We start from the raw sequence: 111,379 nt of genomic DNA, 5'->3' as shown, positions 1-111,379 counted from the left end.
AGTCCAGAGCCCACGCACACTGGTCGGTGCGGTCAGCACTTGCACGAAGAACATCGTGGAGCCGTACATCAGCATCAGATCGCCAGGACGCCGTACGCCGACGCTGAAGGCTTCCGCCCACGCGTCGACCGTGCCCGCAACAACCGGAGTCCCCTCAGCCAGACCCGTCGCCGCAGCCGCCACGCCGTGCACGACCCCGACCTGCTCGGAAGGCCACACCAACCGCGGCAGCGCCAGGCCCGGGAGTACGGCGTGCGCCCAGTCCCTGCCCCAGTCCTCCGCGTGGATGTCGTAGAAGGGATCGCACTGGCTCGCGGTGTGGTGATCCAGCACCCATTCACCGGTCAACCGGGCCACGACGTACGTGTGCGCGCTGAACCACTGGTCCTGCGGACGCCACGCCTCCCCCGCCTCGCGCCGCAACCACGCCAGCTTCGGACCGATCGCCTGACTGGACAGGTCCTTGCCACAGCGTTCGAGGATCGCGTCCGCACCGAGTTGCTCGGTGAGCTCGGCGATCTCCCGGGTCGCTCGAGTGTCGACGCCGTACAGGATGGCGGGGCGCCGCGGCCGAAGGTCCTCATCGGTCTGCACCACGCACGGCCCGAGGCCGGAGACACAGACTGCGGCGACGTCAGCCTGCGCTGAGGTCAGTTCGGCCAGCACCTCGACGACATCACCCCACCAGTCGCGGTCGGCGTCCATCTCGGCCCAGCCGGGCCGGGGCAGGTGGGGCGCGTGATCGCGCCGCGCGACCGCGTGCACCGTCCCGTCCGGCGTGGTCAGGACGGCCTTGGTACTGGCGGTGCCGATGTCGACCCCGATGACGAAGCTCATCCGCCAATCTTCCAGCAGTGTGCGGGGTCACGGTTTGGACACCCGGACGGCGAGGTCTTGTCAGGGATTATTCCAATGGTTAGTTTAACCGCCACTCTAATCGAGCGGGGCTGCGCGGAAGAGGTGTGCGATGGGAACAGGGTTCTCCAGGCGAGGTTTTCTCGGCATGGGACTGGCGGCCGGCGTGATCACGCTGACGGCCTGTGGATCGGACAACGACAAGGGCTCGACGTCGGGGAACAACGCCACCGCCGCCAACCTGGTGATGACGGTGTGGGGCGGGGAGAATGACAAGACGACGTACCAGAAGCGGATCGACCTGCTGGTCAAGAAGTACCCGGAACTCAAGATCACGCTGCAGCTGATCCCGAACGACGGGTACGCCCAGAAGGTCCAGACGATGATTGCCGGTGGCAAGGGCCCCGACATCATGCAGGTCGCGGAGAGCGTCAACGTCTACTCGAGCAAGAACCAGATCCAGCCGCTGGACGACCTGGCCTCGAAGGCCGGACTGGACCTGGAGAAGCGGTTCGGCGCGATCGGCAAGCTCTACTCCTACCAGGACAAGGTCTACGCGATCCCGGACCGGTCCGGCGCCATGATCGTCTTCTACAACAAGGCGCTGTTCGATGCCAAGGGCATCAAGGCGCCGAGCGCGGACTGGACCTGGGACGACGCGCTCGGCGCGTTCAAGGAGCTGACCGTCCCCGGCAAGCAGTGGGGCTATGCCGGCGGCGGCTGGTGGGCGCAGTGGTGGAGCTTCGTGTACCAGAACGGCGGCAAGATCATCGACGACAGCGGCAAGCCCGCGGTCGCCAGTGACGAGGTGATCGACGCGCTGCAGTGGACCGGGGACCTGATCTTCAAACACGGCGTCGTACCGACCCAGAAGCAGTACGCCGACATGGGCGCGGACGTCGGCGGGGACCAGGCCTTCGCGAACGGCAAGGTCGCGGTGAACACCACCGGCTTCTGGGGGATCAGCGGCCTGACCAAGTCCAAGATCGAGTGGGACATCGCGCCGCTGTGGAAGGGCAAGCAGCAGGCCGTGACCGCGTTCGGCAGCGGCCTGGCCATCTCGCGGACGGCGAAGAACCCGGAGGCGGCGTTCAAGGCGATCGACTTCCTCACCTCGCCCGAGGCCCAGCAGCAGATCATCGCAACCGGCCAGGACGTGCCGGCCAGCCTGGAGGTGCAGAAGAGCGACGCGTTCCTGAAGCCGGCCTGGATGACCAAGCCGGTGAATATGGACGTGTTCGGCGAGTCGAGCGACTTCATCTACCGGGCGCCGTTCATCCCGGCCTGGAACGAGATGCAGAAGGCGTTCGACGACGGGCTGGCCGACTTCTGGCTGGGCAAGCAGGACGCCCGGGCCGCGCTGACCGCAGTCCAGAAGCGGCTCGAGTCGATCGTCAAGCCAGGCTGATGTCGGGGCTGCGCCGCCGTGAGGCGCTCTGGTTCTACCTGTTCGCGTCGCCGTGGATCATCGGGTTCGTCGTTTTCCTGCTCGGCCCGATGCTCGCGTCGGTCTACATCTCGCTGACCGACTGGGACTCGTTCACGGCGCCGAAGTGGGTCGGGCTGGACAACTACACCCGGCTGCTCACCGAGGACCCGGTGTTCTGGAAGGCGTTGTGGAACACGTTCTACTACGCCGCGATCTCGGTCCCGCTCGGGCTCGTGATCGGCCTGTGGCTGGCGAACCTGCTGAACAAGCAGGTTCGCGCCCGCAAGGTGTTCCGGACCCTGATCTACCTGCCGACCCTGGTCCCGCTGGTGGCGACCGCGATGATCTTCAAGATGGTGCTCGCGCCGTCCGGCCCGCTGAACGACGTACTGGGCTGGTTCGGGATCCCCGGGCCGTCATGGTTGCTGGAGTCAGGCTGGGTGAAGCCGGCGCTGATCCTGCTGTCGGTCTGGGGTGCCGGTGGCGCGACCGTACTGTTGCTGGCAGCAATGAAAGGCATCCCGCGGGAGCTGTACGAGGCGGCTGAGGTGGACGGTGCCGGACCGGTCCGGCAGTTCTGGAGCATCACCGTCCCGCAGCTGACACCGATCATCTTCTTCAACCTGGTGATGGGACTGATCGGCGCGTTCCAGGTGTTCTCGCAGGTCTACATCCTGACCAAGGGCGGGCCGAACAACGCCAGCCAGATGATGGTGCCGCTGCTGTTCGACGAGGCGTTCTCCTTCTACCACCTGGGCTACGCGTCGGCGATCTCGTGGCTGCTGTTCGCGGTGATCCTGGTGTTCACCCTGCTCGCCTTCCGCACCGCCCGGCGCTGGGTGTTCTACGAAACCGAGGTGAAGTGATGGCCACCGTCATCTCCGCTGCCGCACCACCGGAGCAGGAGTCCAAGCCCGGACCGGAGCGGACCCCGAGCAAGGACCGGATCATCGGGGTGTTCCGGGCGACGCCGTTCAGCTACGCGACGCTGATCATCGTGTCCGCGGTGCTCTCCGTACCGCTGGTCTTCGTGGTGTCGATCGCGCTGTCGAGCGATCAGACCGTCAACGCGAACACCTTCACGATCTTTCCGCGGGAGTTCGGCTGGGACAACTTCACCCGGGTCTTCAGCACCGAGTTGCCGATGCAGCGGTTCCTGCTGAACTCGGTGATCATCTCGGCCGGCGCGGTGATCGGCCAGGTGCTGTCCAGCGGACTGGTCGGGTACGGCTTCGCACGGCTGCGCGCACCGGGCAAGAACGCGCTGTTCATCATCGTGATCGCGACCATGATGATCCCGGCGCAGATCACGATGATCCCGCAGTTCATCCTGTTCAAGGAACTCGGCTGGGTGAACACCTACCTTCCGCTGATCGTGCCGAACTTCTTCTCCAACGCCTTCAACGTCTTCCTCGTCCGGCAGTTCGTTTCCCGGCTGCCGAGTGAGATCGACGAGGCCGCGATGGTGGATGGGCTCGGCTTCTTCGGGATCTACCGCCGGATCATGCTGCCGATGCTCGCACCGGTGCTGATCGCGATCGGCATCTTCACGCTGACCGCGACCTGGGGTGATTTCATGGGTCCGTTGATCTACCTGAACGACGAGGCCAAGATGCCGCTCGCCCTCGGCGTGCAGTACATCACCAGTACGTCGGCCGCCCTCCAGGCGCCGCCGTGGAACCTGGTGATGGTCGGCTCGATCTTGCTCACCTTGCCGATGATCCTGGTCTACTACCTGGGTCAGCGGTATCTGTACGAGATGGACATCAGCGGCGGGAGTGCGGGAGTCAAGTGAGCTCGGTTTCTTTGAACAGCCAGGGCGTCGTCGTCGACGACAAGCCGGCGGTCGTGCTGTGCGCGTCACTGTTCTACTTCCGGTTGCCTCGGGAGCAGTGGCGCGCTCGGCTCGAACAGGTCCGCGCATCCGGCTACACCTGCGTGGATGTGTACCTGCCGTGGAACTTCCACGAGCTCTCCCCCGGCCGCTGGTCGTTCGAGAGCCGGCGTGACGTGGCGGCGTTCCTGGATCTCGCGGCCGAGGTCGGGTTGCACGTCATCGCCCGGCCCGGGCCGTACATCTGCTCGGAGTGGGACGGCGGCGCGCTGCCGGCGTGGCTCGGGTTGGACCCGTCGTTGCGGGTCCGGCAGAACGAGCCGCGCTTCCTGGCCGCGGTGACGGCCTGGTTCGATCAAGTCCTGCCGATGCTTGCCTCGAGACAGTACGGCGCGGGCGGTTCGGTGATCATGGTCCAACTGGAGAACGAGCTGGACTTCTTCGACTGCACGGACCGCCCCGGATACCTGACCGCTTTGCGCGACCAGGCTGTTGCGCACGGCATCGACGTACCGCTGATCGCTTGCGCCGGGCAAGGAGATCTGTACGGCGCGACCGGCGACGTCGACGGCGTCGTACCGGCGTGCAACTTCTATCCGGACGACGACTCGCCTTTCATTGAAGAAGAAGTACGGCGGTATGCGGCGCTGCTCGCGGATCGTGGGTTGCCGCTGCTGATCACCGAGACGAACCGGCGGCACCGGACCCTGCGCCGGCTTCTGGCGAGCGGTGCGTCATTGCTCGCGCCGTACCTGCAGTCGTCGGGCTGGAACTTCGGCTACACGCCGTCGAGTGGGAACTGGGGTCAGCCGGGCAACTTCATGAGCCACGGCTACGACTTCGCGGGGTACGTCTCGTCGACGGGTGTGGAGCGGCCCGAGTACGCCGAGGCGCAGGTGCTCGCGCGAGTGCTCGGGGCGCTGGGATCACGGTTGGCGTTGGCGTCACCCGGGGAGGCGGTGGAGGTGGTCGCCGATTTCCCGACCAGCTCGTCTCCTTCGGTGCTGGAGCTGGACGGTGGTGGGCGGCTCGTCGCCGTACCCAACCTGGGTGCGGATGACGGGCGGGCTGTTGTCAACGGGGTGTCGGTGGCAGTCGGCGCGGACTCGTGTCCGCTGATGCTGCTGGATCTGCCGCTTCGGGACACGACACTGACGCTGGCGTCGGCGGATCTGGTGGAGCTCTCCGATGACGGTCTGGTGTTCTGTTCGGCCGTCCCGGTGACCGTTGTCATCGGCAACACCTCGGTGGAGATCGCGGTCGGATCGTCGCTGGTGGTCGAAGGCGTCGGGGTCACCGCCGCGCCCAGGCCCGGCGTCACGCAGCCGGAGACCTCCGGTGTGGAGCATGGGGCCGTTCTCCGCCGTACCTCGGCGGCTCCCTCGAAGCCGGCCGGTACGCATGAGCTTCCGCCGGCCTTGGAGTCCCTCGGCGTCTACCGCGGCCGTGGTGTGTACACGACCACCACGGAACTGACCGACGAACTGCTGCTCGTGGGTGCGACGGACATCGTGGACCTGTCGATCGGCGGCCGTGTTCAGACGCTGGCCGGATTCGGTGCGACCCATCGCATCGACACTCGTGGTCTCAGTGGCGAGATCCAGGCGACCGTCGAGATCTGGGGTCACGCGAACTTCGACGACTCCCGGCTGCCTGCGCTCCGCCTCGGCGCGCTCCGCGGTCTCGGCACGGTGTGGACGATCGTCGAGTCCCGGGACATCTCCGCGTTGTGGACGGTCGACGGCCACTGGGCCGGCGACCCGGCGCCGCTGCGCACCCTCACCGGCTGGAGCAGCACCCGCGTCGGTACGCCGATCACGTACACGCGCCGTGTCGACACAGACACCCCGACGGCTCTGCAGTTGAACGGCGTCCGCGAGCCGGTCACGGTGACCGTGGACGACGGGGAGCCGCTCACCGTGCACGCCGAGAACCCATGGGCGCTGTTGCCCGCGGGCACCAAGCAGATCTCCGTGACGGTCCCCCATCACCCGAGCGGCGGTGGTCTCCGCGCCGAGCTGCTCTCGCTGAATCCGGTGGTCGACTGGGCGTGCGCCGTACAGGACGACGAGCTGCTGACGGCCTTCGCCGGCCACGACGCTCCGGGCTCGGCGATCGAGCTGCCGTTGACGCTGGCACCGGGTGAAGAGGCCTGGCTCGACGTGGAGCTTCCAACGTTGGAGAATGGTCTCGTACTCCGGCCGGAGGGGAACCAGCTGCGCGTCACGGGCTGGGCGTCCGGAGAGTGTTTGGGGAGGGTGTGGCTCGGTGACCGACCGGCCTTTTCCGGCGGCGATCCCGACGTACTGTGGATTCCGCCGGGCTGGTCCGGGCTGACGCTGCTGGTGCGGGGCGTCGAGGGTCCGGCCACGCCTGAGCTGCGTACGCTACGGCTGGAGTCGACTTAGAAGGGGGACAGAGTGCCGCGGCAGACATCCCGTGACCTGCGCAACGAAAGCCGGTTCGAGGTCCTGCACGCACTCTTCACGCTCGGGCCGTCGACCCGGCAGGAGATCGCCAAGCACACCGGCCTGAGTACGGCGACCGTCGCCACGCTCGTGACCCAGTTCCTGGCCGAGGGCGTGCTGCGGATCGCGACCGTCGAGCAGAACACCGTCGGCCGCCCGTACGAGCGACTCACCATCGACCCCGACCGCGGCCGCATCCTCGGCATCGACGTGGCCGAGACCTACGTCGACGCGACCGTGTACGACGTCACCCTCGGCCCGCTCGGCCAGAGCGAGGTCGCGCTCGACGAGCACCAGAACGGCCAGGCGTACGTCGTGGACGGCATCGTCGCCGCGATCGACGCGGCGGTCGCGGCCAGCGGCACCGACCGCAAGCGGATCATCGGCGCCGGCGTCAGCATGCCCGGCCAGGTGCGCCCGGACGCCGGCGTCTCGGTGTTCGCGCCGAACTGGGACTGGCACGACGTCAAGATCGAGGCCCTGCTCGAGGAACGCCTCGGCATGCCGGTGTACGTCGACAACCCGCTGAAGGCGGTCGCGTTGTCGGAGATGTGGTTCGGCGTCGGCCGGGTGACGAAGAGCATGGCCGTGGTCAACCTCGGCACCGGGGTAGGCGCCGGGATCGCGATCGACGGGTCGCTGCTGCGCGGTGCGGCCAACAACGCGGGCGAGTGGGGGCACACGCTGCTCCAGCTCGACGGGCGGCCGTGCCGGTGTGGGCGGCTCGGCTGCGTCGAGGCCTACCTCGGTGTGCACGGCCTGCAGACCACGCTGGCCGAGATCGACCCGGATCACCCTGCGCTCCAGCAGGCCCAGCAGAGCGGGTTCGTCGAGGCGGTCGCGGCCGGTCTGGCCGGCGACGACCCGGCCCTGGTAGAGCTTGCCCGCCGTACGTCGCACTATCTCGCGGCGGGGCTCGGTGATCTGGTGAACCTGCTCAACATCCCGCACATCACGCTGACCGGCTGGACCACGGTCGCGCTGGGCGAGTGGCTGATCCCCGCCGTCACCGCCGAGCTCCCCGACCACGTCCTGCCAGGCTCACTCCCGGGCCTGACTGTCGAGGCCTCGCGGGTCGCGGGCAACCCCGTGGCCCTCGGCATGGCGGCGTTCACCTTGGAGCAGTTCCTCGGCGCCCTCGGCCTGGCCAGCCCGGCGAGCGCCCCCAGCACCCGCCGCCGCCTCCGCTCGCCGGCTTAGGCGGCTTTCTCGAACTGGGTTGCGTAGAGGTCGGCGTACAGGCCGCCGTTGGCGAGGAGTTCGTCGTGGGTGCCGCGTTCGCGGATGCGGCCGTCGTCGAGGACGAGGATGACGTCGGCGTTGCGGACCGTGGAGAGACGGTGCGCGATCACCAGCGACGTACGGCCGACGAGCGCGTTGGCCAGGGCGGCCTGAACCGCGGCCTCGGACTCGGAGTCCAGGTGCGCGGTCGCCTCGTCGAGGATGACGAGCGACGGGGACTTGAGCAGTAGCCGCGCGATCGCGAGCCGCTGGCGCTCACCACCGGACAACCGGTATCCGCGATCACCAACGACGGTCTCGAGACCGTCAGGCAGACTGTCGACCAGAGTGGAGATCTGCGCGGCTTTGAGTGCCTCGTGCAGCTCCGCGTCGGTCGCCTCCGGGCGGGCGAGCAGCAGGTTGGCGCGGATCGTGTCGTGGTACATGTGCGAGTCCTGCGTGACCACGCCGATCACCGCGCGCAGTGAGCGCTGAGTGACCTCGCGGACGTCGTGGCCCCCGACGAGTACAGCACCACCGGTCACGTCGTACATCCGCGAGACCAGCGACGAGAGTGTCGTCTTGCCGGCGCCGGACGGGCCGACGACGGCGACCATCTGCCCGGGCTCGACGGTGAAGCTGACGTCCTTGAGGACCTCCTCGCCGGTCTCGGCCGACAGGGTCGCGACCGACTCGAGCGAGGCGAGCGACACGTCCTTGGCGGACGGGTAGTGGAAGGACACGTGGTCGAACTCGATCGACGGCTCGGCGTTGGCCGGCAGTTCCGTCGCGTCCTTGCGGTCGGCAACCATCGGCGGGAGGTCGAGTACCTCGAGCACACGCTCGAAGCTGACCAGCGTCGTCATCACGTCGACCTGGATGTTGGACAATGCGGTGAGTGGGCCGTACAGACGGTTCAGGTACGCCGTCAGGGCGACGACCGTACCGATCCCGAGGGTTCCCGCGACCGCGAACACGCCGCCGACGCCGTACACCAGAGCGACCGCCAAGGCGGCGACGAGGGTGAGCGAGACGCGGAAGATGCTCGCGTACATCGCGGTGGTGACGCCGATGTCGCGGACCCGGGCGGCCTTGCCGGCGAAGTCCCGGGACGAGTCCTCGGTCCGGCCGAACACCTTGGCCAGGACGGCTCCGGCGACGTTGAACCGCTCGGTCATCGTCTGCGCCATCGTCGCGTTCAGCTTGTAGGTCTCTGCGGTTGCCTCGCGCAACTTCCCGGCGAGCAACCGGGCGGGGATGACGAAGAGTGGCAGCACGACCAGCGCGAGCAGGGTGATCTGCCAGGACATCACGAACATCGCGGCGAGTACGAGGGCGACGCTGAGCAGGTTGCTGACGACATTGGACAGGGTCGAGGTGAACGCCTGCTGGGCGCCGAGGACGTCGCCGTTCAGGCGCTGGATCAGCGCGCCGGTCTGAGTCCGGCTGAAGAACGCGACCGGCATCTGCTGCACATGGTCGAACACGGCGGTGCGCAGGTCGTAGACGAGCCCTTCACCGATCCGCGCCGAGAACCAGCGCTCACCCAAGGTGATCGCGCTGTTGGCGATCGCAAGCAGTCCGACGACGAGGGCCAGCCACACCACGACCTGGGCATGACCCGGGACGATCCCGCGGTCGATGATCGCGCGGAAGAGCAAGGGAGTGACGGCGCCGGTGCCGGCGTCGAATGCAACAAGAACAAGAAAGACAGCCAGATAGCCGCGGTACGGCCTGGCAAACCCGGCGATGCGGCGCAAAGTGCCCGCGGAGAGCTTGTGGTGCCGAACAGAAGAATCCTTCAGCAACGACCGCATCGCACGCCCGCCGCCACCTCCCCCACCCGGCATTCCAGAAATCTGCGACATACAGCCCCTTCCGATCAGAAACCAAACATACTGAGGTTACCTCACTATGAGCTAACCTCACAAGATGCCTGTCTTCTTCCCGCTCACGGACGTCTGTCGCCGCGGCCGCCACGTGCCGCCCCTCCGGCTGACCTGCAACTAGGCTCTGCGCATGCACGCTCCGGATGATGCCGCGGAACAGATTGCGGCTTTACTCGACGGGATTGTCCGCCGCCAGCGGCGCGCGTCCAGGGAGGGCTTGGGCGACACCGTCACCCACGGTCAGTTCCGCGTGCTCCGTACTCTCGACCGCGCCGAGCGGCCGCTGCGCCTGAGCGAACTGGCCGCCCAGTTGGGCATCGTCCCCCGCTCAGCCACCTCGGTCGTCGACGACCTCGAGTCCGCCGGCCTGCTCGCCCGCCAGCCCGACCCCAACGACCGCCGCGCCACCCTCGTCGCCCTCACCCCCGCCGGCACCCAGATCCTCACCACCCTCCGCCAAAACCGCCGCGAAGCCATGGCCACCGAACTAACCCGCCTGACCCCCACCGAACAATCAACCCTCATCCACCTCCTCCAACGCCTCGCGGACGACTGATCTGGACCGGACGCGCCGCACCCCGCGCGACGCCATCCCCCACCACTTAGAGTCAAAGCTGGGGTTGGTTTCAGTGACCTCCTGTCGATGGGGGCAGTATGGGACGTCGTCGGGGTTTCTTCGCCGAGCTGGAGCATCAGCGGAATCTGCGAGTGCAGCAGGCCGCGCGGGAGCAGCGTGAGCGCGACCGCCTCATCGCTCAGACGAAACGCGAGCGGGAGCGCCTGGCGAGGGCCGCGGCACAGGCCGACAAACAAGCTGCGAAGGAAGCCGCCGCCGAGTACTTGCAGGTGCGGCAGGCCGAGGTCGTTGCGCTGAACCACGCGCTGACCGAACGCATTGCCGAACTCGACGACCTGCTCGTCGGAAGCTTGCGAAGGTCTGCCAGGATCCCGTTCGCCGCACTGCGCAGGCAGCCTGAGATCCCCCGATTCACCCCAGGTCAGGACGGGACTCCGACTCCGCCGCCGTCTTGGCAGGAGTTCGCTCCACCACCGGCGAGCGCCGTACAGCGCATGTTCAAGAAGCAGTCGGTGGAGCGGACGATCCTGCAGCGGCAGGCAGAGTTCGCGAACGCCCAGGCTCAGCACCAGGCCGCCGAGACAAACAGGCTGCAGCGGCTCGCCGAGGCCCAGCGGGCGTACCGGGCCGGGGTCGAGGCAGAGAGACAGCGTACGGACGAAGCCAATGCCAAGGTGGATGCGTTCGAGCAGGCCTATCGGCAAGGTCGCCCCGAAGCGGTCAACGACTATGTCGAGTTGACGCTCGAATCCCGGCCGCTGCCGGTCGGATTCCCCACTGATGTCGAAGTCGCGTACCAACCGGAGATCCGCCGACTGCTTGTTGTCATGGAGCTCCCGACCGTCGAGGTCATACCACCGGAGACTGAATTCAGGTACGTGCGGGCCAAGGACGAAATCACACCGAAGGCGCGTCCCGCGTGAGATCAACCAGCGCTACAGCAACCTCGTCGCGCAACTGGTACTGCGCACGATGCGGGACGTGTTCGAGATCGCCGGCGAGAAACTGGTGACCGAGGTGGCCGTCAACGCCCATGTCTCGACCCGCAACAGAGCCACCGGCAAACCCGAGCAGCCATGCCTGGTCAGTCTCATCACCACCCGCGAACAGTTCGGCGATCTCGTCCTGACCGACCTCGACCCCAGCGAGTGCCTGCGCCACCTCAACGCCCTGGTGTCGAAGCATCCGTGGGACCTCGAGGCGGTCCGCCCGGTCTTCGACCCGGACCTCTCCCGGTACAAGATCGTGGACGCGCAGGATGCGGTGGCGGGGTTGGACAGCCGGTCTTGGTCGACCTCGACCCGATCGAGTTCGAGCGACTGGTCCGGCAACTGTTCGAGGCCATGGGACTCAAAGCGTGGTCAACTCAAGCCTCGCGTGACGACGGCGTGGACGGTGTCGCTGTCAACGAGGACCCCATCATGGGCGGTGTGTGCGTCATCCAGGCCAAGCGCTATCGAAACGTCGTCTCGACCGAGGCCGTCCGCGCACTCGCGGGCGTCATGGGACAGATGAAGGCGAGCCGAGGCGTCCTCGTCACCACCTCATGGTTCGGCAAGGCCTCGCACGACTTCGCTGCCGAGCACGGGCGGATCCAGCTGATCGAGGGCACCAACCTCAAGCACATGCTACTCGAGTTTCTCGGTCTCGACGTGGTGATCGGCGAACTGAAACGGGCCCCACGACGCTTGTGAACACTACTGTTCTGGGATGACGAGCTATCCGGCCCAGGCACCACGGCCCGCACATAAGAACTCACGACCCGTTCTGACGATCATCGGAGCTGGGATTGTCGTGGTGGGGCTGGTGGTTAGTGGGTTCTTCATGGTGCAACTTCTGGGGAACATTCCGGGGTCGCCGGCGCGGGTGGATGGGCGGCCGGTGGGGTTGGAGCGGGTGGGGCTGACGATCTTTTCGACGGATCGGGATGCGGTGCAGAGTTGTACGGCGAAGGATGCGAGCGGCAACGAGATTGCGTTGGAGGTGCCGTCGCGGCACGAGCAGTGGGACGACGCGGGCGACCTGTACTACGTGGTGGCTCACTCGGTGGAGCGGGTGCCGGCACAGACGGTGCAGGTGGTGTGTACCGATCAGAACACGAGCTACTTCGTTGGGCAGCGGCAGTCCGCGGACATGTTTGTGGGGCCACTCGTGCGGACTCTCGGGTCCTTCTTCGGGCCGGCCGCGATCGGCGTCGTACTGATCGTGATCGACCAGGTCAGGCGCCGGCGCCGCGCTGTCCGGTGAGCGCGGCGCCGGCCGGAAAGTGCTGCGGGTCAGGCTTTGCGGAGGTGGGCGATGATGCCGTCGATGTCTTCGATCATTCGGTTGGGGCGGATCATGTGGCCGCCTTCGTCTTCGTAGGCGGTGAAGGGGATGTTGGCGGCGTCCAGGGCGGCGCGGAACTCGCGGTGGCCGGCGAGGACCTGGGTTTCATTGGCGTAGTCGAAGGGGTCGGGGCTGGGGCTGGTGCCGGCGACGAGGAAGATCCGCTTGCCGCGGTAGCGCTCGAGGTTCTCCATCGGGTTGTCGGCGGTCACGCGCGCCTCGTCCCACGGAACGCCGTAGATCATGCCGCCGGCCAGGTCGACCGCCGCGGACGACACGTTCGCCCAGTTCACGACCAGCCCGGCATCCCGCCGTACGCTCGCCGGCCCCGAGTGCGAGCTGACCGAGGCGAAGTGGCCGAAGTACTTGGCCGTGTACTTGAGCGCGCCGAAGCCGCCCATCGAGAAGCCGGAAACGGCGCGGCCGGCGAGCTCGGCGTACGTACGGAAGTTGGCGTCGATCCACGGCACGAGCTGGTTGAGGTGGAAGTTCTCCCAGTTCCGCGGGCCGGAGTTCGAGCTGACCGGGTTGGAGTACCAGCCGGCCTTGCCGCCGTCGGGCATCACCACGATGAGCGGCTTGCCCGCGGTCCAGTCCCGGACGCGCATGCTGTCGAACGTGATGAAGTCCTGGTTGCCGCCGTGCAGCAGGTAGAGGACCGGGTAGGTGCGGCCGCTGGTGTGGTAGTCGCCGGGCAGCAGCACGTTGACGGCCGGTGCCCAGCCGATCTGGTCGGTCTGGAACCGGTAGTACCACATCCGCGGATCGTTCTCGTTGTGCTCGGTGATGTGCAGGCCGAAGCCGTCGTCGGCCGCGGGGCCTGTTCCCCCGCGGTGCCGCCGGAGTACGACTCCAGCGCGAGGCGATCGAGGCGCTCGGCCGACGCGGGTACAGCGCGGCCAGCGCGGCCAGCGCGGCCAGCGCGGCCAGCGCGGTGATCATGTCCGGTACGGTCGCCTCCCTCGCGATCAACCTGACCGCCGCCGAGGAACGCCATCGCCCGTACTTCGAGGGTCCGCACCGCCGCGAACTGGAGAAGGTCTACGCACTCCTCGCAACCGACGACCTGCTCGCCGCCGCCCACGCCGAACTGCCGCAGATCAGCAGCGCCGCCTACTTCCGGATGGTGATGACCGGCTGCATCCGCGGACTCGTCGCCGCGGCCCCGCCCGGCCGCCCGGTCACCGACATCCTCACCGACCTCGGTCTGGAGTAGCCGACGCACCCAAACAAGCCAGTACGGCGAGCACCCGGCGGTGACCGTCCTCGGTCTCGGGCAACGACAGCTTGGTGAACAGGTGCCGCACGTGGGCCTCGACGGTCCGCTCACTAAGGAAGAGCCGCTTGGCGATCCCGCTGTTCGTCAGGCCTTCCGCCATCAGCTCGAGCACGTCCCGCTCGCGATCCGTCAACGCTGCCAACGGATCACCGGCTCCGCGCCGTGCGACCAGACCGGCCACGACCTGCGGATCCAGTGCCGACCCACCGTGCGCGACCCGCTCGGCCGCGGCGAGGAACTCGGCCACGTCGAGCACCCGATCCTTCAGCAGATAGCCGAAGCCACCAAGGGAAACGAGCTCGACCACGTGCTGAGCCTCGATGTGCTGCGACAACAGCAGTACGCCGATCTCCGGGTGAGCAGCCTTCACCTCACGTGCCGCCCGGGCACCCTCGTCGACGAACCTCGGCGGCATCCGAACCGCTTCAACCGCGCCCGGTACGACGCTCTGCACCGGATGGCCGGTTTCCTCGAGGACGTCCGCGCGGGCCGCCGGCCGCCCGCTACGCCCCGCTGGGGGCCGGCATCTGGTCCCTCGTGATGATCGGCCTGAGCATGACCAGCGCTCTGCCGATCGGCGTCGCCATCTACGGCGTCACCTTGTTCGTTCTGTTCGCCGCCGTCTACCCGCAGGACAAGGCGACCTCGACAGAAGCCCGTCTCCGCGCCCGCGTCGACCACTGACGGATCAGCTGGCGGCCGCTCGGGCGGCCGCCAGTTCATACAGGAACGTGTTCACCGGGGTGGGGACGCCGGCTTCGGCACCGAGGCGGACCACCGCACCGGTCCAGGAGTCCAGCTCGGAGGGGCGGCCGGCGATCAGGTCCCGTTGGAGCGACGTGGTGCCGTCGGCCGGGAGCTGGTCGATCCAGGCAAGGGTCCGCGGTACGACGTCCTCGGCAAGAGCGATCCCTCGCGCGAGGGCCACGTCGCGGATCTCGGTGGTGGCCTCGGTGAGGAGCCGGCGCGTACCGGGCCTCGACCGGAGTACGCCGTACCCGACGCCGCTCGCTGCACCGAGGCCGCCACTCGGGACGACCGACAGGAACTTGGTCCACAGTGCCGCCCAGATGTCATCCGGGACGGCCGCTTGCAGTCCGGCATCGACGAAAGCCTCACGCAGTTGGTCGGTGCGGGACGACTGCTGGTTGTCCCACTCGCCGAAGCTCAGCTTGCCGTTGCCGAGATGGCGGATGATCCCCGGCCCGTCGACGTACGCGATCACCTCCGCCGCTCCGGGCAGAACCGCCGCCCGGCCGTAGACCTCCGCCACCTGGCCCGGCGCCTCGACGCCGTTCTGCACGGTGACGATCGCCGTACTCGCGCCGACCAGCGGAGCCATCGTGGTGATCACCTCGGGCAGCTGCCACGTCTTCACACTGACGAGCACGTAGTCGACGGCACCGAGCTCGGCCGGGTCCGCGGTCGCCCGCACCGGGAGCTTCAGGTCGCCGCCCGGGCTCCGCACCACCAGTCCCTGGGACTGCAGCGCCTCCAGGTGCTTGCCGCGCGCAACAAATCTGACGTCCTGCCCGGCCGCGGCCAAACGGGCACCGAAGTATCCGCCCACGCCACCCGCCCCGATGATCGCGATCTCCACAGCCCCACTCCTCGGTTACCGGTTTGTCTGGTAACAGCGATGATAGACTACCGATCATGACGACGCGCTTCACCTGGGTCGGCGGTCGTTCGTCGGTCGACTTCACCGCGACGCTCGGCAAGCGGCTGCAGACCCCGATCGAGCGGATCCCGGCCGCGGCCGACCTGAGCCGCTGGTTCCGCGACGCCGGCCTGACCGACCAGTCCGTGCCGGTCTCAGGACGCACGTTCACCCAGGCCCTGGTTCTCCGGGAGGCGCTCTACCGCCTCCTCGCGGGTACGCCGCTCGCCGAAGACGTCGACGTGGTCAACCGGTGGAGCGCCCGGCCGCTCCCCGGTCCCCGCCTGACCCGCGACCTTCGCGCCGAGCCCATCACAACCGACGCCGCCAACCTCCTCAGTGTGCTGGCGCGCGATGCGATCGACCTCCTCACCGGGCCGCTCGCGGACCGGATCCGGACCTGCGCCGCCGACGACTGTTCCCTGCTCTTCGTCGATGAGAGCCGGGCCGGCCGACGTCGCTGGTGCTCGATGAACCTGTGCGGCGCACGCGCCAAGATGGCGCAGTACCGCGCGAGCCGGGTGGATTGAAGACTTTCTTCAATCCACGGCGGCTGTACCGCGGGAGCTGGTTGATTCGGGACATGCGTACACCGATGACTTCTCCAGTCGAGGCGGCTCGGTTGATCCGGACCGACCAGGACCTGCTGTTGAGCTGTGTCGACGGACGGACCGAGGCTGAGCTGCGAGCGCCGTACCGGGTGACGGCCGGACCACTCGGCGACTTCTGCGATTCCTTGCATGACCTGATCGCGCACATCCTGATGTGGGACGAGATCACTCTTGCCGTACTCCGCGACGCCAAGGCAGGTCGTCTGCACTGGAGTCTCGACCCGCGCTGGGAGACCGCCGAGATCGGCCGCGCTCTCAACGTCGGCGGGGTCGAGGCCGGTCGCCACCTCCCGTCGCCCCTGCTCCGGCACCGGTTCGACAGCGTCGGCGCGGCCCTGCTCGCCGAGATCGAGCAGTACGACGAGAAGTCGTGGGCGGACCCGTCGACGGGCGGCGGGTTCGACGGCGGCATCGGCGCACTGGCCGAGTACGCCTCGACTCCACCGGACGGCGTCGTCTTCGGTCACGCGGCCCGCCACCTGCAGCCCGCGCCGGTGTCCGCATGACGCCCGAGATTGTCGACAGCCCGGAGTTCGGGGCCGAGACCGACGCGCTCCTGAAGTACTTCGCGAACCAACCCGAGGGGCCGGACCTCGATCCCTACCAGGCCCTCTTGCTGGACCGCGAGGAGCTCCCCGATCCCGAGCTGGCCGGCGAGCGTGACCCCCGCACGAGCTCCGACGATCTCACCATCGACCTGCCGGGCCGCACCCTGCACGCTCGGGTCTACCGGATCAACCACGAGCCTCGACCGATCGTCCTGTGGTTGCACGGCGGCGGCTTCATCGGTGGCGACCTCCGCGACATCGAGTACGCGACTTCCGGGATCGCTGCCGCGGGCAACGTCATCGTTGTCTCACTCAACTACCGCGTCGCGCCCGAAAACCCTTATCCAGCAGGGCTTCACGACGTGCGGGACACCCTGGACTGGCTTCGCGAGCACACTCTCGAGCTCGGCGGCGGCGGCCGGATCGCGGTCGGCGGGCAGAGTGCGGGTGCCGCACTCGCCGCCGGTGCCTGCCTGCTCGCGCGGGACGCGGGTACGGCGCTCCCCGATCGCCAGATCCTCTGCTACCCGAGCCTCGACCTCGACCAGGACACCGAGTCGTACCGGCTGTTCGACGGCACCTTCCTCAGCATCGCCCCCGGTCGGTGGTCCGACGCGCAGTACTTCCCCCAGGGCGAGCTGCCCGCTGCCGCCGTGCCACTCAGGGCCGAAACCTTCGATGGTCTCCCGCCCGCGCTGGTCCTCGCGGCCGGACGTGATCCACTGCGCGACGACGCTCGTACCTATGCCGGCCGGCTCGCGCGGGACGGCGTACCGGCGCGATTGGTCGAGTACGCCGACACAATGCACGCGTTCCTCAACTTCCCCGCCGTACTGTCCGCCGGCCGGCACGCGGTCGAGCTGATCGGCGCGGACCTGCGCACAGTGTTCAGTTGGTGTGGGGGATAAAGAACTTGCCCGGATCGCCGGCGGCCCGCGCGCCGGACTCGAGCCATGCCGCGAACGCCGCGGGCCGGCGCCGCTCGAGTTCGTCCAGGTACGCGCGGCGGACGTCCGCCATCACAATCCGACGCTCGCCTCCGGCCGCCACCTGCAGTTGCCGGAAGCTGCGCCGCCAGGCCAGACAGAGCTCCGCGTCGGTCAGTTCAGCGAGAGTCTGCCGTACGGCGAACAGATATGGACGAACCGGGAAGTCGATGAGCGGTGGCTGCGGCGGGTCGGGACGCGTCCGGGTGGTCCGTGCCGTGACCGATCGCCTGCCACCGGCAGGTTTCGTTGATTCGGCCGGCCGGGCGGACCGCACGCGAGCGACGACCGGCGGGGAGGAGGCGATGATCAGCCCGAGCAGGATGAGCGTGTTCAGTCCCGCGGCTGCGGCGTACCCGCTGATCGCCAGCGCCGTCAGGCCACCGAGGCCGGCCCAGCGAGGCACGATGTGGATCAGCTCGGCCGTCGGCCGCTCGTCCGACAATCCCACGCTGAGGCAGATCGCTCCGGCCACGAACGCCGAAGACAGGAAGGCGATCAGATTCGTCGTCAGGCTGAGGAACAGCGGCGCGGCGGCCACCCCGAGGACAGCCAGCAGCCCTACGACAATTTTCCAGATTTGGTTGTACCGCAGCTCCAGGCGCTCCCGCATGCGCTACTAGTGCCCATCGGGCCCCCGCTCAACACAGCGCCTCGATGAGGGCCGCCGTGGCCGGCGGGTCCGGAGGTTCGCCGTACGTGGCGAGGTAGATCCGGCGGACGATGGGCAACTCGGTGGTCTGCACGCCCTCGAGGTGATGGGATCGCAGGGCCAGGCCGGGCATGGTCGTGACTCCGAGACCGGCCGCGACCAGAGCCTGCTTCACGATGATGTCGTCGCTGGTGTACGCGATATTCGGCGTGAATCCGGCGTTTTCGCAGTGCTGGAGCAGCTCCTGCCGACAGTTCACGCACCCCGCGATCCACGCCGAGTCGCGATGCTCGGTGAGGGTCTCCCCGGTACGGCGGCTCAACAGGTGCACCGGGTCGTCGAGCAGGTGCGTGTACCGAAGGCCGTCGGCCGGGAGGTCGTCGTCGTACCGGAACAGGATCGCCAGGTCGATCTCGCCCGCGCGCAGGGCCCGCGTCGCGACGTTCGGGTGGACATCGGACAGCTCGAGCTCGAGGTTCGGATGTTCCCGGCGCAGCTCGGCGGCGGCCGGTGGCACCAGGACGCTCAACGCCGAGCTGAACGCCCCGACCCGGACCCGGCCGGACCGCAGACCGACTAGCTCCGCGAGCTCGGCGTCGGCCGCGTCGACCCGGCCGATGATCTCGACCGCCCGGCGCGCGAGCACCTCACCTTCGGGCGTGAGCCGGATGCCACGCCCGACGCGCTGGACCAGCTTCGCGCCGGTCGCCGCCTCCAGGCGGGCGAGGTGATGACTGACGGTGGGCTGGGTGTACTGCAGCGCGTCGGCCGCCGCGGTCACCGAACCGTGCGCGGCAACCGCAGCCAGCACCCGCAGCCGAACAAGATCAAGCATGCATCGATGCTATCTATACTTCCTCCCTCAGATTGGCATTAGACGCATACGTCTGATCCGGGCAACGTGTGAGTCATGACCGGCACAGTGATCTGGCACATGACCATGTCCCTCGACGGCTTCATCGGCGACCGGGACGACCAACTGGACTGGAGTTTCGGTTCGACCGAGCCATCCGAACTAGTGTCCCGGGCAACTCTCGGAGTTTGGTGCGTGAAAGTCTAGTGAGTTACTCGACTTTAACTCCGGTGTCTCGCGTGCTGGACTCACACGTCGGCGGGCTGATCCGTTCCCTCTGTATGGACAGATACGCGCAGCGAGTGGCCAAAGCCGACTGGGACGCCGTGACCGCCGAGGTGAACGACCTCGGGTGCGCGCTGCTGCCCCGCCTGCTCACGCCGGCGGAGGCTGCGCGGATCATGGCCCTGTACGACGAGGTCGAGCACTTCCGCGCCACGATCGACATGGCCCGGCATCGGTTCGGCGAAGGTCAGTACCGGTACTTCGACCGGCCGTTCCCCGAGGCCGTCGAGGCGTTACGGCAGGCGCTCTATCCGCGATTGTTGCCGATAGCCCGTGATTGGTACTTGAAGCTCGGCCGTGAGGCGGAGTGGCCGGACACGCTCGACGAGTGGCTCGAGATCTGCCACCGCGCCGGACAGCCCCGCCCGACCCCGATCCTCCTGCGCTACGGCGCGGGCGACTGGAACGCCCTGCACCGAGACCTGTACGGCGACAAGGTCTTCCCCCTGCAGGTCGTCATCAACCTCAACGACCCCGGCGTCGACCACACCGGCGGCGAGTTCCTCCTCGTCGAGCAACGCCCCCGAGCCCAGTCCCGCGGCACCGCAACCCTCATCCCCCAAGGCCACGGCCTCGTCTTCACCACCCGAGACCGCCCCGTCCCCTCCACCCGAGGCTGGTCAGCCTCTCCCGTCCGCCACGGCGTCTCCCCCATCCACACCGGCCAACGCCACACCCTGGGCCTCGTCTTCCACGACGCCAAGTAGAAGAACACGCCCTCAGGCCGCGACTCCACGGCACCACCCTGCGCTGATCGGCGTACCTAAGAACAGGACGTAGTCGTCTACGTATATGCCCGGCTGAGCGTGACTCGGCCAAGCCAAGCGCCCAGAACCGGACCACCTCCCGTTCTTAGGTACACGGCGGTGGCCTTAGCCTTTTACGCCGGTGAGGGTTACGCCTTCTACGAAGTAGCGCTGGAGGACGAAGAAGATGAGGATGATGGGGAGGATGACTACCAGGGAGGCGGCCATCAGGAAGCCCCATTGGGCTGTGTAGCTGGATTGGAATCCGGCCAGGCCCAGCGCCAGCGTGAACTTGCTGTCGTCGGTCAGGTAGAGGAGCGGGCCCAGGAAGTCGTTCCAGACGCCGATGAAGGTAAAGATCACCACGACGACGATCACCGGTTTCGACAGCGGCATGATCACGCCCCAGAAGACCTTCCACGGGGTTGCGCCGTCGATGTACGCCGCCTCGTCCAACTCGTACGGGATGGTCAGGAAGAACTGCCGGAACAGGAAGATGTTGAACACCCCGCCACCCGCGCCGGCGAACCAAGCGGGAACGGTCAACGGGACGAAGGTGTCCAGCGCCCCGACCGAACCCCACATCACGAACGTGGGGATGAGCGTCACGGCGTACGGCAGCATCACGCCGGTCAGCAGCAGGCCGAAGATCAGGTTGCGGCCGCGCCACCGGAGCCGCGAGAAGGCGAACGCCGCTAACGCACACGTCAGCACGGTCCCGGTGACCACCAGCACCTCGATGATCATCGTGTTCAGGAAGTACCGCGCGAACGGCTGCGACCCGAGCGCACCGCTGAAGTTCGCCCATGCGAACGGACGCGGGATCCATTCCGGTGGCGAGACGAAGATCTGGTTGTCGTCCATCAGCGCGCTGCGGACCAGCCAGGCGAACGGCATGAGCATCACGAGGCCGCCGGCCGCGAGCAGTGCCCAGACCGCGGTACGGCGGATGACCTCCAGACGCGTCATCGGGCGGCTCGCATCTCGTAGTACACCCATCGGCGCGCGTTCCGGAACAGCAGCACGGTGATGACCAGGACCACGACGAACAACACCCAGGCGAGTGCGCTCGCGTACCCGATCTCGCTGTCGGTGAACGCCTTCGTGTAGAGGTAGTAGATGTAGAACTCGGTCGCGTTGTTCGGCCCGCCCTGCGTCATGATGTAGGCCTGGTTGAACACCTGGAACGTCCCGATCACCCCGGTCACCAGGTTGTAGAAGATCACCGGCGTCATGAACGGCAACGTCACATGCCGGAACCGCGCCCACGTCCCGCCGCCGTCGATCGCGACCGCCTCGTACAGCTGCCGCGGCACCCCCTGCAACCCGGCCAGGAAGATCACCATCGTGTTGCCGAATCCCCAGGTGCTCATCAGGATCAGCGACGGTACGGCGCTTCGTTCGCCATAGATCCAGGTCGACGTCGGCAGCCCACCTTGCCGGAGGAGGCTGTTCAGCAATCCGAAGTCGGGGTTGAAGATCCAGATCCACAGCACCGAGCTCGCCACCGCCGGTACGAGCGTCGGCAGGTAGTAGATCGTCCGCCATGCTGACCGCCCGCGTACGCCCTGGTTGACCAGGATCGCGACGGCGAACCCGACCAGCAGCGTCAGTGGTACGACGCCGAGGGTGTAATAGGTGGTGACGTTCAACGACTTCCAGAACAGGTGATCGTGCGCCAGCCGGTCATAGTTGCCGAGACCAACGAACCGGGCCGGCGCCCCGATCCGCCAATCCGTGAGGCTGAAGAACAGCGAGGCGACCATCGGCCCGATCGTGAAGATCAGAAACCCCAGAATCGCCGGCATCGCGAGCAACCATCCCCAGCGTGCTTCCGACCGGCCAAGTTGTCTCGGCCGGACTGGCCAGGTCGGAATTGTCCGCTGGGACGGCACCGCCTCCGTCTGCGTTGCTGTGCTCATCAGCTGCCGTTGACCGGGTAGGTGCCTTGCAGCAGGCCGCCGTTCAGTTTGGCGGCCAGTGGCTTGAGCACCTCCGCGGCCGGGGTCTTGCCCTGCTGGATGACCTGGATCGCCGGCGTCAGCACCTTGTCGATCGCCTCGATGTTGCGCAGCTTCTGGTAGAAGTACGGCGCCGAGTTGTTGACCGTGTAGTCGATCGCGGCGGTCTTGTACTCCGCCGGGTGCGCGTCGTTCTTGGTCCAGACGTCGATGTCCTTCTGATCCGTGTAGTACCGCTTCTCCAGCGGCATCCACAGACCGGAGCTGAACAGGTCGACCTTGGTCGGGTTGTCGTGGAACAGGTAGAGCTCGACGGCCTCCTGCTCGTGCTTGGTCGAGGCGAAGATCGCGGTCGCACCGCCGAGCGTGATCGTCATCGGCTTGCCGTACGACGGCAGCACGCCCATCCCGAAGTCGAGTTTGCCCTGACTCAGATCCAGCAGGGTCCACTGGCCGTCGATCACCATCGCGACCCGGCGGGTCTTCAGCTGCACCGTCGTACTGGGTGCGTTGTTGCCGAGCTGGGCCGGGGTCGGCGCGACCCGGTGCTTGTACATCAGATCGGCCAGGTCCTGGAACACGCCGATCGCCTCAGGCGTGTCCAGCAAGGACTTGCGCCCGGCCTCGTCGGTGAAGTCGATCCCCCGGCTGAGCAGGAGAGGCTGGTATACCGTCGGTCCGAGGCCCGCGGAGACGCCGTACTGCCGGATCCGCTTCGGGTCGAAGCCCGGCTCATCCGGATGCTTGCCGTTCTGGTCGAGCGTGAGCTTGTAGGCGTTCTGTACGAACGTGTCCCACGACCAAGCCTTGTCCGCTGTGGCCGGCGGGGTCTCGACGCCCGCGTCGGACAGCGCCGATTTGGAATACCAGAGCGCCATGATCTCGTTCGCGCTCTGGGTGCCGTAGGTCTTGCCCTTGTCCCACCAGAAGTAGGTGCCCGGCAGACGGTTCGCGAGGTCCGGGTACTTGTCGAAGTACGGGTAGAGGTTGACGAGTTTGCCCTGCTCCGCAAGGCGGTATCCCATCGGGCTCTGCATGTAGCAGAGGTCGGGCTGGCGGTTGCTGGCGACTAGGGCGTTCAGCTTGGTGTCGTAGTCGGCCGGGGTGAAGACGGGCTTGACCGTGACACCGGACTTCTCCTGCTCGAAGGCCTTGAGCATGCTCGCGATCGCCTTCTGCTCGGCGGTCGACCCCCAGAACATGAACTGCAACTGCTTGGCCCCACCACCAGACCCGGAACCGCTGTCCCCCAGAGACTTTCCGCTGCATCCGGCCAAACCGGCGAGCGCGGTGAGGCCACCGAGCTGCAGCACCTGGCGGCGGCCGATCGTTGCTGACATGAACCCTCCTCGGGCGGTCGAACGTCACCGAAACAGGACGGCAACATGTTTCCCGACTGTAGGAGAGCGGCGCGGGGCGGTCAAGAGTCGAACGGCGTCCGGTGAAGGGAAACGCCCGATCGGGCGGGTATGGTTGTTTCCGGAAACACGGACGGAGGGGATCGGGTGAGCCAGGAACGGCGGGCGACGGTGCGCGATGTGGCGGCCCGGGCCGGGGTGTCCCCCGGCACGGTGTCGAAGGCACTGAATGGCACCGGCCAGATCAGCGAGGCGACCCGGGAACGGATCCGCCAGGCGGCGGAGGAGATCGACTTCCGGCCGAACGCCTTGGCCCGCAGCGTGTTCGAACGGCGCAGCTACACAGTCGGGATGATCACCACCGACAGCTTCGAGCGGTTCAGCGTGCCGGTCATGCTCGGAGCCGAGGACGCGCTCGGGGCCGGTCGGATCTCGGTGTTCCTGTGCGACAGCCGCGGCGACCCGATCCGCGAGCGGCACTACGTCGATGTTCTCCTCGGCCGCCGGGTCGACGGGTTCATCGTGACCGGGCGCAACTTCAACCGCCGGCCACCGCTGGCCGGCGCGGGCGACGTCCCCGTGGTCTACGCGTTGACGCCGTCGGCCGACGACTCAGACTGCTCGGTTGTCGTCGACGACACCGCATCCGGCCGCCTGGCCGCCGAACACCTGCTCCGGATCGGCCGGACCCGGATCGCCCACGTCACCGGACCGGAGCGCTTCGAGCCGGCCCGTCGCCGTCACGACGGTCTCACCTCAGCGCTCACCGCGGCCGGTCTCGAGCTGACCGGCATGGCGATGTACGGCGGCTGGACCGAGGCCTGGGGCCGGCAGGCAACCCATATCCTGTTCCGCGGCAACCCGGAGATCGACGCGATCCACTACGCCAGCGACCTGCTCGCCCGCGGTGGCGCCGACGCGCTCCGCGAGCTGGGCCGGCGTATCCCGGAGGACGTGGCGATCACCGGTACGGACAACTGGGAGCTGATCGCGGAAGGCGCCCGCCCGCCACTGACATCGGTGGATCTCCGGCTCGCGGATGTCGGCCGCGTGGCCGCCCAACGATTGCTCGACGCAATCGAAGGACGGCCGCACTCAGGACTCGAGCAGGTGCCGTGTCAGCTCGTCGTCCGCGCGTCGACCGACGAGACCGCGGGCTAACTGTGCTGAGTCATTAGGGGCAGCCAAACCTTCATCGGACCGACGTCACGGTTGGCCCATTGGTAGTACGGCAACGCCGTGATCGGTACGACGTCAGCCGGCCGCGCGGGCTCATCGGCGTACAGCACCTCCTGCGGTTTCCACGTGGCGCCGCGGGCGGTGATCAGCGGTACGCCGTCCCCCAGGACCTCGTCGAGTCGCGGACTGGTGACAATCAGATCGTCGACAATCACACCATCCGGTTGGTCGACCTGCTCGACGGCGTACAACAACGGCCCTCGGCAGATCACGACCGAGCCACGGATCCCCTCGACGCGCGGGTGCCCGTGCACGAGGCGCGGCGTCATCGGCAGGTTGAGCACGAGGCGGTCTCCCGCCTGCCAGGCGCGGTTGACCTTGACGTAGGTGCCGGGAACGCCCGGGATTACCTCGTCCTGGACGGTGACTTCGGCGCCGTAGGCCCAGCCCGGAATGCGCAGCGCGAGGGAGGCGGAGGTCGCTTCCCGGACCGTGATGACGACGCGACCGGTGACGGGGTAGTCCGTCGCGATATCGAGCTTCAGCTCGTCGGTTTCGATCGTGCCGGCGGCGTACTGGTGGATCTGCAGGCCGTCGCCGGTGGTGGTGGCGACGTAGTGCTGCAGCGACGCGAAGGTCCGCATCAGGTTGGTCGGGCAGCAACTCGTGCCGAACCACGGTTGCCGGCCGTTGCCGGGAGCCCGTTTGTCGGAGTCGTCGGAGTCCGCGCGGACCTGGAGAGCATTGACGTAGAAGTACTTCGACCGATCGAGTGAGACGCCCGGCAGTACGGCGTTGTACAGCTGCCACTCGATCAGGTCGGCGTACCGGGCCTTGCCTGTTGCCAGCAGCAAGCGCCAACTCCATTGCACACCGGCGACCGCGGCACAGGTCTCGCCGTACGCGACGTCGCTGGGCAGCTCGTACGGGTTGCCGAACGACTCGCCGTCCCAGCGGCTGCCGAGGCCACCGTTCACGTACATCTTGGTCTGGACCATGTTCTGCCACTGCGTCTCGAGCTTGCCGAGCAACTCGGTGTCGCCGGTCTCGATCGCGACATCGGTGGCGCCGGCAGCAAGGTAGATCGCGCGTACGGCGTGGCCCTCCGGTGCCGTGGTCTCGCGGACCGGGATCCGGTCGGACAGGTACGCGGCCCGACCTGGGTTGCCGGGGGCAAGGATCGAGCGGCCGTGGGCGTCGACGAAGTACTTGGCCTGATCGAGGTACCGCTGCTCGCCGGTCGTCCGGTAGAGCTCGACCAGACCGAGCTCCGCGACCGGATGACCACAGAAGCCCTCACGCTGATCCTGCCCGGTGCCGAACGTCCGATGCAGGTGATCCGCGGCGCGCCGAGCGACGTCGAGCAGTTCGGTCCGCCCGGTCGCCCGGAACTGCGCGACCGCGGACTGGATCATCGCGCCCATGTTGAAGATCTCGTGATCGAAGTCGAGCTGTCGGTACCGCTTGTCCCGCTGACCCGATTGCACGAAGGTGCCGAGGTACCCGTCCTCGTCCTGTGCCGCCGCGATCAGCTCGGTCCGGGACTCCAGCCAGTCGAGCAACCGCGGATCCTCGCTCCGCGCCGCCTCCCACGCAACCGCCTCGAGCCACTTGTACGCTTCGCCGTCCTCATAGTTCGGCCCGTGGTACTCCGCATCCGCGGCCCCCTTCGCCACATTCCGAAAGTTGTCCCACTGCTCCTCGAGATGTTCTGCCCCCTTCGGGATCGACACCGTCCCGTTGGTCGCCTGCAGTTCGCCGAGAAAGCTGCCCTCGAGTCGCACGTCCCGCAGCCGGAGCGGCCGCAGGACGGTCGCCGCCACCGGCGCGGCCGGTCCCTGATCGTTGGTGGTCACCGGCCCATCCTGACAAGCGCGGCACGGTTAGGCAACATGTTGCCGCGATTTCCGGACGACAGCGGGGTGGTCTATCCGGCGGACGCCAACTCGGAGCAGATGTCCCACGCTGCCTGACGAAGGAGAGCCGAGGTGTCGGCGTCGAGGCCCTTCACCGGTACGTCGATGCCGACCGGGTCCTCGTTCAGGAGCGCGATCAGGAACACGCACGCCGCGAGGTAGCTGCCGGCGAGTGCGGGGTGGCTGTTGTCCGCGTCGTGCAACACCGGCTGATCGTGATCGGCCAGGAATCGCTCCCAGACCATTCCGACGGGTACGAGCGTCGCGCCGAGCTCCACCGCGCTCCCGGCGTACGCGTCGGTGAGCGCTCTCTGGGTTTCCGGAGCGTTCCGTCGCGCCCACGTCTCGTAGAGGGCGGTCCGGGCGCCGGCCGGTTTGATCGCGGCGTCGAAGTCGCGAGCGCTCTCCCGGAAGCGGGCCGGACTTTTGATCGGGAGCGTGCTCTGCTCCTGCAGTACGACGGTGTCGAAGCCGCCGGACGCGATCGCTTCGAGTGCTGCCCCGGCGTTGAGGTGCTGCCGGAGCGACGCGCCGCCCGCGGAGATCAGCTTGTGCTCGAGGTCGATCCCCCGGGCTCCCGCCAGACCCTTCAGCAAACCAGGCAGGTTGTTCCGCGCCGTGAAACTGTTACCGACAAAGAGAATGCGCACACCCCGGACGCTACTATGCCGAGGTGATGCCTGGGCTTCGGATCGTGCCGGTGCAGGACGACAACACCATGCAGGACGACAACACCATGCAGGACGACTCCACCCTGCTGGACTGGCAGCGCGTCCACAACGAGATCATCCCGACCGCACCGTTGTCGGTGGACGAGATCCGGGAGCGAGCCGGCCGCAACGTCCTCGAGGTCGCATACGACGGCGATCTCCTGGTGGGCAACTCGACCGTGCGGCCGCCGTCGGAGGACACCACCGCGGCGACGGTGATCGCTCGGGTGCTGCCGGAGTACCGGCGCCGTGGATTCGGGGAGGCGATCTACCAGCGCTGCCTTGCCCGTGCGCGGGAGTTGAGCACTGCGGGGGTGGAGACGCACATCCTCGCCTCCAACGAGGACGGACTGCGGTTCGCCAAGGCGCACGGGTTCGTCGAGGTCGAGACGTACCTGCTGCCCGGCGACACTATTCCGTTCGTCGAACTGCGTCTCGATGAGTGAGGATGCGGGCATGCGCTTCTCGATCAACGTGCCGAACTTCGGAGACTTCGCCGACGCTCACACAGTCGCGCGGGTAGCCGCCGCGGCCGAGGAGGCGGGGTGGGACGGGCTGTTCGTCTGGGACCACGTCGTCCACAGCAAGGAGCGGCGGCGCGGGCAGGCATTCGGTGATCCGTGGATGCTGATGACCGCGGCCGCGCTGGCGACGTCGCGGATCAAGCTGGGCCCGTTGGTGACGCCGGTGGCGCGGCGGCGACCCGAGCAGTTGGCGCGGCAGGTCGCGACGCTCGACGCGATGAGCGGCGGGCGGGTGATCTTCGGTGCCGGGCTCGGCGGGCCGATCGAGGACGAGTTCGGCAGCTTCGGCGACGAGACGGATCCGAAGGTGCTGGCCGAGAAACTGGACGAGGGCCTCGACCTGCTGGCGGCGTACTGGTCCGGTTCGACGGTCGATCATGACGGCAAGCACTACCGGGTGGATGACGTTACGTTGCTACCGGCAACCGCTCAGCAACCGCGGCCGCCGGTGTGGATCGCCGGCTACTGGCCGCGGAAGGCCCCGATGCGACGGGCCGCGCGCTGGGACGGCGCCGTACCGTTGTTCAAGAACGCCAACCACGGCGAGGCCCCACCAGTCGACGAACTGCGCGACCTCATGGCCTTCCTCCGTGACCAGCGCGGCGAGCGGACCACGCCGTACGACGTGATCGTCGGCGGCATCAGCCCCGCGGACCCGGCCCGCTCGCGCGCGCTGATCGAGCCGCTCGCCGAAGCCGGCGCCACCTGGTGGGACGAACGCCAACTGATCACCGGCACCGACTTCTACCGCCTGGACCCAGTCCTCCGCCGGATAGAGCAAGGCCCCCCGACCCTCGGCTGACCGATCTCCCCTCAGGCCGGATGATGTGCGGACTGACTGAGTTGAGATCCTGGGGGCATGACCGACGAGCATCCGTCCTGCTGCGCACCGGCGAGACCGGCGGCCTCCGCGGCCACGTCGGACGCCCAGCCGGCGCGGGACGCGGGAGCGGCGGCGGATGCCGGGGCGGTGCAGAACGCGCGCCCCGCCGCCGCGCATCGGGTTGAGCAGGTGGTGGTTGGGGACGGCGAGTTTGCGATGGGCGACGGCACCGGGGACGGCAACCCTGGTGACGGTGAGACGCCGACGCATCGGGTTCGGGTCGCTGCATTCAGTATTGACGCGACGAGCGTGACGAATGCGGACTTCGCGCGGTTCGTCGACGGGACCGGGTATCGGACGGAGGCCGAGACCTTCGGGTTCTCCGCGGTGTTCCACCTCGCGTTGCAGGCGGAGCCGGATGAGGTGATGGGCCCGGCGTCCGGTACGCCATGGTGGGCCGGCGTACGCGGGGCCGACTGGCGGCATCCGGGTGGATCACGGTCGGATCTGGACGGGCTCGACGACCACCCCGTCGTACACGTGAGCTGGAACGACGCCGTCGCGTACTGCCGATGGGCCGGGCGCCGCCTGCCGACGGAGGCCGAATGGGAGTTCGCGTCCCGCGGCGGTCTCGAGAGTGCGCGCTATCCGTGGGGTGACGATCTGCTCGGCGACGACGGTGAGTGGCGCTGCAACATCTGGCAAGGCGTGTTCCCCCGGACGAACACCGAAGAGGACGGGTACCTCACCACCGCGCCGGTCCACAGTTTCGCGCCGAACGGGTACGGACTGTGGCAGACGGTCGGCAACGTGTGGGAGTGGTGCGCAGATTGGTTCGGCCCGCGGTACTACAAGTTCACCCCCGACACCGACCCCCAGGGCCCGTCCCTCGGCGCGGCCCGGGTGATGCGTGGCGGCTCGTACCTCTGCCACGACTCCTACTGCAACCGTTACCGCAACTCCGCCCGCTCCTCCAACACCCCCGAGTCCTCCATGGGCAACACCGGCTTCCGCACCGTCGCTCTGTGAGCCTAAGGAGGTAGTGGGCCAGCGGCGGCCCCGGTCGGGCAGCTCGGACGGAAGACCGCCTGGCAAGCCGGACTACCTCCTGTCGTTAGGTACCTCGGAGGCCCGTAGGCCGGGGGTGGTGGCGGCGACTGTTGCTACGGCGGCTACGCAGAGCAGGGCGCCTGAGGCGAGGGCGGTGACGGGCGAGGTGAGTTGGGCGACCAGGCCGCCGCGGAGGTTGCCGAGGTCTGGGCCGGCCTGGCCGACGATCTGCTCGGCAGCGCTGACCCGGCCGAGCAGTTCGCTCGGCGTGTGCAGCTGGACGATTGTGCTCCGGGAGACGACCGCCACGGTGTCCGCGGCGCCGGCCACGGCCAGAAACACCAACGCCAGCCACGGCGCGGGCGAGAACGCGAACAGCGCCAGCGCGATCCCCCACCCCGCCGACCCCGCCAGCATCACCACTCCATGTCGCGGCAGCCGAGTGAACGTGCCAGATAGCAACGACGCGGTGACCCCACCCACCGCGATCGCGGTCAGAAACAGGCCGAGCGTCCGCGGATCGTTGCCGAACCGCTCCGCGTTGATCACCGGGAACAGGCTGACCGGCATCGACAGCACGGTCGCCGCCAGATCGGTGATCAGCGCACCACGGATCACCGGTGTCGACCCGACGAACGCCAGCCCTTCCCACACTCCCCGCAATCCGGCCTTCACAACAGCCTCGACCCGGAGGTGCGGCAGCCCGAGTACGCCGTACAGCGCGGCGAGGAAACTGAGACAGTCGATCAGGTAACAGGCGCCCGTACCCCAAGCGCCCACCACCAGACCACCGATCGCCGGCCCCAGCAGCATCGCCCCCTGGAACGCGATCCGGTTGAGCGCGATCCCGGCGGCGAGGAGCTCCCGCGGCAGCAGTTGCGGCAGAACGGTCCGCGCGACCGGCCCGGCCGCGGCCGCGAACGACGCCTGCATGGCGACGAGCCCGAGCAGTACGCCGACCGGCACCGAACCGATCACCAACTGACTCGCCATCACCGCCGAGGTGACCAACTGCCCGAACGTGGTGATCAGGTAGAACCGACGCCGTTCGAACCGATCGACGGCCGCCCCCGCGAACAGCCCGAGCAGGATCAACGGCAACGCCTGCGACAACCCGACCGCACCGGTCCACGCGGTGCTCTGCGTCTCGTCCCACACCTGGAACATCACTGCGACAAACGCCAACTGCCCACCGAACGTCGACAGCACCTGACCGAACCACAGCCGCCGGAATACCGGCGAAGCCCTCAACGGCTCGAGGTCGATCAACGCCCGCCGTACGCCGAGCGCCCCCTTCACTTCGGTTCGCCGAGCTCTTGCAATTTCTCGGCGATCCGGTCGTGGAAGCTCTTCCGCGCCAGCGCTTCTTCGACATCCCGGACGACCTGCGTCATCGGGTATGGGAGCTCTGCCTCCAGTTCGGTGATCGCCGCCTCGGTGGCCCGCCACTCGGCTGCCAGCAGCTCGACGATCTTCTTCGCCTTCGCGGTCAGCGCGACCTTCTTGCTCCGGGCATCGGTCCCCGGCACGGTCCGCACCAGCCCTGCGGTCCGCATCGCCGACACCTTCTGGCTGAGCGCCGAATGCGTCCGGCCGACCGACTCGGCCAGCTCGGTGATCGTCATCGGGCCCTTCGCGTGCAGCCGGAGCAGCTCCATCACGTAGCTCGGCTTCAGTCCCTTGATCTGCCGATCGGTGTAGATGCGCCCGATCTCGGCGTCCATCCGCGCCTGCAACTGGTGCAGGCCCCGCCACTGACTCTGCTCGGTCGGATCGTCCATGGCGGAATCATAACAACACTTATATAAGTCCTGTTGCTTCAAGCTCGGCTGCGGTCGTCCGAGGGGAGGCTGACCGCCTGATCCAGAGCGCGGCCAGTACGGCGGCCAGCACGCTGATCGTGACGAGGGTCGCGAAGCCGTACCGGGTGTCCGTCCGCCCGGTGACCACCGAGGTCACCAGCATGACGACGACCGTGGCGGCGAGCCCGTACCCATTGGCGACGCCGAACGCGTGCCCGACCCGCGACTCGTCGACCGAGGTCATCAACAACGACCGCGTCGCGATCCGAGCCTGCCCGAAGACGAACGCCCCGACTAGCACCAGCCCCATTAATGCACCCACCCCGAAGAGCGGCTGCAGCACGAGCAATACGTTGCACACCAGGAACCCCGCGAGCGCGACCCGAAGATCACCGAAGCGTACGGCGCTCCGCCGATACGCGATCGCAGCCAGCAAGAATCCGGCGCCTCCCACCGCATCCACGATCCCGAGAATCGCGGGACCACGATGCCACTCACCGATGAGCAGCACCGGCAACAACGCGTTGAACACCGTCACCACCACAAGCCCCTGCCCGAAGAGCAGCGCAAGCGGCGCCAACGGCAGTGCAGCCCCGGTGAACCACCCAGTCGATCCAGCCGACTCGGTCGCGGCCGGGACGGCCGGCTCGGCGGGACGGCGGCGTGGGCCGGCCGCGGCAACGAAGAGCGCCGAGGCAACGAACGTCGTCGCGTTGAACACGAACAGTGGCGTGGAACCGAAGTACTGCAAGGCGAATCCGCCGACCGATGCCGATAGCAACATCCCGCACTGCAGCGCGATCTCGTAGTGCCCGTTGAAGCGCCGGAGCTCCGAGCCCGGCACCCGCTCGCGGACCAGAGCCGCACTGGTCGGCACGAAGAGCGCGGCGATGACCGCGAGCGCGAAGTTGCTCGCGTACACGAGCGCCTGCTGCGGCCCGCCCAGCGCCAGCCCGATCGGGAGGCACAAAGCCGCGACCGCGCTCAGCACATCACACCCGATCCACAGCCGGCGCCGATCGAAGCGGTCCGCGAGGCGACCGAAATACGGCGAGAGCACTGCCTGCGGTACGGCGACCGCGATGAACAGCCAGCCGACGTCCAGCATCGACCCGTGCGCGCGGACGAGCAGCAGCGCGGCGCCGATCAGCTGGATGTTGTTTCCGAGGGACGTGATGAAGGCTGCCGGCAACAGCAGCTTGTGTCGTTGGGTCACCCGCCTAACGGTCGCAGTAAAACCTGACAGTTCATGGCAGCGATTTTTTCCGCTACCGCAGTTGCGTAAATAGTTGTACAGTTCTTTTCGACACCGCAGTAGCGAAAAGGAGCGACGATGGTGGGACGTGGGCGGCCGCGGGATGCCGGGGTGGAGGGACGAGTGCTGCAGGCCGCCATGGCCGAGATGCGGGCCGGCGGGTACGACGGAATGTCGATCGACCGGGTCGCGGAACGGGCCGGGGTCGCGAAGACCACGATCTATCGGCGCTGGCCGACCAAGGCCGAGCTGGTGATCGCGATGATCGCCGGCCTGCGCTCCGCCGTACCGTTCGCGCCGAGCGGCGACCCGCGACGCGATCTCACCGAACTGGTGACCGGGATCGCCGAGACGCTGAACGGTATACCAACCACCCTGATCGCGGACCTCGCTGCGGCTGCGGCCCGGGAGCCGCGGGTCGGTGAGAGCGTGCGCGGCCTCTGGGGTGAGCGGCACGCCGCTGTCACCGCAGTCGTCGCGCAAGCCCAAGCCGATGGTCTCGTGCCAGGCCATGCCGCCCCCGCAATTTTGGTCGACCAAATGGTTGGACCGTTGTACTACCGGCTCCTCGTCACCGGCGAGCCGATCACTTCTGCCTATGTGAGGGAGCTGGTGCACAGCACCCTCGGACCTGATCCGGAGCAGTCATGAAGCTGGAGTCACCCAAGAAGTCCCGCAAGATCAAGAAGTCCCGCAAGGTACTGACCGTGGTCGCCGCTGTCGTGGTGCTGCTGGTCGGCTACACGACCTACACGATCGCGCGGCCGTTCGTCCTGCACACCGAGATCGACATCGACGCGAGTCCCGAGCAGGTCTGGAAGGTACTCACGGATCGGCAGGCGTACCCGGAGTGGAACCCGTTCATCATTTCCTCGACCGGTGAACTGACCAAGGGCGCCAAGATCACCAACGTGCTCCGCGACACCAAGGGCGCCGAGACCAAGTTCACGCCCACCCTGCTCGCGGTCGAGCCGAACAAGGAGCTCCGCTGGATCGGCAAGGTCCCACCCGGCGGGATCTTCGACGGTGAGCACTCGTACCGGCTCGAGGCTCTGCCGAACGGGCGTACCCGGCTGATCCAGGAGGAGAAGTTCCGCGGGGTGGCGATCCCATTCACCCGGTCGATGCTGAACAGCACCATCAAGCCGCAGTTCGTCGCCATGAACCACGCCCTCGCCGCCCGAGCTACCGGGTACTGAGCGGTAAACCCCAGCGACAGCCCATGCAGTGCATGCATCAAAAGCGCCACAAAGATGCATTGGACGGATGAGAGGCGGGCTGATTGGCTTGACGGCATGGATATGCGCAGGTTGGGACGAGTAGGGATCGAGGTCAGCCCGGTGGGGTTCGGGTGCTGGGCGATCGGCGGTCCGTTCAGCAATCCGGCCGGAGAGCCGCTGGGGTGGGGCGAGGTCGACGACGACGAGTCGGTCCGGGCGATCCGGCGGGCGATCGAGCTCGGCGTGACGTTCTTCGACACCGCGGACGTGTACGGCGCCGGCCACAGCGAGCGCGTTCTCGGCAAGGCACTCGAGGGCCGGCGCGACCAGGTGGTGATCGCGACCAAGTGGGGCAACACCTTCGACGAGTCGACCCGGGTCATGCATCACCAGGACAAGACACCCGAGTATGTACACAAGGCCGTCCGGGCCTCCCTCGAACGGCTCGGCACGGACTACCTCGACCTCTACCAATTGCACTTCGACACGACCGACGACATCGCGCTTCCACTCCGCGAAGCGTGCGAGGACCTAGTCCGGGAAGGGCTGATCCGCAGCTACGCCTGGAGCACGGACACACTGCACAGCGCCGAGCTCTTCGCCGAAGGCGAGCATTGCGCGGCGATCCAGCACGAGGCGAGTGTTCTGCACGACGCTGCGGACTTCTTCGCGCTGTGCGAGCGGGCCGACCTCGCGAGCATCAACCGGACGCCGCTGGGGATGGGCATCCTCGGCCGGCGGAACGCGGATCGGCCGGCGACCGGTGCGGACATTCGCACCCTGCCGCCGTCCTGGCTCCGGTTCTTCGACGAGGGCGGTGTACCCGCGCCGGAGTGGTGGGACAAGGTGTCGGCGATCCGCGACGTACTCGAAAGCGACGGGCGGACGCTGGCGCAGGGCGCGCTGGCGTGGCTGTGGGCTCGCAGCCCGCGGACGGTGCCGATTCCCGGGTTCCGGACGGTCTCTCAGGCTGAGGAGAACGCGGGCGCAATGGCCCTCGGTCCGCTCAGCGACGACCAGCTGAAGGAGATCGCCAAGCTGCTCGCCGACTAGGGGGGAACCCCTCGGCCCGGCAACCGTCCAGGGAACGGTTCCGGGCCGAGGTCTTGCCAGCCGGGAGGTTTATCGATATACCTCTGCGCAACAAACTCACTGCTGCGTGACGAGGTAGGCCGTGGTCTCAGTCGACAGGTTTGGTGGTGCCGCGCAGGATCAGCCGCGCCGCCGCGACCAGCTCCTGCGGTTCGCCGGTCGGTCCGCCGTTGATCTGGGCGATCAGCTGCGCGACGATCGCGTCGGCCATCTCCTCGTGTCCCGGATTGATGCTGGACAGCGCCGGGACCAGGTACGGCGCCTCGTCGATGTCGTCGAAGCCGATCACCTGGACGTCGTCCGGCACCCGCAGCCCGGCATCCGCCAGCGCTCGAAGCGCGCCGAGGGCAACTACGTCGGTGAGCGCGAACACCGCGTCGAAGCCGATCCCACGCTCGTGCAACGACCGGATCGCGTCGTACCCCTCTTGCAGCGTGAACTTGCACCGAACCGTCAGCTCGGGGTCCATCGGTACGCCGGCCTCGGTGTGTGCGAGCGCGTAGCCCTCGGCGCGCAGAGCCGGCATGTTCGCGGTCCACTCCGGGTTGCCGCCCAGCATGGCGACACGGCGGGCGCCGGTCGCGAGCAGGTGCGCGGTCGCCTGCCGGGCGCCGTCGACGTTGTCCATCATCACGTGGTCGAAACGCGACGGCAGTGCACGCTCGCCGATCATCACCACCGGTGCGTCAGGGTGCATCTGGGTCAGCTCGGCCGGGTCGATGTCGACCACGCTGAGGATCAGGCCGTCGTACATCCGCAGCCGGGAGAAGGCGACCGCGTCGAGCTCGCCCTCGCGGCTGGCGCCGGTGCGTTCCATCACGATCCGCAGCCCGTGCGCCTCGAACCGGTCGGCGAGCCGGCCGGCCAGCTGGGCGAAGTACGGGCGCTCGAGTTCCGGGACCGCGAGGCCGACCACGCCGGTGCGGCCCGCGCGCAGGTGCCGGGCGGCCAGGTTGACCTGGTAACCGAGGTCGCTGATCGCGGCCAGCACCCGCTCCCGCGTCGCAGCACCGACCCGCGGCCGCCCGTTGATCACGTTCGACACGGTCATCGTGGAAACCCCCGCGGTCTGCGCCACGTCGGCCATCGTCACCACGGTGGATGGCCTCTTCTTGCCTACCCCACCCAGCCGCCCCGGTTTGTTCATGGCCCCAACCTTACGTAAGGAGTCCTCGATGAAACTGCGCCGTACAGTAGCCGCCCTGGCTGCCGTCGCGCTCGCCGTCCCCCTCGCCGCCTGTGGCGGTTCGTCGGACAGCGGCGGTGGCAGCGGCAAACTCACCTTCTTCTCCTGGGACGGAGAAGACACGATGAAGCCGCTGATCGCCAAGTTCGAGCAGGACAATCCCGGCCTGAAGGTCGAGTTCTCCAACGCTCCGCCGGTCGCGGAGTACATCTCCACACTGCAGTCGCGGATCCTGTCCGGTACGGCGGCCGACGTCTTCGCGATCGCCGCCGAGAACAAGACCAACCTGATCAACGGCAAGCATGTCGTCGATCTGAGGGACAAGCCGTTCCTGAAGAACGTGCCGAAGTTCAACCAGACCACGTACTCCGGCTCCGACGGCGCGGTGTACGGCCTGTCGGTGGCGTCGTGGGGCGCGGGGATTCTCTACAACAAGGACCTTTTGGCCAAGGCGGGCGCGACCACGATCCCGCAGACCTGGGACGAGTTCCTTGCCCTGTGCCACAAACTGAAGAACGCCGGGGTCACGCCGTACCTGGAGTCGGTGCAGGCGATGTCCACGCCGCTGTCGGCGTTCCTGGGCGCGGAGAGCGCGGCCGACGGCAACTCGATGGACACGAAGATCTTCGACGGGTCCGCGAAGTTCAAGGACTACTGGGTCGAGCCGCTCACACAGTGGTCGCGGCTGTGGACCGAGGGCCTGGTCACGCCGGCGGTCGTCGGCCTGACTGGTGACCAGGTCCGGACCGAGTTCGCGACCGGCAAGGTCGCGATGATGGTCGCCGGCCCGTGGGACATTCCCGGGGTCCGCAAGGCGGCGCCGAAATTGAAGATCGAGATGGCGCCGATCCCCGGGATCGACGACCGCAAGCCGTACCTGGCCGGGGCCGCCAGCCCGGGCTACGCGATCAACGCGAAGGCGAAGAACCCGGAGGCCGCGGAGAAGTTCCTCGCGTTCCTGGACACGCCCGAGGCGATGGCCCTGTACCAGAAGGCGACCGGCGCGATCACCGTCACCACCGACTTCGAGCCGACGCTCGACCCGGCGCTGAGCCCGATCGTCAAGGACGTCCGGGCCGGGAACGTCTACCTCCCGCAGATCGCGTGGAAGCGGGCCGAGGACATCCTGAACGTCGAGGCGACCGCGCAGCTTCAGTTGCTGGTCCAGGGCAAGGCGACCCCCGAGCAGGTCGCGACCGCCCTCGACGCCAAGCTCGCGAGTACGTCGTGACCACAAGCCAACTCGCTCCGGCCCGGACCACCTCCCAGGTCCGGGCCGGAGCGGAACGACCACGTCCCGGGTTCAGCTGGGAGAAGGCGCGGGCGACGTCTGCGAACCAGCTGTTCCTGGTGCCGGTGGCCCTGGTCTTCGTGGTGCTCCTGGTGGTGCCGCTGACGCAGACGTTCTACTGGAGTTTCACCGACTTCACCGGCTACTCGGCCGACGTGAAGTTCGTCGGGCTGTCGAACTACCACAAGGTCCTCACGGATCCGTCGATGCTGGCCGGACTCGGGTTCACGCTCGCCTACACGATCGGTACGGCGGTGCTGATCACGGCGTGCGCGATCCCGCTGGCCGTCGTACTGAACAAGAAGTTCTTCGGCCGGAACTTCGTCCGGTCGGTGTTCTTCTTCCCGGCCATCCCGAGTATCGCGATCCTGGGCCTGGTCTGGGGCTACATCCTGTCGCCGCTCGGCTCCGGCGTACTGAACTCCGTCCTTGAGAGTGTGTTCCACGCCGGGCCGTACCCCTGGTTGTCGGATGCGACGTTGGCGCGATTGTCGGTCATCGTGGTCGCTGTCTGGGGTGGCGCCGGATGGCACGCGATGCTGTATCTGGCTTACCTGCAGTCGATTCCGACCGATTACTACGAGGTGGCAACCATCGACGGCGCCTCCGCGCGGCAACAGTTCTTCCACCTCACCCTGCCGTTGCTCACGCCGGCGATTGTCATCAGCAACTTCCTGCTGATGACCGGCGGGCTCAAGGTGTTCGACCTGCCGTTCACCCTGACCAAGGGCGGTCCGGGGTACTCGACGTACACGATCACGCAGTCGATCATCACCAGCGGCGTCGCGCAGGGCCGCTACGGCCTGGCGTCCGCCCTGGCTGTCCTGTTCACCTTCGCTGTCGCCCTGGTCGCGGTCGCCCAACTCTGGGCCTCCCGCCGAATCGAACGGAGAGTGCTGTGAAACAACGACGGTCTCCGCTTACCAGCGCGGTGATGATCGCGCTGGCGGGTCTGGTCGGCGTACCGCTGTACTACATCGTCGTCAACACGGTGAAGACGCAGGAGGAGATGACCCGGTCGCCGCTGGCGTTGCCGACGCGGCTGTTCCTGGACAACTACCAGCGGATCTTCGAGACAGTGCCGCTCGGCCGGAGCTTCCTGAACACCCTGCTGGTCACGATCGCGGCGCTGTTGGTCCAGCTGTTCGTCGGCTCGACGGCGGCGTACGCGATGGCGATGCGGGCCAGCCGGTTCAACCGGATCTTCGGGGCTCTGCTGCTGCTCGGGTTCATCGTGCCGGGGCAGTCGACGCTGATCCCGCTGTACCGGATGCTCGTCGGGGCGGAACTGGTCGACACGTTGCGCGGGCTGGTGATCATCTACTCCGGCGGCGCGATCTTCTGCTACTTCCTGATCCAGGCGTACATCAGCCGGCTGCCGTTCGAGATCATCGAGGCGGCGCGGATCGACGGCGCCGGGGCATTCCAGATCTACTGGCGGATCGTGCTGCCGCTGATCCGGCCGATCCTGGTCACGGTCGGGATCTTCCAGACGATGGGGATCTGGAACGACTTCATCACCCCGAACGTGTTCCTGAGTTCGCCGGAGAAGGCCACCCTGGTGCTGCAGGTCTACCGCTCGGTCGGCGAGTTCTCGACCGACTGGCCGGCGTTCATGACGATGAGCGTTCTGGTCCTGATCCCGATGGTGGTCTTCTTCATCCTCACGCAGCGCCACATCGTCAGCGGTCTCCTGGCAGGAAGCGTGAAGTCTTGATGCTCTACACGGATCCCGTCCACCTGGCGCCGACGGATCCGGCCCTGATCGCCGGGCCGGACGGCTCCTGGTGGATGTTCTACACCCAGCGCCGCGCGCACGAGCCGGACGACGGCCACCGCTGGGTACACGGCACGGACATCGGCGTCGCGCGCTCGTTCGACGGCGGCCTGACCTGGCAGTACGACGGTGTTGCCGCGGGCATCGATCCGCATCCGGGCCGCAACACACTCTGGGCACCCGAGGTGATCCTGGCCGGCGATCGGTACCACATGTTCACCAGCTACATCACCGGCGTACCGGATCAGTGGGCAGGTCACCCGCGCACGATCTTGCACCACACCTCGACGGACCTGACCGATTGGCGGTACGACGGTGTGCTGCCGCTGTCGTCGGATCGGGTCATCGACGCGTGCGCCTACGAACTGCCGACCGGTGGGTGGCGGCTCTGGTACAAGGACGAGGCACATGGCTCGACCACCTGGTCGGTCGACTCGCCGGACCTCACCGCGTGGTCGGGGCCTGTCCAGGTGATCGGTGGGGCTCCTCACGAAGGGCCGAACGTGTTCCGGCTCGGTGAGTTCTACTGGATGATCACCGACGACTGGCGCGGACAGGCTGTCCACCGGTCGCGGGACCTGACCGCGTGGGAGCCGGCCGGCCGGATCCTCGACGAGCCCGACCGCGGATTCGGTCACCACGCCGATGTCGTCGTGGGCCGGGACGCCGATGGTCGGCACGTCGGGTGGATCTTCTACTTCACCCATCGCACTTCCGGTGTGGGGGTAGCCGATCCGCGCCGGCTGACCGACGTCCATGTCGCCGTACTGTGGGCGGACGGAGACCGGCTCGTCTGCGACCGGAACGCGCCTGTCGCACTGGATTTACGCCGCAGCATCTAGAACAAGGAGAGTTCGTTGTCTTCAGCATCTTCTGCCCGGGTCGTGATCGATCTCGACGTACCGGGTCCGACCATCAGCCGGCATCTGTACGGGCACTTCGCCGAGCATCTCGGGCGGTGCATCTACGGCGGCTTCTACGTCGGCGAGGACTCCGGCCTGCCGAACGAGGGCGGGATCCGGCTCGACGTGGTCGAGGCGCTGCGGGCGCTGAACATCCCGAACCTGCGCTGGCCGGGTGGCTGCTTCGCGGACGAGTACCACTGGAAGGACGGCATCGGGCCGAAGGCGGACCGGCCGTCGATGATCAACACGCACTGGGGCAACGTCGAGGAGAACAACCACTTCGGCACCCATGAGTTCCTGGCGTTGTGCGAGTTGCTCGGCGCGGATCCGTACGTCAACGGCAACGTCGGCAGCGGGACCGTGCAGGAGATGAGCGAATGGGTCGAGTACCTGACCCGCGACGGTGACAGCCCGATGGTCCGGCAGCGCAAGGCCAACGGCCGCGACGAGCCGTGGAAGGTGCCGTTCTGGGGTATCGGCAACGAGACCTGGGGCTGCGGCGGGAACATGCGCGCCGAGGCGTACGCCGATCTGGCCCGCCGGTACGCGACGTTCTGCCGGGATCACGGCGACAACAAGCTGTACAAGATCGCCGCGGGTGCGTCCGACGACGACCTGAACTGGACCGAGGCGCTGATGAAGGCGATCAGCTGCCTGGGCTGCGGGCGCGACCCGAAGAACATCTTCCAGGCGATCTCGTTCCACTACTACACGGTCGCCGGGACCTGGGAGAACAAGGGCCGCGCGACCGACTTCGACCTCGACGACTACTATCGGACCATCATCAAGGCGCAGGACATCGAGCGGGTGATCCGCGGCCACTCCGCGGTGATGGACGCGTACGACCCCGAGCGCAAGGTCGGCCTGGTGCTCGACGAGTGGGGCACCTGGTGGGACGTCGAGCCGGGCACGAACCCCGGGTTCCTGTACCAGCAGAACGCGATGCGGGACGCGTTGGTGGCGAGCCTGCACTTCGACGTGTTCCACCGGCACGCGGACCGGTTGGTGATGGCGAACATCGCCCAGACGGTCAACGTGTTGCAGGCGATGCTGCTCACCGACGAAGACGGTGGGCTCGTGCGGACCCCGACGTACCACGTCTTCGAGATGAACAAGGGGCACCACGACGCGGTCGCCGTACCGGTGCATGTCGTCGAGCAACCGACGCCGTACGAGCTGGACGGCAAGGCGATGGAGCTGGTGTCGGCCTCGGCGTCGGTGAAGCACGGGCGGGCGCTGGTGTCGGTCAGCAACCTGGATCCCGGTGCGTCGCTGGACGTCGTACTGGACCTACGCGGCGCCGACGTCCGTGAACCTGTGGGACGGTTGCTGACGGCATCTAAGCCGCAGTCGTACAACACGACGAGCGACCCGGCCGCGGTGGCTCCGGTTCCGTTGACCGGGCTGGAACCAGAGCCCCGCGGACTGCGGGTCACCCTGCCGCCGCACTCCTTCGCGACGGTCAGTGTGGCCGTGTGACCGGGATCTGGAACTCGTGCACCCAGTTCGCCGGGTTCTCCATGTCGAACTGGAGTGTGACCTCCCGGGCATAGCCCTGGCTGCGGTAGCCGTTGTCCTCGATCCACTTGGCCAGCGTCTGCATGCTGCGGTCGGCTTCCATCATGTCGCCCTTGTGCACGATGGTCGCGGCCTGCGCGAGCTCGGGGAGTTCGGTGATCTCGACGTCCGCCGCCGTACCCGCATCGACGGGTACGGCGGCGTGGACGCGGATCGTCTCGTTCTCGGCGTCCTCGTAGTACGCGACCGGCGAACCGCACGGATTGATGCCGGCGGCACCGAGGCGCTCGAACAGCTGGCCGAACAACGGCTGGAGGACCGGACCGATGTCCTCACCGTCGTAGCTCGCCGAGATCGCCGACAACTCGGCGATCCGGGTCGGGGCGATGTGCTTCAGGACGACGTCGTCAGTAGGCATGTGACCTTCTCTCTCGATCAGCCGGAGCCTCGCCTCGACACTCGTCAGCCGGGCCGAACTGCGGGCCAGCTCGTCCTCGAGCTGGGCCTGTCGCAGCCGCAACATGCCGCGCAGTTCCTCGGCGGACAGCTTGGCGTCGACGATCTCGTGCACCTGCTGCAGCGTGAAGCCGAGATCCTTCAGCGCGATGATCCGGTTCAGCCTGCTGAACTGCTCAGCCGAGTAGTACCGGTAGCCGGTCGCGCCGTCGACGACCGCCGGCCGGAGCAGCCCGATCGCGTCGTAGTGCCGAAGCATCCGGGCAGACACCTGCCCGAACGCCGCGAAGTCTCCGATGGTGAACATGCCTCCACCCTCCCGGTTGACACAGTGTCAAGGTCAACAGCGGACCTCCGGCACTCATCAAGTGTCCACCGGGTCCCGCTCAGGAGCCGGCCGACGGTCGCCGCCGGCGAGGCCGGTGAGGTTGGTGAGTGCGGCAGGTCCGGGTCAGGAGGTGACGCGGGTGCGGCGGTCGCGGATGGCGGCGACGGCGAAGCCGGTCAGGACGACGGCGACTCCGCCGGCGCCGAAGCCGGTGACGAAATCGCCGCGGCTGCTCAGGCGGGCGTCGCACTGCATCGGCGTGATGCCCTTCTCGGGCTGGAAGACCGAACCGCAGGCCTCACCGTTGACGTGGACCGGACGAACCGCGAAGACCACCCCGGCGATCAGCAGGACCACACCCACCGCGCCGAGAACCTTGCTCAGCACTGCCCGTCTCGCGGGGAGGCACACCGGGCAGCCGCCAGGACCGACCACACCTGCCTGGTCAGATCCCGCATATGGCCCTCACGCTCCCTGGCTAGCACCTAAGATTTGATCAAATCTAACGCAGCTAGCAGCTTCCGCTGAAGCCCGGACCCAGCCCCTGATCGAATCTTCACTCAGTTCTAACGATCTCCGGGCCCGAACTGTTCACCCTGGGCGGAGGTTGGTTCAGGCGTCGAGTACGGCGACGAGGGAGCCTGCCGCCCGGCCGTGGGCCACGTCGGCCAGCGCCCGGTCCACCGCGTCGAAGCCCACCGCTGTGACGTGCGGCCTGACCGGAAGCCGGGCGACCAGCCGGAACAGTTCCTCCCCGTCGCGACGGGTGTTGGACGTGACGCTACGAAGGTCGCGTTCATGGAAGAGGTGACGCTCGTAGTTCAGCACCGGCACGTCGCTCAGGTGGATCCCCGCGACCGCCACCGTCCCACCGGGCTTGAGCGCCTCCAGCGCGTACGGCACCACCTCACCAGCCGGGGCGAACACGATCGCCGAGTCCAGCGGCACGGGCGGTCGGTCGGCGGTCTCCCCGACGTACGAGGCACCCAAGGCGCGCGCCAACTCCCGATTCTGTTCGCCGCGGGTCAGCACGAAGAGCTCGGCGCCCTGCGCGGTCGCGAGCTGAGCGGTGAGGTGCGCGCTCGATCCGAACCCGTAGATGCCGAGGCGGCCGCCCGGTGGCAGGTTCGCTCGCAGCAAGGAGCGGTAGCCGATGATCCCCGCACACAGAAAGGGCGCGAGCTCCTCGGCCGGACGGTCGGTCGGCAGTGCGTACGCGTAGTCCTGCGGCACGACCGCGTACTCGGCGAATCCACCGTCCGCATCCCAGCCCGTGTACGTCGACCGCGGGCACAGGTTCTCGGCTCCGGCCCGGCAGAACTCGCACACCCCACAGGTCCCGCGCAGCCAGGCGATCCCCACCCGGTCGCCGTTCGCGAACCGGTCCTCGCCCGATCCACGATCGACCACCGCGCCGACAACCTGATGCCCCGGTACGACGCCCGGCCGCCGCGGCTCCAGGTCGCCTTCACACAGATGTAGATCGGTCCGGCAGATTCCGCAGACCTCGACCTTCACCAGCACCTCGCCGGATCCGGGTTCCGGCACAGTACGACGTACTCGCCGCAAGGGCCCGTCGTCGATCGGGCCGGGGCGCTCGACTGCCCACACATCCATCAGATCGGCCATGAACCAACGATCTCAGGCGACGCGCTGCAAGGCCCGCTCCCGGCGTTCGGCGATCTTCGAGCCGGACTCCCGGCGAGCCATCCGGCGTAGTACGACGGGTGCCAGGAGCAACCCGCCCACGGCCCAGATCCCGAGCACGCCGACCGTCTCGACGTGACGCCACGAGTCGCCGAGCTCGACGACGACCGCGCTGTTCGGGAGCAGCGCCGACCGCATGCCCAGCCCCATCCAATAGATAGGAGTGAGCTGTCCGATCCACTCCAGCCAACCGGGCAGCGCGGTGATCGGATAGAAGATGCCGGAGATCGCGATCAGCGCGAGCACCGGCAACTGGATCAGGCCCTGTGCCCGGGCGGTGGTGAAGACCGAGCCGAGGATCGCCCCGATCGGCAACGTCGCGATCAGACCGAGTAGCAGCACCCACCCGAGGGTCGGCCAGTGCGCTGATCCGAGCGCGAGACCGTCGACAATCAACAATCCTGGAATCAGCAGGATGGCGAGATCCGCGAGCAGCCCGCCGGCCACCGAGACGACCTTGCCGACGAGGTAGCCGAGCATGCCGTTCGGGATCGCCTTGGCCCGCAACAAGGTGCCGTCCTCGCGATCGGCGGTGAGCTGCTGGCTCATGCTGACCATGCCCATCGCGGCGTTCATCCCGAGGATGCTCGGCAGGGCCAGGGCGCCGAGCAGGAACCCGGTCGAGCCGAAGTCGCGGTGCCGCAGGAAGAACAGGGCGGCGAGCATCAGCACCGGCCAAAGGAAGTGACTGAACAACTCACCCCCGTTGGTGAACGACTGCCGCAACTCGATCACCCCACGCCGCCACCCCGCCCGCACCGCCGCCGCCCGCGGCGACATCCCCCGCACGTCCGCCCCCGACGCCGTCCGCTCCACGCTCCCCGGCGACCCGGCTCCCGGCGCTCCGCCTCCAGGCGTCCCGGCCCCCGGTGTCCCGGCTCCTGCTTGTTTCATGACGCAAGCTCCTGTCCTCGGACGAGTGCGAGGTACGTCTCTTCCAGTGAGGCCCGGCGGACCTCGAGCTCGCGAACGGCGGCGCCGTACGTCGCGAAGAGGCCGCGGACGAACTCGGTCGAGTCCGGTGTCGACTTTCGGAAGTGCTGATTGTCAACAATCCACCGGACCTCGTCCTGCCCTGCGATCAGCGTGGTCAGCTCGGCCGTCGTCCCGGCCGCGACGATCCGGCCGCCGGTCAGGATGAGGATGCTATGCGCCAGCTTGCTCGCCTCGTCGAGGTCATGCGTCGTGAGCAGGATCGTGGTGCCCTGCTCGACCGCGAGCCGCCGCACCAGCTCGTGGAACTCGTACCGCGCCTCCGGATCGAACCCCGCGGTCGGCTCATCCAGGAACAGCAGTTCCGGCCGCCCGACGATCCCGATCGCGACATCGAGCCGGCGCCGCTGCCCGCCGGACAACGTCTTGATCTTCTGCGCCGCGTACGCGCCGAGCCCCACCGCATCCAACAACTCACCGGTCTCCCAAGGCCGTACGGCGGTCGCACTCGAGTACGGCGCGTAGTACGAGCCGAGGTGATGCAACAGCTCACGCACCCGCCAGTTGCCGTGGTCGCGCCAGGACTGCAGCACGATGCCGAGCCGGGACCGCCACCGCTCGTCGCCCTCGGCAGGATCCACTCCGAGCACCGCGACGTTCCCGGCAGACCGCAGCCGGAACCCCTCCAGGATCTCGATCGTCGTGCTCTTCCCCGCGCCGTTCGGCCCGAGCAGGGCGACCACCTCACCCGGCCGGGCCTGGAACGAGACATCGTGCAGAACCTCGGTGCCGCCGTACCGCATCCGCAGACCGTCGACCGCCAGAACCATCGTCCACCTCCTTCACAAGTGCCTGAAAGCTACGTTGCATTCACCACATCGGCAATCACGATGAAGCCCGAAAGGAGTGCAAAACCTCAGGAAACCTGGCAATCTGTGCAATGAGTCTGACGCAGAACGCAACCCAGGTTGACATTCGTTGCAATGAGCTGACGGTGAACGCAGAGAGGATCCCCGATGCCCGGAGGCAGGCTGAGCCACCAGGACCGGCTCGACATCGCGACCGGCCTGACCGAAGGACGCGGGTACGCCGAGATCGCCCGGGACCTCGATCGCCCCACGTCGACGATCAGCCGCGAGGTCGCCCGCAACGGCGGTGCCCACGGATACCGCGCCGACCATGCCCACTACGCGACGGTGTCCCGAGCCCGCCGCCGCAAGCCGGCCGCCGACGATGCCAGAGCCGATGCTGCCGGCGCCGATGACCAGCAGCCGTCAGGCGCCGATCGCCGGCGACGCGAGTACGTCGAGCGGTTCGCGGCGATGATGGTCGACGGCGGTCTGCCCCGAATGGTGTCGCGCGTCCTCGCACTGCTCTATACCGCCGACTCCGCCAGCCTGACCGCGGCCGACCTGGTCCGCGAGCTCCGCGTCAGCCCCGCGTCGATCTCCAAGGCGATCGGCTATCTCGAACACGTCGGCATGGTCCACCGCGAACCGGACCCACACCGCCGCCTGCAGCACTACGTCATCGCCGAAGAGGTGTGGCTGAAGGCCTGGCAGGTGAGCGCCCGGACGAACCTCAACTGGGCCGAGACCGCAACCGAAGGCGCGGACCTGCTCGGCCGCGACACCCCGGCCGGCGAACGCCTCACGCAGATGGCCGACTTCTTCCACCGCCTCGGCGAGGACATGTCCGGCGGCCCCGCCTTCGAAGTGATCGACGACGCGTTCACGCTCCTCGCGGCCCTCCTGCACGCGGCTCGCCCACTCACCGCGGACCAACTGGCCACCGCGCTTGGCTGGCCCTCCGCCCGGATCACCGATGCCCTCGCCAACGCGACGAAGTACGCCGAGTACTGCGACCCCGTCGTACTCGACCAGTTGGACGACACCTATCGCGCGATCCCCAACCCCGCCAGGCTCACTCCGGCCCAGCTCCGCGCCCTCCGCTGACCAGTCCCCGCAGCAGTCGCGGCGTGATCAGGCCATCGGCCAAGCCGATTTCGACCAGGTCGTCGAAGATGCCCTGGTCGCCGGCGGCCGCGCGGATGCCGGCATCGAGCACGCGACCGGAGCGGGTGAGCTGTGCCGTCAGCGCGGTATGCCGTAGATGCCGCGCCAGGAGGTGAGTCGTCCGGCGACGGTACGGCGTACCCGCATCGGAACTGCCCGCCCGCAGCGCATCGGCGACCGCACGCCCGGCGAGCAGGCCGGTCGCCACGGCGTAGTAGATGCCCTCGCCGGTCATCGGATTGATCAGCCCGGCAGCGTCGCCCGCGAGCATCACGGGACCCGCCTCGGGACGCCAGGACCACCCGGACAGCGGTAGATGGTGTCCCCACCACGACTCCCCGCCATCCGTTGCGCCCGGCAACAATGCGTCCAGGTGTGCGAGCAGCTCGGCCCGGGTCGGGCGAGGGCGGTCGCTCGCCAGCTGTTCGCCGTACCCGACGTTCGACCAGCCGTCACCACGGTCGAACGACCACGCGTACGACGGCTGCCGCCCCGGACCGTACGCGATCACCTGACTAGCGGCCCGCGCCGCCGGCGTCGGCGCATACCCGCGGATCGCCAGCGCCGCCGGCCCCGGCTTCACCCCAAGATCCCGCCGTACGACGGAATGCGCACCGTCGGCGCCCACCACGAACCGGGCGTGGAGCTCGCCGTCCACCAGCACCGACCGCTGATCGATCTCGAGACCACGGACCCGCCGACGGACGAGCCGTGCACCGGCCGACTGCGCCGCCTCGACGAGCCGCTGATCGAAGACGGTCCGCGGCACCACCCAGTTCGCGCGCGCCATCTCGCGGTCCACTCCGACGTCGCCGCGGGTCAGCGCGAACCGCCGTACCGGCGTCCAGTCGTCGAGGAGTCCGGTGACGCCGACCCCGGCGAGCAGATCGAGCACGTGCGGTGCGATGCCGTCGCCGCATGCCTTGTCCCGGGGGAAGTCGTGCCGATCGAGCAGCAGCACCGCGAGACTCGGGTCGGCGACCAGCGCCCCGAGCGCGGCCGAAGCCCCCGCCGGTCCGGCTCCGACGACCACCAGATCCCACACAGCGACCTCCCCTGCGACCCATCCCAGTGTGGCAGCAGCGTGATCCGCGAGATGCCAGAGGCTCCGCGGCTCTCTACCTACTAAGTCCCCGGGCGTTTCCCCGGTTTGTTGTTACGCCGAGATCCGGTGCGACGCGGGCGCGGCATCGCCCTCTCGGACAGTCCGCTGAACTGGCTCGACGAGGTGACCGGACGGGCCTCGTCCAGGTCGACGACCTTCGGTGGCGGCGGGACGAAGACCGGGATGGTCTCCTCGTCATCCGGCGATGGCGGTCGGGCCTCGACGACCAGAGCCGGCTTGGCCCGCGCCGCGGACTCCTTACTCACCCGAGGCCGAGGTGCCGCGATCCTCGCCACCGGCGCGGCCGCGACCGGCTTCCGGACCCGGCGGCGCGGCAGCTTCGTCCGCAGCTCGATGCCGAGCGCATCGATCAGCTTGCGACAGGCAACGATCGACAGAGCCACCGCAAACACCGTGCAACCGGCGAACAGCACCGCCTGGCCACCGGCCGCCCAGTTCGACGGGTCGGTCCGGTTCATCGCGGCGATCATCGCCACCACGATCGCGTTGGTGATGCCGAGGGCAACGGCCAGACCGCCGGTGCGAACCAGCACCCCCTGCGCGAGGTCGACGTCGTCGGCCGCCGCCATCAGGCCCGCGAGCAGGCCCGCCAGCACCGGCACCGTATAGACCAGCGCCAGCGTGAGGCCGGGGCTCGCGACGAGATAGAAGACGTCGAACACCAGAGCGGTACCGGTCAGCGCTGCCGCGAAGCACACCACCATCGGCGGATACGCGCGTACCACAGCAAGCGCGTCCGCGGGCACCGTCCTGATCATCCGCAACGCCAACAGCAACGACCTATCCCCTCATCCTCCACCATTGTGCAGGTCCGTCGCACCGTGTGTGACATTCACGCACAGGCGAGTCGTCACCAGGCTGCCGGAACCTCGAGGTTCTGGGAAGGACAAAGCACACCGACCGTCTCAGCCTCGGTCAACTTCGCCGCAGGCAAACAAGTTGCCGAGGCTGCGACGGTCGGTGCGTGGAGTGAGCTAGGCGGCAGCCGGCAGCGGGGCCAGCTTGTCGCGCAGATCGTCCAGGATCTTCCGCAGGACGCGGGAGACCTGCATCTGGCTGACGCCGATGTCGTTGCCGATCTCGGACTGGGTCCAGCCCTCGACGAAGCGCAGCTGCAGGATCCGCCGCTCGCGCTCACCCAGATCGGCCAGTACCGGCTGCAGCATCTCGACCGTCTCCAGCTGGTCGATGCTGCCGTCGTCCAGATCGGCGACGACGTCGGCCAGCGTCAGCTCGGCGTCGACCTCGGCCGGACGGTCCAGCGAGAGGACGTTGAAGCAGCCCTTCGCGGCGAGCGCCTGCTCGACCTCGATGACCTCGACCTCGAGGTGCTCGGCGATCTCAGCCGGCGTCGGCTCCCGGTTCAGCTCCTGCTCGAGCTCGGGCACCTTGGCGGCGATCGTGCCTTGCATCTCCTGGAGCCGGCGCGGGATCCGGACCGTCCACGCGCAGTCGCGGAAGTACCGTTTCACCTCGCCCCGGATGGTCGGGATCGCGAACCCGATGAACGGAGTGTCCGCCTCGAGCCGGTAGTAGTGCGCGGCCTTGACCAGGCCGAGGTACGCGACCTGTTCCAGGTCGTCGGCCTCGGCGCCGCGGCCGCGAAAGCGGCGCGCGATCCCCCGGGCCATTTCGATGTTGAGTTCGACGACCTCTTCGAGCAGTTGTTGCCGCTCGTTGTCGTCGGTGCTGGCAGCCCTGCGTTCCATCAGTTCCCGGGTGGCTGCTTCTCTGGCGGCCCGATCGGCCGGAGTAGAACAGCGGACAGAAATCCGCTCGGTGATGCTCGTAACCATGGGTATGACCTCGCGACTGTCGTCACGGCGTGGCACTTAGCTGAACCACGGTCATGCCTGCGTACCTCAAGTCGTACCCACCCTGCGCGAAGTCATGCATACGAAAAAGGCGCGCATCCCGTCGGGGATGCGCGCCTTGTCGTCGCAGAGGGTGAGATCAGCCCTTCTTGGCGATACCCGCCATCAGGATCCGCTGCCACGGCTCCAGATCCGCCGCGGCCGGAACGTCGCCCTCGGGGTCCTCCGGGAACCAGCGGGCCAGGAAGTCCACGCCAGGGGGCACCAGCGGCAGTCCGAGGAAGTGCTGCTCGATCCGCTCAGGGGTCCGGATCCAGCCGTTGCCGAGGCTCTCCAGGCCGGCCCGCTCCATCCCCTTCTGCAGCGGCTCACCGGTGTCGACGAAGTCGGTGATGAACAGGTAGCTACCGGGGACGAGGGCGTCCATCAGCGTGCGGACCCACTCGTCCGGCTTCTCGTCGTCGTGGAAGTGCATGTGGATGCCGACGATCATCAACGCGATCGGACGGCCGAAGTCCAGGTGCTTCCGGATCTCCTCGTTGTCGAGGATGGCCTGCGGCTGACGCAGGTCGGAGGTGACGACGATGGTGCTGTTGTTGGTGGCCAGCAGCGCCCGGCCGTGCGCGAGCACGATCGGGTCGTTGTCGACGTAGGCCACCTTGACGTCCGGGTTGATCTCCTGCGCCGCCTCGTGGGTGTTCTTCTGTGTCGGCAGACCGCTGCCGATGTCGAGGAACTGGTCGATCCCCGCCTCGCGCACGAGATAGTGCACGCCCTTGACCAGGGCCTCGCGGTTCTCGATCGCGCACCGGCCGGCGTCCGGCACGTACTTCAAATACAGTGCCGCGCCCTCGCGGTCGGCGGCGAAGTTGTCTTTACCACCGAGCAGGGCGTCGTAGACGCGGGCGATGGTCGGTTGGGAAGTGTCGAAGTCCGGAGTCGCATCCGGACCGTCTGAAGTCGCCATCGGCGCAGCCTTCTTGTCGGGAATTCTTGGTGTCATCGTAGGGCAGTTGCAGACCTGCCAGCACAGTGGTTCGGCTCGGCGTGAGTGTCGAATCCAAGCTTCTCCGGAGTGCCTGATTCGTCAAGCAGATAAGGCTTTTCGGATTCACTTCAGGTCCTGACATACAGCCCTCGGATGAAAGTCACCCGACACCCTTCCCCACCCGTGCGCCGTCAATCGCTAACGACGCGCCCCCAACCTTCGCGAAACACCGCCAGCGGCGCGCACGACGAGGCCGCCGCCCGGCCGCGTGCCGCTGCGGCCTATCCGCCCTCCAGATCGGCGCGTCGCTACGGATCGCAACCGAAATCGAGGGGCCAACGGTCGTTTGACCGCAACACGATCACTACACGTAAGGGAGCGGACACGGGCCTCTCGAGCGTGTACGATGCAAATGCAAGGCCAAATGCACGTGCATATGCCAAGGACGTACGGAAGGTGCAGCTGATGACTGCTGTCTACAACGGCATGCCCGGCGACTCGATCAGCGAGCTGATCTGGCGCAAGAGCCAGCGGAGTGGCCCCAACGGCAACTGCGTCGAGGTAGCGAAGCTGCCGGACGGCGGCGTGGCGATGCGGAACTCGCGTCACACCGACGGCCCGGCACTGGTGTTCACCAAGGCCGAGATCGAAGCATTCCTCGGCGGCGTTCACGACGGCGAGTTCGACTACCTCGCCTGAGCGACCCCGGAAGCAAGAGGCCCCTTCGCCAGGCGAGTGACGAAGGGGCCTCTTCCTTTGTGTTCGATCCAGAGCCCGGGTATGGCGGTCGGCGGCAAACCTCACGTGCGGCCGGCCGGCCCGGCCCGGGCGATTGCCCGCGGGCGATCGATCGCACACCGGGCGAGCGCCGTACCGAGACGACGAAGGCCGACCCTCGAACGAGGGTCGGCCTTGGTGTTGCTGGAGCGCGAGCGGACTACTGGACGGTGAGCGGCCAGAGCTGTTCGCTGGGCAGTTCGGAAGCCTTGCCGGTGGCCGCATTGTCCACAGTGATACGCAATCCGGTGAACTTCGGCGTCATCACCCGCTGGTACCGCGAGGCGCGGTCAGGCTCGGCAACATACTCGGCGATCAGGTGGTCTCCCAGCCAGATCCGCACCATTTTTCGGCCTCCTACTGCTCTGTCGGTGGTCATGGGGCCAGGCTCACGATCGGGTCGCCGTCGAGGTGGCGAACTCCGCGCAACCAGCCCTCGAAGGCCCAGCGCTGTTGCTCAGGGCAACGCGCGACCAGTTCCTGGATCTCCCGCTCGGTCAGCTCGTCGGGCGCACGTCCGCTCACGTCGGCGGTGTGCTGGGCTGCCTCACTGTCGTCGTCATTCATCGACTCGGGTTCCCCAACCAGTCATGCCAACGGGAGGGCCGTTGACGGGTCTGTAGGACCGGCCTACTGGATCGCGCGCTGTCACTTTTCGCGAGATCCAGCTCACCTTCTGTGCATGAATCAATCATGGCGTCGGCACGCTGCGAATGCAAGCGCCCGATGCACGTGCATCCGCACGTTTTCCAGTTCGTGACCCGAAATCGCCCGTACCCGCCTGCAGGGAGCCCCGATCGGGCCCGTCGAACACTGTTCGCCCGGTCGCGGCGGTATGCTTTTGTCCTGACAAACTCACCGGTACGTCATGGTCCGAAATGACACTGTGTGATCAGCGGCACGATTTCGGAGAGCTTGTGTAAGAAGTTCGGCAGATTGCCTGCCAGGCGTGCGATGATGTGCATTCGCGGTCGAAGTCGCCGCTGATTGAGCTGTGGGGCCTGCCTGGGAGGACAACGTGACGGAGTCGGGCGCGCAAAGCGGACCGACTGCGCTTCGAATCATCCTCGGAGCGCACCTGCGGCGAATGCGGGAAGCCGCCGGGATCACTCGGTCCGACGCCGGCTGGGAGATCCGCTCGTCGGAGTCCAAGGTCAGCCGGATGGAGCTCGGCCGGGTCGGGTTCAAGGAGCGCGATGTCCGCGACCTGCTCACCCTCTACGGCCTGGACGACGGCGAGGAGCGCGAGCGGCTGCTGTCGCTGGCGCGGGACGCCAACAACCCCGGGTGGTGGCACCGGTTCGGCGATGTGCTGCCGAGCTGGTTCCACTCCTACCTGGACCTCGAGGCCGCCGCGACGCTGATCCGTACCTATGAGCTGCAGTTCGTCCCCGGTCTGCTCCAGACCACCGACTACGTGCGTGCGGTGGTGCAGCTCGGCCGCGGCCTGATCCCGGCCGAGGAGGTCGAGCGCCGCGTCGCGCTGCGGGTCAACCGCCAGAACATCCTCACCCGTCCGGACCCGGTGCGCCTGTGGGCCGTGGTCGACGAGTCGGTGCTGCGCCGGCCGATCGGTGGCACGAAGCCGATGTGCCTGCAGCTGGAGCACCTGATCGAGATGACCCACCTGCCGAACCTCACGCTCCAGGTCATGCAGTTCAAGTCGGGCGGCCACGCCGCCACCGGCGGTGCGTACAGCATTCTCCGTTTCCCGGAGCAGGACCTGCCGGACATCGTCTACATCGAGCACCTGACCAGTGCGCTCTACCTGGACAAGCTCGAGGACCTCGACAGCTACACGGCCACCATGGAGTCCCTCTGCGTGGCGGCCCCGCCGCCGAACAAGACCCGCGACATCCTCGCCGGGATTCTCAAGGAGTACGAGCGCTGACGCATCAGCGTTTCAGCTGTTGTCGGTCAGCCAGGTGATGAGGGGCTTGGTGGCCCGCCAGTCCGCGCGGACCTGGTCGGCCAGCTCCGGCTTGTGGATGATCGGCTCGAAGCCGTAGGACTTGCTGACGGTCAGGGACTTGTGCCGGAGCAGCTCGATCCTCGGGTGCTCGGCGTCGTACCCGCGCGGGCTCGTCTTCAGCCGATCGCCGCCGACCGTCCAGCCGGCCGCGGTCAGCTTCGCCAGCAGCTTCTCCAGCTGCTTCCCGCGCCGGTCGTCGTCGATCGCGGTCCGGACCCGGGCCAGTCGCTCGGAGTTCGCCTCGTAGAAGCCGGCCGCCACCCGCACGCCCGGCGCCGACACCTGGACGTACCACCCGGTCGACGGCGCCACGTCGATGAACGCCCCCTGATGGGTCTTGTACGGCGTCTTGTCGCGCGCGAACCGGACATCGCGGTACGGCCGGAAGAGCTTCGCCGTCCCGAACTCCGCCTCGAGTTCCCCGAGCAACGCCGCCATCGGCGCCCGGACCGATTCCTCGTAGACCTGCTTGTGCTCCGTCCAGAAGGTCTTGGTGTTGTCCATCTCGAGATCGTCGTAGAAGTCCAGCGCGGCGGCCGGGAACCCGGTGAAACTCATGCCGCCACGATAGTTCGGCACGCATACTTCGGGGGTAGTTGGGTACGGGCTCGGTCAGGAGGGCTCCGGGCAGGTGCGTCGGCCAAGACCAGGCGCGGGCCGGCGCACCGCCGCTGGCTTATGCTCGACGACCATGCGCGCGATTCAGGTCACCGAGCTCGGTGGCCCCGAGGTCCTGGTTCCTGCAGAGCTCGATCCCCCGGTCGCGGGCCCGGATCAACTCCTCGTCGAGGTCAGCGCGGCCGGCGTGAACTTCGCTGACACGCATCGCACCGACGGCTCGTATCGCGGCGGCGTCAAGCTCCCGTTCGTCCCGGGTGTCGAGATCGTCGGCCGGACCGAGAGCGGTCACCGGGTGCTCTCCCCCATCTTCGAGACCGGTGGCGGGTACGCCGAGTACGCCGTCGCGCCGGTGGACCGGGTGGTCGACGTACCCGACGACGTCAGTGACGGGCAGGCGCTCGCGTTGCTGATCCAGGGCCTGACGGCGTGGCATGTACTGCGGAACAGCGCGCGACTCGCAGCCGGTGAGTCGGTGCTGGTCAACGCGGCAGCCGGTGGCGTCGGCTCGTTGGCAGTTCAGCTCGCCAAGCACTTCGGCGCCGGACAGGTCATCGCGACGGCCTCCACACCGGCCAAGCGCGAGCTGGCGCTGGAGCTCGGCGCCGATGTTGCGGTGGACAACGATCCGGACGGGTACGCCGATCGGATCCGGGCCGCGAGCAACGATCGCGGAGTCGACGTGGTCCTCGATTCGACCGGTGGACCGACGATGCTCGCCGGGCTCGAGTGCCTGGCCGGGTTCGGCCGGCTGGTCAACTACGGGAACGCCGGGCGCGAAGGCCGGCCGTCGGTCGATCCCAGTGCTCTTGCCCAGCGCAACCTTTCGGTCGCGGGATTCTGGCTGGTGCCGGCGATGGACCTGCCGGGCGGGTACGCCGAACCGTTGACCGAGCTCCTTGCGTTGACGGCGTCGCACAAGCTCAGGCCACTCGTCGGCGCGGAGTATCCGCTCGAGGACGCCCGCCGGTCGCACGAGGACCTGCTCGCCCGCCGGAGCACCGGAAAGCTCGTGCTCAGGATTCGATAGTCGCGAAGAAGGCGCGGATGTCGGCAACCAGGACGTCGGGTTGTTCGAGGGCGGCGAAGTGGCCGCCGTGCGGGTGGCTGGTCCAGCGGACGATGTTGTCGGTGTGGGCGACCTTGTGGCGCAGCGGGATGAAGTTGTCGTGGGCAAGGTCGAGCAGCGCGGTGGGGGTGGTGGACGGCTCGGTCGGCCGGCCCCAGTACGACGCGTGCGCACGCTCGTAGTAGATCGCACCGGAGGATCCAGCGGTGCGCGTGAGCCAATAGAGCATCACGTTCGTGAGCAGGTGGTCGCGGTCGATCTCGGACGCGGGATCGGACCAGGCCGCGAACTTCTCCGCGATCCAGGCCAGCTGCCCGACCGGTGAGTCGGTGAGCGCGTACGCCAGGGTCTGTGGCCGGGTCGACTGCAGGTCGGCGTACCCCTGCTGTTCCTTGCGCCACTGCTGGAAGCGCCGCCACGAGGCCCAGGTGCGATCCCGCTCGGCCTGGTCGAGCGGCGCGAGCTCCTCCGGGGTCGGCTCGGAGGTGGCGCCGGAGTTGGGGAGGAGATTGAGATGTACGCCGATCACCTGCTCGGGGTGGATCCGCCCGAGCTCACGGGAGATGCCGCCACCCCAGTCGCCGCCCTGGACGCCGTACCGGTCGTAGCCGAGCCGGGTCATCAGGACGGACCACGCGCGGGCCACTCGCAGGAACTCCCAGCCGGGCTCCCGGGTTGGTCCGGACAGGCCGAAGCCCGGGATACTCGGCATGACCAGGTGGAACGCGCCGGCCGGGTCGGCGCCGTACGCGCGGGGGTTCGTCAGCGGGCCGACGATCTCGGTGAACTCGGCGAACGAGCCGGGCCAGCCGTGGGTGACGATCAGCGGGGTCGCGTCCGGTTCGGGCGAGCGGACGTGGGCGAAATGCACGTTCGCGCCGTCGATCGTGGTGGTGAACTGCGGCCATTCGTTCAGCCGTGCCTCGGCCTTGCGCCAGTCGTACTCGTGCCGCCAGTACTCGACGAGGTCCTGGAGGTAGCCCAGCGGTACGCCGTACGCCCAGCCGACACCGGGTAGTTCGTCCGGCCAGCGGGTCAGGTCCAGGCGGGCTCGAAGGTCGGCCAGGTCGGTCTCGGGCACGTCCAGGTGAAACTCGTCGACAGTCACCCCGGCAGGGTCTCGCGGCAGCCGCGCGACCGCATCCGAATTCAGGCGTTGACCTTGTCCGCCTTGTCGCGGACGACCTTGACCGTGACAGCGGCGATCAGGCAGAGCGCACCCGCGCTGATCACGATCGTGACCAGCGTGCTCGAGCCGTTCAGCGCGTTGTCGCACGTCATCGGCGTGATCCCCGCGGCGGGCCGGAAGGACGAGCCACAGTCGACCCCGGCCGATGAGACCGACCGGAAGCCGAGCAGCACCCCGGCGAAGACCAGGACCACTCCGGCGATACCGAGAATCTTGTTCAGCATCGTCACGGTGAGACCGGCTCCGCTGATGGTGGGCATGCCGATGGCATACCCCGTGAGCCCCGTTGCACTTCGTTCACTCCTGACGTCGACGGACCACCCACCATCGAACTTACGGTCCGTTGCCGGACGATCCCCACCCGAGCGGCCCGTCAGGACTGATTCTTCACATACTCCTTACTCAGGACATGACGCTGTGTGACGGCGGTCTCAAACTGCGACCGGGCCGATGGGGGTGACTTTCAACCGAGGCGTTCTTCCAGGTGGACCGTGATCTCGTCGCCGGGCTGCTTGCCGATCAGGTCGCGGAGGTCGCCCTTGACGGGGAGTTTGTGGGTGCCGTCGCCGAGGGCCATGAAGGAGCTCTCGAAGGGGTGGCCGTCCATGGTGCCGCGGACCTTGACCAGGCCGCGGGTGCCGAAGAACTCGGCCGAGCCGGGCATCTGCACGTAGGTCCAGCCGCCCTTGGCGTCGCTCTTCAGCAGCGGCGCGGTGAACGTCTTGTCCAGCTTTGCGGTCTTGTTGCTCACGATGAGCTCCTCTCTACACCCCTAGGTAGAGACTGGCGGACGGGTTTCGACATCCCTGGCCAAACTATTCTGGGGAAGTGCAGATGAACATCCGCCGCGCGGGGCGGGACGACGTACCGGTGGTGCTGGGACTGCTCGACGGGGCGACCGAGTGGCTGGTCGCGCGAGGGCGGACCGATCAGTGGGGCACCGAGCCGCACTCGACGAGTCCGCGGCGGATCGCGCAGATCACCTCGTTCGCGGACGACGACGGGTTGTGGGTGGCCGAGGCGGACGGTCGGGTCGTCGGGGCGCTCGCCGTCGGGGACGCGATGCCGTACGTGCGGCCGGCCGAGGAGCCCGAGCTGTACGTGCGGCTGCTGGTCACCGATCGAGAGTCCGCCGGGCAGAACATCGGCGGCGTACTGCTCGATCACGCGCGCGAACTGGCGCGTGAGGCGGGAGTCGGGCTGCTCCGGGTGGATTGCTTCGCCGGTGGGGACGGTGCGCTGGTCCGGTACTACGAGAAGCAGGGGTTCACGCGGACCGAGACGTTCGCCGTACCGGTCAATGGTTCGGAGTGGCCGGGTCAGGTGCTCGCCCAGCGGTTGTGATTGAGCGATGAACGGTGCCGTGGGCATCAGAACAGTGCGCGGAGAGGTCGTCGCCGGTGGCGTGGTCGACCTGGAGGGTCGAGTGCGTCAGGTGATACCGGTCCGCGAGGAGTGCCTCGATCTCGATCCGGATCTGGTGGCAGTCGAGTCCCTCGGCGACCAGGATGTGCGCGGACGCGGCCGGTTCACCGGAGGTGATCTCCCAGACGTGCAGGTCGTGCACCTCCACCACGCCGTCGATCGCGCACAGCTCGGCGCCGAGCGCCTGCGGGTCGATGGCGGCGGGCGCGGCCTCGAGGAAGATCCGGCCGGAGTCACGGACCAATGAGACACCGGCCTTCAGCATCAGCGCGGCGACCACCAGCGCGGCGATCGCGTCCGCCCGGGCCAAGCCGGTGAGGAGTACGACGAGACCCGCGATCGCGGTCGCGATGAACGCGAACAGGTCGTTCAGGATGTGCTGGAACGCGCCCTCGACGTTCAGGCTCGAGCGGTTGGCCTTGCTGATCAGCCAGGTGGCGAACAGGTTCACGACGATGCCGACCACACCGGTGATCAGCACCAGCGCGCCCTTCACCTCGGGCGGGTCGATCATCCGGTTGATCGCCTCGTAGACGAAGTACGCCGCGAGCAGCAGGAGGGTGATGCCGTTCGCCTGCGCGGACAGGATCTCGACCCGCTTGAACCCGTAGGTGAAGCCGCCGGCCGGCGGGCGGGCCGCGAGCCGGATCGCGATCAGCGCGAGCACGATGGCGATCGCGTCGGTGAGCATGTGCGCGGCGTCGGTGATCAGGGCCAGCGAACCGGCCGCGAGGCCGACGATGACCTCGGCCACCATGAAGCCGACGATCAGCGCGAGCGCACCACTGAGCAACTTCCGGTCGGCACTCGAGCTAACACCGTGTCCATGTCCATGTCCATGTCCATGGCCGTGGTCGGTCATGGGGCCTCCCGGTCTGGCCTGAGGAGCGCAGGGAGCGCAGCGACTGGAGCGACGAGGGAAGACCGGGAGCCAAGGCCCCATGACCACGCCGGCGCCGAAGGCCCGGCCAAAAGCACTGTCATGACTCCGACCGTTCCGGGTGGATGGCGTCGGTGTGCTCGGTGTGGGCGACGGCCAGGTCGAGCAGCATCCGGACGTGCGCGTCGTCCAGCCGGTAGAAGGCGTTCCGGCCGTCACGCCGTACGGCGACCACCCGGTGGGCACGGAGCAGCCGGAGGGCGTGCGACGTGGCGGACTCGCTCAGCCCGGTGATCGCGGCGAGATCGCAGACGCACAGCTCACCGTCGAGTAGCGCGACCAGCAACTTCAGGCGGCGGGCATCGCCGAGCAGGCCGAACACGTCGGCCGTATCGACGATGTCGTCCTCCGCGGGCATCCTGGCGTTGACGCTCGCCACCCGCTCGGGGTCGACCAACCGGATGTTGCAGGAGTCGAGCTGCACATCTGCAGAACTCTTCATACGTCGACAGTAAAGGACCCACTCGCGCCCCGCAACGTGCCGCTGGTTACAGCGTGTCAGCGAGCCACCGTAGTTGCCGCATCCGCTGCACCTGTGCGCCGCCGTCGTGCCCGTTGTACGGCCAGACGTCGATCTCCGCCGTACCGCCGTAGTGGTTGAACGCCGCGAAAACGGTCGACGGTGGACAGACGGCGTCCATCAGCGCGACCGAGTACCGCGCCGGCGCGGTCGCCCGGGCGGCGAGATTCACCCCGTCGAAGTAGTCGAGGACGGAGAACACGTCCTCGGGCGGCACGCGCCGACGGGCGAGATAGTCGGCGATCTCGCCGTACCCGCTCTCCCCCGCCATCTCGGCGGCCCGCCGGAAGTGCGTCAGGAACGGTACGTCGATCAACGCCGCCGCCAGGTCGGAACGCAACCCGGCCACCGCCTGCGCGATCGCTCCCCCTTGGCTGCCGCCGGCTACCACGATCCGGGCCGGGTCCGCGACCGGATGGCTCTGCGCCGCGTCCACCGCCCGGACCGCGTCGGTGAAGACCCTGCGGTAGTAATAGGAGTCGCGGTCGACCAGTCCGCGGGTGAGGAACCCGGGCACCTGCGGGTTCGCACCCGGATCGGGATCCCCCGTCTCGGTCCCCTGACCGCGAGTGTCCATCACCAGTACGGCGTATCCGGCGGCCGGGAACACGAGCCAGTCGATCGGCCAGTTCCGCCCACCCTGGTACCCGAGGAACTGGACGACCGTCGGCAGTGGACCCTGCGTCCCCCGAGGTGCCAGGAACCACCCCGCGATCCGATGCCCGCCGAAGCCGGTGAACCGCACGTCCCACACGTCGACCAGCGACAGGCCGGCGTCGTACGGGACGAATGACGCGTCGAGCGGATCGGTCTCGGCCTTGGCCAGCGTCTCCTGCCAGAACCGCTCGAAGTCGGCCGGCTCGGTGCGCTCCGGGCGGTACTCGCGAAGCTCCGGCAACGGCTTGTCGAACAACGGCATGGTGATTCCTCTCGAGGTCGGCTGATCAGCCTTTGATGCCGCCGGCCAGACCGGCCCCGCGGATGAAGTAGCGCTGGAAGAGCAGGAAGATGACGATCGGCAGCACGACCGAGATCAGCAGACCCGCCATGAACAGATTGAGCTGCACGTTGTCGCGGATGGACGGCAGCATCACCGACAGCGGCTGCTTGGTCCGGTCCGGCAGAACCAGCTTCGGCCAGAGGTACTCGCGCCAGGCCGCGATGATCGACAGCAGCGAGACCACGCCGATGATCGGGCCGGACAACGGCAGCACCAGCGAGGTGAACATCCGGAAGTTGCCGACGCCATCGATCTTCGCCGCCTCGAACAGCTCGGGCGGAAGCTGTGCGAAGAACCGGCCGGTGATGATCACGTTGAAGGCACTCGCCCCGGCGGGCAGCCAGATCGCCCAGTAGGTGTTGATCAACGACCCACCGAGGATCGGTACGTCGAGCACCGTCAGGTACAGCGGTACCAGCGAGATGACGCCGGGGATGAACAGGGTCGCCAGCAGCGCGCCGTTGATGATCTTAGCGTACTTCGGTCGCAGGATCGCCAGCGCGTAGCCGCCAGTCGTTGCCACCAACACCGAGACGGCCCAGTTGCCGAGGGCAACCCAGACGGTGTTGATCAACGCCGGCCCGACGCGCAGGCTGGACCAGGCGGTCTCGATGTTGTGCCATTGCGGCTGCCCGGACCACAGGCCGAGCGGATTCGCAGCGATGTCCTGCGGTTGGGAGATCGCGGCCTTGGCCAGCCAGAGGATCGGGCCTAGCCCAGCCAGTGCGAGGAGGACCAGGATCAGGACCTGACCGCTGCCCAGGCTCCAGCGGACGAGCGGGCGGCGGCGGTCGGCCGTGGAGATCAGGCCGCGGTCCTCGACCCGGGCGCTCATGCGGTGCTCCAGCCGCGGGTCAACCGGAAGTACAGCAACGAGAGCAGGCCGAGGAAGATCGCCAGCAGCACCGACAATGCGGTCGCCTCGCCGTAGTCGCCGTTGATGAAGGCGTAGTTGTAGAGCAGCATCAGGATCGTCGTGGTCGCGTTCGCCGGTCCTCCGCCGGTGAACAGGAACGGCTCGGTGAACACCTGGAACGTGCCGATGATCTGCAACAGCAAGGTGATCAGCAGGATCGTCCGCAGCTGCGGCAACGTCACGTGCACCACCCGCCGCCAGATCGAGGCTCCGTCGATCTCGGCCGCCTCGTAGAGATCCGTGCGTACGCCGGACAGCGCGGCCAGGTAGATGATCATCGTCGCCCCGGCGTTGGCCCAGGTCGCCTCGAGCACGATGCTCGGCATCGCCCAGTGCGCGTCCTGCAACCACTGGAACGGGCCGAGACCGATGCCCCGGGCAAGCGTATTGAACAGGCCGGCGTCACTCGCGTCGTAGAACACCCGCCAGAGCAGGATCGCCACCACCGGCGGCAGCACCACCGGCAGGTAGGCGAGCACCGAGAACAGCGCGCGCCCGCGTCGCAGCTCGCGCAGGAAGACCGCCAGTGCGAGCGGCGCCGGATAGCCGAACACCAACGCCAGCAGGGCGAACCACGCGGTGTTGCGGACCGCAGTCAGCAGCAATGGGTCGGCCAGCACCCTGCGGAAGTTGCCGAACCCGACCCAGTGCGCCGGCTCGATGAGGTTCGTCTGCTGGAACGCCAGTACCAGTCCCCGAGCGATCGGCCACCACGAGAACAGTCCGAACACCAGCAACGTCGGGATCAGGAACACCAGTGTGCTGATCCCGCCGTTGCGGATCCATCGGTGCGTACGGATCACGGGTTCGTCAGGAGGCCGTCGACGGTCTTCGACGCGTCGCCGAGCAGTTTGCCGATGTCGGTGTCCTTCTTGGTCAATACGGTCTGCACGACGGAGTCGAGATTCGCGTACACCTTCTGCCCGGCCACCGGTGGCTCGATCATCAGCTTCAGCGACGCGGCCTTCGTCGTGTACGGCGTGAAGTTCGCCTGGACCGTGTTCACGTACGGCTTGATCCACGCGTCGTACTGCTGGTGCGCAGCGTCGTCGAACAACCACAGCATCGGCAGGCCGACGGAGTACTGCTTGTCCGCGTTCGCGGTCATCGCATCCGTGACCGCGTGATCCTGGTTCGTGAACTTCTCCAGCCAGAAGAACTCGGCCCACTTCACCGCGGCCTCGACCTGCTCCTTCGACGCCTTCGGGTTGAACATCTGTACGGCGCCGCCGGTCAGCGTGCCGCCGTCCGGCGAGTCGAGCGGCAGCGGCGCGACACCGATGTCCTCGCCCTTGCCGCCCATCGTGGTGACCTCGTCGCGGTAGTCACCCGGCGTACCGATGTACATCCCGACCTTGCCGCCGGCGAACTCCTGCTGCAGCTGCTTCTGGTTGAACAAGAAGTTGCTGCCCATCGCGTTGTCGGTCCAGCGCATGTCGTGCAGGGCGGTCAGCGCGTTCTTCATCGGCGCGTCGTTGAACGACGCCGAGGCCTTGCCGCCGTCCACCTTCTCGATGCTTCCGCCGTACGTGTAGGTCATCGTGGTGAGGATCCAGCCACCGGTGTTGTTGGTGGTCATCATCGAGTAGCCGGCCTTGCCGGTCTTGTCCGCGATCGCCTTCGCGTCGGTCCGCACCTCGGCCCAGGTCGTCGGCGGCTTGTCCGGGTCGAGCCCGGCCTGCTTGAACAGCGCGCGGTTGTAGTTGAGGCTCATCGTGTACGCCTGCACCGGCAGCCCGTAGATCTTCCCGCTGGAGTCCTGGACGGTCTTCAGCACCTCGGGGTTGATCTTGCTGCCGACCGGCGACGCCTTGACCACGTCGGTGATGTCGGCAAGCTGCTTGCGCTCGATCAGTCCCTGAACGTCGGTGTACGGGATCGCAACCACCGTCGGCAGCGTCCCGGCGGCCAGGTCGGCCTGGAACGTCTGGACGTCGTACCCGTACTCCGAGCCCTGGATCTTGATCTTCGGGTTGGCCTTCTCGAACTCCGCGACCCGATCGGTCCAGGTCTTCAGCGCGGCCGCCTGGTCCGGCGTCGGCTTCTGCCCGACCGTGATCGTGACCGTGCCGTCGGCCTGGGTGGCTTCTCCCCCGGATCCTGATGAGCAGGCGGTCGCGGCCAGGATCACCAGCGCGGTGACTACCCCTGTCCTCCGTCGTGTGGTCAGCACTCGTTTCTCCTAACTGATGAACGTTCCGGGCAGGAACAAGGTCGTGGTCTTGCCGGTCACAATCCCGCTCGCCCACTGCAAGGCACCGGCCCGCCCGGCGCCGTCGTTCTCGTTCAGGGCAAGGGAAATCGCCACCGGTCCGGTCGGCTGGGCCTGGAACCCGAGCGCCGCCCAGGGCACCTTGACCTGGTACGACGTGACGCCGTCGGCGCGCGTGATCACTGCCGTGGCGCCGGGCGTCGTCCCGGTCGGGCTGCCGTCGGAGGTGCCGAACGTGTAGACGGCCGGCCCGGTCGGCAACAGCGCCGCGCCGAGCTCGGTGGCGGTCGCGTTCTCGCCGGGCAGCCCGTTGCTGATCGCGAACTGCAGGCTGTCGCCCCGCCACAGGTTGGGCGCGGTCTCGGTTTGCGCGAACACGTCATCGGTGACGGCCGCGTTGATGGTCAGTCCGCTTGCGTCGTACTGGAAGTTGGCCGTGCCGGACAGGTCGGCCGCGCCACCCCACGGACGGGTGAAGGTGAGCCAACTGGCGTCGGTGGCCAGGTTGATCGAGCTCCTCGGGGTTGTTGCCGAGGGCACGATCGGGTCGAAGGCGGTGGTGCCCTTGGCGGAGACCTTGTTGCCGTCGGAGGTGGTGAGGTCCACCGTGTAGGCGTAGGCCTTCCAAGGCGTGAGGCCGGTGACCGGGATGCTGATGGTTGCCTTCTGCCCGGGCGCGATCGACTGGCCGGCGCCTGCCGTGCCGTGCTGGCCGGCGATGGTCCAGGTGAGGTCCTGGATCGTGGCGGACGAACTGGCTCTGGTGTTGGTGAGTTCCACGCCGAGCGCGGTCTGCAGGTCTTGGGTGAGCTGCGGGACCACGCGGAGCTTGGTCGCCGGTTCGACGCTGGTCCAGGCGACCAGGCGGGCGATCGGGTTGCCGAGCCGGGCGACGGTCGCGACGACGTGCCGCGGTCCGAGGGTGTCGCTGGGCGGGACCGGGATGGTGACGTTGGTGTCCTTGCCCGGCAGCACCAGGACCCGCTTGGTCTGATCCGCCACGGTGACGGCGGCCGGGCCGAGGTAGTGCGGTGTGCCCTTGATGGTCACGGTGACCGCGGTCGGCTCCTGCGAGTTCGACGGGTCCGCGGCGGCGACCTTCAGTTGCGGGGCTGTCGTGACGGCGACCGCGGCGGCGGGTCCCTTCACGAAGACCGGGTCCTGGTCGACGGTCATGGTGACCACCCCACCGGTCGGGGTCAGGGTGGTCTCGTGGCCGTACATGTCGGTGACCTGGAGTGGGCTGGTCGTACTGAGATGTACCGACGAGGTCCCGGTGCCGGTCGACCACAGGACGCGGGTGGTCGACGTTCCGGAGCCGAAGCGGTACGAGTAGAGCGGGGATGGCAGGGTGTCGCGGCCGCTGGGGGCGAGGCCGGTGAGGGCGCGGATCGTGGTCGCCTTCGCGACCAGGCCCGGCTTCGGCGCCATGCCGGCGATCGGTCCGGCGGGTGCCTGCAGGAGGCCGAAGGTGCTCTCCTTGTCGTCCAGGTTGGTGCCGTCGTTCAGAGCGTCGTACCAGTAGAACTGGCTGACGCCGTTCGCGATCATGATCGTGTCGTTGCGAATCGATTTGCGGGCCTGGTCGAGCATGGAGCCGCCGAAGCTCGCCGCGGTCGGGTAGCCCTCTTCGCTGATCCAGATCGGCTTGCCGGCGCCGCCGTTCGCATCGGCCTTGGTTCGCAGGTTCTGGATCTGGGTGTCCAGGTCACCCTCGGGTCCGGCGAACGTGTAGATGTGCGCGTTGATCGAGTCCAGGTAGGCCAGACCGCCCTGAGACAGCACCTGGTCGCGGAACGAGGTGTCACCCTTGTTGGGACCAACGTCGGCGATCACATTGGCGTTCGGGTTGTCCGCGTGGGTCTGCTCGTACGCCGCCTTCATCAGCTGCACGAAGCACGCACCGGTGACGCCACACGCGCTGTCGTTGAAGCCGGGCTGGTAGTACTCGTTGTAGGTCTCGATGTCGTTCGTCGTGCCGGCGAAGTGCTTCAGCCAGAAGCTCTGGTACCGGCCGAACGCGGCCAGGCCGGCCGGGGTGCTCGGGGTGTGGCCACCGTCGTACAGCGAGTTGCGGTAGCCGGTCACCAGCAGCGGGATGATGCCGTTCGCCTTCGCGTCGGCGACCATCGCGTCGTACTGCGGCTCGACCGTGTAGTTGCCGGGTGAGCCGGACTCCACGTGTCCCCACTCGAGGCTGTCGCGGATGTGCGAGAACCCGGTCAGGGCGAGGGTGCGGATCAGCGCGCCGCTCAGGTCGTAGTAGTGGTTCATGTGGGTGTTCACGCCCCACTTGCCCTGTGGGGACTGGATTCCCGCCGGTAGCGGTGGGATGACGGCGAGCGTCGTACCGACGACTGTCTGGCCGGCGGTGAGGCGGAGGCTGTAGAACCCTGCGCCGAGGGTCGCCACCTTGATGGAGCCGTTCGTTGTGTTGCCTGAGGCAACTGGTAGGTACTGGTCGTCGGTGATGCTCCAGGCGACCGACGGCGCGGTCGACGTCAGGGTGACGGTGCCCGAGCCCTGGGTGAAGACGAGGCTCTGGTTCGTCACCGTGATGCCGGTGGTGTCCGCGAACGAGATGCTGACCGACGAGATGCAGACCGAGCTGATGACACCACCAGGTGCATTGGCCATCAGCCGGATGTCGGCGCCGTTCGCGCGGTTCTGGAAGTTGACGTTGGACATCCGGAACTGGGTGGACGCCCAGGCGCCGCTGCCGGGGAACGAGAACCACGGCAACGGGGTGAAGGCCGCGCTGACGCTGTCGTACTGCGCGGTGAGTTGCTGGCCCGGGGTGTCGAAGTAGTTCACCGTAAGCACCGCGTCGGTTGCGCCGGCCGGGATCCGGGCCACGTCGATGTTCAGGTAGATGTACTGGTCCTTCAGGTCGTTGCTGGTCTGCCAGCACGGCACCCCGAGCCGGCTCGACGCCGCGTGCTCCGGGGTCTTGTCCGGGTCCCCCGGCCAGGCGGTGATCCCGTCGGCGGCGACGGGGGCGGTGAAGACGATCCCGGGATCAGTCGCCGCCTGCGCGGGTGATCCGAGCTGAACGGCGGCCAGCACTCCGGCGACGACCACCGCGAGCACCTTCCGAGCCGAACCGAGCATGGGCGGTCCTTCCATCGAGTTCACATACATGAACAATGTCTGTGATACTGAACGACGATGAAGGTAAGCGGTGTCCCGGACAGGTGTCAACGGTTGGAGTGCGCAGGGATCAGCAAGGCAGGTACCTGCGGGTGGGAGCGGCGGGGTTCAGGCGCTGGGGAGTCGGCGCAGGGTGCCGCCGATTTCCTCGGCGTGTTCGAGCAGCGCCTGGACGACGTCGCGCTGGTGGGCGTCGGTGAAGCGCGTCAGCGGGATCGAGCAGCTGAGTGCGTACGACGCCGGGTGGCCGAACGGGATCGCCACCGCGATGCTGCCGAGGCCGAGGGTGTCCTGCTCGCGCTCCGCGGCCCAGCGCCGTACGCGAACGTCCTGGAGCTCGAGGGCCAGCGCCTTGCGGTCGCCGATCGTGTGCTGGGTCTCGGCTTCGAGCTCGGCGGGAATCAGGTCGTCGACCTGCTCGGGCGAGAGTTGTGCCAGCAATACCTGGCCGATCGCGGTCGCGTGCGCCGGCATCCGGCGACCGACCCGGGACCCGCTCCGCAGGATGTGCATCGACTCGCGACTGGCCAGGTAGACCACGTCGGCACCGTCGCGCCGGGCCAGATGAACGGTCTCGTTGAGATGCGCGCGCAACGCGGCCAGGTGCGGGGTCGCGACCTGGTTGACCACGTCCCGGTCGAGGAACGCCGTCCCGACGAGGAGCGCGCGGACGCCGATGCCGTACGCCGTGCCGCGGTCGTCGGACTCGACCCAGCCGGCTCCGACCAGCGTCCGTAGCAGCATGTGGATGCTCGACTTCGGATAGCCGAGCTGACTGGCGAGCTCGGTCAACGTCAGCCGGCGCTGGGCCTGCGCCAACGCCTCCAGCAGCTCCACGGTCCGGGCTGCTGACTTCACCGCCGGCCTGTCAGCGTCACTCATGCGTTCGGTATATCAGACAAGGTTCGCATCCATGAACTAGGCGGACGGGCCATTTCTCCTCGATGCGAGCGTACTTCCAGATCGCCCACGCGGTGAGCTCCTCGACGTGCCATCCGCCGAGCCGTGGCGATCGGCCCCCTTCGACCAGGACCCGGACTGGGAGATCCACTCGGCGGCCGAGAACTCGGTGGCCGAGCTGCGTGCGCTCTACCTGAGTGCCTGTGATGCCAGTCGGCGGATCACGAGGCGCTTCGACTCGCTCGACGTACGGGCGGTTCGAGGGTCGTTCGGCGGGCAGTTGGTCAGCCTGCGCTGGATTTACCTGCACATGATCGAGGAGACGGCGCAGCACCGCGGGCACCTCGATTTGCTGGTGGATGCGATCAGTCAGGCGAGGCCGAGGCGGTAGGCGTAGGCGACGGCTTGGGCTCGGTCGCGGAGGTTGGCTTTGGCGAAGAGGTGGTTGATGTGGGTTTTGACCGTCGCCTCGCTGACGACCAGGTGGCGGGCGATCTCGGTGTTGGAGAGGCCGTCGGCGATCAGGCGGAGGACCTCGATCTCGCGTGGGGTGAGGCCGGTGTCCGTCGGGTCGGCGGGCTTGGGAGTGGCGGCACCTTCGATCAGGCGGCGCTGGACGTCGGCGTCGACGATGGACTGACCGGCGGCCGCCGCCTGCAGCGCACGGCCGATGGACTCGGCGTCGGCGTCCTTGGTCAGGTAGCCGCGCGCACCGGCCCGGAGCGCTGACAGGACCGAGTCGTCATCGCTATACGTCGTGAGTACGACGACCTCCGTGCCCGGGTGGTCCGCGCGCACCCGGCCGGTCGCCTCCACGCCGTCGCAGTTCGGCATTCGCAGATCCACCAGCAAGACGTCGGGGTTGTGCTCGGCAACCAACCGAACGGCCTCCTCGCCGTCGGATCCAGCCGCAACGACGTCGATGCCCGGCAGCAGCTTGAGCAACGTGACCAGCCCGTCCCGGACGACCCTCTGGTCATCGGCGACCACCACCCGTACCGCACTCATCGTGGCACCTTCAGTTCCACCCGCCAGCCGTCGGACGCCGGGCCGGCCTCCAGCGAACCGCCGACGAGGTCGGCCCGTTCCCGCATGCCGAGCAGACCATAACCCCCGGGCGCGGCCCGCCCCGGACTCCTCCCGGGCCGATCCAAGATCGTCAGCCGGACCTCCTCGCCGTACGACAGCTTCACGACGACCGGAGCGCCCGGCGCGTGCTTGCGGGTGTTCACCAGCGCCTCCTGGACCGTGCGATACAGCGTGCTCATCACGTCCGCGGGCAGTTCCCGCTCCACACCGCTCACCTCGAAGTCCGCCGTCGCCCCACTCTCCAGCCGGTACGCCGTGACGAGGTCGCCCAGCGCCCGTACGTCGGGAACCGCATCCTCACGCAATGCCGACACCGCCCGCCGCGCCTCGGCCAGTCCTTCGGCCGCCAGACCCTGCGCCCGCGTCACCTGCTCGATCGCCTCCGACGAAGCACCGTCCCGAACCAGCATCAGCCGCGCTCCCTGCAGACTCAACGACAGTCCGGCCAGGGAGTGTGCGAGTACGTCGTGCACGTCGCGAGCGATCCGGGCTCGTTCGGCCAGGGCGCCGGCGCGACTGTGCTCCTCGATCGCAGCCTGCTTCCGGGCCAGCGAGACCTCGAGCTCCTCGAGTTGCGTCTCCCGGTTCCGGCGGTTGACAGCGGACAGCACCAGCGCCGTGAGCCCGAACACGACCCCGAGGGCGCCGGGACCCGACCGCGTGGTGACGTACAGCGGGATGCTCGCGCCGAAGACCCCCACCGCGACGATCACCCACTCGAGCGGTCCGGCCCGGTAGTAACGGACCGCGGCCCGGGTGACCCAGAACGGCAGCAGGAGCAAGGGACTCGCCGGCAGCGCGTACCACAGCAGCGATCCGGCCACCGCGAACACGACCAGGCCGTAACTCGCCGATCCGGGGGGTTCGCCATGCCGGAGCCGGAAGAGCGAAACGTTGCTGATGACAACGATCACACCGAGGACGACGACCATCGGGAACGGCAGCCGATGCTCGTGCTGCCGCCGTACGGCGAAGACCACGGTGATGATCGTGAGCACCCCGGGGACCGCACGCAGCAGGAGGCCAGGTACGGAGGAGTACCGCACCTGGCCCGCAAGCGTGAGGCTCATACAGTCATCATGCCCGCTCGACCGCGAACGGGATGTGCAGGTTGAGCGCCCGACGGTAGATCATCACGTTCTGCGCGGCGATGGTGAGGCCGATGGTCAGCGCCAGCGTCGCGTGGCTGAGCTTGCCGTCCGGCCAGATCGCGGCCGACCCGAACGCGGCGCCGACGCGCAGCGCGATGGTCAGCAGCCAGAGTCCTAGCGTGGCGCCAGTCCCCTTCTGGTACAGGCCTTCCGTACGCCGCTCCAGCCGGATGCTGGCACCGCGAGCGAGCCCGAGGCCGACGAGGATGACGCAGTCCAGCCCGAGGAAGGCAAGCTCCCCGGTGGACGCGCCGCCGAGCGCCGAGGACAGCGAGAGTACGCCGATGCCGAGCAGGATCACCGGCATCAGCAGCAACTGCCGCTGGGTGACCAGCGACCCGGTGATCTGCCGGCCGACGACTCGCACCAGCACCCACAGTCCCACCAAGATCCCGATGATCAGTCCGGACGACATTTCTGGGTTCCTTCCCCGAGGAGGTTTCGTTGTCGGTGACAACACTCCCCGGATCGGGCGCCGGAGACCTCAGCCCGGAGTTGAGACCCGGGTGGAACCGGGTCTCAACCCCAGGGTTGACGATCAGGCCAGCGACACCAGATCCAGGTAGTCGTCGGTCCAGAGGTCCTCGGTGGCGTCCGGGAGGATCAGCACCCGGTCGGGGCGGAGGGCCTCGATGGCGCCCTCGTCGTGGGTGACCATGACGATCGCGCCGGGGTAGCTGCCGACCGCCCCGAGGACCTCGTCGCGGGAGGCGGGGTCCAGGTTGTTGGTCGGCTCGTCCAGCAGCAGCACGTTGGCGCCGGAATGCACGAGGCCGGCCAGCGCCAGGCGGGTCTTCTCCCCACCGGACAGCACATGCGCCGGCTTGTCCGCGTCGTCTCCGCTGAACAGGAACGAACCGAGCACGTTGCGGACCTCGCCGTCGGTCAGGCCGGGCGCGACCGACGCCAGGTTCTGCCGGACGGTACCGGCCAGGTCCAGGGTGTCGTGCTCCTGGGCGAAGTACCCGAGCCGTAGCCCGTAGCCGGGCACGACCTGGCCGGCGTCCGGCTCCTCGCGACCCGCGAGCAGTCGGAGCAGGGTGGTCTTACCCGCACCGTTCAGCCCGAGGATGACGACCCGGCTCCCCCGGTCCACGGCGAGGTCGACGCCGTCCAGGACTTGCAGTGCGCCGTACGCCTTCTTCAGGCCGACGGCGGTCAGCGGGGTCTTTCCGGACGGCGCCGGCTCGGGCAGCCGGATCCGGGCCACTCGGGCGGACCGGCGTACCGGCTCCAGGTCGGCGAGCATCTTGTCCGCGCGCCGGGCCATGTTCTTGGCGGCGACGGCGGTGTTGGCGCCGGCCTGCATCTTCGCCGCCTGGGCGTGCAGGACCGCCGCCTTGCGCTCGGCCGTGTGGCGTTCCCGGGTCCGGCGGCGCTCGTCGGTCTCCAGCTGTTCGAGGTACTTCGTCCAGCCGGTGTTGTGGAGGTCGATCGTGAGGCGCTGCGGATCCAGGTGGAACACCCGGTTGACCGTTGCCTTGAGCAACTCGCGGTCGTGGCTGATCACGATCAGGCCGCCCGGGTAGCCGAGCAGGAAGGACCGCAGCCACAGCACCGAGTCGGCGTCGAGGTGGTTGGTCGGCTCGTCGAGCAGCAGCGTGTCGTGCTGTGCGAACAGGATCCGGGCCAGCTCGACCCGGCGGCGCTGGCCGCCGGACAGTTCGCCGATGGGCTGCTCGAGGGCGCGGTTGGGCAGGCCGACGCCGGCCGCCAGCCGGGCCGCTTCCGCCTCGGCCGCGTACCCGCCGCCGGCCTGGAACTGCGCCTCGGCCTTGGCGTACGCCGCCATCGCGCGCTCCTGGGCTTCGCCGTCGGCGGTGCTCATCGCCGACTCGGCCTCGCGAAGCTTGCGGACGGCGACGTCGAGGCCGCGCGCGGACAGGATGCGTGCCGTGACCGTGACGGCGGGGTCGGCGGCGCGCGGGTCCTGCGGCAGGTAGCCGATCGAACCCGACACGGTGATCGAACCCGCGGCCGGGCGCTCTTCGCCGGCCAGCGTCTTCATCAGGGTGGTCTTGCCGGCGCCGTTGCGGCCGACGAGCCCGACGCGGTCGCCCGGGCTGACGTGGAACGAGAGGTCGGACAGCAGCAGGTGGGCGCCGACGCGAATATCTACACCGCGGACGGTGATCATGGTTACTCTCCGTGATAGCTAAAGGACACACTTCTGGCGCGGAAGCGGGTCCACAGCTAGACACAGAGGCAAGTAGCCATGCGTTCACGGTAGCTGGGCGGACAAGAACCGTCAGCTGATTTTCGCGGGGAGTTCGACGGTGAAGCGGGCGCCGCCGCCGGGGCGGTCTTCGACGCGGATGGTGCCGGCGTGCCATTGGACGTGGCGGGCGACGATGGCCAGGCCTAGGCCTACGCCGCGGCCTCGGCCGGAGGTTTCGCCGCGGCCGAAGCGTTCGAAGATGCGGGTGCGGTCCTCGGCGGCGATGCCGGGGCCGGCGTCGTCGACGGTGATGATCACGCCGAGACCGCCGGCCTCGACACCGACGCCCTTGCAGCCGCCGGCGTGATCCTCGGCGTTCTCGACCAGGTTCGCGATCACTCGCTCGAGCCGTCGCTTGTCGGCCTGCAGGATCAACCCCTCGGCCTCGGGCTCGACCGTGGTCACCTCCCGCCCGGCGGTGGCGTCGGCCGCGGCCCGGACCAGGTCGGCGATCCGAACGATCTCCCGGCTGCCCTGGTCACCACCGTCGTCGCGGGAGATCTCCAGCAGGTCGATCACCAGCCGCCGGAACCGGTCCAGGTCGTACCCGAGCAGTTCGACCGGCTCCCGCACCGCCGCGGGCAGTTCGGCGCGGTGGTTCTGGATCAGCTGCATCGAGTTCAGCATCGTCATCAGCGGCGTCCGCAGCTCATGGCTGACGTCGCCCGCGAACCGCGCGTCCGCCGCCACCCGGCGCTCCAGATCGGCCGCGGTCTGGTTGAACGACCGCGCCAACCCACCCAGATCCCGGTCGTTCTCGGCCTGCAGCCGGGCATCGAGCTTCCCGCGCGCGACCGCGTCCGCCACCCGGGTCAGCTCGGCCAGCGGCCGCAGCGCCAGCGTGCTCGCGAGCCGGCCGACCGCCAGGCCGATCATCGCGGTCACGAGTGCGGCGACGATCAGCGTGATCTTCAACGTCCGCAGCGTGTTGTCCAGGTTGTCGAGCGGGTGCCACTCGAAGAACGCCTCCCCCGGCCGCGTCATCGGTACGCCGACCGCGAGCACCTGCTGCCCACTCACGTCGATCCGGCGATGGGCGGTAGCGCCGGCCCGCACAGTCGCGATCAGGTCGGGCGGGAGGTCCGCCGGCTTGCCGGTCAGGGACCACCACTGATCGTCGAAGTACAGCAGTGAGGCCGCGGAGTCGGTGGACGGCAGCGTGTTCAGCAGATCCATCACGCTGACGTCCTGGTTCGGCGTCGGGCTGCCGCACTCCGCGCGTTCGCGGGCCGGGTGGCAGGGCTGGGGCGCGCCGAACAGCCCGTAGTGCAGCGCCGCGGCGTTGTCCGCCGTCTCGACCACCGCGGACGACTCGCGCTGCTCGGTCAGGTAGTTCGAGACCACGCCCCAGGTGACCAGCGCCAGAGCCGTCGACAGCCCGAGCGCCAGCAGGCCGTACGCCAGCATGACCCGACCGCGCAGGCTGAACCGTCCCAGCAAGGTCAGCTCACCAGTCGGTAGCCCAGACCGCGGGCGGTGACGAGGTGTTTCGGGCTGGCCGGGTCGTGCTCGATCTTCAGCCGGAGGCGCCGGATGTGGACGTCGACGATCCGGCTGTCGCCGAAGTAGCCGTAGCCCCACACCTTCGAGAGCAGCTGCTCCCGGGAGAGCACCTTGCCCTCGGCACCGGCCAGCTCGGCGAGCAGCTTGAACTCGGTCCGGGTCAACGGCAGTACGGCGCCGTCGCGGGTCACCTCCGCCCCCGGAACGTCGATCCGCAGGTCGCCGACCTCGAGCAGGTCGGACTGCCGCGCGTTGCCCGGCTCGACCCGCCGCAGCAGCGCCCGGATCCGGGCCGACAGCTCCTTGGCCACCAGCGGCTTCGTCACATAGTCGTCCGCTCCCGCCTCCAGCCCGGCGACCACGTCGTGGCTATCGGTCCGCGCGGTCACCATGATGACCGGCACGTCACTGGTACGGCGGATCTCGCGGCAGACCGTGAATCCGTCCCGGTCCGGCAGCATCAGGTCCAGCAGCACCACGTCGGGCTGGACCCGGCGGAGCGCAGCCAGAGCGTCGTACCCGTTGGCCGCCTCGGCGACCTGGTACCCCTCGTCCTCCAGGGCGAGCCGCAGCACCCGCCGGATGCGCGGCTCGTCGTCGACCAACAGCAGGCTGTGTGCCACGCACCCAGTGTCGCTCACCGCCAGGGTTACGAGCGTCATGAAACCGTCATGTCCCCGCGCGCCCGAGGTGACAACTCGTTGACGGTTGCGTGATCGCGGATCCGGCCGCGCCCGGGAGTCCTAACTTCGGCGCTATCGAGTCCCGGAGGAGGACCAATGGCCAGAAGACGGCTGGCGGCAGTATCCCTTGCCGCCGTGGCGAGTCTCGTGCTCGCCGCCTGCAGCAACGACGGCGGATCGGCATCCGGATCCGGAGGCACCGCTGCCACGCCGGTCACCGGCGGCACCCTGAACATGCTCGGGGCCGGCGATGTCGACTACATGGATCCCAACCTCAGCTACTACTCCGTCGGGTACCTGAACCTGCGAATGTGGAGCCGGCAGCTGTTCACCTACCCGGCCGATCCGGGCACCGACAACACCAAGCCGGTGGCGGACCTGGCCACCGACATCCCGACCGCGGCCAACGGCGGGATCAGTGCCGACGGCAAGACCTACACGATCAAGATCCGCCCGGGCGCGCAGTGGAACACCACGCCGGCCCGCCAGGTGACCGCCGCGGACATGGTCCGGGGAGTCAAGCGGACCGCGAACCCGGTGCAGCCGTTCGGCGGCATCCCCGACTTCGCCAACCTGATCGTCGGGTACAAGGCCTTCGCGGACGGTTTCGCCAAGGTGGCCAAGACGCCGGCCGCGATCCAGGCCTACATCGACAAGACGCCGCTGCCCGGTGTGGTCGCCAAGGACGACACCACGGTCGAGTTCCACCTCACCCAGCCGGCCACGTACTTCGTCGACATGCTGACCCTGACCGCGTTCTCGCCGGCTCCGGTCGAGTCGCTCAAGTACCTGCCGGCCAGTACCGAGCTCGGCAACCACTACCCGTCCGACGGCCCGTACAAGGTCGACTCCTGGGTCCCGACCAAGTCGATCACGTACTCGCGCAACCCGGCCTGGAACGCGTCCACCGACCCGGTCCGCAAGGCGTACGTCGACAAGATCGTGGTGAACGAGACGGTCAGTCAGGACTCGATCCAGCAGCAGTTGCAGACCGGGACCCCGACCGCCGACCTCGAGTGGGACGTCCAGCCGCCGCCGTCGCAGCTGCCCGGGCTGCTCGCGAAGAAGGACAAGAACCTGAACCTCGGCATGACCGCGTCCACCAACCCGTACGTCATCTACAACACCGCGTCGCCGAACAACAACAAGGCACTGGCGAACGTGAAGGTGCGGCAGGCGATCAGCTACGCGATCAACCGCGACCACATCCTGCAGGTGCTCGGCGGTCCGACGATCAACCCGCCGCTGACGCATGTCCTGCCGGACAACATCGTCGGCTCGAAGCAGATCGATCCCTACCCGTACAACCCGGACAAGGCCAAGCAACTGCTGGCCGAGGCGGGCTTCCCGCACCTGACGCTGAAGTTCCTGTACCGGAACGCGTCCGAGGGCAGCAGCAAGTCCTTCCAGACGGTTCAGCAGGACCTGTCCAAGGCCGGTATCACGGTGGTCGGCGTACCGTCGCCGAACGCAGACTTCTACGTGAAGTACCTGCAGGTGCCGACGGTCGCGCAGCGTGGGGTCTGGGACCTGTCGCTGGCCGGCTGGGGTGCTGACTGGTACGGCAACGCGGCGCTGTCGTTCTTCAACCCGCTGTTCTCCGGTGAGCCGTCGTACCCGCCGATCGGCAGCAACTTCGGGCTGTACAGCAGCTCGGCGACGAACGCGCTGATCGACCAGGCCGAGAAGGCGCCCAGCGAGGACCAGGCGGCGGACCTGTGGGCCAAGGCCGACGCGCAGGTGATGGCCGACGCGCCGTTCTTCCCGCTGACCAACCCGAAGAACGCGAACTACCACGCGCCGCAGGTCAACAACGCCGTCTACGTGCCGGCGCTGCAGATGTTCGACCCGACCAACGTGTGGCTGTCCACAGGCAAGCAGGGCGGCTAGAACTGTGCTTTTGGCCGGGCCTTCGGCGCCGGCAGGGTCATGGGGCCTTGCCTCCCGTCCTTCCCTCGTCGCTCCAGTCGCTGCGCTCCCTACGCTCCTCAGTCAAGGACGGGAGGGCCCCATGACCGCGCTATTGGCCGGGAGATCTCATGACACTGCTTGAAGTAAGGGACCTCCGGGTCTCCTTCGACACCCCGGACGGCACCGTCCGCGCCGTCCGGGGCCTGTCGTTCGACGTGGAGGCCGGGCAGACGCTGGCGATCGTCGGCGAGTCCGGTTCCGGCAAGAGCGTCTCCACCCAGACCATCGTCGGGCTGACCCGCGGCGCCAAGGTCTCCGGTACGGCGTTCTTCGACGGAACCGACCTGATCACCGCCGATCAGTCGACCCTGCGCCGGTTGCGCGGGGCCCAGATCGGGATGATCTTCCAGGACCCGCTGTCCAGCCTGCACCCGCACTATCGGATCGGCTGGCAGATCGTCGAGATGATCCGCGCGCACGACCGGGTGATCAGCAAGCAGGCGGCCCGGACACGGGCCGCCGAGTTGCTCACCCTGGTCGGCATCCCGCGCGCGGCCGAGCGGATCGACGACTACCCGCACCAGTTCTCCGGCGGGATGCGGCAGCGGGTGATGATCGCGATGGCGATGGCGCTCGACCCGGCGCTGCTGATCGCGGACGAGCCGACCACCGCGCTCGACGTGACCGTGCAGGCCCAGGTGCTGAACGTGATGCGCCGGCTGCAGGAGCAGTTCGGTACGGCGATCATCCTGATCACCCACGATCTCGGGGTGGTGGCCGAGATGGCCGACGAGGTGGTGGTGATGTATGCCGGCGCGGTGATGGAACGGGCGCCACGCCGCGACATCTTCTACCGCAACCAGCACCCGTACACCCAAGGGTTGCTGGCCTCGCTGCCGGCCCGCAGCGGCGATCGGCTGACCCCGATCCCGGGCACGCCGCCCAGCCTGATCAACCTGCCGGCCGGGTGCCCGTTCGCGTCCCGCTGCCCGCACGTGTTCGACAAGTGCCGCACCGAGGCACCGCCGCTGACCGACGTCGCCCGCGATCCGAGGCACCAGTCGGCCTGCTGGCTGCCCCACGAACAGAACGAGGCGATCGCGTCATGAACGACGACGTACTACTCAAGGTGGAGGACGTCCGCAAGGAGTTCCCCACGCAGGCGCGGGAGGTGGTCCGGGCGGTCGACGGGGTGTCTCTCGAGGTGAAGAAGGGCGAGACGCTCGGCCTGGTCGGCGAGACGGGGTGCGGCAAGTCGACCCTGGCCCGCTGCATGGCCCATCTGTACGACGTGACGTCCGGCTCGGTGTGGTTCGACGGCGCCGAGATCAGCACGTTGTCACGCCGGGCGATGCGGCCGATCCGGCGCGAGGTCCAGGTGATCTTCCAGGACCCGTACGGCTCGCTGAATCCTCGTCGCCGGGTCGGCTCGATCATCGGGGACCCGTTCGCCATCCACAACATCGCGTCGGGTGCGGAACGGAAGCGGAAGGTCCAGGAGCTGATGGCGCTGGTCGGGTTGAACCCTGAGCACTACAACAGGTTCCCAGCCGAGTTCTCCGGTGGCCAGCGGCAACGAATCGGGGTGGCCCGGGCGCTGGCCCTGCGGCCGAAGCTGGTGATCTGCGACGAGCCGGTGTCGGCGCTGGACGTGTCGATCCAGGCTCAGATCATCAACCTGCTCGCCGATCTGCAGAAGGAGTTCGACCTGACCTACGTGTTCATCTCGCACGACCTGTCCGTGGTCCGGCACGTGAGTGACCGGATCGCGGTGATGTACCTGGGCAAGATCGTCGAACTCGCGCCGACGAACGAGTTGTTCGGCCAGACCCGGCATCCGTACACCCGCGCGCTGCTGTCCGCGCTGCCGGTGGCCGATCCGGACACGGCCGACAGCCGTGAGCAGATCATTCTCGGGGGCGACATCCCGGCCGCGACGAACCCGCCGGAGGGGTGCAGGTTCCACACGCGGTGCCCGAAAGCCCGAGCCGACTGTGCATCCGGCGAACCACCACTCCAGCCGGTCCTGGATGACTCCGGCAACCACCGGACCGCGTGCTTCTATCCGTTGACCCTGGGCGAGGACTTGTCCACCGCCGTACCGGACTTGAAGGCATCATGACTGTGCTTTTGGCCGGGCCTTCGGCGCCGGCAGGGTCATGGGGCTTGAACTCCCGGCCTTCCCTCGTCGCTCCAGTCGCTGCGCTCCCTCCACTCCTCAGTCCAGGCCGGGAGGCCCCATGACCACGGCGATCGAGATGGTTGATGTCACGGGTGAGGCGCCGGCGATCGAGGGGCGTAGTCCGTTCGTCTTGGCGCTGCGGAGGTTGCGGCGGGACAAGGTGGCGATGATCTCGCTGGTGGTGATCCTGCTGATCGTGCTGATGGCGATCTTCGCGCCGGTGTTCGCCGCGATCACCGGGCACCCGCCGAACGAGCAGTACCGCGACATCGGGCTGACTCCGGACGGCCTGCCGCGCGGACCGAACGGAACGTTCTGGCTGGGGACCGACGACCTCGGCCGGGACATCTTGGTACGGATCGCGTACGGCGCTCGCGTGTCACTGCTCGTGGGCGTCATCGCGACCGCGATCACGGTGGCGATCGGAGTCGTGCTGGGGCTCGCGGCGGGGTTCCTCGGGGGGATCACCGACACAGTCCTCGCACGACTGATCGACGTCGTCCTGTCGGTACCGTTCCTGCTCGTCGCGATCGCGCTGGTGTCGGTCACCGGACCGAGCCTGACGGTAACGGTCCTGGTGATCGGCTGCTTCAGTTGGGCGTCCGTCGCCAGGATCGTGCGCGGTCAGGTGCTGTCGCTGCGCGAACGCGAGTTCGTCGAGGCGGCGCGCTCACTGGGCGCGGGTGACAAGCGGATCATGTTCGTCGACATCCTGCCGAACGTGCTGGCGCCGGTGATCGTCTACACCACGCTGCTGATCCCGGTGGTGATCGTCACCCAGGCGACGTTGTCGTTCCTCGGGCTCGGGCTGCCTCCGCCAACGGCTGACTGGGGCGGGATGATCAGCGCGTCGCAGAACTACTACACGACCGCCTGGTGGTTCATCCTGTTCCCCGGTCTGGCACTGCTGATCACGACGCTCGCGTTCAACCTGTTCGGCGACGGTGTCCGGGACGCCTTCGACCCACGCGCGGATCGGACCTAGTCATGGCTGTCTTTCTGTTACGCCGGATCGGGCACGGCATCCTGGTCCTGTGGCTGATCACGATCGCGGTGTTCGGCCTGTTCTTCGTTGCTCCGAGCAACGTGGCGCAGACGCTGGCCGGCCGGCAGGCGACGCCGGAGACCATTGCCCTGATCAAGCACCGGCTCGGGCTGGACCTGCCGGTCTGGAAGCAGTACCTGCACTTCGTCGAGAACGCGGTGAAGGGCAACCTCGGGTACGACTACTACCACCAGGTGCCGGTGACCACGATCATCGGGCAGGCGCTGCCGATCACGGTGTCGCTGGCGCTCGGCGCCGCCGTACTGTGGTTGTCCCTCGGCGTCTTCAACGGGGTGATCTCGGCGGTGCATCCGCGGTCGCTGGCGGACCGCGGGCTGACGTTGTTCTCGTTGTTCTTCTACTCGTTCCCGTCGTTCCTGCTCGGGCTGCTGTTGCTGTACTTCCTCTACTTCCGGCTCACGCTGGCCGGATACCACTGGTTCCCGGCCGGCGGCTACTCGCCGTTGTCCGCCGGAGCCGGGGCGTGGTTCCAGCATCTGTTCCTGCCATGGATAGCGCTGGCTTTGTTGCTGGCGGCAACCTATACCCGGCTGACCCGCGGGTCGATGCTGGACGTGCTCGGCGAGGACTACATCCGGACCGCGCGCTCGAAGGGCATCCGGGAGAGCCGGGTGATCGTCCGGCACGGCCTGCGCAGCGCGATGACGCCGGTGGTGACGCAGTTCGGCATCGACCTCGGCCAGCTGATCGGCGGTGTGGTGGTGACGGAGACCGTGTTCAGCCTGCCGGGGCTCGGCCAGACCGCCGTGGTCGCGATCAACCAGCAGGACCTGCCGGTGATCATCGGCATCGTGCTGTTCGCCTCGGCTGCGGTCGTGGTCGCGAACATCCTGGTCGACATCGCGTACGCCGTCCTGGATCCGCGGGTCCGGTTGCACTAGAGATAGGTAGTTCTTGCCGATGAGCCGGGAATGGGCATCGCCGTACAAACGAAGGCATGAATGGATTACGTGAACTGATCAAAGGCTCGGTCGTGCTGCCGGGCGACCCGGGCTGGGACGCCGCACGACGCGCGTGGCACCTGCTCGTAGACCAGCAACCTATCGCCGTCGTGGAGGCGGCCGGCACTGACGACATCGTCGCCACGGTCCGGTACGCCGACGAGCACGGCCTCGCGGTGATGGCCCAGCCGACCGGGCACGGCGCGTCGCCGGCGGTCAACGGAACGATCCTGCTCCGCACCGGCGCCCTCACCGAGATCGAGCTCGACCTGGACGCCGGAATCGTCCGGGTCGGCGCCGGAGTGCGGTGGCGGGACCTGAACGACGCACTGACCGGGACCGGGCTGACCAGCCTGCCCGGCAGCAACGGTGACACGACGGTCGTTGGTTACACGCTCGGCGGCGGAGTCGGCTGGTTCGGGCGCAAGTACGGGCAAGCGGCCCAGCGGGTGCGTTCGGTCCGGCTCGTGACCTCCGACGGCGTGATCGCCGACGTCAACCAGGAGTCGGCCCCGGAGCTGTTCTGGGCGCTGCGCGGTGGCGGCGGCGACTTCGGGATCGTGGTGTCGATGGAGCTCGAACTGATGCCGGCCATGGAGCTCCAGGGCGGCCGGATGATGTGGCCGTTCGAGCAGGCCCGCGACGTCCTGCGGGCCTTCGCCGAGATCACGACGTACGCGCCGGACGAGCTGTCGCTGTGGGCCTGGGTGCTGCACTTCCCCGATGTGCCGTTCGTGCCGGATCCGGTGCGGGGCAAGTCGTTCGTCGCTGTCGACGGCACGTTCCTCGGTACGCCGGAGGACGCGGACAAGCTGCTCGCACCGCTGCGAGCGATCGCCGATCCGGTCTCGGACCAGGTGGCCCCGATCCCGCTCAACCTGGTGGGCAAGATCGCCGAGGAGCCGGAGGACCCGACGCCTGGGTTACTCAAGACCGTACTGCTGTCCTCCTTCGACGACGCCGCGATCGACACTCTGCTGGCGGCGGCAGCGCCCGAGTCGCCGCTGTTCGTGTTCGAGGTCCGGCACCTGGACGGCGCGTTCGCCCGGCCGGACGAGTCGCTCGGTGCGGCCGGGGTGATCGAGGAGCCGTACCTGCTTCTGTTCGGCGGAATCGTCGCCGACCCGGCGCTGGCACCGGTGATCGGCGGCGCGATCGAGGCGGTGCAGGCCAAGATGGCGCCGTGGATCACCGGCCGAGTGCTGCCGAACTTCTCCACCGATGAGCCGAACACCGAGCTCTACCCGGCGGCGGTCCATCAGCGCCTGGTCGCGATCAAGCAGGCAGTCGACCCGGCCGGCACGATTCGCAGCAATCACCCGGTCAGCTGAAGGTCGAGCTCCCGGGCGATGGCGGCAGCCTGCCGCCGCGTCCGGGCGTTCAGCCGGGACAGGATCGCCGAGACGTGGTGGTCGACGGTCCGGACCGAGACCACCAGCTTCTCGGCGATCTCCCCGTTGGTCATGCCGTCCATCAGCAGCATCAGCACGTCCAGCTGCCGATCGGTCAGGCCGGCCGGATTCTTCCGGCCCCGGGTCTGCGCACCTCGCGGGATCCGCCGTACCCCCAGCTCCTTCAGCCGGCGGCGCAGCAGGCCTGCCGCCGGCGCAGCCCCCAGCTCGAGCAGGATCTGCAGGCCTTCAAGGGTTGCCTCGCGGCTCGCGGACATCGCCAGGACCAGCGCCCGCTCGTACGGCGTGTCCTCCCAGGACTCAAGCCCGCGGTCCTCGATACAGCCGCCGGTCCGGCTCGCGTCGGCGAGCGTCAGGTACCGGGCCAGCTCACGGAAGGCCGGTTCGTCCAGCGTGTGCCCGTCAAGGTCGTCGCGGATCTCGTCGGCGATCTCCGGACGGTCGTTCAGCCAGGCCCATTCGGCGTACGACGTCGCGGCGTACGCGAGACCGAGGACGGATCGCTGTGCCCGTGCGCGCTGCCAGGCGTCCGTCAGCAGACCGCGTGCCTCCTCGTTGCCGCGCCGGGCGAGCACCCGGCCGAGGCTCGACGCACTGAGGACGGAGAGCATGCCCGGCTCGTCGACGGTGTCGATCAGCCAGCGTAGGTGGTGCTCGGCGCCGGCCAGGTCGCCGCGGCGCATCATCAGCAGCGCCCGATGCGTCTCCAGGTTGTAGGTGTGCGAACCGAAACCACGCTCCTGGGTGAACTCCAGTCCTTCGGTGATGGTCGCATCCAGCTCGTCCCAGCGGCGGGCGCGGTAGAGCATCTCGACCAGGTTCGTGTAGCCGCGCGCGACCGCCTCGTAGTCACTGGTCGCCAGGGCCGCGTCGATGCTGATCCGCAGGGCCTCCAGCCCGCCCGGGCGACCGAGATCGCACCACGCGAGGCCGGTGTAGTTCAGGCACAACGCGGCCAGATCCGTCCGCCCGGTCGAGAGCGCGAGGGTTCGCACCTGCGCCAGCTCCGGTGCGGCCGCCGCCGGCGATCCGGTCAGCACCATCATCATGCCCCGGTACGCGACCGCCGCCGGCCAGACCTCATCGTTGCCCTGGGCAACCTCGAACGCGCGGTCGACCGCGGCCAGCGCCGCGTCGGTGGCGCCGGCCAGGTAGCAGTGCCGCGACTGCTGCAGCAGCGTCTCCGTCAACGGCACGACGTCACCCAGCTGCTCGTACAGGTCCACGGCCTCCGCACAGCGGGCGACCGCCTCCGGGAAGCGGTGCGCGATGTGCAGCTCCCAAGCGAACCCGGCCAGCACCTCGGCCTGCTCGGCGATCGGCAGCCGACCGACGTACGGGATGACGGCTTCGTAGTGGGCGAGCGCCTGGCGGTGTGAACCGGCCGCGGTCGCGTCGCGGGCCGCCCGGGGCGCGTACGCGACGATCGTGTCGGCGTCGCCTGCTCGGACCGCGTGGTGCACCAGTGGATAGAGCAGCCGCTCGTGGTTGGTCCCCAGGATCAGTTCGACGATCCGCGCGTTCAGCGCGCGGCGCCGGATCACTGGCAGTGCCTGCTCGATCGCCCGCCGGGCCAGCTCGTGCCGGAACGCGACCGCGCCTGTGCGTGCCTCGAGGATGCCGCGGCGCTCGGCCCGGGTGAGGGCGTCGATCCGGCCCTCTACGACAACTTCGGCGTACTTGAGGCCGAGCGGCCGCGGGATCACCGAGAGCAGCTCGACCACGCCGACACTCTCCTGGTCCAACGTACGCAGCCGGGCCAGCGTCGCGTCCACGACCGTCGCGGGTACGGCGTCCGCCGGGCCCGCGAGCGCTTCGGTCAAGTAGAACGGGTTCCCGTTGGTGAGGCGGTACAGATCGTCGGCCTCACGGCCGGCGTCGACAGCCATCGACCGTACGGCGTCCTCCGAGAGCGGCCGCAGTACGACGCGATGCACGGTGACGTCGGTCAACGCGCCGAGCAGCACGCGCAGTGGGTGCCGGGCGTCGATCTCGTCGTCGCGGTAGGTCAGAATCACCACCAGCCGGAGCTGATCCACGCGTCGGGCCAGGTACCTGAGCAGGTCGAGCGTGGCGTCGTCGGCCCAATGCACGTCCTCGATCACCAGCACGGTCGGCGTCGACCCGCCGAACTCCTGGATCACCGGCTCATACAGGTCCAGGCCGCCCGCCAGCGCCCGGGCCAACGGCCCATCCGTCCCACGTACGGCGTCGCGCAATGGTTGGAGCGGTGGCGGCGCGAGCATGTCGTCGCACGCACCCCGCAATACCCGCGTGGCCGGACCGAGCCGGCCGGCCACTTCACGGACCACACTCGTCTTCCCGATCCCCGCTTCTCCGGTCAGCAGCACGACGGACCCATGGTCCGCGTCCACCGCGGTCAGGGCAGCACGAACCGCCCATTCCCGCTCCAGCAACTCCATCAGAAAACCCCCGAGATAGATCTCAAATCCCCCAGCACACTCTGGTGGGCGGCGCTGTGGGAAGTGCTAGGGGTTCAGCTGAGCAGTGCTGTGGTCTGCGGACTCGGGGTGGTCCGGAGCTCGGCGGCGAGCAGGTCGGCCAGGACGTTGTACTGGCGGACGGCGGCGGCACGGTCGCCCTGGATCAGGTGCAGCGAGATGAGGGCGCGGTGTGCCGATTCGAGCAGGGGGTCATGGCTGACCGCCCGCTGATAGAGGTCGATGCTCTCCTCCACGCGTCCCTCCGTCGCGCGGGCGTCGGCGAGCGTGAGGAGGGATCGCTCGAACGTTTGCCTGAGCGCCTCCCGGCGGTCGTCGATCCACGCGGCGCCGGCGACGTCGACCAGATAGTCGCCCTGGTAGAGCGCGATCACGCGGGCCAGGTCCCCGGCGGCAGCGGCTCCCTCCAGGTCCGCGACGTCGTACGTGTGCTCGAGGGTCCGGTTGAACTCGTAGCGGCCGCCGCGGAAGGTGATCCAGTCCGAGCGGCCGAGCGTACGGCGTACCTGGTGCAGGCAGGTGTGGAAACTGTTCCGGAGGGTCTGGGCGGAGGCGTCCGGCCAGAGCTCCGCGCCGATCTGGGCCTTGGTCACCGGACCGGAACCCAGCAGATAGAAGAACAGCTCGCGCGGCTTCGCATAGCCCCAGGCCGCGGCGTCCAGCGCGCTGTCGTTGCGCCGTACTTCGGATGCACCCAGGGCCTGCACGTGGAGTGACTCGACTCGGGTGTCCGCGATCGTGAGGGGTACCACCGACCGGCGACCGCTTGGCTCGATCCCCGTGAGCTTGTCGACCGTGAACACCTCCCCCTCGGTCCACGCCGTACGAAAATCGTCCGGTGACAGGGCGTCGCGGGCCACCGCCAGCGTGGTCGAGACGTCCGCGGCCTCGACTGCCGGTACTGGAGTCCCCAGCTTCTCCCGCAGTGCGGCCGCATGACTCAGCAACCGGACGGCTTGCCTGATGTCCTTCTCAGCCAGGGCGGTGGTGGCCAGGGACTCGAGCAAGCTGGCTACTCGCCAGCGGTTGCCGGAGTCGTGGTGCAGACGAAGGCTCTGGGTGAGGAGGTCTCTCGACTCGGTGAGCTGACCGGACTTGCGTGCCTCCAAGCCCAAGAGGTGGAGAGCCCAGGCCAGGGTGACGGTCTGGCGCGTGCGCTCGCCCATCTGGCGAGCCTCGGTGAGGAGGATTGCGGCGGCCGCGGAGTCACCGCGGTAGTGCTGCACCGCGCCGAGCAGAGCAGTCGTCCACCCGAGTCCTTCGCCCGCACCGTCCTGCTCGTAGCGGGCGCGGGCGTCACGGAGCAGCTCTTCCGCATAGTCGAGCTCCCCGGCGAGCAGCTCACGCATGCCCAGGTAGTCGATCGCGCGGGAGAGGTTCGACTCGATGCCCAACTTCCGCCAGAGCTCGATACACCGCTGTCCGAGTCGCCGGGACTCGTCGTACTCGCCACGTCGCATCGCGGCTCCACCGAGCCAGTGCAGCTCGCGTGCCTCGGCCGTCGGATCCCCGGCAGCCTTCTGTGCGATGAATCCGGCCTGCAGTTGGGCCGTGGCCAGCTCGGCGTCGCCCTGCAAGTGGGCCATCGTGCCGAGGGCGATCTGGGCATCCGCCCGCAGCTCCGGCGGAACCGGGCCGGGCATCGCCAGCACCCGCTCCAGCCAGTCGCGGGCGTCCCGGTACCACCCGAGCAGGTACGACGCCCACCACATCCCGACCACGATCCGGGTCGCGGCCTCGGCCTCCTCGCGCTGCACATGCCAGGTCAGCACGGCCCGGATGTTCTGGCGCTCGGCCAGCAGCACATCCAGCCACTCCTGCTGTTCCTCGCCCTCCAACCGATCGGCCGCCCGCTCGATCAGGTCCAGCGCGTAGGCCGCCAGCCGCTGCGCCGGACCGAGGTCCGAACCGAGCCGGTACGCCGCGTACTGCCGGACGATCTGCAGTAACCGGTACCGCACCTCGTCGCCCTGCTGGACCATCACCAGCGAACGATTCACCAACCGGGACAGCGATTGCAGCACGTCAGGTCCGCGCAGTACGGCGACTGCCTCGACCGCGTCGACGCTGAAGCTCCCGGGGAACACCGAGAGCTGCGCGAGCAACTCCTGCTCCGGCGGATCCAGCAGACCCCAACTCCAGTCCAGCGCATCCCGCAACGTGCGATGCCGCGGCATCGCCTCCCGGTCGCCGCGCGTCAGCACGGCCAGGCTGTCGTCGAGGCGGCTCGCGATCTGGGCCGGAGACAAGGTCGGGATCCACGCGGCGGCCAACTCGATCGCCAGCGGTACGCCGTCCAGCCGGGCGCAGATCTCGGCGATGTCCGACGCGTTCCCCTCGGTCCGCTCGAAAGTGTACGACGCCGCCTGTGCACGGTCCACGAACAAGCGGGTCGCAGCCTCGGCCAGCGGCGGTACGGCGAACACCGCCTCACCCGCGATCCCCAACGCCTCCTGGCTCGTCGCCAGCACGGTGAGCTTCGGACAGGTCCGTAGCAGCTCACCGATCAGCGGGGCGACGGGATCGAGCAGGTGCTCGCAGTTGTCCACGACCAGCAGCAAGGGACCGCTGCACAGCCGCCTGGTCGCTGCGGCGACCGTTGCCTCCGGCAACTCGAGGACGTCGGCGAGCGCTGCCAGCACACCCGCGGTGCCGTCACCCGGGGTGGTCGTGGCCAGGCCGAGCCAGCGCACTCCGGCGTACCGGGGGCGCACCCGGTCTGCCAGCGTCACCGCCAGCCTGGTCTTGCCCCCGCCCCCGGGTCCGGTCAGCGTCACCAGCCGATGCTTCCCGACCAGCTCCGCCAGCTCGGCCAGTTCACTCTCCCGACCGACGAAACTCGACAACCGCACGGGGAGATTCCCCTCCGCCACCGCTTCAGACTAGCGTTCACGGGGCAGCGGCGTACCGAAGAACGGGTAGTGGTGGGTGGCAGGCGGGTGCACCGGCAGGCGCTGAGCGTGCGGCCGGAGCGGGAGCCCGACTACTACCCGTCCTTCCGTACAGTGAGCTCGTGCGGATCGTGGTGTACGGCGCGGGTGGGATCGGGTGCTATGTCGGCGGGCGGCTGGCCGCGACCGGGGCCCCGGTGACGTTCGTCGGGCGGCAGCGGATGGCCGACGTACTGGCCGAGCACGGGCTGCGGCTGACCGACTACCTCGGCGCGGATCTGCGGGTCGACACCGTCCGGTACGAGACCTCGCCGGCGGCGGCCGCGGAGGCGGATCTCGTGCTCGTGACGGTGAAGTCCGCTGCGACCGAGGGCGCGGCGGCCGAGTTGGCCGACGTGCTGAAGCCTGGAGCGATCGTGGTCAGCTTCCAGAACGGCGTACGCAACGGTGAGCTGCTGCGGGAGCGGCTGACCGATCAGGTCGTGCTGACCGGGATGGTTCCGTTCAACGTGCTCAACCGGGGTGGCGGGGTGTTCCACCAGGGCACCGAGGGTGCTCTCGACATTCAGCGTCATCCGGGGCTGGCGCCGTACCTGGACGCCTTCGAGCGCGCCGGACTGCCACTCGAGCAGCACGACGACATCCTCCCGGTGCAGTGGGCGAAGCTCCTGCTGAACCTGAACAACCCGATCAACGCGCTGTCGAACCTGCCGCTGCGCGACGAGCTCTCGCAGCGTGCCTACCGTCGCTGCCTGGCCGCGGCGCAGGCCGAGACGCTCGGGTTGCTGGACGCCGCGGGCATCCAGCCGGCCCAGCTGCTGGCGGTCCCGATGCGCCGCTTCCCCGCCATCCTCCGCCTGCCGGACTTCCTCTTCCGCCGCCTCGCCGCGAAGATGCTCGCGATCGACCCGCTCGCCCGGACGTCGATGTGGGAGGACCTCGAGGCCGGCCGGCCCACCGAGATCGACTACCTGAACGGCGAAGTCGTCCGGCTGGCAGACTCCCTCCGGCAGCCGGCGCCTGTGAACCGCAAGCTGGTGGCGTTGATCCGCGAGGCCGAGGTCAACCGGCGCGCGTGGTCAGGCCCCGATCTCCTGCGTGAGCTCCAGCGGTAGGGCCGCGCGGACGTTGATACTCACGGCTCGATCGGTGAAGCCGAGGTGCTCGTTGAGCCGGCGCATCTTGTCATTGCCCTGCTGGGTCCAGGTGTAGACCTCGCTGATCCCGTGCTCGGCTGCCCAGGCCATGCTCGTGCGCTTGAGCGTCGACGCAACCGCCTTGCCTCGCCACTCCCGCCGTACACCGGTGTAGGCCACCTCGGCCCGCTCCGGCCTGTCGGTGTCGAGCATCAGACCCGCGACGCCGATCACCTTCTCGCCGGCGACCGCGACGAACATGGCCGCCGGGTCGTTGATCCACTCGGTCGCCCACTGCTCGGCCGAGACGTCCAGCGGGGTGGGCACATCCATGTCCGGGAAGGTGGGCAAGGCCACCTGCTCGTACGCCGCCGCCCACAACTCCGGCCGCTCGGCGACGGTCACGATCTCGTAGGTCGTGGGCGGCTCCGGCCAAGGCTCGGGTCCGATCGGACGCACCTGCTCGACCTGCCGACCGGTCTCCACGAAGCCGAACCGCTGCGCGAACGCCAGCGACCCTTCGTCCTCCGCGTTGCACCCGGCGACGATGTAGCCCTGAGCCTCGGCATGCTCAACCAGCGCCACCAACATCCGCGTACCCACGCCCCGCCGCCGCTCCTCCGGCCGCACCCGCGGCGCAACGACCCCACGACCGGCCTCGTTGGATCGATCCGACAGGCCGTTCGCGACGACCTTGCCATCCAGCGCCGCGAGCAGGAGCAACCGTTGCGGTGTCGCTAGCTCACGCATCTCGGCGACGCTCGGACACCGCTCGTGCGGCAGGACCGCGATCCGCACCTGGCGCCAGGCCTCGTAGTCCGCGTCCGTCTCGACCGGCAGAATTTCGATCACGCCCATCTGCTCAGATTGCCATGATGGGCGAATGGTTTTGTATGACGCGGCGGTCACCGGTGGGAGTGTGGCGGGGCTGCAGGCTGCGCTGACGTTGGGTCGGGCACGGCGGCGGGTGGTGCTGTTCGACGACGGTCGGGCGCGCAACCGGGCGGCTGCGCACGTGCACAACTACCTGGGTGTGGAGGATCCGTCACCGGGTGAACTGCTCGCGATCGGACGCCGGCAGTTGGAGGAGTACGGCGTGGATGTCCGGGATAGCCGGGTCGAGGACCCGGCACCGGACGAGGACGGGCTCGGTTTCGTGGTCGGCGCCGATGGTGACGGTTCCGGTCGCGTGCGGGCACGGACGGTTGTGCTCGCGACCGGGCTGCGGGACGAGCTGCCCGAAGTGCCCGGTGTCTACGCGGTCGGCACGACGACCGTACCGGCGCTGTTCGCGATCGGGGCAGCGGGTCACGCGAGTACCGCAGCCGTCGCACTGCACGCGGATCTGCTCGAGCAGAGCTATAGCCGGGCGGCCGGAGGCAGCAGCGCCGGGTCCGCGAGCGGCCAGTCCGCGGGCGTCGGACCTAGCCGGTCGAGCTCGTCGAGTTGCAGGAGGCACCACGGGGACAGACCCGGGACGTCACGCACGGCAGCCCAGTCGACCCAGCGGTACGACGCCACCTCCGCGGGATTGAGCGTGGGCTCGCCGGTCCAGCGGACCCGGTAGACCGGACACAGCTCGTTCTCCACCACGCCGGTCGGCATCTCGGCGCGGTACCGGAACTCCGGCAGCACCAGCTCGGCACTGTCCGTGACGATCCCGAGCTCGTCGGCGAGCCGCCGCAGGACCGCGTCGTGGACCGGCTCGTCCGGAAGTGGATGCCCACAGCAACTGTTGGTCCAGACGCCCGGCCAGGTCGGCTTGTCCGCGGCGCGCTGGGTCAGCAGCACCCGCCCGGCCGCATCGACCACGTACCCGGAGAACGCCAGATGCAACGGCGTCGCCGCGTGATGAACCGTCGCCTTGGCCTCGGTCCCGATCGCCCGGCCACCGTCATCCAGCAGCACAACTCGTTCCTTCGTCACACTCCGGAGCCTAGTCGGAATAGGCAATTCCTACCGATGTAGGCCGCGCCCGTCGTCCGTAGAACGGTGGTATGGATTTCAGCAGCCTCGAGCCGGTGCCGTACGACGTGAGCTCGCCCACAACCGCCGGTCTGTACCGCGGTCACGGGCGGTTCGTGAAGGTGCTGCGCTCGTACCGCGACTGGGAGGTGCTCCCCCTGCTCCCCGACGAGTTCCGCAGCCTGGCCCTCGACACCGATCTCTGGCGTTACGAGGCCGACGTCTACCTCGACGGCCTGGCCTCCTCGCTCCCGGCCGGCCTCCGTCTCCCCACCCTGTACGACGTCCAGGAGCCGGACCCGGATCACGTCATCCTGGTCCTCGAAGACGTCGAGACGACCGACTCCCCGTGGGATCACGACCGGTACGGCGACGCCGCCGAACTCCTCGGCCGGCTCAACGCCCGGCTGACCAAGAACGACGCGCTCCCCGCACCGGTCGACCGTACGCCGGAACGCCTGACGCGAGCGATGGTCGACGGACTCGTCCGCCCGCTCATCTTGCCGCCACTGCTCGACGAGGCGACCTGGACGCATCCCTTGCTCGCCGGGGCGGACGACGTACGCCGTGGTCTCATCGACCTGGCCGCGTACATCCCCACGCTCCTCGACGAACTCGCAGACCGGCCGCAGGTCCTCAGTCACGGCGACGCGTGCCCGCAAAACCTGCTCCTGCAGGGCAAGAGCATCGTCGCCGTCGACTGGTCCCCCAGCGGAATGGTTGCCGCCGGCGACGACCTCGGCCAGCTGCTGATCGGCCGGGCCCACCAGGGAACGCTCGGCGTCGAGGAGTTCGCCGTACTGCGGGAGCTCGTCATCGACCGGTATCACGCCGGGCTCGTCGCCGAGGGATTCGGATCCGTTGCGGCGGACGACGTACGGGCCGGACTGGACGGGTCGCTGCTGCTGCGGAGTGCGTTGCTGTCGCTGCCGGTCGGGCGATTGGCCGAACCGGTGACACCGGAACTGGCGGACTTGTTCCAGCAGCGGCTGGAGTTAACCCAATACCTCGTCCGGCTCGGCGCTGCTACTGTGACCTGGTGATCAAGCGACGCGTGGCGTATCGACCGGCTCTGGGAGGAGCCGGCATTCGGTAGTCCCCGCACCTCGCTCCGCCCAGAGCCTCCGACACAGGAACCCCCGGTTCCTGTGTCTTTTTGTTGCCCGGAGGCGCTGTCGATCGCGAGGGTGCCTCGTCTCGAGAGGAAACCCTGTGAACACGGTCATCGACCGATTACGACGTACCACCGACTCCATCATCGGCGCGGACGATCTGCGCGATCGGCTGGCATCCGGACGGCCGCTGCGGATCAAGTACGGCGTCGATTGCACCGCACCCGACCTCCATCTCGGGCACGCGGTCAACCTATGGATGATGCGGCAACTGCAGGACCTCGGTCATCAGGTCGTGTTCCTGCTCGGCGACCTGACCACGCGAGTCGGCGACCCGACCGGCCGCTCCGAGACCCGGCCGGTGCTGACGCCGGAGGAGATCGACGCGAACGCGGCGTCGTTCCTCGAGCAGGTGTCACTCGTGCTGCGGACGGATCCCGCGGTATTCGAGGTACGGCGGAACTCGGAGTGGTACGACGGGATGCGCGCGGCGGAGCTGTTGGGTCTGTTCGCCCAGGTCACGCAGGCCCAGTTGATGAGCCGGGACATGTTCCGGGACCGGGTCGCGGCCGGGCGCGAGATCGCCGTCCACGAGCTGGTGTACCCAGTGCTGCAGGGCTACGACAGCTTCGCGATGTGCAGCGATCTCACCATCGTGGGGTCGGACCAGCTGTTCAACGAGCAACTCGGGCGGCACTTCCAGCAGCGGCTCGGCGCACCGCCGCAGGTGGTGATCACGACGACGATCACCCCAGGTATCGACGGCCGCGCGAAGCAGTCGAAGTCGCTGAACAACTACATCGGCCTGACCGACAGCCCACGGGACAAGTTCGGCAAGCTCATGAGCATCCCCGACTCGCTGGTCGAGCCCTACGCCCGCGTCTACACCGAGTTGCCCCTGGACACGGTCGCCGCGTTCGAGTCCGCCGCCGCGCACGGCGGTCCGCAGGCACGGGACGCGAAGCTCCGGCTGGCCGCGGCGGTGGTGACGCGCTACCACGGCGCGGGTACGGCGAAGGCCGAGCTGGACGCGTTCAAGCGAACGTTCTCCGAGCGGTCCCAACCCGAGGACATCCCGGAGGTCGTCGTGCCCGCCGCGACCGCGACAACCCTGGACCTGCTGCGCGCCGCCCGACCGAGCGACAGCAACTCAGAGCTCCGCCGGCTGATCCGCCAGGGCGCCGTCACCATCAACGGCGTCCGTACGGACGACCCCGCGGGAACCGTGGACCTGAGCACCGACGTAGTGATCAAGTCGGGTGCCCGCACCTGGCACCGGATCAGAACTGCGAGCAGCCCTACGCGAGTTTGCGGGAGGTGACCAGCCAGGCCGCTGACGGGAATGTGACGCCGTCGTCCCAGGTGTAGTGCGCGACGAGAGTCCTGCGCAGATTGGTCAGCGCCCGGGTCCGGGCGTCGGCGTCGAGGTCGTCGAGCAGCCAGCCCAGCACGCCCAGGGTGAAGTGGAGGGCGGTTGGTACATCCGGACCCCAGTACATGGGCTCCTTGAGAGCCTCGCATTCCGGGGTGGCGAAGCCTGCTGTGGTGAGGATGTCGGCGACCCGTGCCGGGTCGGCGAGGGCGAACGGGCTCGGGGCTTCCGGGGGCGGTGTGGGCAGCGTTCGGCCGGCTGCGAGCGCGGTGGTGAGCTCGGTGAACCACGGGTTCTGGCTCGGCGGCTGCCAGACCAGGAGGGCGAGGCGTCCGCCGGGCTTCGTCGCTCGCGCGAGGTTGGTGAAGGCGGCGACCGGGTCGCCGAAGAACGTGCAGCCGGTGCGGCTGAGCAGTACGTCGAAGGACTCCGACTGGAACGGGTGCACCTGGGCGTCGGCCTGGAGGTACGTCGCGTTCCCGGCTCCGGTGTCCCGGGCCCGATCGGCCGCGACCGCGAGCATCGGTGAGGACAGGTCGACGCCGAGCGCCGTACCCGATCCGGTCAGCCAGGCCGCGGCGCGCGTCGTACTGCCGGTACCGCAGCCGACATCGAGGACCCGGTCACCCTCACGGATCGCGGCCGCTCGCAGCAGCCAGTCGTCGTACCGCTCCAGGCTGTGCTCGAACAGTTCCGCCTGCTCCGCCCAGAACACGCCTTCCGTGGTGTCCCACGCCTTCAACTGGTCCGCGTTCGCTGGAGCGACCCACGCGGTGTCGGTGCCGGTCATCATGGTCCCCTCTCCTTGCCCTCCTCTACGGATCAGCACTCGATCCGGTTCATGACTCTCGGCGTGTGGCAGGCTGTGCGCTCAGATCCGAGGAGGGGGCGCAGATGATCCTGGTCACGGGCGCGACGGGCAACGCGGGTGGCGCGGTGGTGCAATCACTGGCGGCGCAGGGTCTTGCGGGCCGCGCTGTGATCCGGTCGGAAACTGCCCTGCCGGATGGCATCGAGCCTGTGTACGGCGACCTGAACCAGCCGGACTCGTTCGTCGATGCGTTGGCCGGGGTGACCGGGATCTTTCTGCTCAGCGGGTACGACCGGGTCGAGGAACTCCTGGGGAATGCGGTGCGGGCCGGCGTACGGAAGGTCGTGCTGTTGTCCAGCAGCTCACTCGACAGCGCCGACATCTCGAACGCGGTCGCCGCCTATCACCACGCGGCCGAGGAAGCGGTGCAGGCGTCCGGGCTGGAGTGGACGTTCCTGCGGCCGAACTCCTTCATGTCCAACACGCTGCGGTGGCTCGACCAGGTACGCGCGGGGGACGTCATCCGGGTGCAGTTCCCCGAGGTGCCGGTGTCCACGATTCATCCGCGCGATATCGCGGACGTCGCGGTGCGTGCGTTCCAGGATGGGCACGATGGCGAGGTTCTCCGGCTCACCGGTCCGGTCGCCCTCACACCGCTCGAACAGGTCGCGATTCTCGGCGCGGGCATCGGCCGGGCGTTGACGGCGTACCCGATGAGCCGTTCGGAGACTCACGACGCGCTGCATGCCTCGATGCCGCCGCAGTACGCGAGCGCGATCGAGGGCTTCTTCGGTGACGGCACCATCGACGAGACGTCGGTCAACGGCACCGTCGCCCAGGTCACCGGGCGCGCGCCCCGGACGCTGGAGGACTGGGTGCGCGAGAACGCGGGCCTGTTCGCCTAGCTCTTGGTCAAGGTGTGGAGGTGGGCGATCATCGTGTCGACCGCCGTCCGCAGTGGCGCGGGATCGCGTCGTACCTGGCTCAGCAGCAGGCCGCCCTGGACCGCGGCCAGCATCGCGACCGCGAGCTCGCCGGGGTCGGCCGATTCGCTCAGCTCGCCGCGCTTCTGCATGCTGACGAGGCCGTCGCGGATCAGTTCCTCCCAACTGCCGAACGCATTGGCGAGCTGAACCCGGGCGACCGGGTCGCTCTCGGCGAGGTCGCTGGCCAGTGATCCGAGCGGACACCCGCCGACGCACTGCACCTCGGTCAGGACGCCGACCATGGCGGGATAGCGCTGTACGGCTCGAGCAAGGCGGCACTGCAGTTGCTGACGAAGTCGTGGGCGGCCGAGTTCGGCCCGGCCGGGGTGCGGGTGAACGCGGTCAGCCCCGGCCCGACCCGGACCGAGGGCACCGCCGTACTCGGCGACAACCTGGACGGCCTGGCCGGTACGACGCCACTGCGGCGGGTCGGTACTCCGGCCGAGGTCGCCGCCGGCATCGTCTTCCTCGCCTCCGACGAGGCTGCCCTCATCCACGGCACCACGCTGCCCATCGACGGCGGCCGCCTCGCCGTCTGAGCGCACTGTCTCGATTCAGGCGGACGCGCTGAGGGCCGCGATGTACTCCGTCCCGGTGCAGAGGGTGCCGAAGCGCGGGAAGACGTACGACACCGCGAAGTCGTGGGCGTCCTGGTCGAGGCCGGTCATCGCGTCCGTGACGTAGACGGTCTCGTAGCCGAGGTCGTCCGCGCCGCGGCCGGTGGACTCGACGCCGAAGTTGGTCGCGATGCCGGCCAGCACCAGGGTCCCGATCCCCCGAGCCTGCAGCTCCGGATCGAGGGGCGATCGGCCGAACGCGCCGACCGATCGCTTGACGATCTCCAGGTCGCCCGGCCGCGGGGCGATCTCCGGCGCGAATCCGCTCCCCTCGGGCTGGACCTCGACCCCCGGCCGCTCGACCCGGACGTTCACGACCAGCCCGCCGACCGACCGGGTCGCGTTCGCGAGCGCGACGCTGCGCGCCAGCACCTCCGGCCCGGCCAGCGGCGCCGTGTCCAGCGCGATGATCCGCGGCATCAGATCGATCAGGACGAGCGCCGTACGACGAGGATGCAGGGTCAGCGTGGTCACGGCACCGACATTAGTTCAGACCGGCGGCCAGGTTCTCCGCGAAGGCCACGTCCCGCTCGGTGCCCGAGAATCCGAGCCGCCAACTGCCGCCGTCGTACGAACCGGGTGGGAGCGGGCTTGAGGCGCAGTGCGCTGAGCTCACCCGGGCCGGCCGTGTCGGCCAGCGTCAGCTGCTTGCCGGGGGCAAGGTTCAGCGAGGTCGCGGTGGTCTTGCTGTTCGGCTGCGCAGGCTTGGGATCCTTCGTGCCGGCGGCCTTGAGGAGGGCGATGACATCCTCGGCCTTGTCACTCGGGTCGAACGTGCTCACGCCGTTCGCGTCCGGGAACTGGCGGCAGTCGACGTGGTAGAAGTACGGATTGCTCTGCGTGGTGATGCGCATCGAGGAGCGGTACGGCATCGGGACGCGGATGTAGACACCGCCGCTGGTCTGCACCCCGTTGGCGACCAGCGGGTAGCTGAACGGCGCGGTCTTGGTGACGTTGCCTTCGTCGCGGGTGAACCAGACCGACGCGACCTCGCCCGGGCCGGAGTCATCCGCGATCACACACCCGGCGTCCGTCGTACGCAGGCAGGGGTACTTGCCGTCGAACCCGTCGTTATTGGTGCCGTCGCGGCCGAAGCTGGAGAACTGTTTGGTCCGTACGCCGGTCTGCAGCTCGGGCAGCCGGTCGAGGTTGCGATACACCTCCCACCCGACCGGTCCGTTGTCGTTTCCCGCGGCTGTGCTGCCTGACGCCGAGACCGGACGGTGAGCACGAGCGACGAACAGACAAGTAGGGCAACGGCACGACGGAGCACGGGGCGGCCTTTCCGACGTCACGGGAAATCGATTTCTGAGATGTCTGCCATCGATTCACCGTGGTTGAGAAGAGGTCGGCGGCGACGACTTTGCTGTCCACGAGGTGGCACCCGCTGGACCTGGCGCTGGTCGATGGACGCAGACTGGGTGCGCACACAACTTGAGACTGCGGGAGATTCGATGAGTTCTGCCAAAGCCCAGATCGGCGTCACCGGCCTCGCGGTGATGGGTCGCAACCTGGCCCGGAACCTCGCGCGCAACGGGTTCCGTGTCGCCCTGCACAACCGCTCCCAGGCGCGCACCGACTCGCTGGTCGAGGAGTTCGGCTCCGAGGGCGACTTCGTCCCGTCCACCGACCTGGCCGGCTTCGTCGAGTCGCTCGAGCTGCCGCGCAGGATCATCATCATGGTCAAGGCCGGCGCGCCGACCGACGCGGTCATCGACGAACTGGTGCCGCTGCTCGACGAGGGCGACATCGTCGTCGACGCCGGCAACGCGCACTTCCTGGACACCCGGCGCCGCGAGGCCGCGCTCCGCGAGCAGGGTCTGCACTTCGTCGGCAGCGGCGTGTCCGGCGGCGAGGAGGGCGCGCTGAACGGCCCGAGCATCATGCCGGGCGGATCGCCGGAGTCGTACGCGGCGCTCGAGCCGATGCTGACCAAGATCTCCGCGCACGTGAACGGCGAGCCGTGCTGTGTGCACGTCGGGCCGGACGGCGCGGGGCACTTCGTCAAGATGCTGCACAACGGCATCGAGTACGCCGACATGCAGCTGATCGCCGAGGCCTACGACCTGCTCCGGCACGTGCTCGGGCTGTCCCCGGCCGAACTGGCGGACGTGTTCCTGGAGTGGAACACCGGCGACCTCGAGTCGTTCCTGATCGAGATCACCGCCCAGGTGCTCAGCCAGACCGACCCGACCACCGGTGGCGCGTTCGTGGACGTCGTACTGGACCAGGCCGAACAGAAGGGCACCGGCCGGTGGACCGTCCAGTCCGCGCTCGACCTCGGCATCCCGGTGAGCGGTATGGCCGAGGCCGTCTTCGCACGGTCGCTGTCGGGTGACGTCGTACGGCGCTCCGCGGCAGCCGGCGTACTCCCGGGGCCGGCCGAGACCAAGGCGGACGTCGACCGGGACGCGTTCATCGACGACGTACGGCACGCGCTGTACTCGTCGAAGCTGGTCGCGTACGCGCAGGGCTTCGACGCCATCCGGGCGGCCAGCGAGGAGTACGACTGGGACATCGACCTGGGCGCGATGGCGACCATCTGGCGCGGCGGCTGCATCATCCGGGCGCGGTTCCTGGACCGCATCAAGGAGGCGTACGACCGGAACCCGTCGCTACCCTCGCTGCTGGTGGACGACTACTTCAAGGAAGCGGTCGCCAACGGGCAGGAGGCCTGGCGACGGGTGGTCGCGACGGCGGCGCAGGTGGGCGTACCTGCTCCTGGCTTCTCAGCGGCCCTGTCGTACTACGACGGACTACGGGCCGAGCGCTTGCCGGCCGCGCTGATCCAGGGCCTGCGGGACCTGTTCGGTGCGCACACCTACAAGCGGGTCGACCGTGAGGGCACCTTCCACCTGGAGTGGTCCGGCGACCGCTCCGAAACGACCCAGTAGACCGCGACTGCCGCGAGGCACAGGAAGCCGGCCGCTCCGAGGCTTGCCACGGTGAATCCGTGTACGGCGTCGGAGTGGGCGGCTATGGTCCCGGCGACTGTGCTGAGCAGCGCCGTACCGAGTGACGCGCCAACCTGCTGAGACGTCATCACCATGGCGCCGGCCACCGCACTGTCGGGGCCGGCGCCGAGGGTGGCGGTGCTGTTCGCCGTAACCAGCACCCAGCCCGTACCCAGTCCGACCAGCAGGAACACCGGCATGACATGCAGCCAATAGCTGCTGTCTGCCTTGAGGAACCCCAGCAGCGTCAGTCCTGCTGCGATGGTGATCAGCCCTGGGCAAATAAGTGAGCGCACTGCTGCTTTGGCCAACAATGGGCTCACTGCGCGGACTCCAACCATCAGCCCCACGGTGAGCGGCAAGAAGGCCAGGCCGGCTCGCACCGGTGAGTAATGCCGGATGTTCTGTAGGTAGAACGTCAGGAAGAACAATGCGGCGAACATGCCGATCGCCAGGCTGAACACGGCCAGGTACGACCCACCGCGCCTGCGGTTGAGGACGACCCGCAGTGGCAGCAGAGGCGCCTTGGCTCGCGACTGGACTGCGACAAACGCTATGAGCAACAGGACTCCGGCCCCCAGAGGCAGCCAGGTTGCGGGCGCACTCCAGCCATCCGGCTCCGCTCTGGCGAAGCCGAACACCAGTCCCATCAGACCGGTGGTCGCGAGCAATGCGCCTGCGATGTCGACGCGCACCCCACCCGCTCTCTGCACCGGCCGGACGGCGTACAGGACCCCGCCTGCCGCCAACGCAGCGACGGGGAGATTGACGTACATGCACCAGCGCCAGTCGAGGTAGTCGGTCAGCACGCCGCCGATCAGGACACCTAGACCGGACGCACTTCCCATTGCGGTGCCATAGATGCCGAACGCCTTCCCACGCTCGGCAGGCAGCGGGAAGGACGCGGCAAGGGTCGCCAGTACGGCGGGCGTGAGGAGCGCACCGAAGACTCCTTGCAGAGCACGGCCGGTGAGCAGCATGGCCGGACCGGTTGCGGCACCGCCGAGGGCCGAGGCCGCCGCGAAGCCGGTCAGGCCGATGAGGAGAGCGCGCCGACGCCCGATCAGGTCGCTCATCCGGCCGCCGAGCAGCAGGAGGCCGCCGTACCCGAGGGCGAAGAGGGTGATCACCCACTGGCGGGTGGAGTCCGCGAGCCCGAGTGATCGCTGCACGGACGGCAGGGCGATGTTCATGATGGTCAGGTCGATGCCGATCATCAGCTGCGCCGTCGCGACGGCTGCTAACGCCCACCATCGCCGCACGTCCGGCACCTGCTGCGTCTCTTCAGCCGCCTCTGACCTGGTGATGTCGGCCATGGCTAGAACATCCCGTTCGAGTTGGCGGACTCGTCGGGGATCGCTTGCATGACGTCCCAGTGCTCGACGATCTTCCCGTCGGTGTCGAGGCGGAAGATATCGACGATCGCCGTACCCGGTTGGCCTGGGACGCGGACGCCGTACACGTGGGCGACCACGTACTCGCCGTCGGCGAAGATCTGCTTGACCTCGGCGCGGAGCTCGGGAAAGTCCTGGCGCAGCGTCCCGAGGAACGCCTCGAAGCCGTCGATCCCGTCCGCGATCCGCGGGTTGTGCTGCCGGTAGCGGTCGCCGAGGAGAGCTGCGGCGGCCGGGAAGTTCTTCTGGTTGAGACCGACCTCGTAGAAGTCGAGCACGGTCTGCTTGTTGCGTTCGAGGGCGGTGGTCATGGGTCCGTTTCCCTAAGTGAACAGCTGTAGTGCTACGACTGTAGGGCAACGCTCGTCGCAATACAATCGACTTCATGGACGCGACCACGCCGACCGCTTCGCCGACCCGCAACCGGAATCGCCGGGGCCAGGGGGAGCTGCTACGGCGCGACATCGTGGACGCCGCGCTGCGGATGCTGAACGAGCTCGGCGACGACGAGGCTCTCTCGCTGCGCGCCGTCGCCCGCGAGGTCGGGATCGCGGCGACCTCGGTCTACATCCACTTCGCCGACCGCGACGAGCTCGTGTTCGCCGCGCTCGAGCAGTGCACCGCGGACCTCATCCGCGACCTCGACCAGGCCGAAGCGAGCGGTGGCGACGATCCGGTCGAGCAGCTACGGGCGCGGCTGCTGTTCCTCGGGACGTGGGTCCGGGAGTACTCAGGGCTCTACAAGGTGCTGCACGAGAGCACGCTGAATCGGCGCATGCACCTGGCCTTCAAGGAGGAGCTGGCCACGCGTGCGGTCGCCGCCGTACAGCGCTGCATGGACGCCGGCCTCGCGCCGGCCGACGACGCCGCCGCGGTCGCGTTCGATCTGCGCGCGGCGGTGCATGGCGCGGTGTCGATCCGGATCAACGAGCCGGAGGCCGATCTTCCGCCGCTGCAGGATCAGATCGACCGATTCCTGGTGAAGCTACTCGGCGTGAAGGGCCGCTGAGCTGGGCGGTTCGGCTGGCGTTCGCGGGCCGGTTTGGCTGGGAGTCGAACGTGTGTTCTAATAAACTCTCAGCGCCAGCCCGCTCACGGCGGGCGATGTTCCGAAGGAGATCGCCGCAACGATGACTGTAGACACTCTGGCAGCAGAAGCGCCGTCGACCGACGCCGACACTCCCGACGCCTTGGTCCCATCTGTCGACAGCGCAACCCCCGAGAGCACGCCGGCTCCGGACGCTCCGGTCGAGGACAAGCCCAAGAAGGCTCCCGCCAAGAAGGCGGCCGCCAAGAAGACCAAGACCCTGGAGCTGACCCTCACCGTCACCGGCACCGCCGACGGCGAATGGCACGCCGAGCTCAAGCAGGGCAGTACTTACCTGGCCCGCGGCCTGGCCGTCGCAGCCGCCGCCGTCTCCCGCGCCGCGAAGGAACTGCACGAGGACCTCTCCACCCCCATCGACGAGGTCATCGAGGCCGCCCGCGAGCAGCAAGCCGCCAAGGTCGCCGCTCTCGAAGCCGAGCTGGAGGCAGCCCGCAAAGCCCTCGCCGACCTCGAGGACTAACCCCCTGCGGGGCCCCAAACCACACGCACCCCGGCCGAGCGTCTCGCCACGCCCCGGGGTGCGTGGCCGACCCCAACCCCGCACCCCAGACATAACCCGCCGGCTATTACCACGGGTGACATACCGGTGGAAATGTGATGAACCCGCCGCGCCGGATCGCTGGGCGTGGCGATGACCTAAGCCTTACCGTGTTTTTCTGGGCCGATCCCACCGGGCCCTGACCGCTCCGAACCGAAGGGGTCAGATGAGTACTTTCCAGGACATGGGATCGCTGCTGCTGGTACGCGGCGCGGACGAGCTCGAGCACGCGGGCGGGAGTCTGTACGTCCACCTCCACCGCGTCGCCAAGCGCCTCACCTCCCTCGGCGCCTCCGACACGCTCGCCCTGGCCGGCCTCGCGCACGCGGCGTACGGAACCGATGGTTTCCCGACCCACCTGTTCGACTGGCAGACCGAGCGCCCGGTGCTGGAGTCCGTCATCGGCACCGAGGCGGAGCTGATCGTCTACCGCTACGGCGCCTGCGAACGCGAGACCACCTGGCGCGACCTCGCCGAACACCACACGGTCACCGACCGCTTCACCGGTACGTCGGAGGAGCTCAGCACCGCGGACCTCCGCGACTTCGTCGACCTCACGATCGTCAACGAACTCGACGTTCTGGACCACGCCCCCGCCCTGGCCCCCAAGCTCCGCCCGTTCCTCCAAGAACAGATCCCCCGCTGGCAGTCCCTCGCCTCCCCAGCCGTCCTCACCGAATCCCAACGCACCCTCCAGCTGTAACCGTCGCCGCACCACCGACCTCGGCGTACTCGCGGACGCCGCGCGCGCCGACACCGCCGTACCTCACAGGCCGGGCTTCGGGCGGCGGTCAGACTTGGGGCGTGAAACGGTTCCTGCGCCGGGCGTTGCTGGCCATCCTCGGTCTCTGGCTGATCGTCACAGCAGCATCACTCGGCTACAACGCCTTCACAAACGGAACCGCCACACCCCCACCCGGGCTCAAGTTCGTACAGACCGGTGACATCAAAACCCGCTACGACACCTGGGGTACGACAGGCACACCGGTGGTGCTCGTCCACGGTGCAGTGGAATCAGTCGACACCTGGTCCCGGCTCGTACCCCTACTGGCGACCAATCACCGGGTCTACGCCTACGACATCACCGGATACGGCTACAGCGAACGCAAAGCGCCGTACACCGTGGAACGCCTCGCCGGCCAGCTCCTGGAGTTTCTCGACGCGATGCACCTCGGCGGCCCCGGGCAGCCGCGCCCGATCCTCGTCGGCCACTCCCTGGGCGCCGGCATCGCTGCCGAGGCCACGCTCGAAGCTCCGGAGCGCATCGGCGGAATCATGTTCCTCGACGGCGACGGTCTGCCGCTGCCCGGTGGTGATTCCGGAGTGCGAAGGGTGGTCGTTCCGCCGTACCGCACGACGATCCTTCGCCTCGTCCTCGGCTCAGACCGGCTGATCCGCAAGATCTACAACGACACATGCGCTCCCGACTGTCCCGCGCCGGACGTCGACCAGTGGACCCGCCCCTTCCGCCAGCCCGGCGCGGAGAAGGCGATCTGGCAAATGACCGCCTATGGCATCCCCGCCGTCTCCCCCGATCGCCTCGCCCACCTCCGCGATCTCCCGATTCCCAAGTCAGTCGTGTTCGGCGCCCTCGACACCAACGGCGGCAACCCCACCGAAACCGCCACCCGCATCGGCGCCCCCGCGCCCACGCTCATTCCCCACGCCAACCACCTGACCCCCATCTCCAACCCCACCGAGGTAGCCGCCGCCATCAACACCCTCACGCCCGCCTAGTCGTCGGGCGGTCCAGACGCTCGGGGTCCTGATCCGCATCACGACATCCGCACGAGCCGGGGCGAGCCGGGCCGCACGAGCGCCATCGGGAAGTTGCCCTCGCGGAGGGTGGCCACGCCGGACTCCACACCCCAGTGCGGCCGGGACCTCGGGTTTCTGGAAAACGAAGGCGGGGCGACGGATGATCGGGGTATGGGCCGATATGAAGTGGTTGCTCGCGCGAAGACTGATCGACGCCTGTCTGAATCCGACTATCTCGAGCTCGCCTTGAGGTCGTGTGCCCTGGACAAGGGCATGCGGTTCCAGCGGGTTGAGGCTCTGCCCGATGGAACTGTCGCGATTGTGCTGCAGCACAAGATGGCGGCGCGCAAGCACGACGAGGCGTGTGGCATGGCGAACCGGAGCCTTGCTCAGCTCGGCTTCCCGGCCTCGCAGGTGCAGCAGATCGACCTCCACCGCTTGTCCCGCAAGGGACGCACACTCATCCGCTCCTGGCACACCCGGCAGGACCCACCCGGCACCGCAGGCGACCGCGAACCGCGCCGCCCCAACCCCACACCCCCACACCTGAACGCTACCCTCGACCTCCCCCCCGACTGACACCCCAATTCGGCCGGGGGGAGACAACACTCTCCTCCGCCACGACACCCCCACCCGGCTGCGGGGCGGAGGGAAACATCCCCCGACACGCGCACTCGTCCGCGGGGCGGAGGCAACGTACGCCTCCCACGACACGCGCACTCGTCCGCGGGGTGGGAGCAACATTCACCTTCCCGCGACCGGGAGCCCACTCGCCTGTGGGGTGGGGGTTAGGGGGTGAAGACTTCGAAGCGGGTGGCGTATTTGGTGCCTAGTCGGGTGCCGGCGGGGCGGGAGACGCCTTCGAGGAATTCTTCGGGGTCGAAGTGCGGCCAGTTGAGGCCGTCGATGTAGGCCTTGTGGGCTTTCAGGGACTCGATGCCGGTGGCGAAGGTCTCGGTGGTGTCGGCGGCGTGGCGGGACCCGGGTGAACCGGAGGCCCAGACCTGGCGCACGCCTCCCCAGCGCTCGCCGGCCTCGGGGAAGATCCAGCGGTTGGCGGCGTCGCGGACGGCGTCCAGGGTGGCGCGGCCGGTGTTGACGTGGTCGGCCTGGTTGAGGAGTACGTCGCCGTCCCAGGTGTCGCGGAAGTTGTTGGTGATGACGATCTCCGGCTGGTGCCTGCGGATCACCTCGGTGATGATGCGGCGGAGCGCAACGCCGTACTCGATGGTGCCGTCCGGCTGGCCGAGGAACTCGACCGACGAGACACCGACGATCCGCGCGGATTCGATCTGCTCGGCTTCCCGCAACGGGCCGCACTCATCCGGTGCGATGCCGTCGATGCCCGCCTCGCCGGAGGTGAGCAGGCAGTACACGATGTCCTTACCCTGCCCGGTCCATCGCGCGATCGCCGCCGCCGACCCGAACTCCAGGTCATCCGGGTGGGCGACCACCGCCAGCGCCTTCTGCCAGTCTTCGATTACCGGTTCGAGCCCCTCCACAGGATTCATGTCCGCAGGCTAGCCCGCACCACGGCAGCCCGGAAACATCTTTGCCAAAGGGGGCAGCCGAAGATCGGCCGAGCATGGAGGTTCTCGAAGAGGTCAACTGCCGGGTGTGCGGGTTCTCGAACGCGTTAGCCGAAGACCTGTCGGGTGTAGGGGTTCTCGAAGGTGCGTTGCGGGTCCAGGCGGTCTCGGACGGCCAGGTAGTCGTCGAAGCGGGGGTAGCGGGTGCGGAGGTCCGCAGCGGTGAGCGTGTGGAGTTTGCCCCAGTGCGGTCGGCCGTTGTAGTCGGCGACGATGCGTTCGAAGGCGCGGAAGTACGGGTCGTGGGGCAGGCGATGGTACTGGTGGATGGCGATGTACGCGGTGTCGCGGCCGTAGGCGGTCGAGAGCCAGATGTCGTCCGGCGCGGCGACACGGACCTCGATCGGGAACGGGATGCGGGAGCCCGAGGTGTCGATCCAGTCCCGGAGGCGGCGGATGACGTCGACCACGTGCTCCCGCGGTACGGCGTACTCCGACTCGCGGAAGACCACGTTGCGCTCGGAGCAGAACACCTTGTACGACGCGTCGACGTACTCGCGGGCTGACAGGGCACGGGACGCGAGCTGGTTGATCCGCGGGACCAGGCCGGGACGCCGGACCGCGAGCCGGTTGGTCAGCTCGAAGACCTTGTTGGACAGGAGTTCGTCGTCGACCCAGCCGCGGATCCGGCTCACCGGAGATGCGCCGACGCCGGCCGCTACGCGGTTGTTGCGTTTGGTCAGCGCGATGTCGGTGTGCGGGAACCAGTAGAACTCGAAGTGGTCGTTGCCATCGGCAAGCTCATCGAATCCGTTCAGGACGTCGCCCAGCGGGAGCGGCATCTCTTGGGCACGCAGGAGGTATGCCGGAACGCACTGCAGAGTGAGCGCGCTGATCACGCCGAGCGCGCCGACGGAGACGCGGGCCGCGGCGAAGATGTCCGGATTCTCCTCTGCCGAACAGTGCAGGATCGAGCCGTCCGCAGTGACCAGATCGAGCGCGACGACCTGCGTGGCGAGACCACCGAGGCGCGCACCGGTGCCGTGGGTGCCGGTGGAGATCGCGCCGGAGATGGTCTGTTTGTCGATGTCACCGAGGTTCGCCATTGCGAGGTCGAAGGCGGCGAGGCCGGCGTTGAGCTTGCGCAGACCGGTGCCCGCGCCGACGGTCACACGGCCGGATTCCTTGTCCGCATGGATGATCGAGGACAATCCGTCCATCCGGATCATCACCTGCTCGGGCACCGAGCAGCCGGTGAACGAGTGCCCGGCGCCGACCGCTTTGAGCCTCTTACCTTGCTCGGCCGCGGCCTTCACCATCGCCGCGAGCTCGTCGGACGAGGTCGGGCGAAGGAGCTCCACACCGGTCGCCGACTCGGTGCCGGCCCAGTTCCGCCAGGTGCTCATCTCATCCTCCCGTCACCTGGGTCGGAGACGAGGTCATCCGGCCAGGTGCTCATCCCACGACGCCCGGCGATGTCGAGATCACACAGCCAGGTGCTCATCCGAAGTTCTTTCCCTCGCCGCGGTACGTCGTGAGCTCGATCAGCTCGTCGCCGTCGATCGCGTGCACGACATCGAATCGCTCCAGCATTTCGCCCGCCTTTGCATAGCGCATCCAAACCCTGTCCCCAAGATGCAGCGCATCGGCGGAACTTCCAAGGACCGGAGTCTGCACTTCTCCGGCACCTTCTGTGCCCAACAGCTTCAAGCCCGACGGCCAAGCAGGCAAGGGCAACCGCGATTTCTTGGCCGGGCCGGAGGCGACGTAGCCGCCGCCGAACAGCGTGGCGATCCGCGGGGCAGGACGCCGTACGACGTCCAGCGCGTAGGCGACCGCGTGCTCCGGCTGGAAGACGTCGTACTTGTCGAACAGGGTGGGTCCATAGAAACCGGAGCCGGCGGTGACTTCGGTGACGACGGGGTCGGCGCTGCTGATCTCGAGGCTGCCGGTGCCGCCGCTGTTGACGAGCCGGACCGGCGCGAACTGCTTGACCGCATCGACGACTGCGCCGCGACGGTCGGCGAGCTCGGCTGCGGAGCGGCGCTTCACCCAGCGGACGGCCGGTGAGGTGTCGGGCAGGCCCGCGATCTGGGCCTCGTAGAACATCACGCCGGTCAGCTCGAAGGCGTCGTCCGCGGTGACCGTACGGGCGAGTGCGGCGACGTCGGCGGGGGTCCGCAGAGGAGAGCGGCGTACGCCCAGGTGCTGACCGAGGACTCGCAGCGACGCGTCCACGTCGAGGCAGACCTGAATGCGGGCGCTGCCGGTGGTGACGGACTTGATGAAGGCCAGGTGCTCGGGTGAGTCGATCATCAGGGTGATCTTCGCGGCCGCCTCGGGGTCGTTGGAGAGGGCGCGGAGCGCGGTGCGGTGGGTGGTCGGGTAGCCGAGGAGGATGTCGTCGATGCCGTTGTGGGCGAGCCAGAGGGCTTCGGGGAGGGCGTAGCTCATCACGCCGTGGAACCCGGGGCGCTCGAGGGCGGCGGCGATGAGAGAGCGGCAGCGGACCGATTTGGAGGCGATCCGGATCGGTGTGCCGGCGGCGCGGCGGACCAGATCGTCGGCGTTGCGGCGGAACGCGGCGAGGTCGACGACGGCGTACGGCGCGTCGAGGTCCGCGGTCAGGCGGGCATACCGGTCGAAGTCACGCATAACCGGAGTGTAGGACAAACAATACTGAAAGGTAATACAACTTCTCGAGGTGTTGGAAGAGCACGGCGCCTGCGGCGCCGGAGGTGAGGGGAAGAGTTGGAAGAGCACGGCGCCTGCGGCGCCGGAGGCGAAGGTTCTCGAGGAGTTGGAAGAGCACGGCGCCTGCGGCGCCGGAGGCGAAGGTTCTCGAGGAGTTGGAAGAGCACGGCGCCTGCGGCGCCGGAGGTGAGGGGGACGAGGTCAGCCGAGGCCGGGGGCTACGGCGAATCGATGGTGGTTTGGAGGGTTTGGGCGGTGGTGTGGGACCAGGGGGTCTGGGATTCGGGGTCGGTCGAGGTGGTGGCCAGGAGGGCGATGGTGGTGTTCTGGAGGACTGAGATGTCTACGTAGGACTCGGCTCCGGCGTAGGTGCGGATGGCCGTCGCTGCGGACTCGTCGGACCAGAGCTGTTTGACGGAGAGGTCGCCGCCGGTGCCGCAGGACTTCATGCGGTTTTGGTAGCCGGAGAAGTAGGCGGTTGCCTTGGCGCTGTCCGCGAAGCGCAGCAACAGCGCACTGGCCGGGAGGGCGTCGGGGGTGCGGTAACTGCCGGCCAGGGCGTACTGCGGGACCGGGAGCGAGCCGGTGACCGGCTGGCCGGAGCAGCCGGAGGGGAGGGCTTCGAAGGCGGCCTGGTGTGGTTCGCGGCGGCGGGTCCAGGTGTTGTTGCCCAGGAATCCCGCCTCCGCGCCGCCCGGATCGGCGTACGTCTTCCAGCCGGCGCCGAGCTTGTCGGGCGCCGGCAGGTTGCGTGCACTCAGCGGACCGGCTGTGGCGGGGGGTGGTGCGGTCGCTTCCTCCGGTAGCTCAGGTGGGACGGCGGCATCGGTGGGCTTCGCGGTGCTCAACGTGTTGGTCGGCACCGGCACCGTGCCACCGATCGTGCTGGGAATCGGAGTCGCCGTGGGGGCTGCAGCCTGAGGCCCCGAAGCCGCCTCAGAGCTGCAGCCGGCCAGCAGCACTGACAGCCCCACAGCGGCTACCAGGGTTTTCACTTCGGCTCGAAGTGCTGATAGTCGGGCTTGGCCCAGCGCGCGCCCCAGAAGTAGCCCTGGGCAATCAGATACTTGGTGGCGGTGCTGCTCGCGAAGAGCATGCCCGGACGCGACACCGACCGGTTGCGGTAGGCAAGCCCGTTCGACGGGTACCAGACACCGTTCGCGGCCAGGTACGGGTTCTCCACGGTGTTGATGTCGATCGCCCAGCCGTAGGAGTGCGGCGAGAGCGAGTACGGATCACCGGTGACCCGGCGGCAGTTGAAGGCCGAGGTGTTGTCGGCCGCCATCGACCTGACGTCGCTGCCGCCGAACCTGTCCACCCGCACCATCTGCCGGATCGGGAACTTCGAGGTGAACGTCGCCGTCCAGACCGTGATCATCTTCGCCACGGCAGCGTCCCGCAGGACCAGCTCACCGCGGTGCACCTTGCCGTCGAAGCCCCAGTAGTTCAGCTGCAGCAGTCGCAGCGACGACGGCTTGACCGGGCAGCCGGCCCGGTACGTGTTCGGCACCATGGCGGCCGAGACGGCGTACACCTTGGGGTTCAGTGCGGCCTTGACCACGATCGTGGCCAGGCCGGAGTACTCCATCGCGGGCTGGTTGACGTAGCGGGTCAGTACGCGCACGGTCCGGGTGGACGGTACGTCGTCCGGGACGCGGAGCCGGAAGTTGCCGGCCGCATCCATCTTCGCGATGCTCAGCGTTCGCCACTTGCCGCTGCCGAGGTACTCCTGCAGCCCGAGCTCCTTGCCGGGCTCAGCCGGCGTCATCCGGCCGGTCACCGACGCTCCGGTTAGCGTCGCGTACCACGCGGCCGGGGTGTTGATCACGATCTTGCGGTCCTGGATCGGCACGGTCCGGTACGCCGAGATGGCCAGAGCGGTGGTGTCCTTGACCCCGATCATGGTCCGGAACGCAAACGTACCGGTGTACGGCCAGGTAAAGCTGAACTTGTACACCCCACCGGCCGTGGTCCGCGTGGATGCGCGCAACACCCAGGCACCCGGGACGCGCTGCCACAGCGTGATGTACGAACCGGTGATCGGCTGGCTGATCTTCCCGGTGAAGATCGTCGGCTTGTCCTCCCAGGACGCGGCCGGCTGGTCCAGCGTGATCGACCACGCCGCCGCCGGCGTGGGAGTCGGCGTGGGCTCCTCGACCGCTGGAGGAGTTGGCGTCTCGGCTGCCGGAGGAGGAGTCGACTCAACCACGTCAGGCGTCCCGGACGGCGCGACACCAACTGTCGGCGGTGTCACCGGCGGGTCGTCGACCGCCTGGGCAGCACCAGCCGGCAGCACCCCCAACAGCAGGACGCCCACCACTCCGACAGAACGCCACGTCTTCCGCATGCCTCCCCCTCCTTGGGTTCACCTACCTACCCACATAAGAGGCAGTCACACAAGAAGACGTCACACCCAACGCAGAAGTTCTGTTATTTCTGCAGTCTTTTCACCGCGGCATCGATGCGCTCGTCCGTCCCGGTCAGCGCCACCCGCACGTGCCGCTCCCCCGCCGCGCCGTAAAAGGCGCCTGGTGCAACGAGAATGCCCAGATCCGCAAGTGCCCCGACCGAGCCATAGGCGTCGTACGACGGATGTGAGGCCCACAGGTAGAGCCCGCCATTGGAGAGGGTGATCTCCCAGCCGGCGTCGGTGAGCGCGTCGCGGAGGACCGCCCGCCGACGCAGATACCGCGCACGCTGCTCCTCCACATGCGCGTCGTCCGCGAAAGCGACCGCCATGGCGGCCTGGATCGGGGACGGCACCATCAGTCCAGCGTGCTTGCGTACGGCGAGCAGCTCAGCCACGACCGACGTGTCACCGGCCACGAAGCCACCGCGGTAGCCGGCCAGGTTGGAGCGCTTGGACAGCGAGTGCACCGCGAGCAGGTTGTCGAAGCTGCCACCGCACACCTCCGGATGCAGCACCGACACCGGCTGCGCGTCCCAGCCGAACTCGGCGTAGCACTCGTCACTGACCAGCAGTACGTCGTTCGCCCGCGCCCACTCGACCGCACGCCGCAGGTCGTCGGCAGAGGTGATCTCACCGGACGGATTGCGCGGGGAGTTCAAGTACGCGACCCGGACCGGACCGTCGTACGTCGCCACGTCCGCAACAGGCACGCTGGTCGCACGGGCCAGCGCCGCACCGGCCTCGTACGTCGGGTAGGCCAGATCCGGGATGAGGACGGTGTCACCCGCTCCGATACCCAGCAGCGTCGGCAGGAGCATGATCAGCTCTTTGGTGCCGATCACAGGCAGTACGCCGGTCTGCGGGTCCACTCCGGTGACATCGAGACGCCGGGCCATCCAGTCCACGGCTGCCTGCCGGGCGGACGCCGTACCGATGGTGGTCGGGTACGCCGGGGCGTCGGCCGCGTCGGCCAGGGCCTTCTGCACCAGGTCCGGCACCGGGTCCACCGGACTGCCGATGGACAGGTCGACGATGCCGTCGGGATGCTCGGCCGCCTTCTGCTTGTACGAGGCGAGCTTGTCCCACGGGAAATCAGGCAACCGGCTGGAGGTCTCGAAGATCACTGCGCCATTGTGTCAGCACGGCTTCCCGGGATCGACCTTGTCTAGGATCTGGTCCGCGATCACCTTGAGCTGGGCGAGCTGGTCCGGGGTGAGCGTGTCGATCACGTACTCGCGGACCGTCGCGACGTGCCCTGGTGCCGCGGCAACCAGGATCTCGTAGCCGGCGTCGGTCATGGTGGCGACCGTGATCCGGCCGTCGTCCTCGGCCGGCCGGCGCTCGACGAAGCCGCGCTTCTCGAGCCGCTTGACCACGTGCGAGAGCCGCGACAGCGACCCGTTCGCGAAGCCGGCCAGGTCACTCATCCGGCGGGACCGGTCGGGTGACTCCGACAGCCCGGCGAGCACCAGGTACTCGAAGTGGGTCAGGCCGGAGTCCCGCTGCAGCTGGTAGTCCAGGACTCCGGGCAGCTTGAACATCAACGCGGCCAGCGACATCCAGGTCGCCAGCTCGTCCTGCTCCAACCACCGCGGTTCACCCTCCACGAGACAAGCATACCGACTTAGTTGACGCTTCAAGTC

The 111,379-nt window shown here is 68.2% G+C and carries 114 protein-coding genes and 1 pseudogene (1 of these 115 only partly in view); 52 read left to right on the top strand and 63 right to left on the bottom strand.

Annotated elements, in window-relative coordinates; translation table 11 throughout:
* On the bottom strand, positions 1-837 hold the 5' portion of the coding sequence (locus tag AB0E63_RS00850; protein WP_360359238.1) for an FGGY-family carbohydrate kinase. 648 nt of this gene lie to the left of the window's left edge; only the first 837 of its 1,485 coding nucleotides appear in the window; its start codon is at positions 835-837; its stop codon lies beyond the left edge, outside the window.
* A gap of 166 nt (positions 838-1,003) precedes the next feature.
* Here AB0E63_RS00850 and AB0E63_RS00845 point away from each other — a divergent pair, with 166 nt between their 5' ends.
* From AB0E63_RS00845 to AB0E63_RS00825, 5 genes are read left to right on the top strand one after another with little or no spacing between them, the layout of a single operon-like run.
* Entirely contained in the window at positions 1,004-2,263 is a 1,260-nt protein-coding gene (locus AB0E63_RS00845) for a sugar ABC transporter substrate-binding protein (RefSeq protein WP_360359235.1), read from the top strand.
* Positions 2,263-3,150 carry a sugar ABC transporter permease gene (locus AB0E63_RS00840; RefSeq protein ID WP_360359232.1) on the top strand — a complete coding sequence of 296 codons (888 nt, stop codon included), beginning with the start codon at positions 2,263-2,265 and terminating at the stop codon, positions 3,148-3,150. The genes AB0E63_RS00845 and AB0E63_RS00840 overlap by 1 nt, the downstream gene beginning before the upstream one ends.
* On the top strand, positions 3,150-4,079 hold the full coding sequence (locus AB0E63_RS00835; RefSeq protein ID WP_360359229.1) for a carbohydrate ABC transporter permease: 930 nt from the start codon (positions 3,150-3,152) through the stop codon (positions 4,077-4,079). Before AB0E63_RS00840 ends, AB0E63_RS00835 begins: the two co-directional genes overlap by 1 nt.
* Entirely contained in the window at positions 4,076-6,526 is a 2,451-nt protein-coding gene (locus tag AB0E63_RS00830; protein WP_360359226.1) for a beta-galactosidase, read from the top strand. The genes AB0E63_RS00835 and AB0E63_RS00830 overlap by 4 nt, the downstream gene beginning before the upstream one ends.
* A gap of 12 nt (positions 6,527-6,538) precedes the next feature.
* A complete protein-coding gene (locus AB0E63_RS00825; protein WP_360359224.1) occupies positions 6,539-7,786 on the top strand; it encodes an ROK family transcriptional regulator in 1,248 nt (415 codons plus the stop codon).
* Here the strand turns inward: AB0E63_RS00825 and AB0E63_RS00820 are convergent.
* A complete protein-coding gene (locus AB0E63_RS00820) occupies positions 7,783-9,624 on the bottom strand; it encodes an ABC transporter ATP-binding protein (RefSeq protein WP_360359221.1) in 1,842 nt (613 codons plus the stop codon). The two genes, AB0E63_RS00825 and AB0E63_RS00820, sit on opposite strands and share 4 nt — an antisense overlap.
* A 202-nt stretch (positions 9,625-9,826) precedes the next feature.
* On the opposite strand from AB0E63_RS00820, the gene AB0E63_RS00815 reads away from it, so the two are divergent.
* Complete coding sequence (locus AB0E63_RS00815; RefSeq protein ID WP_360359218.1) at positions 9,827-10,252, top strand: MarR family transcriptional regulator; 426 nt, start codon at positions 9,827-9,829, stop codon at positions 10,250-10,252.
* A gap of 98 nt (positions 10,253-10,350) precedes the next feature.
* Complete coding sequence (locus tag AB0E63_RS00810; protein WP_360359215.1) at positions 10,351-11,196, top strand: hypothetical protein; 846 nt, start codon at positions 10,351-10,353, stop codon at positions 11,194-11,196.
* Here the strand turns inward: AB0E63_RS00810 and AB0E63_RS00805 are convergent.
* Positions 11,171-11,458 carry a hypothetical protein gene (locus AB0E63_RS00805; protein WP_360359213.1) on the bottom strand — a complete coding sequence of 96 codons (288 nt, stop codon included), beginning with the start codon at positions 11,456-11,458 and terminating at the stop codon, positions 11,171-11,173. The genes AB0E63_RS00810 and AB0E63_RS00805 overlap by 26 nt on opposite strands.
* 101 nt (positions 11,459-11,559) lie before the next feature.
* Between AB0E63_RS00805 and AB0E63_RS00800 the strand changes: the two genes are divergently transcribed.
* Both AB0E63_RS00800 and AB0E63_RS00795 read left to right on the top strand, forming a co-directional pair.
* Positions 11,560-11,967, top strand: coding sequence for a restriction endonuclease (locus AB0E63_RS00800; RefSeq protein WP_360359210.1), 408 nt, complete (start codon positions 11,560-11,562; stop codon positions 11,965-11,967).
* Positions 11,968-12,097: 130 nt separating this feature from the next.
* On the top strand, positions 12,098-12,520 hold the full coding sequence (locus AB0E63_RS00795; RefSeq protein ID WP_360359207.1) for a hypothetical protein: 423 nt from the start codon (positions 12,098-12,100) through the stop codon (positions 12,518-12,520).
* 29 nt (positions 12,521-12,549) lie between these two features.
* Here AB0E63_RS00795 and AB0E63_RS00790 read toward each other — a convergent pair whose 3' ends face one another.
* Positions 12,550-13,359 (bottom strand): alpha/beta hydrolase-fold protein, encoded by an 810-nt coding sequence (locus AB0E63_RS00790; RefSeq protein ID WP_360359204.1) that lies wholly within the window; start codon positions 13,357-13,359, stop codon positions 12,550-12,552.
* A gap of 182 nt (positions 13,360-13,541) precedes the next feature.
* Here AB0E63_RS00790 and AB0E63_RS00785 point away from each other — a divergent pair, with 182 nt between their 5' ends.
* On the top strand, positions 13,542-13,817 hold the full coding sequence (locus tag AB0E63_RS00785) for a hypothetical protein (protein WP_360359201.1): 276 nt from the start codon (positions 13,542-13,544) through the stop codon (positions 13,815-13,817).
* On the opposite strand, the gene AB0E63_RS00780 is transcribed toward AB0E63_RS00785, so the two are convergent.
* Positions 13,795-14,295 (bottom strand): response regulator transcription factor, encoded by a 501-nt coding sequence (locus tag AB0E63_RS00780; protein ID WP_360359199.1) that lies wholly within the window; start codon positions 14,293-14,295, stop codon positions 13,795-13,797. The genes AB0E63_RS00785 and AB0E63_RS00780 overlap by 23 nt on opposite strands.
* A 140-nt stretch (positions 14,296-14,435) precedes the next feature.
* Between AB0E63_RS00780 and AB0E63_RS00775 the strand changes: the two genes are divergently transcribed.
* A complete protein-coding gene (locus AB0E63_RS00775; protein ID WP_360359196.1) occupies positions 14,436-14,564 on the top strand; it encodes a hypothetical protein in 129 nt (42 codons plus the stop codon).
* Between the two features lie 4 nt (positions 14,565-14,568).
* Here the strand turns inward: AB0E63_RS00775 and AB0E63_RS00770 are convergent, their stop codons facing one another.
* Positions 14,569-15,480, bottom strand: a complete 912-nt coding sequence (locus AB0E63_RS00770) for a 2-dehydropantoate 2-reductase (RefSeq protein WP_360359193.1) — start codon at positions 15,478-15,480, stop codon at positions 14,569-14,571.
* A 56-nt stretch (positions 15,481-15,536) separates the two neighbouring features.
* On the opposite strand from AB0E63_RS00770, the gene AB0E63_RS00765 reads away from it, so the two are divergent.
* The 3 genes from AB0E63_RS00765 (at position 15,537) to AB0E63_RS00755 (ending at position 17,607) form a co-directional block, all read left to right on the top strand.
* Complete coding sequence (locus AB0E63_RS00765; protein ID WP_360359190.1) at positions 15,537-16,070, top strand: ABATE domain-containing protein; 534 nt, start codon at positions 15,537-15,539, stop codon at positions 16,068-16,070.
* Positions 16,071-16,135: 65 nt separating this feature from the next.
* On the top strand, positions 16,136-16,657 hold the full coding sequence (locus AB0E63_RS00760; protein ID WP_360359187.1) for a maleylpyruvate isomerase N-terminal domain-containing protein: 522 nt from the start codon (positions 16,136-16,138) through the stop codon (positions 16,655-16,657).
* Positions 16,654-17,607: an alpha/beta hydrolase gene (locus AB0E63_RS00755; protein WP_360359184.1), complete on the top strand. Its 954-nt coding sequence runs from the start codon at positions 16,654-16,656 to the stop codon at positions 17,605-17,607. The genes AB0E63_RS00760 and AB0E63_RS00755 overlap by 4 nt, the downstream gene beginning before the upstream one ends.
* Here AB0E63_RS00755 and AB0E63_RS00750 read toward each other — a convergent pair.
* Both AB0E63_RS00750 and AB0E63_RS00745 read right to left on the bottom strand, forming a co-directional pair.
* Positions 17,588-18,298: a hypothetical protein gene (locus AB0E63_RS00750; RefSeq protein ID WP_360359181.1), complete on the bottom strand. Its 711-nt coding sequence runs from the start codon at positions 18,296-18,298 to the stop codon at positions 17,588-17,590. The two genes, AB0E63_RS00755 and AB0E63_RS00750, sit on opposite strands and share 20 nt — an antisense overlap.
* A gap of 28 nt (positions 18,299-18,326) precedes the next feature.
* Positions 18,327-19,172, bottom strand: a complete 846-nt coding sequence (locus tag AB0E63_RS00745) for a LysR family transcriptional regulator (protein WP_360359178.1) — start codon at positions 19,170-19,172, stop codon at positions 18,327-18,329.
* A 75-nt stretch (positions 19,173-19,247) separates the two neighbouring features.
* On the opposite strand from AB0E63_RS00745, the gene AB0E63_RS00740 reads away from it, so the two are divergent.
* Both AB0E63_RS00740 and AB0E63_RS00735 read left to right on the top strand, forming a co-directional pair.
* The gene (locus tag AB0E63_RS00740) at positions 19,248-19,397 is read left to right on the top strand and encodes a hypothetical protein (protein WP_360359175.1); all 150 of its coding nucleotides are present in this window, start codon (positions 19,248-19,250) and stop codon (positions 19,395-19,397) included.
* A 74-nt stretch (positions 19,398-19,471) separates the two neighbouring features.
* Entirely contained in the window at positions 19,472-20,182 is a 711-nt protein-coding gene (locus AB0E63_RS00735) for a 2OG-Fe(II) oxygenase (protein WP_360359172.1), read from the top strand.
* Positions 20,183-20,347: 165 nt separating this feature from the next.
* On the opposite strand, the gene AB0E63_RS00730 is transcribed toward AB0E63_RS00735, so the two are convergent.
* The 3 genes from AB0E63_RS00730 to AB0E63_RS00720 all read right to left on the bottom strand — a co-directional run bounded on the left by AB0E63_RS00730 (position 20,348) and on the right by AB0E63_RS00720 (position 23,522).
* Complete coding sequence (locus AB0E63_RS00730; protein WP_360359169.1) at positions 20,348-21,190, bottom strand: carbohydrate ABC transporter permease; 843 nt, start codon at positions 21,188-21,190, stop codon at positions 20,348-20,350.
* Positions 21,187-22,029: a sugar ABC transporter permease gene (locus AB0E63_RS00725; protein ID WP_360359167.1), complete on the bottom strand. Its 843-nt coding sequence runs from the start codon at positions 22,027-22,029 to the stop codon at positions 21,187-21,189. Before AB0E63_RS00725 ends, AB0E63_RS00730 begins: the two co-directional genes overlap by 4 nt.
* A gap of 113 nt (positions 22,030-22,142) precedes the next feature.
* Positions 22,143-23,522, bottom strand: coding sequence for a sugar ABC transporter substrate-binding protein (locus AB0E63_RS00720; protein WP_360359164.1), 1,380 nt, complete (start codon positions 23,520-23,522; stop codon positions 22,143-22,145).
* A gap of 165 nt (positions 23,523-23,687) precedes the next feature.
* On the opposite strand from AB0E63_RS00720, the gene AB0E63_RS00715 reads away from it, so the two are divergent.
* Entirely contained in the window at positions 23,688-24,701 is a 1,014-nt protein-coding gene (locus AB0E63_RS00715) for a LacI family DNA-binding transcriptional regulator (protein WP_360359162.1), read from the top strand.
* Here the strand turns inward: AB0E63_RS00715 and AB0E63_RS00710 are convergent.
* The gene (locus tag AB0E63_RS00710) at positions 24,698-26,575 is read right to left on the bottom strand and encodes a beta-L-arabinofuranosidase domain-containing protein (protein WP_360359159.1); all 1,878 of its coding nucleotides are present in this window, start codon (positions 26,573-26,575) and stop codon (positions 24,698-24,700) included. The two genes, AB0E63_RS00715 and AB0E63_RS00710, sit on opposite strands and share 4 nt — an antisense overlap.
* 71 nt (positions 26,576-26,646) lie before the next feature.
* Positions 26,647-27,285 carry a hypothetical protein gene (locus AB0E63_RS00705; RefSeq protein WP_360359156.1) on the bottom strand — a complete coding sequence of 213 codons (639 nt, stop codon included), beginning with the start codon at positions 27,283-27,285 and terminating at the stop codon, positions 26,647-26,649.
* A 26-nt stretch (positions 27,286-27,311) separates the two neighbouring features.
* Between AB0E63_RS00705 and AB0E63_RS00700 the strand changes: the two genes are divergently transcribed.
* The 3 genes from AB0E63_RS00700 to AB0E63_RS00690 are packed head-to-tail and all read left to right on the top strand — an operon-like array spanning position 27,312 to position 29,721.
* Positions 27,312-27,791, top strand: coding sequence for a GNAT family N-acetyltransferase (locus tag AB0E63_RS00700; protein WP_360359153.1), 480 nt, complete (start codon positions 27,312-27,314; stop codon positions 27,789-27,791).
* Between the two features lie 10 nt (positions 27,792-27,801).
* Positions 27,802-28,671: an LLM class flavin-dependent oxidoreductase gene (locus AB0E63_RS00695; protein WP_360359150.1), complete on the top strand. Its 870-nt coding sequence runs from the start codon at positions 27,802-27,804 to the stop codon at positions 28,669-28,671.
* 57 nt (positions 28,672-28,728) lie between these two features.
* Positions 28,729-29,721, top strand: coding sequence for a formylglycine-generating enzyme family protein (locus AB0E63_RS00690; protein ID WP_360359147.1), 993 nt, complete (start codon positions 28,729-28,731; stop codon positions 29,719-29,721).
* A 72-nt stretch (positions 29,722-29,793) separates the two neighbouring features.
* On the opposite strand, the gene AB0E63_RS00685 is transcribed toward AB0E63_RS00690, so the two are convergent.
* From AB0E63_RS00685 to AB0E63_RS00675, 3 genes are read right to left on the bottom strand one after another with little or no spacing between them, the layout of a single operon-like run.
* Positions 29,794-31,041, bottom strand: coding sequence for an MFS transporter (locus AB0E63_RS00685; protein WP_360359144.1), 1,248 nt, complete (start codon positions 31,039-31,041; stop codon positions 29,794-29,796).
* Complete coding sequence (locus AB0E63_RS00680; RefSeq protein WP_360359141.1) at positions 31,038-31,523, bottom strand: MarR family transcriptional regulator; 486 nt, start codon at positions 31,521-31,523, stop codon at positions 31,038-31,040. Before AB0E63_RS00680 ends, AB0E63_RS00685 begins: the two co-directional genes overlap by 4 nt.
* Positions 31,524-31,542: 19 nt before the next feature.
* Positions 31,543-32,760 (bottom strand): MFS transporter, encoded by a 1,218-nt coding sequence (locus tag AB0E63_RS00675; RefSeq protein WP_360359137.1) that lies wholly within the window; start codon positions 32,758-32,760, stop codon positions 31,543-31,545.
* Between the two features lie 117 nt (positions 32,761-32,877).
* Between AB0E63_RS00675 and AB0E63_RS00670 the strand changes: the two genes are divergently transcribed.
* The 3 genes from AB0E63_RS00670 to AB0E63_RS00660 all read left to right on the top strand — a co-directional run bounded on the left by AB0E63_RS00670 (position 32,878) and on the right by AB0E63_RS00660 (position 35,072).
* The gene (locus AB0E63_RS00670; protein WP_360359134.1) at positions 32,878-33,450 is read left to right on the top strand and encodes a TetR/AcrR family transcriptional regulator; all 573 of its coding nucleotides are present in this window, start codon (positions 32,878-32,880) and stop codon (positions 33,448-33,450) included.
* A complete protein-coding gene (locus AB0E63_RS00665) occupies positions 33,447-33,998 on the top strand; it encodes an SRPBCC domain-containing protein (RefSeq protein WP_360359131.1) in 552 nt (183 codons plus the stop codon). The genes AB0E63_RS00670 and AB0E63_RS00665 overlap by 4 nt, the downstream gene beginning before the upstream one ends.
* A 96-nt stretch (positions 33,999-34,094) precedes the next feature.
* On the top strand, positions 34,095-35,072 hold the full coding sequence (locus tag AB0E63_RS00660; RefSeq protein ID WP_360359128.1) for an aldo/keto reductase: 978 nt from the start codon (positions 34,095-34,097) through the stop codon (positions 35,070-35,072).
* 127 nt (positions 35,073-35,199) lie between these two features.
* On the opposite strand, the gene AB0E63_RS00655 is transcribed toward AB0E63_RS00660, so the two are convergent.
* Positions 35,200-36,258, bottom strand: a complete 1,059-nt coding sequence (locus AB0E63_RS00655) for a LacI family DNA-binding transcriptional regulator (RefSeq protein WP_360359125.1) — start codon at positions 36,256-36,258, stop codon at positions 35,200-35,202.
* A 28-nt stretch (positions 36,259-36,286) separates the two neighbouring features.
* Here AB0E63_RS00655 and AB0E63_RS00650 point away from each other — a divergent pair, with 28 nt between their 5' ends.
* The 5 genes from AB0E63_RS00650 to AB0E63_RS00630 are packed head-to-tail and all read left to right on the top strand — an operon-like array spanning position 36,287 to position 41,749.
* On the top strand, positions 36,287-37,528 hold the full coding sequence (locus AB0E63_RS00650; protein ID WP_360359122.1) for an extracellular solute-binding protein: 1,242 nt from the start codon (positions 36,287-36,289) through the stop codon (positions 37,526-37,528).
* On the top strand, positions 37,525-38,490 hold the full coding sequence (locus tag AB0E63_RS00645) for a sugar ABC transporter permease (RefSeq protein ID WP_360359119.1): 966 nt from the start codon (positions 37,525-37,527) through the stop codon (positions 38,488-38,490). The genes AB0E63_RS00650 and AB0E63_RS00645 overlap by 4 nt, the downstream gene beginning before the upstream one ends.
* The gene (locus tag AB0E63_RS00640; RefSeq protein ID WP_360359116.1) at positions 38,487-39,305 is read left to right on the top strand and encodes a carbohydrate ABC transporter permease; all 819 of its coding nucleotides are present in this window, start codon (positions 38,487-38,489) and stop codon (positions 39,303-39,305) included. Before AB0E63_RS00645 ends, AB0E63_RS00640 begins: the two co-directional genes overlap by 4 nt.
* Positions 39,305-40,207, top strand: a complete 903-nt coding sequence (locus AB0E63_RS00635; RefSeq protein ID WP_360359113.1) for a hypothetical protein — start codon at positions 39,305-39,307, stop codon at positions 40,205-40,207. Before AB0E63_RS00640 ends, AB0E63_RS00635 begins: the two co-directional genes overlap by 1 nt.
* 15 nt (positions 40,208-40,222) lie before the next feature.
* A complete protein-coding gene (locus AB0E63_RS00630; protein ID WP_360359110.1) occupies positions 40,223-41,749 on the top strand; it encodes an alpha-L-arabinofuranosidase C-terminal domain-containing protein in 1,527 nt (508 codons plus the stop codon).
* Here AB0E63_RS00630 and AB0E63_RS00625 read toward each other — a convergent pair.
* From AB0E63_RS00625 to AB0E63_RS00605, 5 genes are all read right to left on the bottom strand, one after another.
* Positions 41,733-42,551, bottom strand: a complete 819-nt coding sequence (locus AB0E63_RS00625) for a MerR family transcriptional regulator (RefSeq protein ID WP_360359107.1) — start codon at positions 42,549-42,551, stop codon at positions 41,733-41,735. The two genes, AB0E63_RS00630 and AB0E63_RS00625, sit on opposite strands and share 17 nt — an antisense overlap.
* A gap of 144 nt (positions 42,552-42,695) precedes the next feature.
* Positions 42,696-42,959, bottom strand: a complete 264-nt coding sequence (locus AB0E63_RS00620) for a hypothetical protein (RefSeq protein WP_360359105.1) — start codon at positions 42,957-42,959, stop codon at positions 42,696-42,698.
* 225 nt (positions 42,960-43,184) lie between these two features.
* Positions 43,185-44,201, bottom strand: a complete 1,017-nt coding sequence (locus AB0E63_RS00615) for a zinc-dependent alcohol dehydrogenase family protein (RefSeq protein ID WP_360359102.1) — start codon at positions 44,199-44,201, stop codon at positions 43,185-43,187.
* A 12-nt stretch (positions 44,202-44,213) separates the two neighbouring features.
* Positions 44,214-45,173 carry an ABC transporter permease gene (locus tag AB0E63_RS00610; protein ID WP_360359099.1) on the bottom strand — a complete coding sequence of 320 codons (960 nt, stop codon included), beginning with the start codon at positions 45,171-45,173 and terminating at the stop codon, positions 44,214-44,216.
* Complete coding sequence (locus AB0E63_RS00605; protein ID WP_360359098.1) at positions 45,170-46,042, bottom strand: ABC transporter ATP-binding protein; 873 nt, start codon at positions 46,040-46,042, stop codon at positions 45,170-45,172. Before AB0E63_RS00605 ends, AB0E63_RS00610 begins: the two co-directional genes overlap by 4 nt.
* 186 nt (positions 46,043-46,228) lie before the next feature.
* Between AB0E63_RS00605 and AB0E63_RS00600 the strand changes: the two genes are divergently transcribed.
* Positions 46,229-47,167 (top strand): helix-turn-helix domain-containing protein, encoded by a 939-nt coding sequence (locus tag AB0E63_RS00600; RefSeq protein WP_360359096.1) that lies wholly within the window; start codon positions 46,229-46,231, stop codon positions 47,165-47,167.
* Here AB0E63_RS00600 and AB0E63_RS00595 read toward each other — a convergent pair.
* From AB0E63_RS00595 to AB0E63_RS00580, 4 genes are all read right to left on the bottom strand, one after another.
* Positions 47,136-48,272 (bottom strand): NAD(P)/FAD-dependent oxidoreductase, encoded by a 1,137-nt coding sequence (locus AB0E63_RS00595; protein ID WP_360359094.1) that lies wholly within the window; start codon positions 48,270-48,272, stop codon positions 47,136-47,138. The two genes, AB0E63_RS00600 and AB0E63_RS00595, sit on opposite strands and share 32 nt — an antisense overlap.
* 80 nt (positions 48,273-48,352) lie before the next feature.
* Positions 48,353-49,111 (bottom strand): hypothetical protein, encoded by a 759-nt coding sequence (locus AB0E63_RS00590; protein WP_360359092.1) that lies wholly within the window; start codon positions 49,109-49,111, stop codon positions 48,353-48,355.
* Positions 49,112-49,327: 216 nt separating this feature from the next.
* On the bottom strand, positions 49,328-50,149 hold the full coding sequence (locus AB0E63_RS00585; RefSeq protein WP_360359090.1) for a SigB/SigF/SigG family RNA polymerase sigma factor: 822 nt from the start codon (positions 50,147-50,149) through the stop codon (positions 49,328-49,330).
* Positions 50,150-50,306: 157 nt separating this feature from the next.
* The gene (locus tag AB0E63_RS00580; RefSeq protein WP_360359088.1) at positions 50,307-51,134 is read right to left on the bottom strand and encodes an SAM-dependent methyltransferase; all 828 of its coding nucleotides are present in this window, start codon (positions 51,132-51,134) and stop codon (positions 50,307-50,309) included.
* Positions 51,135-51,620: 486 nt separating this feature from the next.
* Between AB0E63_RS00580 and AB0E63_RS00575 the strand changes: the two genes are divergently transcribed.
* Positions 51,621-51,854: a DUF397 domain-containing protein gene (locus AB0E63_RS00575; protein ID WP_360359086.1), complete on the top strand. Its 234-nt coding sequence runs from the start codon at positions 51,621-51,623 to the stop codon at positions 51,852-51,854.
* Positions 51,855-52,092: 238 nt separating this feature from the next.
* Here AB0E63_RS00575 and AB0E63_RS00570 read toward each other — a convergent pair whose 3' ends face one another.
* Together AB0E63_RS00570 and AB0E63_RS00565 are read right to left on the bottom strand one after the other, a co-directional pair.
* The gene (locus AB0E63_RS00570) at positions 52,093-52,278 is read right to left on the bottom strand and encodes a hypothetical protein (RefSeq protein ID WP_130383591.1); all 186 of its coding nucleotides are present in this window, start codon (positions 52,276-52,278) and stop codon (positions 52,093-52,095) included.
* Between the two features lie 29 nt (positions 52,279-52,307).
* Positions 52,308-52,499 (bottom strand): hypothetical protein, encoded by a 192-nt coding sequence (locus AB0E63_RS00565; RefSeq protein WP_360359084.1) that lies wholly within the window; start codon positions 52,497-52,499, stop codon positions 52,308-52,310.
* Positions 52,500-52,950: 451 nt separating this feature from the next.
* On the opposite strand from AB0E63_RS00565, the gene AB0E63_RS00560 reads away from it, so the two are divergent.
* Positions 52,951-53,823, top strand: a complete 873-nt coding sequence (locus tag AB0E63_RS00560) for a helix-turn-helix transcriptional regulator (RefSeq protein ID WP_360359082.1) — start codon at positions 52,951-52,953, stop codon at positions 53,821-53,823.
* Between the two features lie 12 nt (positions 53,824-53,835).
* On the opposite strand, the gene AB0E63_RS00555 is transcribed toward AB0E63_RS00560, so the two are convergent.
* Positions 53,836-54,462 (bottom strand): DUF2461 domain-containing protein, encoded by a 627-nt coding sequence (locus AB0E63_RS00555; protein WP_360359080.1) that lies wholly within the window; start codon positions 54,460-54,462, stop codon positions 53,836-53,838.
* Between the two features lie 133 nt (positions 54,463-54,595).
* Between AB0E63_RS00555 and AB0E63_RS00550 the strand changes: the two genes are divergently transcribed.
* On the top strand, positions 54,596-55,552 hold the full coding sequence (locus AB0E63_RS00550) for an NADPH:quinone oxidoreductase family protein (RefSeq protein ID WP_360359078.1): 957 nt from the start codon (positions 54,596-54,598) through the stop codon (positions 55,550-55,552).
* Here AB0E63_RS00550 and AB0E63_RS00545 read toward each other — a convergent pair.
* The 3 genes from AB0E63_RS00545 to AB0E63_RS00535 all read right to left on the bottom strand — a co-directional run bounded on the left by AB0E63_RS00545 (position 55,539) and on the right by AB0E63_RS00535 (position 57,531).
* Positions 55,539-56,699: an epoxide hydrolase family protein gene (locus AB0E63_RS00545; protein WP_360359077.1), complete on the bottom strand. Its 1,161-nt coding sequence runs from the start codon at positions 56,697-56,699 to the stop codon at positions 55,539-55,541. The two genes, AB0E63_RS00550 and AB0E63_RS00545, sit on opposite strands and share 14 nt — an antisense overlap.
* Positions 56,700-56,740: 41 nt before the next feature.
* Positions 56,741-57,040 carry a hypothetical protein gene (locus tag AB0E63_RS00540; RefSeq protein ID WP_360359075.1) on the bottom strand — a complete coding sequence of 100 codons (300 nt, stop codon included), beginning with the start codon at positions 57,038-57,040 and terminating at the stop codon, positions 56,741-56,743.
* 203 nt (positions 57,041-57,243) lie between these two features.
* The gene (locus AB0E63_RS00535; RefSeq protein WP_360359073.1) at positions 57,244-57,531 is read right to left on the bottom strand and encodes a DUF1905 domain-containing protein; all 288 of its coding nucleotides are present in this window, start codon (positions 57,529-57,531) and stop codon (positions 57,244-57,246) included.
* An 83-nt stretch (positions 57,532-57,614) separates the two neighbouring features.
* Here AB0E63_RS00535 and AB0E63_RS00530 point away from each other — a divergent pair, with 83 nt between their 5' ends.
* Entirely contained in the window at positions 57,615-58,124 is a 510-nt protein-coding gene (locus AB0E63_RS00530) for a GNAT family N-acetyltransferase (RefSeq protein ID WP_360359626.1), read from the top strand.
* Here the strand turns inward: AB0E63_RS00530 and AB0E63_RS00525 are convergent.
* From AB0E63_RS00525 to AB0E63_RS00490, 8 genes are all read right to left on the bottom strand, one after another.
* Positions 58,078-59,067: a cation diffusion facilitator family transporter gene (locus tag AB0E63_RS00525; protein WP_360359071.1), complete on the bottom strand. Its 990-nt coding sequence runs from the start codon at positions 59,065-59,067 to the stop codon at positions 58,078-58,080. The genes AB0E63_RS00530 and AB0E63_RS00525 overlap by 47 nt on opposite strands.
* Positions 59,068-59,185: 118 nt before the next feature.
* On the bottom strand, positions 59,186-59,587 hold the full coding sequence (locus AB0E63_RS00520) for a metalloregulator ArsR/SmtB family transcription factor (protein ID WP_360359069.1): 402 nt from the start codon (positions 59,585-59,587) through the stop codon (positions 59,186-59,188).
* Positions 59,588-59,633: 46 nt separating this feature from the next.
* A complete protein-coding gene (locus tag AB0E63_RS00515; protein WP_360359067.1) occupies positions 59,634-60,584 on the bottom strand; it encodes an acetylxylan esterase in 951 nt (316 codons plus the stop codon).
* A 25-nt stretch (positions 60,585-60,609) separates the two neighbouring features.
* Entirely contained in the window at positions 60,610-61,500 is an 891-nt protein-coding gene (locus tag AB0E63_RS00510) for a carbohydrate ABC transporter permease (RefSeq protein WP_360359065.1), read from the bottom strand.
* On the bottom strand, positions 61,497-62,384 hold the full coding sequence (locus AB0E63_RS00505; protein WP_360359063.1) for a sugar ABC transporter permease: 888 nt from the start codon (positions 62,382-62,384) through the stop codon (positions 61,497-61,499). The genes AB0E63_RS00510 and AB0E63_RS00505 overlap by 4 nt, the downstream gene beginning before the upstream one ends.
* Positions 62,381-63,754, bottom strand: a complete 1,374-nt coding sequence (locus AB0E63_RS00500; protein WP_360359062.1) for an extracellular solute-binding protein — start codon at positions 63,752-63,754, stop codon at positions 62,381-62,383. Before AB0E63_RS00500 ends, AB0E63_RS00505 begins: the two co-directional genes overlap by 4 nt.
* A 9-nt stretch (positions 63,755-63,763) precedes the next feature.
* Positions 63,764-66,904, bottom strand: a complete 3,141-nt coding sequence (locus AB0E63_RS00495; protein WP_360359060.1) for a sugar-binding protein — start codon at positions 66,902-66,904, stop codon at positions 63,764-63,766.
* Between the two features lie 147 nt (positions 66,905-67,051).
* Positions 67,052-67,825 (bottom strand): IclR family transcriptional regulator, encoded by a 774-nt coding sequence (locus tag AB0E63_RS00490; protein ID WP_360359058.1) that lies wholly within the window; start codon positions 67,823-67,825, stop codon positions 67,052-67,054.
* 106 nt (positions 67,826-67,931) lie between these two features.
* Here AB0E63_RS00490 and AB0E63_RS00485 point away from each other — a divergent pair, with 106 nt between their 5' ends.
* Positions 67,932-68,234, top strand: a complete 303-nt coding sequence (locus AB0E63_RS00485; protein WP_360359056.1) for a DUF664 domain-containing protein — start codon at positions 67,932-67,934, stop codon at positions 68,232-68,234.
* Here the strand turns inward: AB0E63_RS00485 and AB0E63_RS00480 are convergent.
* The 6 genes from AB0E63_RS00480 to AB0E63_RS00455 form a co-directional block, all read right to left on the bottom strand.
* Positions 68,213-68,851: a response regulator transcription factor gene (locus AB0E63_RS00480; protein WP_360359054.1), complete on the bottom strand. Its 639-nt coding sequence runs from the start codon at positions 68,849-68,851 to the stop codon at positions 68,213-68,215. The two genes, AB0E63_RS00485 and AB0E63_RS00480, sit on opposite strands and share 22 nt — an antisense overlap.
* Complete coding sequence (locus AB0E63_RS00475) at positions 68,848-70,002, bottom strand: histidine kinase (RefSeq protein WP_360359052.1); 1,155 nt, start codon at positions 70,000-70,002, stop codon at positions 68,848-68,850. Before AB0E63_RS00475 ends, AB0E63_RS00480 begins: the two co-directional genes overlap by 4 nt.
* A gap of 7 nt (positions 70,003-70,009) precedes the next feature.
* Complete coding sequence (locus tag AB0E63_RS00470) at positions 70,010-70,498, bottom strand: hypothetical protein (RefSeq protein WP_360359050.1); 489 nt, start codon at positions 70,496-70,498, stop codon at positions 70,010-70,012.
* Between the two features lie 123 nt (positions 70,499-70,621).
* A complete protein-coding gene (locus AB0E63_RS00465) occupies positions 70,622-72,220 on the bottom strand; it encodes an ABC-F family ATP-binding cassette domain-containing protein (RefSeq protein WP_360359048.1) in 1,599 nt (532 codons plus the stop codon).
* A 111-nt stretch (positions 72,221-72,331) separates the two neighbouring features.
* Positions 72,332-73,741 carry a HAMP domain-containing sensor histidine kinase gene (locus AB0E63_RS00460; RefSeq protein ID WP_360359046.1) on the bottom strand — a complete coding sequence of 470 codons (1,410 nt, stop codon included), beginning with the start codon at positions 73,739-73,741 and terminating at the stop codon, positions 72,332-72,334.
* A gap of 2 nt (positions 73,742-73,743) precedes the next feature.
* Complete coding sequence (locus tag AB0E63_RS00455) at positions 73,744-74,427, bottom strand: response regulator transcription factor (protein WP_360359044.1); 684 nt, start codon at positions 74,425-74,427, stop codon at positions 73,744-73,746.
* Between the two features lie 156 nt (positions 74,428-74,583).
* Between AB0E63_RS00455 and AB0E63_RS00450 the strand changes: the two genes are divergently transcribed.
* From AB0E63_RS00450 to AB0E63_RS00425, 6 genes are all read left to right on the top strand, one after another.
* Complete coding sequence (locus AB0E63_RS00450; RefSeq protein ID WP_360359042.1) at positions 74,584-76,377, top strand: ABC transporter substrate-binding protein; 1,794 nt, start codon at positions 74,584-74,586, stop codon at positions 76,375-76,377.
* Positions 76,378-76,526: 149 nt separating this feature from the next.
* Positions 76,527-77,507 carry an ABC transporter ATP-binding protein gene (locus tag AB0E63_RS00445; RefSeq protein WP_360359040.1) on the top strand — a complete coding sequence of 327 codons (981 nt, stop codon included), beginning with the start codon at positions 76,527-76,529 and terminating at the stop codon, positions 77,505-77,507.
* Positions 77,504-78,520, top strand: coding sequence for an oligopeptide/dipeptide ABC transporter ATP-binding protein (locus AB0E63_RS00440; protein WP_360359038.1), 1,017 nt, complete (start codon positions 77,504-77,506; stop codon positions 78,518-78,520). The genes AB0E63_RS00445 and AB0E63_RS00440 overlap by 4 nt, the downstream gene beginning before the upstream one ends.
* Positions 78,521-78,638: 118 nt before the next feature.
* Positions 78,639-79,565, top strand: coding sequence for an ABC transporter permease (locus tag AB0E63_RS00435; protein ID WP_360359036.1), 927 nt, complete (start codon positions 78,639-78,641; stop codon positions 79,563-79,565).
* A gap of 2 nt (positions 79,566-79,567) precedes the next feature.
* Complete coding sequence (locus tag AB0E63_RS00430; protein WP_360359034.1) at positions 79,568-80,527, top strand: ABC transporter permease; 960 nt, start codon at positions 79,568-79,570, stop codon at positions 80,525-80,527.
* Between the two features lie 56 nt (positions 80,528-80,583).
* The gene (locus AB0E63_RS00425) at positions 80,584-81,918 is read left to right on the top strand and encodes an FAD-binding oxidoreductase (RefSeq protein ID WP_360359032.1); all 1,335 of its coding nucleotides are present in this window, start codon (positions 80,584-80,586) and stop codon (positions 81,916-81,918) included.
* Here AB0E63_RS00425 and AB0E63_RS00420 read toward each other — a convergent pair.
* Both AB0E63_RS00420 and AB0E63_RS00415 read right to left on the bottom strand, forming a co-directional pair.
* Positions 81,903-84,422 carry an AAA family ATPase gene (locus tag AB0E63_RS00420; protein ID WP_360359031.1) on the bottom strand — a complete coding sequence of 840 codons (2,520 nt, stop codon included), beginning with the start codon at positions 84,420-84,422 and terminating at the stop codon, positions 81,903-81,905. The two genes, AB0E63_RS00425 and AB0E63_RS00420, sit on opposite strands and share 16 nt — an antisense overlap.
* A gap of 74 nt (positions 84,423-84,496) precedes the next feature.
* Positions 84,497-87,334 carry a BTAD domain-containing putative transcriptional regulator gene (locus tag AB0E63_RS00415; protein WP_360359029.1) on the bottom strand — a complete coding sequence of 946 codons (2,838 nt, stop codon included), beginning with the start codon at positions 87,332-87,334 and terminating at the stop codon, positions 84,497-84,499.
* Between the two features lie 140 nt (positions 87,335-87,474).
* Between AB0E63_RS00415 and AB0E63_RS00410 the strand changes: the two genes are divergently transcribed.
* Positions 87,475-88,467: a 2-dehydropantoate 2-reductase gene (locus AB0E63_RS00410; RefSeq protein WP_360359027.1), complete on the top strand. Its 993-nt coding sequence runs from the start codon at positions 87,475-87,477 to the stop codon at positions 88,465-88,467.
* On the opposite strand, the gene AB0E63_RS00405 is transcribed toward AB0E63_RS00410, so the two are convergent.
* Positions 88,432-89,346 (bottom strand): GNAT family N-acetyltransferase, encoded by a 915-nt coding sequence (locus AB0E63_RS00405; RefSeq protein ID WP_360359025.1) that lies wholly within the window; start codon positions 89,344-89,346, stop codon positions 88,432-88,434. The two genes, AB0E63_RS00410 and AB0E63_RS00405, sit on opposite strands and share 36 nt — an antisense overlap.
* A gap of 25 nt (positions 89,347-89,371) precedes the next feature.
* On the opposite strand from AB0E63_RS00405, the pseudogene AB0E63_RS00400 reads away from it, so the two are divergent.
* Positions 89,372-89,683 (top strand): annotated as a pseudogene (locus AB0E63_RS00400) (thioredoxin reductase); the annotation flags it as partial.
* Between the two features lie 164 nt (positions 89,684-89,847).
* Here AB0E63_RS00400 and idi read toward each other — a convergent pair.
* Positions 89,848-90,414, bottom strand: coding sequence for an isopentenyl-diphosphate Delta-isomerase (idi, locus tag AB0E63_RS00395; protein ID WP_360359024.1), 567 nt, complete (start codon positions 90,412-90,414; stop codon positions 89,848-89,850).
* A gap of 71 nt (positions 90,415-90,485) precedes the next feature.
* Here idi and AB0E63_RS00390 point away from each other — a divergent pair, with 71 nt between their 5' ends.
* The gene (locus AB0E63_RS00390) at positions 90,486-91,496 is read left to right on the top strand and encodes a phosphotransferase (protein WP_360359022.1); all 1,011 of its coding nucleotides are present in this window, start codon (positions 90,486-90,488) and stop codon (positions 91,494-91,496) included.
* Positions 91,497-91,665: 169 nt separating this feature from the next.
* A complete protein-coding gene (gene tyrS / locus AB0E63_RS00385; protein WP_360359021.1) occupies positions 91,666-92,886 on the top strand; it encodes a tyrosine--tRNA ligase in 1,221 nt (406 codons plus the stop codon).
* On the opposite strand, the gene AB0E63_RS00380 is transcribed toward tyrS, so the two are convergent.
* Complete coding sequence (locus tag AB0E63_RS00380) at positions 92,864-93,730, bottom strand: methyltransferase domain-containing protein (protein WP_360359019.1); 867 nt, start codon at positions 93,728-93,730, stop codon at positions 92,864-92,866. The genes tyrS and AB0E63_RS00380 overlap by 23 nt on opposite strands.
* Positions 93,731-93,831: 101 nt before the next feature.
* Here AB0E63_RS00380 and AB0E63_RS00375 point away from each other — a divergent pair, with 101 nt between their 5' ends.
* Positions 93,832-94,653: an NAD(P)H-binding protein gene (locus AB0E63_RS00375; protein ID WP_360359017.1), complete on the top strand. Its 822-nt coding sequence runs from the start codon at positions 93,832-93,834 to the stop codon at positions 94,651-94,653.
* Here the strand turns inward: AB0E63_RS00375 and AB0E63_RS00370 are convergent.
* Positions 94,650-94,976 (bottom strand): TetR family transcriptional regulator C-terminal domain-containing protein, encoded by a 327-nt coding sequence (locus AB0E63_RS00370; RefSeq protein WP_360359015.1) that lies wholly within the window; start codon positions 94,974-94,976, stop codon positions 94,650-94,652. The genes AB0E63_RS00375 and AB0E63_RS00370 overlap by 4 nt on opposite strands.
* On the opposite strand from AB0E63_RS00370, the gene AB0E63_RS00365 reads away from it, so the two are divergent.
* Positions 94,950-95,273 (top strand): SDR family oxidoreductase, encoded by a 324-nt coding sequence (locus AB0E63_RS00365; protein WP_360359624.1) that lies wholly within the window; start codon positions 94,950-94,952, stop codon positions 95,271-95,273. The genes AB0E63_RS00370 and AB0E63_RS00365 overlap by 27 nt on opposite strands.
* A gap of 15 nt (positions 95,274-95,288) precedes the next feature.
* On the opposite strand, the gene AB0E63_RS00360 is transcribed toward AB0E63_RS00365, so the two are convergent.
* Positions 95,289-95,825, bottom strand: a complete 537-nt coding sequence (locus AB0E63_RS00360; RefSeq protein ID WP_360359013.1) for an isochorismatase family protein — start codon at positions 95,823-95,825, stop codon at positions 95,289-95,291.
* Positions 95,822-96,511, bottom strand: coding sequence for a hypothetical protein (locus AB0E63_RS00355; protein ID WP_360359011.1), 690 nt, complete (start codon positions 96,509-96,511; stop codon positions 95,822-95,824). Before AB0E63_RS00355 ends, AB0E63_RS00360 begins: the two co-directional genes overlap by 4 nt.
* A 294-nt stretch (positions 96,512-96,805) precedes the next feature.
* Between AB0E63_RS00355 and gndA the strand changes: the two genes are divergently transcribed.
* A complete protein-coding gene (gene gndA, locus AB0E63_RS00350) occupies positions 96,806-98,245 on the top strand; it encodes an NADP-dependent phosphogluconate dehydrogenase (RefSeq protein ID WP_360359009.1) in 1,440 nt (479 codons plus the stop codon).
* Here gndA and AB0E63_RS00345 read toward each other — a convergent pair.
* Positions 98,173-99,621, bottom strand: coding sequence for an MFS transporter (locus AB0E63_RS00345; protein ID WP_360359007.1), 1,449 nt, complete (start codon positions 99,619-99,621; stop codon positions 98,173-98,175). The genes gndA and AB0E63_RS00345 overlap by 73 nt on opposite strands.
* A 2-nt stretch (positions 99,622-99,623) precedes the next feature.
* The gene (locus AB0E63_RS00340; RefSeq protein WP_360359005.1) at positions 99,624-100,010 is read right to left on the bottom strand and encodes a nuclear transport factor 2 family protein; all 387 of its coding nucleotides are present in this window, start codon (positions 100,008-100,010) and stop codon (positions 99,624-99,626) included.
* A gap of 74 nt (positions 100,011-100,084) precedes the next feature.
* Here AB0E63_RS00340 and AB0E63_RS00335 point away from each other — a divergent pair, with 74 nt between their 5' ends.
* The 5 genes from AB0E63_RS00335 (at position 100,085) to AB0E63_RS00315 (ending at position 103,682) form a co-directional block, all read left to right on the top strand.
* Positions 100,085-100,708 carry a TetR/AcrR family transcriptional regulator gene (locus AB0E63_RS00335; protein ID WP_360359003.1) on the top strand — a complete coding sequence of 208 codons (624 nt, stop codon included), beginning with the start codon at positions 100,085-100,087 and terminating at the stop codon, positions 100,706-100,708.
* A 121-nt stretch (positions 100,709-100,829) separates the two neighbouring features.
* A complete protein-coding gene (locus AB0E63_RS00330) occupies positions 100,830-101,267 on the top strand; it encodes a DUF6319 family protein (protein WP_360359001.1) in 438 nt (145 codons plus the stop codon).
* 244 nt (positions 101,268-101,511) lie between these two features.
* Positions 101,512-102,048, top strand: coding sequence for a DUF6817 domain-containing protein (locus AB0E63_RS00325; protein WP_360358999.1), 537 nt, complete (start codon positions 101,512-101,514; stop codon positions 102,046-102,048).
* A 101-nt stretch (positions 102,049-102,149) separates the two neighbouring features.
* Positions 102,150-103,082 carry an alpha/beta hydrolase gene (locus tag AB0E63_RS00320; RefSeq protein ID WP_360358997.1) on the top strand — a complete coding sequence of 311 codons (933 nt, stop codon included), beginning with the start codon at positions 102,150-102,152 and terminating at the stop codon, positions 103,080-103,082.
* A gap of 192 nt (positions 103,083-103,274) precedes the next feature.
* Positions 103,275-103,682: a hypothetical protein gene (locus AB0E63_RS00315; RefSeq protein ID WP_360358995.1), complete on the top strand. Its 408-nt coding sequence runs from the start codon at positions 103,275-103,277 to the stop codon at positions 103,680-103,682.
* 209 nt (positions 103,683-103,891) lie between these two features.
* Here AB0E63_RS00315 and AB0E63_RS00310 read toward each other — a convergent pair whose 3' ends face one another.
* The 7 genes from AB0E63_RS00310 to AB0E63_RS00280 form a co-directional block, all read right to left on the bottom strand.
* Positions 103,892-104,614 (bottom strand): PIG-L deacetylase family protein, encoded by a 723-nt coding sequence (locus AB0E63_RS00310; RefSeq protein WP_360358994.1) that lies wholly within the window; start codon positions 104,612-104,614, stop codon positions 103,892-103,894.
* A 125-nt stretch (positions 104,615-104,739) separates the two neighbouring features.
* Entirely contained in the window at positions 104,740-106,038 is a 1,299-nt protein-coding gene (locus AB0E63_RS00305; RefSeq protein ID WP_360358992.1) for a D-arabinono-1,4-lactone oxidase, read from the bottom strand.
* A 94-nt stretch (positions 106,039-106,132) separates the two neighbouring features.
* Positions 106,133-107,287 carry an amino acid deaminase/aldolase gene (locus AB0E63_RS00300; RefSeq protein WP_360358990.1) on the bottom strand — a complete coding sequence of 385 codons (1,155 nt, stop codon included), beginning with the start codon at positions 107,285-107,287 and terminating at the stop codon, positions 106,133-106,135.
* Between the two features lie 257 nt (positions 107,288-107,544).
* Positions 107,545-108,195: a hypothetical protein gene (locus AB0E63_RS00295; RefSeq protein WP_360358988.1), complete on the bottom strand. Its 651-nt coding sequence runs from the start codon at positions 108,193-108,195 to the stop codon at positions 107,545-107,547.
* Positions 108,196-108,317: 122 nt separating this feature from the next.
* A complete protein-coding gene (locus AB0E63_RS00290) occupies positions 108,318-109,673 on the bottom strand; it encodes a M15 family metallopeptidase (RefSeq protein WP_360358986.1) in 1,356 nt (451 codons plus the stop codon).
* Between the two features lie 83 nt (positions 109,674-109,756).
* Positions 109,757-110,857: a succinyldiaminopimelate transaminase gene (dapC, locus tag AB0E63_RS00285; protein ID WP_360359621.1), complete on the bottom strand. Its 1,101-nt coding sequence runs from the start codon at positions 110,855-110,857 to the stop codon at positions 109,757-109,759.
* A gap of 15 nt (positions 110,858-110,872) precedes the next feature.
* On the bottom strand, positions 110,873-111,343 hold the full coding sequence (locus tag AB0E63_RS00280) for a MarR family transcriptional regulator (RefSeq protein WP_360358984.1): 471 nt from the start codon (positions 111,341-111,343) through the stop codon (positions 110,873-110,875).
* Between the last annotated feature and the right edge of the window lie 36 nt (positions 111,344-111,379).

This window comes from Kribbella sp. NPDC026596 (assembly GCF_040638415.1).
GTDB lineage: Bacteria > Actinomycetota > Actinomycetes > Propionibacteriales > Kribbellaceae > Kribbella.
This window is presented reverse-complemented; position numbering and strand designations above follow the sequence as displayed.

Bases quoted from the DNA above. Each gene is read 5' to 3' on its own strand.
- AB0E63_RS00755 (WP_360359184.1), top strand. From the start codon at position 16,654: ATGACGCCCGAGATTGTCGACAGCCCGGAGTTCGGGGCCGAGACCGAC.
- AB0E63_RS00420 (WP_360359031.1), bottom strand. From the start codon at position 84,422: ATGGAGTTGCTGGAGCGGGAATGGGCGGTTCGTGCTGCCCTGACCGCG.
- AB0E63_RS00600 (WP_360359096.1), top strand. From the start codon at position 46,229: ATGCCCGGAGGCAGGCTGAGCCACCAGGACCGGCTCGACATCGCGACC.
- AB0E63_RS00695 (WP_360359150.1), top strand. From the start codon at position 27,802: ATGCGCTTCTCGATCAACGTGCCGAACTTCGGAGACTTCGCCGACGCT.
- AB0E63_RS00380 (WP_360359019.1), bottom strand. From the start codon at position 93,730: ATGATGACCGGCACCGACACCGCGTGGGTCGCTCCAGCGAACGCGGAC.
- AB0E63_RS00625 (WP_360359107.1), bottom strand. From the start codon at position 42,551: ATGTTCACCATCGGAGACTTCGCGGCGTTCGGGCAGGTGTCTGCCCGG.
- AB0E63_RS00550 (WP_360359078.1), top strand. From the start codon at position 54,596: ATGCGCGCGATTCAGGTCACCGAGCTCGGTGGCCCCGAGGTCCTGGTT.
- AB0E63_RS00370 (WP_360359015.1), bottom strand. From the start codon at position 94,976: ATGGTCGGCGTCCTGACCGAGGTGCAGTGCGTCGGCGGGTGTCCGCTC.
- AB0E63_RS00390 (WP_360359022.1), top strand. From the start codon at position 90,486: ATGGATTTCAGCAGCCTCGAGCCGGTGCCGTACGACGTGAGCTCGCCC.
- AB0E63_RS00470 (WP_360359050.1), bottom strand. From the start codon at position 70,498: ATGTCGTCCGGACTGATCATCGGGATCTTGGTGGGACTGTGGGTGCTG.
- AB0E63_RS00555 (WP_360359080.1), bottom strand. From the start codon at position 54,462: ATGAGTTTCACCGGGTTCCCGGCCGCCGCGCTGGACTTCTACGACGAT.
- AB0E63_RS00325 (WP_360358999.1), top strand. From the start codon at position 101,512: ATGAGTACTTTCCAGGACATGGGATCGCTGCTGCTGGTACGCGGCGCG.
- AB0E63_RS00440 (WP_360359038.1), top strand. From the start codon at position 77,504: ATGAACGACGACGTACTACTCAAGGTGGAGGACGTCCGCAAGGAGTTC.
- AB0E63_RS00330 (WP_360359001.1), top strand. From the start codon at position 100,830: ATGACTGTAGACACTCTGGCAGCAGAAGCGCCGTCGACCGACGCCGAC.
- AB0E63_RS00700 (WP_360359153.1), top strand. From the start codon at position 27,312: ATGCCTGGGCTTCGGATCGTGCCGGTGCAGGACGACAACACCATGCAG.
- AB0E63_RS00315 (WP_360358995.1), top strand. From the start codon at position 103,275: ATGGGCCGATATGAAGTGGTTGCTCGCGCGAAGACTGATCGACGCCTG.
- gndA (WP_360359009.1), top strand. From the start codon at position 96,806: ATGAGTTCTGCCAAAGCCCAGATCGGCGTCACCGGCCTCGCGGTGATG.
- AB0E63_RS00805 (WP_360359213.1), bottom strand. From the start codon at position 11,458: ATGCTTCGACACCAGGGCGTTGAGGTGGCGCAGGCACTCGCTGGGGTC.
- AB0E63_RS00635 (WP_360359113.1), top strand. From the start codon at position 39,305: ATGCTCTACACGGATCCCGTCCACCTGGCGCCGACGGATCCGGCCCTG.
- AB0E63_RS00565 (WP_360359084.1), bottom strand. From the start codon at position 52,499: ATGAATGACGACGACAGTGAGGCAGCCCAGCACACCGCCGACGTGAGC.
- AB0E63_RS00345 (WP_360359007.1), bottom strand. From the start codon at position 99,621: ATGGCCGACATCACCAGGTCAGAGGCGGCTGAAGAGACGCAGCAGGTG.
- AB0E63_RS00425 (WP_360359032.1), top strand. From the start codon at position 80,584: ATGAATGGATTACGTGAACTGATCAAAGGCTCGGTCGTGCTGCCGGGC.
- AB0E63_RS00750 (WP_360359181.1), bottom strand. From the start codon at position 18,298: ATGCGGGAGCGCCTGGAGCTGCGGTACAACCAAATCTGGAAAATTGTC.
- AB0E63_RS00335 (WP_360359003.1), top strand. From the start codon at position 100,085: ATGGACGCGACCACGCCGACCGCTTCGCCGACCCGCAACCGGAATCGC.
- AB0E63_RS00475 (WP_360359052.1), bottom strand. From the start codon at position 70,002: ATGAGCCTCACGCTTGCGGGCCAGGTGCGGTACTCCTCCGTACCTGGC.
- AB0E63_RS00820 (WP_360359221.1), bottom strand. From the start codon at position 9,624: ATGCGGTCGTTGCTGAAGGATTCTTCTGTTCGGCACCACAAGCTCTCC.
- AB0E63_RS00680 (WP_360359141.1), bottom strand. From the start codon at position 31,523: ATGGACGATCCGACCGAGCAGAGTCAGTGGCGGGGCCTGCACCAGTTG.
- AB0E63_RS00515 (WP_360359067.1), bottom strand. From the start codon at position 60,584: ATGCCGTTGTTCGACAAGCCGTTGCCGGAGCTTCGCGAGTACCGCCCG.
- AB0E63_RS00720 (WP_360359164.1), bottom strand. From the start codon at position 23,522: ATGTCAGCAACGATCGGCCGCCGCCAGGTGCTGCAGCTCGGTGGCCTC.
- AB0E63_RS00655 (WP_360359125.1), bottom strand. From the start codon at position 36,258: ATGAACAAACCGGGGCGGCTGGGTGGGGTAGGCAAGAAGAGGCCATCC.
- AB0E63_RS00480 (WP_360359054.1), bottom strand. From the start codon at position 68,851: ATGAGTGCGGTACGGGTGGTGGTCGCCGATGACCAGAGGGTCGTCCGG.
- AB0E63_RS00745 (WP_360359178.1), bottom strand. From the start codon at position 19,172: ATGCTTGATCTTGTTCGGCTGCGGGTGCTGGCTGCGGTTGCCGCGCAC.
- AB0E63_RS00510 (WP_360359065.1), bottom strand. From the start codon at position 61,500: ATGAGCGCCCGGGTCGAGGACCGCGGCCTGATCTCCACGGCCGACCGC.
- AB0E63_RS00760 (WP_360359187.1), top strand. From the start codon at position 16,136: ATGACTTCTCCAGTCGAGGCGGCTCGGTTGATCCGGACCGACCAGGAC.
- AB0E63_RS00435 (WP_360359036.1), top strand. From the start codon at position 78,639: ATGACCACGGCGATCGAGATGGTTGATGTCACGGGTGAGGCGCCGGCG.
- AB0E63_RS00780 (WP_360359199.1), bottom strand. From the start codon at position 14,295: ATGCCGCCGAGGTTCGTCGACGAGGGTGCCCGGGCGGCACGTGAGGTG.
- AB0E63_RS00650 (WP_360359122.1), top strand. From the start codon at position 36,287: ATGAAACTGCGCCGTACAGTAGCCGCCCTGGCTGCCGTCGCGCTCGCC.
- AB0E63_RS00730 (WP_360359169.1), bottom strand. From the start codon at position 21,190: ATGACGCGTCTGGAGGTCATCCGCCGTACCGCGGTCTGGGCACTGCTC.
- AB0E63_RS00445 (WP_360359040.1), top strand. From the start codon at position 76,527: ATGACACTGCTTGAAGTAAGGGACCTCCGGGTCTCCTTCGACACCCCG.
- AB0E63_RS00405 (WP_360359025.1), bottom strand. From the start codon at position 89,346: ATGGGCGTGATCGAAATTCTGCCGGTCGAGACGGACGCGGACTACGAG.
- AB0E63_RS00540 (WP_360359075.1), bottom strand. From the start codon at position 57,040: ATGCCCACCATCAGCGGAGCCGGTCTCACCGTGACGATGCTGAACAAG.
- AB0E63_RS00795 (WP_360359207.1), top strand. From the start codon at position 12,098: ATGGTGCAACTTCTGGGGAACATTCCGGGGTCGCCGGCGCGGGTGGAT.
- AB0E63_RS00615 (WP_360359102.1), bottom strand. From the start codon at position 44,201: ATGGCCGATCTGATGGATGTGTGGGCAGTCGAGCGCCCCGGCCCGATC.
- AB0E63_RS00530 (WP_360359626.1), top strand. From the start codon at position 57,615: ATGAACATCCGCCGCGCGGGGCGGGACGACGTACCGGTGGTGCTGGGA.
- AB0E63_RS00690 (WP_360359147.1), top strand. From the start codon at position 28,729: ATGACCGACGAGCATCCGTCCTGCTGCGCACCGGCGAGACCGGCGGCC.
- AB0E63_RS00845 (WP_360359235.1), top strand. From the start codon at position 1,004: ATGGGACTGGCGGCCGGCGTGATCACGCTGACGGCCTGTGGATCGGAC.
- AB0E63_RS00775 (WP_360359196.1), top strand. From the start codon at position 14,436: ATGACCAGCGCTCTGCCGATCGGCGTCGCCATCTACGGCGTCACCTTG.
- AB0E63_RS00575 (WP_360359086.1), top strand. From the start codon at position 51,621: ATGACTGCTGTCTACAACGGCATGCCCGGCGACTCGATCAGCGAGCTG.
- AB0E63_RS00665 (WP_360359131.1), top strand. From the start codon at position 33,447: ATGAAGCTGGAGTCACCCAAGAAGTCCCGCAAGATCAAGAAGTCCCGC.
- AB0E63_RS00835 (WP_360359229.1), top strand. From the start codon at position 3,150: ATGGCCACCGTCATCTCCGCTGCCGCACCACCGGAGCAGGAGTCCAAG.
- AB0E63_RS00520 (WP_360359069.1), bottom strand. From the start codon at position 59,587: ATGAAGAGTTCTGCAGATGTGCAGCTCGACTCCTGCAACATCCGGTTG.
- AB0E63_RS00450 (WP_360359042.1), top strand. From the start codon at position 74,584: ATGGCCAGAAGACGGCTGGCGGCAGTATCCCTTGCCGCCGTGGCGAGT.
- AB0E63_RS00735 (WP_360359172.1), top strand. From the start codon at position 19,472: ATGGACAGATACGCGCAGCGAGTGGCCAAAGCCGACTGGGACGCCGTG.
- AB0E63_RS00495 (WP_360359060.1), bottom strand. From the start codon at position 66,904: ATGCTCGGTTCGGCTCGGAAGGTGCTCGCGGTGGTCGTCGCCGGAGTG.
- AB0E63_RS00580 (WP_360359088.1), bottom strand. From the start codon at position 51,134: ATGGCGACTTCAGACGGTCCGGATGCGACTCCGGACTTCGACACTTCC.
- AB0E63_RS00785 (WP_360359201.1), top strand. From the start codon at position 13,542: ATGTCCGGTACGGTCGCCTCCCTCGCGATCAACCTGACCGCCGCCGAG.
- AB0E63_RS00570 (WP_130383591.1), bottom strand. From the start codon at position 52,278: ATGGTGCGGATCTGGCTGGGAGACCACCTGATCGCCGAGTATGTTGCC.
- AB0E63_RS00660 (WP_360359128.1), top strand. From the start codon at position 34,095: ATGGATATGCGCAGGTTGGGACGAGTAGGGATCGAGGTCAGCCCGGTG.
- AB0E63_RS00810 (WP_360359215.1), top strand. From the start codon at position 10,351: ATGGGACGTCGTCGGGGTTTCTTCGCCGAGCTGGAGCATCAGCGGAAT.
- AB0E63_RS00610 (WP_360359099.1), bottom strand. From the start codon at position 45,173: ATGAAACAAGCAGGAGCCGGGACACCGGGGGCCGGGACGCCTGGAGGC.
- AB0E63_RS00725 (WP_360359167.1), bottom strand. From the start codon at position 22,029: ATGCCGGCGATTCTGGGGTTTCTGATCTTCACGATCGGGCCGATGGTC.
- AB0E63_RS00300 (WP_360358990.1), bottom strand. From the start codon at position 107,287: ATGCGTGACTTCGACCGGTATGCCCGCCTGACCGCGGACCTCGACGCG.
- AB0E63_RS00840 (WP_360359232.1), top strand. From the start codon at position 2,263: ATGTCGGGGCTGCGCCGCCGTGAGGCGCTCTGGTTCTACCTGTTCGCG.
- AB0E63_RS00585 (WP_360359090.1), bottom strand. From the start codon at position 50,149: ATGGTTACGAGCATCACCGAGCGGATTTCTGTCCGCTGTTCTACTCCG.
- AB0E63_RS00305 (WP_360358992.1), bottom strand. From the start codon at position 106,038: ATGAGCACCTGGCGGAACTGGGCCGGCACCGAGTCGGCGACCGGTGTG.
- AB0E63_RS00290 (WP_360358986.1), bottom strand. From the start codon at position 109,673: ATGCGGAAGACGTGGCGTTCTGTCGGAGTGGTGGGCGTCCTGCTGTTG.
- AB0E63_RS00525 (WP_360359071.1), bottom strand. From the start codon at position 59,067: ATGACCGACCACGGCCATGGACATGGACATGGACATGGACACGGTGTT.
- AB0E63_RS00790 (WP_360359204.1), bottom strand. From the start codon at position 13,359: ATGTGGTACTACCGGTTCCAGACCGACCAGATCGGCTGGGCACCGGCC.
- AB0E63_RS00670 (WP_360359134.1), top strand. From the start codon at position 32,878: ATGGTGGGACGTGGGCGGCCGCGGGATGCCGGGGTGGAGGGACGAGTG.
- AB0E63_RS00465 (WP_360359048.1), bottom strand. From the start codon at position 72,220: ATGATCACCGTCCGCGGTGTAGATATTCGCGTCGGCGCCCACCTGCTG.
- AB0E63_RS00740 (WP_360359175.1), top strand. From the start codon at position 19,248: ATGACCGGCACAGTGATCTGGCACATGACCATGTCCCTCGACGGCTTC.
- AB0E63_RS00430 (WP_360359034.1), top strand. From the start codon at position 79,568: ATGGCTGTCTTTCTGTTACGCCGGATCGGGCACGGCATCCTGGTCCTG.
- AB0E63_RS00815 (WP_360359218.1), top strand. From the start codon at position 9,827: ATGCACGCTCCGGATGATGCCGCGGAACAGATTGCGGCTTTACTCGAC.
- AB0E63_RS00375 (WP_360359017.1), top strand. From the start codon at position 93,832: ATGATCCTGGTCACGGGCGCGACGGGCAACGCGGGTGGCGCGGTGGTG.
- AB0E63_RS00590 (WP_360359092.1), bottom strand. From the start codon at position 49,111: ATGATCAGGACGGTGCCCGCGGACGCGCTTGCTGTGGTACGCGCGTAT.
- AB0E63_RS00605 (WP_360359098.1), bottom strand. From the start codon at position 46,042: ATGGTTCTGGCGGTCGACGGTCTGCGGATGCGGTACGGCGGCACCGAG.
- AB0E63_RS00490 (WP_360359058.1), bottom strand. From the start codon at position 67,825: ATGAGTGACGCTGACAGGCCGGCGGTGAAGTCAGCAGCCCGGACCGTG.
- AB0E63_RS00340 (WP_360359005.1), bottom strand. From the start codon at position 100,010: ATGACCACCGCCCTCGAACGCAACAAGCAGACCGTGCTCGACTTCTAC.
- AB0E63_RS00310 (WP_360358994.1), bottom strand. From the start codon at position 104,614: ATGAATCCTGTGGAGGGGCTCGAACCGGTAATCGAAGACTGGCAGAAG.
- AB0E63_RS00765 (WP_360359190.1), top strand. From the start codon at position 15,537: ATGACGACGCGCTTCACCTGGGTCGGCGGTCGTTCGTCGGTCGACTTC.